A 111,946-nucleotide genomic window follows, 5' to 3' on the forward strand; every position below is an offset into this window, starting at 1 on the left:
CTGCGGGCAGAATGACAGGAATGAGCACGGTACGCACCATCGTTGATTCATTGGCGCCCAAGTCGCGTGCAGCTTCCATCAAGCGTTCATCCAGACTGCTCAATCGTGCAAACACCGTGATGACTACAAACGGTAAGCAAAAAGTAATGTGCGCGAGTAACAGCGAGACGAACCCTAATTGCAACCCTATTAATAAGAATAATGCCAATAATGAAATAGCGAGTACAATTTCAGGCGACATCATTAATACAAATAACAACCCATTTAATAAGCCTTTACCGCGAAAGTTATATCGATGTAGCGCGAGAGCAGTTAGCGTTCCTATCAAAGTTGAGACGGTGGCTGCGACCAATCCTAATACAATAGAATGCCAAAAAGCATCGAGCATCGCTTGGTTATTCAACAGCGACTCATACCACTTTAAGCTAAAGCCGCCCCAGTTATAGCCGACTTTTGACTTATTAAAGGACATGACGACTAAGACGATAATTGGCAAATACAGCATGGTATAAATGAGGCTAAGATAGCCTTTAGCCGCGATGCTGCCAATCTTAATAGACGATCTTTTTTTAGTTGCCGAGCTATTCAGTTGATGATTCAGTGAACTATCAGACATTAGGCCACCTCATTAAAGTCGGTCTTGCCAATGCGGCGACTACTGGCACGGTAGGCGAGTAATAGTACCGCCATTGCTAGTGTTAATAACACGCTGGCAGCTGCGCCAAATGGCCAGTCACGCGCATCCAAGAACTGGTTTTTGATGATATTGCCGACCAATAAATTGCGTGAACCACCCAAAATATCTGCCACATAAAACATACCCATTGCAGGCAGCAACACCAATAATACCCCTGAGATAATGCCAGGCGTCGTCAATGGCAATATGATATGCCAAAAAGTCTGGGTCTTTGATGCGCCCAAATCCTGTGAAGCGAGTAGCATGTCATTGCGCAAATCGGTAAATACTGCGTATAACGGCAACACCATAAATGGGAACAATAAATACGTCAAACCAGCAATCACCGCCACTTGCGTGTATAAAATATCGATAGGAGTATCGATGATACCGACTGCCAGCAGCGATTTATTAATCAAACCATTATTGGCAAACAGTAACTTGAGTGCATACGTCCGCACAAGCGAGTTGGTCCAAAATGGTAGTATTAACAGCATCATGAGTAGCGGCTGCCAACGGGTTTTGGCTTTGGCTATCAGCCAAGCAAAAGGGTAGCCAAGTAACAAGCAGATGATGGTTGTGATGCCTGCCATCCATAACGAATGAATAAATACGCCAAAATATAGCGGATCAATCATGCGTATATAGCTGTCGATGCTGACAGGCAAGCTAATAAAAGCACTGCTATCGCGGCTCAAAAAACTGACAGCGATGACTAAGATATTTGGCAATAGTGCAAATATCAATAACCAACCCCAAATCAGCCAGAGCGTTACGGTACGAAAAGGACTTTTGCTGCCTAAGCTATGACCTGCCATCAGCTAATATCCTTTTGAGCAGCTAAACTGGCAGCTTGATGATTGGCTTCATCATCAAGCGTACCGTCTTCTGGTAATACCCACTCCCAGCCATCGACCCATGATACTTTGACGCCTTCATTTAACTTGTAATCAAAGCTTGGATCATCCTCATCAAAGAATTCAGAAGCCTTAATAATATGACCGTTTGCTAATTCAATAATCGAATCTAAGGTGCTACCTTTATAGTTGCTTTCAATCACTCGCCCGAGTAAGCCACCATGTTCTTTATCATTGGGGTCATAAATTCGTAAATCTTCAGGGCGTAGCAATAAATTAACGATATCGCCCACTTGTACATCGTTAGCAAAATCAGGGCGGCGTAAATTGCGTAAGGTGGTCGGGCCATCTTGCGCTTGTGCTTCACAAACTTCGACTTCGATACGGCCATTGGTCACACGACCGTCGCGATCTGGTTGGTTAGGATAAACGCCTCTGACTTCCGCTTTAAACAAGTTGGTCTCACCGATAAACTTGGCGGTAAATAAATTCGCGGGTGTTTCATAAATCTCAATAGGCGTGCCGATTTGCTGAAAAGTGCCATCTTTCATCACGGCGATACGATCCGACATCGATAGCGCTTCTTCTTGATCGTGGGTGACAAATACAAAAGTGATGCCAAGCTCTCGTTGCAGCCGTTTAAGCTCAGATTGCATTTGTAAACGCAGCTTATGATCGAGCGCAGATAGGGGCTCATCAAGTAGCAACAGTTTAGGACGATTGATGACGGCTCGTGCAATGGCGACACGCTGCTGCTGACCACCAGACAAGTCTTGTGGCCTGCGATTGGCTAAATGCTCCAGCTGTACCATGGCGAGAATCTCGCGCACGCGGGTTTGGATCTCATCTTTGGGTACTTTTTTGAGCTTAAGCCCGTAAGCAACGTTTTGCGCGACACTCATATGTGGAAACAACGCATATTGCTGAAACACTGTGTTCACGGGACGTTTATCCGCTGGCAAGCCTGCCATCTGTACGCCGTCTAGATAAATTGCCCCAGCGTTTGGCTGCTCAAAACCAGCGATTAGGCGCAGTAAGGTTGTTTTACCGCAGCCTGATGGACCAAGCAGCGTCAAAAATTCACCGTGCTTGATATCAAGATTGATGTCTTTTAATACTTCAGTTTGATCATAGGTTTTTTTTAGACCAGTCAGTTGCAGTAGTACTTTGTCATCTTGAGCTGATGCAGAGGCTCTGTGCATATTTGGCGGTGAATTGGTCATAATATTTATTCCTACGTGTCCGACATCGCAGTACAGCTATTTATTTAGGACACTGTCGTCAAGGTGATTTGATATGGATATAAGCGATGGGTGTAAACCCGATTTGGTCGCCGCGTATTATAACAAACCCTTGATATAAATCAGTGCAAGTTCGTTATAAGTTCTGCGAGCAACACGGTTACGCTGTCAATGGCTGTTGATGCTTGATAGTTCGGTGTTGTCTGTTTGATGCTCGGTTTTGGCTAATGCATTTCTGTTTTTCAGTCTTACTGCCAACTTTATAATTCTGTATGATTGGCAATAACTGCCATTCTATGACGATATTTAAACAAAATTTTTTAACATTTTTTGGTTTTTATTCCTATACAATCACGGTATGGCAGACAAACATAATGCGCCTGATAGGTTAGTAGCCATTCGCAAATCTATGTTTGAATACATGTGTGGAAAGCTGTTTATAACGCTAATATTATTAATGATAAAGGATGTCTTATGCCTAACGATACACGCCCGAAAACTGGTCAAGAAGCTCTTGCGCTTTTAAAAGAAGGCAATATGCGCTACATAGATAGTTTGACCACCACTGACCCAACAATGCAAAGACGACCTGAATTGGTTAAAGATCAAGATCCCTTGGCCATTATTTTGGGTTGCTCGGATGCACGAGTACCAGTTGAGATTGTATTTGATCAAGGCTTGGGTGATTTGTTCGTTATTCGAGTCGCTGGTAATGTCGTCGCGCCTTCACAGATCGGCTCGATTGAGTTTGCGGCCGAAAAGTTCGGTACAAAATTGGTGGTCGTGCTTGGGCACTCACATTGCGGTGCTGTCACGGCTTGTGTTGAGACACTGATCAATCCTGAGAAAAACTATTCGCCCAACTTGCAGTCGATTGTCGATCGCATTCGCCCAAGCGTTTATAACTTGCATGAGCTTGCCACTGCCAATGGTCAAGATGTCGACGCAGACGAGTTGGTCGATCGCTCTATCCGCGCCAACGTCCGTATGTCAGTTAGCCAGCTCAAACATGGCTCGCGGGCATTAGAGGACTTAACCAATAGTGGTCAATTGCTGGTCGTGGGTGCAGAGTATGATTTAGAGACAGGAAAAGTACGTTTCTTAGACAGCTAATTAATCGGTTAAATGGGTAGCACCCAGTGTGCGCTCTTACAAAACCCACTCAATGCTTTCGCGATTTTTTATTATGATAAAAGGGTCAAGCGCGTAAAAAATATTCACGCGCTTGCTTTTAAACTCTCTATTTTGTCAATATTAGGATGACTATGTCTACAGCAAATACTGGCTCAGCCACTGATAATAATAACGAATCACTTATCGCTCAACCAACGAGCAGCGTCAATACCGATGGTGTGCAGCCTATCTCAGTACAGACGACAGGTTTCACTTTTAACCACACCATGCTACGTGTCAAAGATCCTGCCAAGTCGTTGGCGTTTTATACCGGTGTCCTTGGTATGACTTTGCTGGCAGTCAAAAAATTCCCTGATATGGGTTTTGATTTGTACTTTTTAGCCAAGTTAACCGAAAGCGAGCGCGACAATTTGCCCGCGGGTGATGATTTGGAAATCTTTGCCTTCCGTCAACGCGGCATCTTAGAATTGACCCATAATTATGGTATCGAAACGAAAGCTGACTTTAGTTATCATGATGGTAATGGTGAGCCACAAGGTTTTGGACATATCTGTTTTAGCGTACCTAGTCTCGATGAAGCGGTTGCTTGGTTTGATAAAAATAATGTCGAATTCAAAAAACGTCCAGAAGATGGCAGCATGAAAAACATTGCCTTTATCAAAGATGTTGATGGCTACTGGATTGAAATTGTACAAGCAGATTTAATGGGCTAGCTTGACAGGCTGGTATGTCAATACGTCAGTTAATCTAGGACATGCCCCAGTCGAACAATCAATTAATCGAGTGAATGGAAGCATAAAGCCAACCAACCAAAGGAGTGACATCTAGATGCCTACCTCTGAGGCAGAAACGACAGTAAATACCAATATAGCGGCTGAACCAGTGACAACAGATGTGCTGACATATCAAAGCATCATTGATTCAGCAAATGAGATAGTGGTTGGCTTTGTTGAACGCATTCCTTATTTTGTCGCATCAATTATTGTTATTCTGGTTTTTTGGTTTCTATCGATTGTCTTCAAAAAAGTGGTATACAAACTTTTAGGCAGTCGCAGTCGGCATCAGAATTTGGTTAAAGTGTTTCAGCGAGTAGGCGGCGCACTCATCATTTTTATCGGTTTTATGATTGCTATGGTGATTGCCGTGCCAGGATTTACGCCTGCTAAGCTGATTGGTGCACTCGGTATTGGTTCCGTCGCTATTGGTTTTGCCTTTAAAGATATTTTTCAAAACTTGCTCTCTGGTATTTTGCTGCTGATCTCAGAGCCGTTTCGCATCGGTGATCAGATTGTCTCAGGCGACTATGAAGGGACGGTTGAGGATATTAAAATACGCGCCACGACTATCAAGACGTATGACGGTCGGCAAGTGGTTATTCCCAACTCTGATTTGTATACCTCAGCATTGACTGTCAATACCGCCTATAAGCAGCGCCGTTTGCAAGTGGCTGTTGGTATTGGCTATGAAGATGATATCGAAGCAGCAAAAGCTGAGATTCTGCAAGCGTTAGATAAAGTCGAAAGCGTATCGAAGCAAGCGCAGCCAAGTGTGATTGCTACGGGTTTTGGTGATTCAACGATTGATTTGATGGTACGTTGGTTTATCGAAGATGGCACTCAAGCCAATAAAGTGACCTCGATTCATCAAGTGATCGTAGAGATTAAGAGCGCACTCGATGCAGCAGGTGTCAACATTCCATTCCCGATACGCACGATAGATTTGAGTGACCCATCAGTGACATCGATTGTGAATAAATTGCATGAGCAAAAGGCGATCGATGTTAATAACGATGTTAATAAAGCTGTAGCAGAGTAATTTGTTTAGCGCGTTATTTTAAAGAACGGCCTTTTACACAATATTTTCGAAATAAAAATCCGCCCTATCAAATGACATGGCGGATTTTTTACGATATCAATTTATGACAATTTAGTCAGTTTTGACTTTAAAATCGGTATGACATGATTTACAGCTAGCACCAACTTCACCAAAGGCTGGTTTGACATCGTCGATGCTAGTGGCTGTTTGTGCAGCAGCGTTCAGCTCAGCAGTGACTTTTTGAAAGTTTTCTGCTTCTGCGCGAAAACCATCGGCATTTGACCAAACGGCATCAGTCGCATTGCCAACGGCTTCTTTATTTTCAAAATGACTCCAAGGCGTAGCAGCGTCTTCTGCTAAAAATGCGGCTTGCTCTTTGAACACGGTGGCATCAAAGGTGTCAGGTGCTTTCATCATATCACCCATGACACCCATCGCATCACCATAGCTTTTCATGCTATCTTGGCGGGCTTTTACATCAGGGTCAGTGGCAGTGCTACACGCCGTTAGACCTAGGGCGGCTGCCATCAATGTGATGCCAAAGATAGATTTTAATGATTGGTTGGTATGAACCTGTGCCATGTGAATTACTCCTGTAAAATTGGTTAGTAGTAGGCGCGCTTATAAACGCTGGCTTTACATACTGTTTTTAAGTATCTGCCCTTAAAGATTTCTTATAAAAAAACTTCTTCTAAATTAAAAGGTTTCTTTTACATACTGCTTTTAAATAAAGCGTATTGTTATAAAAATTACCTCATCATCTTTTGGAAACGCATTCGCTTCTAAAGGATTTTTCCAACAATAGTTTTCATTGTAACGGTTATCTGTGCAGTGAACGTAAATTTAGTTGTTATATCATCGTAATTTTTGAGTCAGTGACTTTCGCTCATATAAATTTGCGCCCATATAAAAAGGTCAGCGTGGATAGCTGACCTTCTTGATACTCTCTAAAGACAAGCTAATAAATATCTTAGCCTTTATTATATTCACACAAACTATAGAGTCAACCAATCGCGTGGTTTTAGATAAAAATCGGTCAATGCAAACTCAGGCGAGCCTTCAGTCGGCTCAAAGCGATAATGCCAGCTGGCAAGCGGCGGCATACTGACTAAGATAGACTCGATACGACCATTGCTTTGTAGTCCAAATAAAGTGCCGCGGTCATAAACAAGGTTGTACTCAACATAGCGACCACGGCGATAAAGTTGAAATTCGCGCTGTGCCTCGGTATAAGGGGTATCTTTACGCTGTTCAAAGATGGGCATGATACCGTCAAGATAACCGTTGCCGACCGCCTTCATAAAATTAAAACAGGTTTCAAAGTCCCAGCCGCGACTTTCTGTATTGACATCATCATAAAACAAGCCACCGATACCGCGCTGCTCATCACGATGACGTAGGTGAAAATACTCATCACACCATTGCTTGAAATCAGGGTAGACGCTGTCACCAAAAGGCGCGCACAGATCATGACAGACTTGATGCCAATGCACGCAATCAGCGAGTACGGGATAAAACGGCGTCAAATCAAAACCACCACCAAACCACCAGATAGGGTCTTCGCCCTCAGCTTCAGCAACGAACAAACGCACATTGGCATGGCTGGTTGGGACATTCGGGTTTTTGGGATGGACAACCAATGAGACACCCATGGCTTGGGCTTTACGACCAGCGATATGGGGATGGCGTGCAGTGGCTGAAGCAGGCAAGTTATGCACGTGAATATGACTGAACATCACACCTGCTTTTTCAATCACCTCACCGTCTGCTAGGACACACGAGCGACCGCCGCCGCCTTCAGGACGTTCCCAGTCATCAGGAATAAAGACTGCCGACGTTTGGCTATCACTGCTGCCATCGCGCTCTTGCGCTTCTAAGGCTTGACAGATACGAGCTTGCAAATCGACCAAAAATTCACGCACACGCATGATGTCGTTATTGGCTGGCACTGTTAAGTCTGTCGCTGATAGCTCTGTCTTATTATCTGTATTTGAAATACTCATAAAATATCTATTTATTTAGTGTATTGATGTCTACTTATTAAGATGTAACGCGGTATTGAAATCTTTATCTAATAAATGGCCCATGCGGTCGCGCTTGGTCGCTAAATATTCAGCATTCATATCATTCACCCCAACCAATAATGGCACGCGTTCCACGACATTAATACCGTGCTCGGTTAGATAAGCCACTTTGTCTGGATTGTTGGTGATGAGTCTGACGGCGTCAACACCGATATGAGCGAGCATCGGGCCGCACATATCATAAATGCGCGCATCAGCGGGTAAGCCCAACATGAGGTTGGCATCTAAAGTATCATGACCTTGGTCTTGCAGGGCGTAAGCGCGAATCTTATTGGTCAGACCAATACCGCGACCTTCTTGGCGCAAGTATAATATCGCCCCGCAGCCAGTCTCTTGTATTGCTTGCATCGCCGTGTTGAGCTGCGGCCCACAGTCACATTTTAATGAGCTAAAAGCATCGCCCGTCAAGCATTCTGAATGAATACGAATCAATGGAATGGTTTTTTCTGCTCGCGTGGCGTCCGTTTGACTCGGTGAGTTGTCCGCCGTATGTTGATCGACGACAGGCAGACCGACAGTCAGCATCACATGCTCTTGACCTTCGTCGTTCTCAAAGATATGAATATCAAACTCGCCGTGACGAGTAGGTAGTTTGGCACTGGTAATAAATTGATATGACATTAATGTCCTGCATAAGCCGATAAGCGTGGCGGTAGAGGGTCTTTTTTAACCATATTAAAACAGCGATGACATCCTAGCTGCATGATGAAAGTAGGATAATGCCAGTATAATTCATTCGTAAAGAGTGCATGCTGATTGTCTTTATTATAAAAACACACAAAGTTCACAAACGACGCACGATGATTAAAGCGACAATTAAAAATAAATGCTATTATGCCATACTATTTTGACGGATACAGTGACAAGTCTTTGCCCTTACATTACTATGTCGTCACTAACATCCAATATTGATGCAGAATAATAAGGCATAATATTATCCCTTGTTATGAAAGCGCCGAAGCAAAGCTCCATCGCTGTCTATTAAGGCAGCGTATGTGCTATTCGGCGCAGCTTCTATATGTTTATATAAAGACATAGAGGCTGCCTGAATAAATTTATGAACAGTTATATGGTCGATTACACCAATAATGGTGTAGATATTATTGACGTCACTTAGGTAGCATTATGCACTAAGAGGCTGTCTTGTCAGCAGATTGGTAGGTATCGTACGGTTTATGCAGCAGTCACCTCATTCCCCACAGTCTCAGTCCGTATCTATGCCAGCTGTCGATTCTGCTGCCCAGCTGTCGAATTTACAGCAGACTTATACTGTGATTCCACGCGTCCGTCCTGATACGCCTTTGCTGGATAGCATTGCAGCGCCAGCTGATCTTAATACTCTGACAACCGCTCAACTTATCACCTTGGCTGATGAGCTGCGGCTATTTCTATTGTATTCAGCAGGTCAAAGCGGTGGGCATTTTGGTGCCAATTTGGGCGTGGTTGAGTTGACCATTGCGCTGCATTACTTACTAGATACGCCGCAAGATCAAATCGTTTGGGACGTGGGTCATCAAGCCTATGCCCATAAGGTCTTGACGGGTCGCCGTGACCAGTTGGCGACGATTCGCTCAAAAGATGGTTTGACTGCTTTTCCTGAGCGTGCAGAATCCGTTTACGATACCTTTGGCGTTGGTCATTCATCGACGTCAATCTCAGCTGGTTTAGGCATGAGCTTAGCACTGCGTTATCAAGGTCGCGCGCAAACCGTCGCTTGTATCATTGGTGATGGTGCAATGACCGGTGGTATGGCGTTTGAAGCGATGAATGATGCGGTGCAACAAGATGCGGATTTATTGGTCATTTTGAATGACAATGATATGTCGATCTCTTGTTCTATCGGTGGTTTTTCACGGCATTTAGCGATGCTGTGGGAGTCAGGGTATCAGGTTGATATCTCTGATGCAGGCGAGCCAGTACTATGCCAGCGCCCTGACATGCAAGGCTTTGATCGCCGTAAGCGTCACAAAGAGATGCGTGATGTGCCGCAGTTAGAAGACAATTTATTTAAAGCGATTGGTTTTACCTACTTTGGTCCTTTTGATGGTCACAATATCCCTGAGCTACTGCGGGTATTGTCACTTGCCAAGCAGATAAAAGGGCCTGTTTTAGTCCATATTTATACCACCAAAGGCAAAGGTTTTGCCCCAGCTGAGTTAGATCCTGTCGGCTATCATGCTATCAGCAAGCTCCCTGTCGAAATCAAGACTGATACTCAGGCTGTCGCCACAGAAAAATCATTGCCCAGCACCAAACCTGCGTTAAAATACTCGCAAGTATTTGGGCAATTCTTATGTGATAAGGCTGCTGAAGACGATAAGCTGCTTGCCGTCACACCTGCTATGGAAGAAGGATCGGGGATGATTGATTTTGCCCGTCAATTTCCAGAGCGGTTTTTTGATGTAGCCATCGCTGAGCAACACGCAGTCACACTGGCTGCTGGTATGGCAACCCAAGGCGTCAAACCGATTGTGGCGATTTATTCGACGTTTTTGCAACGTGGCTATGATCAGCTGATTCATGATGTGGCTTTGCAAAACCTTGATGTGATGTTTGCTATTGACCGAGCAGGTTTAGTCGGTGAAGACGGTGCAACGCATGCAGGCGTATTCGATTTTGCCTTTTTACGCTGCGTGCCCAATATGCTGATCGCCGCGCCAAAAGATGAAAACGAATGCTACCATTTGCTTAATACGTGCTATGAATATCAAGGCTGCACGGCAGTACGCTATCCGCGCGGTGTCGGTACTGGCGCAGTTATCGCATCGCCAGCACAGACTTATAACGTTGGCGAGGCAGTGATAGAGTCGGTATTAGGTAGTGAGGATGCGCCTAAAAAGCTGGCGCTACTCGCATTTGGCACCATGGTTGCGACGGCTCAGCAAGCGGCAGAAAGCCTAATTGACAATGATATAGCATCAGACTGTCAGGTACATGTCATTAATATGCGCTGGGTAAAACCTTTAGACACGGCATTATTAGAAAAGTTATTAGAGCAAGGTATTACACACATTGCGACTTTGGAAGAGCACATGATTATGGGCGGCGCGGGCAGTGCGGTAAATGAGTATTTGCTTAACGAATCGCCAGCCTTTAAAGACAACCGTCCTGCCGTTATTAATATCGGCATTCCAGATCGCTTTGTCGCCCATGGTTCACAAGCAGAGCAAATGGCTGATTGTGGTTTAGATGTTAATGGTGTGGTAAGGCAGCTTGAAAAGTTGCTGTTGTAAGTTTAAGTTATACCTTTGAACGTTTTTAAAGTTTCTAGCTGTCATTTGGACAGAGTATTGGTTAAATAGATAAAAGCTCGATCGATAGAGCGAACGCCTACTTAGTCGTAGGTGCTGACTTTTTTACAACTTACGCAGTTTGTGATGACCACCAGAATTTGGGTTGGTTTGGCGAACGTCATGGTTTTTTTCGTTTTTTATCGAACAATTTTAGTATAATGCGATCATCGCTTTTAAATGGCGCATTTTTTTAATCGTATAAATACAGTGTGATGCAGCGGCTGATTGGCATGTTGTGGGCACAGAGTTCGTCTTATTTTTGACATTCATTCATCAAGCAAATAGGTTATTTATGGAACCCATGGTCGTCATCGCAGCACGTACTGCTGAAAAAGTTGGTAAAGAGATTTTATATGCGCATCAAAACCGCCATAAAATCGAGTTGGATATTGAGTCAAAAGGGCTTGATGGATTGGTTACCCGTATTGATCGCTTTAGCGAAGAGCTGACGATTGAAACCCTAAAAGCCAGCTATCCAAATCACTCGTACTTGGGTGAAGAGTTTGGTATGCAAGAAGGTCGCGGTGAAGATGCAGACTGGTGCTGGATTATTGATCCGCTAGATGGCACCAAAAACTTCGTCCATGGTGTGCCGCAGTTTTGTGTGTCTATCGCCGTACAGCATAAAGGCGTAACCCAACATGGCGTGATCTATGATCCTGTCCGTGATGAGATGTTCTCTGCTAGCCGTGGTAAAGGCGCGCGCTTGAACAATCGCCGTATGCAAGTGAGCGAGCGCAGAACGATTGATGGCGGTCTATTTACCACTGGTCATCCGCTTGAGCGTAAGCGCAATGGCGAAATCATTTCTTATGCCAAGCAGCATTTTGAAAGCTTACAGAAAATCTCTGAAGCAGGCGGTCAAGTTCGTCGTTTAGGCTCAGCTGCGCTTGATTTATGTTATGTCGCTGCTGGTCGTTTTGATGGTTATTTTGAGATGTCAATTAAGCCTTGGGATATCGCGGCAGGTGAGCTTATCGTGACCGAAGCACGTGGCGTGGTGGTTGACCATACAGGCGCACACAACTCAATGACTTCAGGCTCTATTTTCGCCTGTAACATTAAGTTATTGAAGCCATTGATGCAAGTGGTTGTCCCAACGTGGGGTGATGCATTTTAAGCACCACTTAAGTATAATTATTAAGACAACTTAACACTAAAAAGCTGGTTCCATTATGGCGCCAGCTTTTTTGTTTTACCATTATTCTTATAGCCACTTTTATCTTCAACCGTAATGCCTTGGAACTTAAGCGCTTTACTAGTAGTTTCCAACAGTTGCAACTCTTCTTCAATAAGCGTCAGCATTTCTTGTACATGTGGTAGTGCCTTACTACAAGCCGTAATCCCAAATTCAATCTTATCTAGATAACTAGCAAGGGTGATATTCATTGCTTGACCATTGAAGACAATAGAAGCAGGGTACAACGATTGTAAACGTGCACCATTCCAATATAGCGGTTTTTCAGAACCAGGTACATTAGAGATAATCAGGTTAAACGCCTGTTTTTTGGGAAATAGACTGGTCGCTAAGTTGATACCTTCCCAAGCATAGGCAATCACGCTGTAGTTAATCACTTGGGCTTGATTCATACGTCGAAAGCGGCGTTTGCCGTTATTCATACTGCGATGAATCAGTTTGATTCGGCTCAAAGGATCATCTAAATGCGTGCCCAAATTGGCCAGTACAAAGGATAATTGATTGCCTGCCACACTGTCATCCGTACGTAGCGACATCGGTACAAAAGCAATGAGCGGCTTGCTAGGCAGCGCATCCATGGATATGAGGTAACGACGAATGGCACCCGCACATACCGCCAGAACCACATCGTTTTTACTGATATTTAGTCGCTCAGCAATATCATTAAAACGCTGAATATCATAAGACTGCGCGGCTATACGCCGTGATGCTGAAATGCGTTTATTAAGCACACTCATCGGCGCATCAAAAGTACCGACATAGCTGTCATCACCGTAATTTTTCAAATTATCCAGCAGTTCGGTAAATACAGGCTTAATGGTAGATATTTGCTCTTTAATGATGCGTAATGCGGAGCGCTCTTTGGGTAAAATCGCATCGACTTGATTGCGATGGCGTGCCATTAATGACCAAATCGGTAGCGTTACTGGCTCAGTGGGCGATTGCGATAATGATTTTTTGACAAGGCGCATGGCAGCAATGCCATCAACCAATGAATGGTGAATTTTGAAGTATAGGGCAAAACGCTCAGGGTCGCCTTCGTTTTCTGGTTGAATACCCTCAATCACATGACATTCCCACAATGGCATGGCACGATCCAACAGCCGACCATGTTCTCTTGAAACATACATCAACAACTCGCGAACCCGTGCAGGCTTTGGTAAGGCAACATGATGCAAGTGATGCTCAACATCAAAATGCTTGTCCTTTTTCCAAAAAGCCAAATGCTCAAGCACTTGGTTAAAAGGAAAGGTAGGCGACACATCAGAATCTTGCATCTGTTTGACCAATTGGCAAACAAAGCCGCTACCCGCATTCTCTGGCAATTCGAATAGGAATAGACCTCCAACATGCATGGGCTGTTTACGCGACTCAAGAAGTAAAAACAACTGGTCGACTGCTGTGAGAAGCCGCATAATAAATCCTTTTATGACGATAAGTTGAGTAAAAGTTACTTCTTTTATTATTATTTTATAGCTGACTTTTTATTAAATACTATCAATTTAATAATGGTCATTAAATTTAAAAGCTATTGAAAAAAGTATCCTGTTTGCGGTGAGCTGGCAGTCGCCATTTTACGCATTGGCATACGACCCGCCAAGAACGCCGCGCGCCCTGCCCAGATGGCATGCTTCATGGCATGGGCCATCATGACTGGGTTTTGCGCATTGGCAATCGCCGAATTCATCAGGACGCCATCACAGCCAAGCTCCATAGCCAGCGCTGCATCAGAGGCCGTGCCAACGCCTGCATCGACCAATACCGGTACTTTGGCATTTTCGATAATAAGGCTGAGGGTGTGACGATTCAGCAAACCAAGACCTGAACCAATCAAGCTACCAAGTGGCATAATTGCCACACAGCCCATACTTTCTAATTCTTGAGCGACGATAGGGTCGTCTGAGGTATAAACCATCACCTCAAAGCCATCATCAATCAATACTTTGGCAGCTTTTAGCGTTTCCATCACATTCGGATAGAGGGTTTTTTCATCGCCCAATACTTCAAGCTTAACCAGATTATGCCCGCCTAACAGCTCGCGAGCAAGCTTACAGGTACGAATGGCAGTCTCGGCATCGAAACAACCAGCAGTGTTGGGTAAGATGGTGTATTTATCGGGGGAAATCACATCAAGTAGATTGGGCTCATTGCTGTTTTGTCCAATATTAGTACGACGAATAGCAACGGTGACAATCTCTGCTGCCGACGCGCCAATGGCGGCGCCCGTTTCAGTCATATCTTTATACTTGCCCGTACCGACCAACAGACGAGAAGAAAAAGTACGACTCCCGACCGTAAAAGTGTCTTGTAAAAGGGGCGTCGGATGAGTAGCAGTGCTTGTGTTCTCTGACATAACTGAAAATCCTAATGGCGAGTAAAACAAAATGCTATTATAACAAAATCATGCAATCTTACTTGCAGTCTTTTTTGGTTTAGCCAGTTAAGCATAATACGTTTGCCACGCTTTGACACGAGTTTCTTTCTGAGTTTATCTTTATCTATCAGGTCGCTTTTATGATGCAACTGCCGTACAGTTTTGCGAAACGCCATCAAATTTTGGCCATACTTGCCATTGATCCTGAGCTGCCAGCGACTTTGGTGCTGACCAAAGCCACGCCATTATCAGCGATTAATGAGGCAGTGCGATTTTTACAGCAGCAAGGTGTACGCGGTGTGCCCACTTATGAAAGCATCAGCGCCGATGACTTTGAAAAGCGCATGAACGCCGCTTATGCAGGCAATACTGGTGAGTCGCAACATATTGCCGCTGGGCTCGAAGACCATCCTGATCTCGATAGTTTGGCAGACAGTGTCCCTGAAACTGAAGATTTGATGGATCAACAAGATGATGCACCTATCATTCGTCTCATCAATGCGTTGTTGTCCGAAGCGATACGTTTAAACGCCTCAGATATCCATATTGAAACCTTTGAAAAACGCTTGGTCGTTCGCTTTCGCGTTGACGGTGAATTAAAAGAAATTATTACGCCAAAACGCCAATTAGCGCCATTATTGGTATCGCGTATTAAGGTCATGGCCAAGCTCGATATTGCCGAAAAACGCGTGCCACAAGATGGACGTATCAGCTTACGGCTGGCAGGGCGTGAGGTTGATGTGCGGGTATCGACATTGCCATCGAGTTTTGGTGAACGCGTGGTCATGCGTCTATTAGATAAGCAAGCAGGTCGCCTGAATATGACGTATTTAGGGCTGTCTGATAACGATTATAGCGAGCTCAAGCGCTTGATTCATCGCCCACACGGCATTATTTTGGTGACAGGGCCGACAGGTTCAGGGAAAACCACGACGTTATATTCAGCATTGACCGATCTCAATGACCAAACCCGTAATATCTTGACCGCTGAAGATCCGATTGAGTTTCAGCTCGATGGCATTGGGCAAACGCAGGTTAATAATAAAGTCGATATGACTTTTGCCAAAAGTTTACGTGCAATGTTACGCCAAGATCCAGACGTGGTGATGGTTGGTGAGATTCGCGATTTAGAAACGGCAGAGATTGCCGTACAAGCGTCGCTTACTGGACATTTGGTTTTATCAACTTTACACACCAACACCGCCATTGGTGCCGTCACGCGTCTGCAAGATATGGGTGTTGAGCCATTTTTATTATCGTCATCACTGATTGGTGTCGTCGCCCAGCGCTTGGTGCGTACATTATGTACACATTGTCATGGCTGGCAAGTGGCTGATAGCGAACAGGCTAAGTTATTTACTGAAATTGGTATTGTGCCAGTCTCAGAGAATGGCGCTAAAGTTTTGACAAGTAAACCTATCAATTTACCCAAACCAGTTGGCTGTGATAAATGCAATCAATCAGGATTTAAAGGACGGACGGCGATATACGAAGTGGTGCCCGTTGATGATACCTTGCGCCGTATGATTCATAGTAATACCGCCGAGTATGAGCTAGAGGAGTACGCACGTCAGCAGACACCGTCGATTCGTGCGGATGGGTTGCATAAAGTCATTGCAGGTCGTACGACGTTAGAGGAAGTGCTACGAGTGACGAAAGAGAGTGCCTTAGCTGATGACACGATACTTGTGTAAAATGTCTAGAGTGCATTGGTGATGGTTTAATCTACTTCAGCCAAAGGGTCTGAATAGCAGGTAAAAAAATAACTGGCTATGGTAGCCAGTTATTTGATGGTCATTCTTTACTGCTTTGAATACTTCAGTGCTTTTAATAATTTAACGTGTGACATCGCTATTATTTTGCAGCGATGCATTCAACTTCAACGCTGGCACCTGCCGCCAATTCAGCGATGCCAAAGGCTGAACGTACCGGATAAGGTTGGGCCAATTCCGCTTTATAAACTTTATTAAAATCGTCAAAGTCATCCATGTCTGTCAGCATCGCCATACATTTGACGATGTCTGATTTTTGATAGCCGTACTTTAACAGGGTTTCATTAATATTATCCAATGCTTGCTTGGCTTCGGCTTTGACACCACCTTTGACCAATTTGCCATCTTTAAAACCAATTTGTCCAGACATGTATAGCGTATCGCCCACACGTACTGCCTCTGAAAAAGGATAATTGCCGCCATCACCAAGAAACACAGGACTAGATTTAGTGATGCTGGCGGTATTTGCCATTGGCGCCGCATTCGCTGTCATAGCAAGGCTTAGTGAGCACGCGCCCACGAGCAACGCCTGAGTTAAATGGGCGGTCAATTTATGGGTAATCTTGGACATCGCTGTCTCCTTATTATAAGTTTTTTTCACAATTTTTCTAAATTCACTATACAAGTTTAACAAACATAATGTCTCATCACACTAGATGACACATTATGTCTTACTTATGCTTAACCAGTTATTGGTCGTTTTGTTCAGCTTCGACTTCTGTTTTAGATTCAGTGTCAGCTTCTAGCGGCTTTTCGCTACTTTTGCCTTGACGGCGGGCTTCTAATTCAGACTTAGGAATCCAAGCCCATGTCATCTCAACCACGATAGGGTCACGATCACTGTCAGATTCACGGTCATGAATGACGCACGGAATCACCATTTCACCTTTTGGCGTATTTAGGATATCTAAGCGCTGTTCATCTGATAAAGACGCCACTGCTGCAATTTGGCCTTTTTTAATCGGGCGATAAAAATTAACCGAGTACGATTTAATCAATAGTACGCGGTCAGAGGGTAGGTTTAAACCCAAAATAAAACCAGTCGCTGTTTCGGCAAGTAAGGTAATGGCGACCGCATGAATAGAGCCAATATGATTTTGCACCGCTTTGGTGTTGTTTAAGCTCACGACCACTTGGTTGGGTTCGACCGTTTCATAATAGACGCCCGTTGTGCCCACATATGGCACCACTTTACCAAAGGCTTTGGATAAAATGCTCGAACGTGCGCTGGCAGGTAAGTACTTGGTGATAGATAACAGTTTGGTAAATTGATTGCTGATTGGCTTGAGCGAGCTGTTGGGTTTTTCGACGGGCGATCTTGTGCTGTCAGAGGTTTTGGCTGGCAATTTATTGGTTAGCTTGCTAGGGAGTTTTTTTAATAATCCTGACATACAAAATTCCTTAATGTAAATAGATTAAATGACGCTTTGAGTGTTATATATTTCATCATAGCAGCTGATAGGATGCCTATTGTGCAAGCTGCCATGCTCACTATGGTACATTAACCGCCGTCTGCCTACTATTATTAGCATGAACTGCTGCGCTTATAAAATAGGGCTAACGTCATGATACTCTAGATGCTAGGAATGCTATCGCTCAAAGCACTATCGTATCACTCAGATGCTTTCATAAACAGTGCTGCTGGATGCCATAAAGACAGCCACGCTATAATGATGACATTTTAGTGTATCTTATTGATTATTTTTCTTATTTCCTTTTTCTATGCTGGATGAAGCTATGCCTGACACGTCAATTCATGTGCCGACCAATATCATTTATACAGGCGTTACTGGTACGGGGAAAACCTATCGACTGTTACAAATTGCTAAGCGATATACCGACTATCTGCCGAGAGCCGATGAGGCAGATTTGTTGGGGCAGCTATTGCAAGAGCTTAGCTGGCGTGAAATCGTATGCTTGGTACTTTTGGATTTTCAATCTAAACACCAAGACTTGGTAAAAGTGCCTGAAATCGTCAATCATGCGTTCTTTGTCGCGAAAGCGGCGCAGAATGCCCGCGAAAAAAACTTAAGCAATACGGCTTGGTCTGTCCTTCAAATGCATAGCCCTACCAATTCAAAAACTGTGACTTATAAAAACCGTGCCAGCCAAGCCTATTTTGATAAAGATGAGGGCGGTGCGTGGTATTTGCTGCCAGAAAGCTTTGAGTTATTAACAGAGCTATCGCAGCAACTTGCCGAATTTCAGCAAGCGCAGCGTGATAACAGTGTCAACCAAAGCCAAGCTAATCCAAATCAAGGTTTTAGCCAGCAGCGCTTTACCATGGTTAGCTTCCATCAAGCGTATGGCTATGAAGAGTTTGTCGAAGGCATTCGTCCTGTCATGGTAGCGTCTAATCATGCAACGAGTAGCTCATCTCAAATGAATTACGCCATTCAAGATGGTGCATTCTTAAAACTGTGTCAACGGGCAGCAAATGATCCAGAGCAGCATTATGCCATCTTAATTGATGAGATCAATCGCGCCAACGTGTCACGAGTATTTGGCGAGCTACTCAGTCTAATTGAGCCAGACAAACGGGCTGGCATGGCAAACGCGATGACCGTTCATTTGGCCTATTCTGGACGGACTTTTAGCATCCCTGCCAACATCGATATTTATGCCACGATGAACACCCAAGATCACTCGTTAGCACCACTTGATATGGCATTACGTCGGCGCTTTCGTTTTATCGAATGTCCACCGCAACCAGCGTTATTACCCATTATTCATATACCCCAAAACTCAGAAACTGACAGTCCCGCAGCGACGGTAGATTTGGCAAAGTTATTAGCTGGTTTGAATAATCGCATCACGCAAACATTGGGAATGGAAGCGCAATTGGGTCATGCTTTTTTGTGGTCAGTGACGGATCTTGGACAATTGCAAGCGGTGTTGGTTGAACAAATCATTCCGCAGTTAATGCAAGCGACGGGTGGGCAAGAGGGTACTTTGCAATATATCTTTAGAGACGAGCAGCAGCCACTGCGCGCGCAGTTTATTCATGATAGTCACGCATCCATTAATGACAGTGTGAATGACCAAGTAAATGCTAGTAGTCAAAATCCGCTGTTTACTGGTCAAAATGCATTTTTCGGTCAGTCTATGAGCACATCTGGCTATAAGATAAATGCCGACCTCATCGCAAGGGTAGGCGATTTTGCCAAACCTACTGTCTATCAACGTTTATATCCATAAAGGTGCTCAGCGTTGATAGATAATAGTTTTAGTCATAAAGTCATAGCCAATAATATTGACAGTGCTAACGTTAATGCGTTTGATGTAAATACCATCACTGTGTTTGAACACCAGCGTTTGACAGCGCATGACTTCTTACAGGTATCTGATTTCCATTGGTTGATGGCGCAAGAGTTTGCGGTATTTAGCATTAAGCGCAGACAGGGACAATGGCAGTTAAAAGTCGGACATTATATAGGGGTTATTTTACTGCCTAGCGGCATGACGCTTGAGATTTTACCTAAACTTGCGGGAAAAACTTCTAGCGATCAAGTCGCGCAGCAATCATACCTTTCACAGAATACCAGTCATCGCCATGTTAGTCATCACCCCGATATCGGGCAAACTCGCCAATGGTTGCAGGACATGCTATCGGATTTGACCAATAGCAGTTATGCCAAAAATAAGCTACCCAATACAAAAAATCTAGGTCAATTTAGCAGTCAATTGTCGCCGCTATCGATAGACGTACTGCCATTGTCAGATTGGCTTATCACGCAGTTTTTGCAGCGGCTGGCTCATTATCGACCAAGCAAATACTATCAGACGCAGGTTGATAATCAAGCATCGCTACAAGGTCGACTTCTCATCAAAGAACAATTGCGCCACAACAGCATGCAGCCGCATAAGTTTGTCTGTGAGAGCAGTATACTGAGCCAAGACATGCTAGGTAATCGCCTGATTAAGAGCACATTGGTTTTGATGACGCCTTTATGTTTTCAATCAACGCTATCGAAAGCAGATGCGCCTAAATTTTTGCAGGCTTGGCAGCGAGTAGCGGCGTTGAGTTATCAAGAGCTGACACAGTTAGAGTCGATATACGAGCAAGCAAAGCGTCAGTTAGCCGTGCAACCGCTTCGAGCACCGCAATTACAAGCTGCTCAGCAGTTGTTAGATATGGCTTATTGGTTACTAAGGCAGTCCAATGTGGCAACAGGTAATGGTATTGCGCCAAATAAACCATTCAAGCAAAATCTGTCGTCTCCGCGTTTATGCTTGCTGATTGATATGAATCAAGCCTTTGAACAATGGGCAAGTATGCGCATTGCCTCGATGTTTCAGCAAGTGAGTCAACAATATCAGCCGTTATATCAAACGCAAAGTATCTGGCTAACCGATGCAGAAGGGCGCGCATGTCTGTCTATACGGCCTGATTTGCTCATATATAAAACTGATGCTGATGATAATTGTCAAAATCAGAGTGGCACTGCGGTTATTAAAGCTAGAGAAAAAGGTCGCTATAGCCATGTCATCGATATTAAATGGAAACATTTGTCGCAGACAGCCAGCATTAGTGCCAGCGATGCTTATCAACTGATGAGTTACGCTCAGGCCTATCAAGCAGGGCAGGTGTGGCTGGTTTATCCAGTACAAGATAATGAGCGGTTACCAGTTGCGCTCAGCCAACAAGTGCATGATTATAAAAAAACTGATGGCGCTAACCACCATGATAAGAGCCATAATGCTACTGATGAAAAAGTGAGTCCTGCGCCATTGTGGCTCGTACCATTCAATGTTCTTACTGGTACGATAAACGGCGGCTTGCTTCCTAATTGGAATAGAGTATAATGAGCGCTGTCGATGAGTAAGTAGCACTTAGCATCGTGGAGAAAAGGATTTGTCATAGTGGTTTTTATGATAAATGAGCGTTTTTTAAGTAATTTAGCAGTTTTTTTAAATTAATTGAAAATAGGTGTTGACACCATCGGCTTTTCCCCTTAATATGTGCACCTCGATAGCAAGGAACGTTAACAAGTTAGTGGCATTGCCAACAACGAGTTAATCAACAAACTATCGTGATAATAGAAATTTCGGAGTGTGGCGCAGTTTGGTAGCGCATCTGGTTTGGGACCAGAGGGTCGTAGGTTCGAATCCTATCACTCCGACCATCTATTTTTAAGAGCCTTACAGGCTTTTTTTTATGTATAATGGTTTAGTTTTTGATATATTTAAAACTTGCTTTAGTATATAAAAGTCCTCTAAGAGCGCCTGTAGCTCAGCTGGATAGAGCATCTCCCTTCTAAGGAGGTGGCCGCAGGTTCGAATCCTGCCAGGCGCACCATTTAGCCTGCAAATCTTGCCTCATCAGGCAATAGTTATGGCGGTTGTAGCTCAGTTGGTAGAGCCCCGGGTTGTGATCTCGGTTGTCGTGGGTTCGAGTCCCATCAGTCGCCCCATATTTTATTCTGCATTATCCTCTTCTTGTTCTACCTCATTATAAAAACCTTATTCTAAATAATAATACTTGCCATGTTTGGCTTTTTTTTGTGCCTGTATGATTGGTTTTAACTTATCTTACCCCCTGCGATTAAAATTTGTAGACTTATCAGCCCTTTGATTGTCTATTTGTTTACTGGCCTTTTGTCTCATTTATTTTTATTATAGGTTCTCATTTTAGACGCTCGCTATACCTGTACGTGCTCTAAACCTGCTTTGTTATTCTTTAACAGCCTTTGTATAGAATAACAAAGGCAACGCTTTTAGTGATGCATCATGATAAGGTCTTAAAGCCCGTTGATATATTAGGTCATCCATTAAGAAGTGATCCATTGCAGATGATACGAGTGTTAAGAAAGTCAAAAGTCAGTTAAAAAATATATTGAATAGATTAAGTAAGCCTAAGACCGTAGTAGGGATGTGAGTGCTTGTCTGAGATGCGCTGCTATGGATCTTATATTATTGAGGAAGTGATTGATGGACGCATTGAGCGTATTGCTACAAAACGTGCATTTGTTTGAAACCAAGTATTATCGTTTGAATGGGACTGGTAATTGGTCTTATTCCATCACTAGACAAGATACGATTTTGTTTTATTTAGTGATGTCTGGAAGCTTTTGTATCGACGTCGGCAATGGTTTGCGACAGGCGCACGCAGGCGATATGATTATGATTCCCAGTGCTCATAAGCATGTGAGCTATGCCTTAGATCATAATGGTGACGATGCGCTACCGTTGGATGAGTTGTTGACTCATTGTAAGGAAAACACCCTTGATATCGATGGTAATGGTGATCCCAACTCGTCTTTGATATTGATTGAATGCAAATATGATAAAGAAATGATACGTCCTTTGTTGTCTGTGCTGCCTGCGATTTTGCCTGAAATCAACGATGAGTCTGACGGTAGGTTTGAGGTCATTGATGTCGAGATTAAGCTGCTGACCTTAGAAGCCGAGCGTGAGCGCATGGGCAAGACCGCGATCATCAATCATTGGGCAAGTATTATGATGATTGAATGTTTGCGGGTTTATATTGAAAGTTTGCCTGAGGCCACAGAAAATTGGCTAAAAGCCATGAAAGATCCGTTTTTGACCAAGGCGTTAGCAGCGATGCATCAAGCGCCCAATCAAAACTGGACCATTCATAAGCTGGCTGAAGTCGCAGGAATGTCACGCTCAAGCTTTGCGCAGCGCTTTAAAGATACAGTTGGTATGCCGCCGTTGACCTATCTCATTGATTATCGCTTGCGCTTAGCTGCCCGTTATCTACGCTTGCAGCAAAACAGTATTGGCCGTATCAGTGAGTTGGTTGGCTATGCGTCAGACTCGACCTTTAGTCAAGCATTTAAGCGCGTTTATGGGGTATCACCAAAAGCCTATCGCCAACAATATCAACAAGAAAACATCGCATAGCGTATCGTTAATACACCATAAAAGCGTTAAGGTTGCCATTAGCCCCTTAACGCTTTTTTGTTTTCTCATAGCGAAGTATGAGACTTTTATGAAGATATTTCGTCTATGGTTGACAGGTGTCGACACGGAGTATTTTGACGATGGACAGCTGACAATGTGCTTGTGTTCAGGTACTATGGAATAATGAGTCATCTAGGCGCAAACGCTTGTTTTTAGCGTAAGATATGTCACTGTATGGTGGTCAGATCGTTTGTTCTAAATGATATTTATTTTTGCTGCTGATGGTATGTTATGACTGAACCGACCGCAAAGCCACGCGCAGGAGCCAATAGCCAACAAGGCTCAGCTGTGTCCGCTAAAAAACAAAGCGATATGAATCTAAGCAACGTCAAGCATGGTCAAAAAGACAAGGCGGGTGCGACACCTGACAAAGCCATGTTATTGGCACTGTTTACGCTGACAGATATTGAAGAGGTAGGTGTTAAAGAGGTCGTTAAAGGCGCAGCTGATGAGTTGTCTAATACCCATAGCACGGTGCAACAGCCTACTGCTAGCGAGATGAATATTGCCGAGCAGCGTGTGGCACTGTATCGTACCCAGCATGAGCGTACGCGATTATTATATATGGCATCCGCTGCCACGCGACCTACTTATTTGGTACAAACGCTCAAATCACAATTCGCAGAACATCAGCAATACTTGCTGGCACAGCAGCTTGATAAACGCGGCTTGATGGATACCGATGGATTAGAGCGTCTTTGGCAGCAGCTGCATGTGGTCGATGACATCATCGCTGATATTGTCCGTCATATGCCAGCTCAGCAGCCAGCAGGTTGGCAACTGACCACTCAGGATGGGCGAAATCCGCTATGCTTTGCCACCGTTGGCAAATTAAAGAACAGTAAGCCTATTCGTGATCAAGGCAGTCTAAATAGCTATGTACTTGGGCATTTTGGCGTGAGTAGTTTTACCTATGACCGCGGCTATTATATTGGACATGTCGTTGGCTACTTATTCAGCTGTTATTTTTGTGCCCATCTGTCTATTAGCTATGGTGTTACGGCACTTGGTTCGCAGGTTATAGCTGATTACGATTACGCCAGTCTTGAGACACCATACATGGTTAGACTGCTACAAGGGTTGGATGGCTACTGTAAAAAACGTATTTATCAATTGGCAGTTATCTGTGCACGATTGAGTGTCTTTGCCAGTGACAAGCGTATCGAGAGAATGCTCATTGCTGAGGTCAACGACTTCGATAAAAAACTGCAGCAGCAGCACTTAGATGTTTTGTTATTGCAAGGTTTGATGCCAGACAGTAGCGATTCTACGCCGCTTTTTTAAGCCATTTAATCTCGATAGACCGCCTTTATAAGTCCTTGTTTATTACCTTTTATTATTGATCACTTTAGGATATTCGCTGCTATGCCCGCTTATCATTATAAAGCGTTAGATGACCATGGCAGTGTGCAAAAAGGCTTGCTCGAAGGCGATTCTGCGCGGCAAGTTCGCCAGCAGCTGCGTGATAAACAATGGACGCCCGTTGAAGTCAGTGCCGTCCATGATAGACAAAACCAGAATAAAAACCGCTATAAAAAACCGTCTGCTTACGAGTTAGCATTGCTGACCCGTCAATTATCGGTATTATTGGCAGCGGGTATTCCGTTAGAGGAAACGCTTGCCGCCGTCGCCAAACAGTCACCAAAAAATCACATTAAATCTCTCATGCTTGCCGTGCGCTCTCATGTATTAGAAGGTTTGAGCTTGGCGCGAGCATTGCAGCAAGCCGCCAGTTTTCCACCACTATATATCGCGACCATTGCGGCAGGGGAAAAGTCAGGTCACTTGGATTTAATCTTGAACCAGTTGGCAGATTACACCGAAAACCGCTTTGCATTGCAAAAGAAAATCCAAGGCGCAATGGTTTATCCGATTGTGCTGATGGTGATGGCAATTGGCGTTATTATGGGTTTGATGAGTTTTGTGGTGCCCAAAATTGTCAAAGTGTTTGAGCAGTCTGAACAGGCATTGCCGCTGATTACCCAAATTGTTCTTAGCCTATCTAACCTCATTACGCAGTGGTGGTGGCTGATGCTGATAGTATTGTCAGGAACGGCATTTTTGTTTTATCGTTTTGCGCAGACGCAAGCGGGTAAATTAGCGATAGACAGCATCGTGCTAAGACTACCAATATTGGCGCGGTTATCAAAAGGGCTGAATGCAGCACGTTTTGCCAGTACATTGGCGATATTGGTACGCTCAGGGGTGCCGTTGATTGAGGCATTGCATATTGGTGCGGCGGTGACGACCAATTTACACATTCAAAAAACCATCATCACTGCGGCTGATAGGGTGACGGAAGGCTCAAGCTTATCGAGTCAATTAGAAAAGTCCAGTTACTTTCCGCCGATGATGGTGCAAATGATTAAAAGTGGCGAAAACTCAGGTGAGCTTGAGAATATGCTCAGCCGCGCCGCCAATATGCAGGAAGCAGAAGCCACCAACTTTATCAGTACCTTATTATCGCTACTTGAGCCGTTGATGCTAGTGCTGATGGGCGTGGTAGTCATGATTATCGTGATGGCAGTGATGCTGCCGATTGTCAATATGAATGATCTGGCAGGATAGCGAGAGCTTAAATATTCTGAGATTGTTTGCCTCCCGTTTAGATTGATATTGTAGCCATCTTACTAAATCTTATGCTAGCTTTCTTAAGATTTACTTACTGTTGTAGATTGTTGACTGAGTCGCTTTTTTACTATAGTAAAATTAGCCATCAAGCTATAGTAAGCGTTAGTCAAAACTTGTCCTTAGCAAGGTTAATCACTACGCCCTAATATTTCTGCTAACGAAAATTAAGGTTGATGACAATATGCCAGCGGTGCTAGATAAAAATAAAATCATGGTTTATAGTGATAATCGGTTCAGTATTTATTAATACCCTTTTTATTAATATCAAATTCATTAATACAGTGCTCATTAAAGCCAATTGAACGCCACTCTTACTATTTACATTACCCTGATGCCAAAAGCGATGACAAAAGCGATGACTATAATTGACAGAATTCAAGTAAGTACTATGCCCACAAATGCTATGAATGACGATGAGTCTAAAGTAAATAATATAAGCACCAATAAGCCAGCTCCTACGTCAGCCAGACAACCACTGCCTATGCGTAATAACCAATCTGGATTTACCCTCATCGAGATTATGGTTGTGATTGTGATCTTGGCAATTCTTGCAGGCTTAGTTGTCCCGAAAGTGGTGGGACAAAGTGATAAAGCTCGCGTCAAGACCACTGAAACAGCGCTTGCTACAGTATCCAACGCCCTTGATATGTATAAGGTTGATAATTCGCGCTATCCGACTACCGCACAAGGTTTAGAAGCATTAACCACACCGCCAGCAGAGGCCAAAAACTACCCAGATGGTGGTTATATCAAAGGCGGCTATCCAACAGATGGCTGGGAAAACGAGATGCAATATGTCGCCCCAGGCAGTGAAGGTCGTCCTTATGATTTATTCTCGTTGGGTGCAGATGGTCAGCAAGGCGGCGAAGGTCAAGATGCTGATCTTTATGCCCAATTATAAGTATTAGCTTGATGAGCAATTAAAATATGGGTAGCTAACGATCCTTTACTCCATAGTATATTTATTGGTGACGGTCGCTCTAATGCTCTTAAATATCAACCAATAAGACATTATTGGTTGATATTTTTATATCAGTAAATAAATGGCGTGGTATTCCATAGGTAATGTCAAACCATCCATTTTTCCAAAAAGCTATACGTTTGATATAGTCGGTTCAATATAGTTTAGATACAAGGAAGGCAAGCGAAAGTACTAAAAATAGTAGACTAAGCGAGCCTGACACCGTATCTGATTTATATAGGATTGACTATACTAGTCATATCGCCCCGCTCATTTGTTATTAAAATCAGCCAGTAGAGGTTATTACTCATGTTTACCAACAAACTCAACTCACAAGCCGTCATTACAAATAAACGAGTCTCTAAGTTGCCTCACGCACTTGCAATTATGAGTACTTCATTGATGATAGGGTTGTCGATGGCATCTATGAGCGCTCAAGCTGCAGGTTTGGGCGAGTTATTTGCTAATAATGGTGCCGAAAAATCGAAGTTTTTGCCTGTCGATAAAGCGTTTCAAGTTATCAGCAGCACTAAGGCTGCGTCTAAGGGCACGCGCTTATCTATTAATTTTGATATTACGCCAGGTCATTATGTCTATAAAGATCAGCTTACTCTCAGTTTTCCTAAGGGCGTGAGTGCAACCCCTTTTACTTTTAGTCAGTCGCCGGTCTCCATTGACGACCCAACCTTTGGTAAGGTTCCCGTTTTTACCCAAAAAAACATGGTAGCAACCACGACTCTGACTACTAACAATGGTAAAGGCGCAAAAAATGCACCGATTATCATTGGCTGGCAAGGCTGTGCAAAAGCTGGACTGTGCTATCCGCCAGAGAAAATCAAAACCACGGTTGATATCGCCGTGACACGCAAATAGACCACAAGCCGATCGACTCAAATACTGGTAATAAATAGCATATTAGGTAATAAATAGGTAGCTCTTCATGTCCATCAAGACAATAGAAAAAAAACCATCGCTAACGGTACATCGCTCGTCCAAAAAATCTTATCTACTAGCATTTGCGGTCTCTAGTAGCTCGTTGTTTATAGGACTGGCTGCGATGCCCATGATGACGCATGCGGCAGGGCTGGGTGATTTATTTAGCAGTGATAAAAATGCGGCACAGACGAAGTTTTTACCAGTGGACAAAGCTTTCCAAGTCAGTGATAGCAGTAAAGCTACCAATAATGGCACGCGCTTAGCCATTAACTTTGACATTACGCCTGAGCATTATGTTTATAAAGACCAAATCAAACTGACGTTGCCAGCTGGCGTGACCGCTGCGCCTTTTACCTTTAGTCAAAAGCCAGTTTCAATCGATGATCCGACATTCGGAAAAGTACTGGTGTTTGACCAAGCGAATATGGTGGCGACGACGACCTTGAGCAGCAGTAATGGTAAAAGCGTCAACGATGCCGCCGTGGTGATTGGCTGGCAAGGCTGTGCCAAAGCAGGACTATGCTATCCACCTGAAAAAATTAAAACGACAATTGATATCGCTGCTGCAACGCCACAAATTGCAGGAAGTAACGCCAGTACTTCTACTCAAGAGGCTGCTAATAACAACAGTCTGACAGATAATGACAGCACCACCGAGCCAAGTGCGACGGTTGCCGATAGTCTTGCAGCAGAGCAAGCGCTGACTGATGATGGGGTGATTGATTACGCCTTGTTGGATGATGAGGCTTTAGAGGGAGAGCTTGGCGCTACCAATACGATTTCTGGCGCAGATGAACAAGGCGTCGATGGCACTACGACAAGTGAGGTTTCTGCGACAATAAACAATACTGTTGCTGGAGATAATGCCACTGATAGCGATCCTTTTGGTTTGGCTTCTCATCCTTGGTTGGCATTGGTATTATTGTTTTTAGCAGGGCTGGGTTTGGCACTGACACCATGCGTACTACCAATGTTGCCAATCGTTGCCAATATCGTTGCCCGTGAGGAAAACCCAACGGTGAAACGCGGTGTTATTCTCACCACCAGCTATGCTATTGGCGTGGCAACAGCTTATGGTATTTTGGGCGCAGTTATCGCCGTGTTTGGTGAATCATTAGGCATTATCGGCTGGCTACAAAACCCCATTATCCTGATTGGTTTTGCGATTGTTTTTGTCCTACTTGCACTATATATGCTGGGTGTGTTTAGTATCCGCTTACCGAGACTTATTAGTAATAAAATGCAAGGCTTGAGTCAAGCGGGGGATAGTAAGCTGGGTAGTACGGGCGGTAGTTTAATCGCGGGTTTCTTATCTGCGCTCGTCGTATCGCCTTGTGTTTCTGCGCCATTGTTTGGGGCACTGCTTGCCGTATCGACGATTGGTAGTCCATTACTGGGTTTTGCGGCTTTATTTATGCTGGGTTTTGGTTTATCCGCACCGCTTATCTTAATTGGTGCCACCCAAGGTAAAATTATGCCGAAAGCGGGCGCGTGGATGAACTGGGTCAAGCAAGGTTTTGCCTTATTACTCTTTGCCGTTGCTTTATTATTAATTGAGCGCGTCTTTATCTCACCCGTGATGCTAATGGTATGGGCGTTATGGTTTATGGTTGTAGCGATGTGGGCGTGGAGCTGGTTGGGTAAAGGTCGTATGCTGACCCAAGCATTAGGGTTAATCGCTGGTATTTGGGCAACCTGTTTAGTCATCGGCGTGGCGTTGGGTAACGATGATAGTTTGCATCCGTTGGCATCTTTGAGTGCTGCTCCGATGATGCAGACGACTGGTCAGCCAGCCATGGGTAATACAACAGATAAAACCGTCACGACGCTGACTGAGTTAGATGCCATTATCGCCGCCAACCCTAAAGTGCTTGTCGATGTCACTGCTGAATGGTGTATTGAGTGCCGTATTATGGATAAAAACTTATTTCATAATCGTCCAGCGCAGATGCAGGATTGGCAGTTGGTGAGACTGGATATAACAGAAACTACTGATGATTCTAAAGCTATCTTAGCGCGCTATAAATTGTTTGGCCCGCCAGCATTGCTGTATTATCAAGACGGTCAGTTGACCAATCAACAAGTAGGTGAGATTGATCGTCCAGAATTTGAGCAAACATTGACGATGCTTAATAACTGATATCTTAATAACTGATACTTAATAAAACGAATAAGTCTTTTCTAAAGGCTTAACAATACAAAAGAGCCAATGTACTATTCATACAGTACGTTGGCTCTTTTATTTTTACCAATGGTTACCTGACATCCTGACGCTAAGCATTTGGTTTAGCGTTGATTATTGATATTTACATTGGTATAGGGCAGCGATAAGGCTAGTATAGTACACACATTTTCATTACAATAAAGCAACAATGCTGAAGGCACATTACTCGTTGTAATTGCTCACTTCTATGTCTGAATGTCATTGGGTTTATTTTAGCGATGACGCTAATGGTCATACTCATTATCTTATATACTCTGCTGGCGATAATGTCAGTTAGATAAAGGACACTTATGTTTTCCCATATCACCGCACAGCGCCGCCCTAAGCCCCTTATTACCGCGCGCAAAAACACTTTATTTCAGACAAGAAAGCATTATTTGAATATTGCTGTTGGTCTAGCGCTAACCTGCTTGACCGTGCAAGTCCAAGCTGCCGATAAAACTCAGAGCGATAATGAGTTACCAGTACCGGAGGCAGCGTTTGAGTTTGAAGATTATCAGGTGTCACAGGATGCCAATACAGCTGCGCAAGATCGCCAAGTAGTCAATAAAGAATTTATCGCTCAGCAAGCAAAATTGTTTTTTGAATGTACCCAAGTACAGACCAGTGCCGCACGTTTGGCTTGCTTTGACAAAGTAGCTGAAGAAGGTAAAACGCCGAGCTACACCACAACTAAGCAGCCAGTAGATTTGGCAAAAACCTTTCAAAGTACGCTTTCAGGTAATCCGCAAGTTGTCTTTGTAGAAGAAAAGTCTACCATTGCTGGTGCTAATAATGCCGCTACTGACTCAGTTGCGCGCGCGCCTGCTACTAATGAAGGTTTAGACACCGTTGGACTAACGCAAAGAGAAGCACAAGTGTTAGAAAATGTTGGGGTCACTCAAACAGATATCGAAAAATATACACCGCTTAGTTTATCCTATGATCTCGATAAAAATAGTGAGCGTGGGACTTGGACGGTAAGACCATACCGACCGACCTATGTATTGCCAGTATTTTATACCTTTGACCCTAACCTAGATCCAAGCACGCCGTCACAGGAAACTGAGTCTTTTACTTCTAATGACATACGCAATACTGAACTAAAATTTCAGTTGTCTTTGAAGACCAAAGTTGCCGAAGACTTATTCGATACCAGTGCTGATTTGTGGTTTGGTTATACCCAAGAGTCACATTGGCAAGTTTATAACGAAGACAACTCGCGACCATTCCGTGCCACCGACTATCAGCCTGAAATATTTTTGACTCAGCCAGTGACCGCAGATTTACCTTTTGGTGGTCGTCTTCGTATGCTTGGTGCTGGTGCCATTCATCATTCTAATGGACAAGACGATCCGTTATCACGCTCATGGAACCGTGCTTATCTCATGGCAGGAGCGGAGTGGGGTAAGCTATCAATCGTACCGCGCCTGTGGGCTCGAGTGAATAGTGAAAGCAGCAGCAGTGAAGACAATCCAGATATCGAAGACTACATGGGTTACGGTGATATCAAATTCTTATATGATTTGCCTGATCAACAGAGCCTGAGCGGTACATTGCGCTACAATCCAAGCACCAATAAAGGGGCGGCGCAAGTCGATTATATTTATCCATTATCAGAAAACGTTAATGGCTTTGTTCAGGTTTTCCAAGGCTATGGCGAATCCATCATCGATTATAACCACGAAAATACCTCTATTGGCTTTGGTATCGTACTGAATGATTGGAAAGGTTTCTAATATCAGCGCACATTTTGACAATCGTCCATGCGACTTTTAGCGCCTTATCAAACCGGACTATGGCTGGCAGAGTATCTCGATATACGCTGTCAGTTGTGCCGTATTTATCGCAGCACGCCACAATCTCAGCTATCTCAAAATTACCTCTTATCAAATATTAGTAGCTTGCCAGCGGCTGATTCTATACAGCACTCTCTAAACCCCTTGCCAAACAATCCTTCGTTTTTTGCTAATTTGCGCCAGCAATTTAACCACCGTTTTAACAGCGGACTACTTTGCTCACATTGTCATGACAGTATCGCGTGGTTGCCGAAACCCTTCAATGTTGATATTGCTGCTGGTACGGTTTTATCTATCCAAACGGCGACTTATTATGAGTATCCGCTGCGTCAAGCGATCAGAGCTTTTAAGCATCATGAAGACATGACCAAATTGCCGTTATTGTTACATGCTATAAGTCAGCTACCACGTCCTCATGGTTGTCATCATGATAATAGCGTGATTGTCGCCATGCCAACAACCGAGCAACGACTGGTCAAACGTGGCTTCGATCCTGTCAGTATTTTATCCGCGCAATTATCTAAGCATTGGCAGATACCTTTATGGCATGGTGTAAAGCGTATTGACGACACTGTCAGTCAGCAAGGGCTTACACGTGCTGAGCGCCTGAGTAATCTAGACAATGCTTTTGTTTTAATCGAAAAACCTCCTGTGAAACGCTTATTATTGTTTGATGATGTTGCGACCACGGGTGCTAGTTTACAAGCATTGGGACGTACACTGCTTATCCCGTCTGAGACAGTCACCATGTCAGATATTAAAGCCAATCATAAATACCACCTTTCTGCCTATGCTTTAGCGCATGGAAATCAGTCTTAAAATTTGTTCCTCTCTATTGATAATCACTAATATGTTGCTAATATGTTGCCTTAACGCTATATTATTAAAATAATATATGTTTATTTGTTATTAATTCCTAAAATATTGTGATTATCACTCAATAGCATTGCTTATAAAATGATATTTTCTAAATAGCTTGCATAACTGTTATGGCTATTGTTATTTCTATGCAAAACTTTTGTTAAATATTATGGAACAAAAATTGCATCATTTTGATTAAATAACAATAAAAAGACGGGCAAAAATGATATGACAATATGAATTCATTGTTGATGTTTTTGGTCCAGTATTGGTATTAGACAAACAATAGTTATTATAAAATTGCCGTTATAAATAGGGATTTGATGTGAACGCATCTACAAATAATCTACCACTTACGCCACGAACAACCAACTCAGGATTTACCCTGATTGAACTGATGGTAACGATTGCTGTGCTTGCCATTATTGTCGGTATTGCCGCGCCCAGCATCAGTAATCAGCTAGCTAATCAAAGAGTGAAGTCAACGACTGCGACGCTCGTTAATGCACTAAAAGAAGCTAAGGTAGAGAGTATACTCCGTCGTCAGAATGTAACTGTTATATATACGAATACTACCACACCTAAAACAATCAGATTACAAGCTGGCGGCAACGATATATCTAGCTATAGTATCAGTGATAAAAGTGTTGTTACCCAAACGATTACCCCATCTACGGTAAGCAATATTGTTTTTCAACCAAATAAGAAAATGGCTAATAACGCCACAGTAGTATATACCATCTGTGATAGCGGTTCTAATAGTGAGACGCCTAAACAAGTAAGTCTTACTAATATTGCTAATGTTAATACTCTAAATGCTGGGAGTTGTTAATGAGGATTGAAAACACACAAGCAGGCGTGGGATTAATAGAAGTGATGGTAGCGTTACTATTGCTAGCTGTAGCTGTACTAGGATTTAGCGCCATGCAAATGTCAGCGATAAAAGCAACAGACGAAAGTTTAATGCGCACTCGTTCTTTAGCGATTATGCGAGGCGGAGCAGAGACAATGCGTACTAACCCTAGCGGTATTGCTGCTTTCAAAACAGCGATAAACGGATCTTCAGATAGTGTTACTGTTGATAGTAAAGTTATAACTAAAAGTAGTTGTGTTACGAGTGCTAATACTGCACCTACAGCAGCAGCCAGTTGTACTATTAATCAGCTGGCGACACGTGATGGATTATTACTAAAATCATATGCAAGCGCTAATGATATTAATATTGGTATGGCACCAAACGGCTGTCCTGGCACGTCGGGCAATCAAGAACTTCAGTGTTTTGTGGCAAGCTGGGGAGATACTACCGTTGATTTGAGTGATACTGCACCTAAAGCTTGTGCCAAGGCAAATGGTAGTTATAAAAATGGAGCCGAGTGCTTTATTATGGAGGCTTACTGATGTCATATAATTATCAAAGAAAGTATATGAATGATCATCAAGCAGGCTTTACGTTAATAGAGCTCATGATTTCTTTAGTGCTTGGTTTAATCGTATCTGCAGCCGTTATTCAAGTATATCTGATTAATGTAAAAACAAGCAGTATTCAGGCCAGTGGTAGTGAGTTACAGGATGCCAGCGTGTTTGGATTACAACAATTAGAAAAAAGTATTCGCCTAGCCAATCTTGGTAATCCAACCACTGCAATTGATGGTACTACACCTAATGGCGGCATTGTCCTGACAGGTCTTAATCTTGGCATTCCAGTGTTACCGACTCCTTATCCTAATACGGGATATCTAACAAGACGTGCAGGAGATAGTGGCGTTGGCGCGAATGGTTGGTCCGGTATATCAAATACCAATACCAATAGCGATCAGCTGACAATTCAATATACCAATATAACAGGCGCTCCAATGATAGATTGTGAGGGTGCAGTCGCTGCTGTCAATGATATCGTTGTTGAGCGTTATTTTGTACGTCAGGCAACCGGAGATATCAGTACTGGTGCTATCAAAGATTTAGCATTGGCATGTGATGCCGGACGCGTAAATAAAACTGGTGGTATAGCTACTTTTACACCTTCATCTGATTCCAAAAATTTTGGTCAAGCAGGGCAAGAGTTTATCGTCAATGTTGATCAATTTAAGGTGTTACTAGGGGCACAGTACACCACTGGGACTAATGCAGGACAGCTTATCTATCTCCCGAGCAGTGCCTACTTAGCGATAACGACTGGTAAGCCAGCCATTACTTCTGTCAAGATTGGCTTAATTGTTCACGGTAGTACGCCTATTATAGGGAGTGCTGAACAGTCCGAATTTGCCTTGTTAGGTCAGTCGCCTACAGATAATAAATTGAAAACAGATAGCAGTAGTAAAAAGAAAGTCCGTAGCACGTTTGAGACCACTACATTGTTACGTAACGCTCGTGTCGTCAATATAAATACTAGCCTATAGCCTATTGGTAAGGAGACTGAAAGTGATTCGACATCAGGATTTATCAAGTTCGACACAAAAGCGTATCAATATTGGCTTGGCATATCGGAGTACCGAGCAAGGGGCGACGCTAATAGTAGTCTTATTGTTTTTAGTGCTTATTATGTTGGCAGGCGCTATCGCAGTGAGACAAAGTACGACAGATCTCAAGGTAGCGACTAGCGATCAGATCAATACGGTGTTGTTGCAATCAGCAGACAGTGCCAATCAAAAACTAGAGACGATGGTAAATGGTAGTCCAGCATCTGAAGGATATAAAGATGTCACAAGCGCAACAGGCGCTCTTGGTCATTTTGTATTGTTTGAAGATAATAAAGCGAATGAGTTTATCTATTGTTTCAATCCACGCACCCAAAGATATTTAACCAATAGTGCAACCGTTAGAGCGCCTACTGGTGGGTATGTAGATAGCCTGAATAACGGTATATGCGATTATACAAAAGCGACCGACTATACGAGCGAGAGGCAAGCCGTCATGACCCAGATGAGTATTGCACTTACGCCTCCTAGTGCCAATGCGGGGCCATTTGAACACGTCGTCATCGGTAAGGAAATTGAAGATAGAACCAGTAAAAAGTATCAGTTCGATATTCGAGCAACCTCTTCACTACCAGCTTATAGTGAGCCCAAGGTAGACACAGACAAGTGTTTTGAACAAACCAGTATTCGTGCAAACGTCGCAAATGGCAAAAAATCGCTAAATGAATGTTTGCTGGCTGCTAGTACACCCAGCAAAATGCTATACGAGCAAGCGGATGTCGAAAACGTTTCTTCTTCTACCAAATGTTATCCGTTCGGCAGAGGAACCCTAAATCCGCTGTGTGTACTAGCTACAACGCCTTAATCTGCTTATTCATTGCTCTAACATATTATAAGGATAGATGTCATGAAACGACTTGATAACGTACCGACAACAACTAACATGATTGCAGTACCACTAAAGTATTTGGTCGTAGTCGTGGCATCCATGATAGCAATGCCTATTTCGCAAGCAGATGTCGCAGGCAAAAAAATTGGTGATTTAGAGATTTATAAAGCCGCCGAAGGTGGTAAGACTACAATTACCATGATGCTTGATACTTCGGGTAGTATGTCCGCACTCGTATCTAATGTTGGAGCTGATGCGTGTGACCTACCTAATGGAGTATCTTCTAATGGTATTAAACAACAAAGCTCTTCAACCATGCCATATCCCAAAGTATATTGTGAAACTAGAAAGTTTTTTTATCGTAAAACAGGCAGTAAATGGTATAGCTGCGGATTAAGCGATGGTTCTGGTAGTTTTAATTTCGGAATTGCTGAATGTGCAACTGAAATAGCCGCTCCAACAACCAGTGGTTTTATTGCTGGAAATAATAGCGGGAATACATACTATTATAAAGATGATGTACCTTCTTACGACCGTCTAACCCGCCTTAAAGACGCGCTTTTTGCTCTTATGAATAACACTCAATTAGATCCCAAAAAGGTAGCGATTGGTATTGGTCAGTACTCAACGCAAAGCAATAAAAACAATAATACATATATAGGTGCTGATGGCACTAGCGGCAAAATAGTCGTACCAGCAAAACTGGTTGATCAGACCCAGCGTAACGCCATCAAAACAGCAGTAGCAGCATTAAAGGGAGAGAATGGAACACCGACTGCCAATGCCTATGCAGAAGTCGGTGCTTACATGCTAGGCAGAAATACATCTACATCATCTATTACCTATCCAAGAGAAGAGTATAGATATGCTGGTAGAGACTACTATGGGGATTATTATTCACAATGTATCTCATGGACTGCTGAAAGATGTACTGGACTGGGTAATTCCTATCGAATTTCAACGTCCGGTTATACGAGCAGTTCTTGTAAATATTATAATGGTACTTGTCTATCTAAAGATAAAACCCAAAGTGCAGAAGACTGGGGCTTCAGTGGTTTTGAAAAGTCTATTACAAGCTCGAAGTCTGATTCTGGTGCGAATTATATCAGTCCCCTGACATCCGTTTCTAGTTGTGATGGACGTGGTATTTACTTCTTAACCGATGGTGAGCCAAATAGCTCACCCGCTCCTTTACCCTTAATGAGATCAGCTTTAGGTTTTCCTGATTTCCGTGTCCCAGCAGCCACGCTACCAAATGGCACTCAAAGTGGTCATGGCATGCCCGAAGTTGGAGCGTTTGCGAAAGCCTTGCGTGATCCAACCATCAACCCATTAGGTACAGATAGAGAAATATATACAGCGGTGGTTGGCTTTGGCTCTGTTTTTGATGTTGATCGAGTGGCAGATGCACAGAAACAACCAGAACAGCGAATCATTCGCAGGTTACCTTATACTAATCCAAAAACGGGTGTGACCGCAGATCGCGATTTTTATAACTGTGAAAAAATTAACAATATTGATGCAAGAAACGCCTGCAACTGGGGCGAAAAATCCCATCCATCTTTATCAGGCGTAGGCGGCTTTGGCGAAGGCGGTTTCTATTCAGCACAATCTACAGAAGATATTGTCAATAGTATTATCACCTTTGTCAGTGATTTAAACCAAACCCTGCCATCAGTGCCATCAGGTACGATCATCATACCTGATGATCCCTATCGTGCCGATAGTCAACTTGCCGTTGCTTATTATCCTACATTACAACCTAAAGTAGCGGAGAACGCCGTTATTTGGGAAGGTAACCTAAAAAAATACGCCTTAAACGAAGGTACCTTGTATGGTAAAGGTGGCTCTAAGCTGTTTAAGAGTATCGCCGGCGACTTAGATCCTGCGACGCAAGATCTTTGGTCGGATAAAAACTACGCTGGTGCCAATGATAAGGTAGAAAACGGTGGTTTTTATGCGCAATTAAATACCCCAAATGCAGGAATAGCATCCGTCAGGACGCTTTTTGTCGAAGACTGGCAAGATGCATCTACTAAAAAGCCAATATTAAGAAAGTTTGGTGTAAGTAGTGCGGGCAAGGTGATAGTAGATGGTACAGCTCTAACTAACAGCACATTTAAAGATACTGCTACCTACAATGAAGCGACCTTAAGAAAATTATTAAATTTCTTAGGGTTCGATGTACTTCCAGCTACGGCTGTTAAAGACATGACCCTTAGCACATCCAATGCAACCAAATCGATCAAAATCTTAGGAGCAACGATTCATTCTACGCCGGCAGCCGTTTCCTATTCTGCTACTCTCGATAGTGACACCGGTAGAGTTACTGATGCGCGCGATGACTATGTACTCTTTGGCTCATCAGAAGGTGGTTTACATCTAGTAGATGCAGGTAACTATGGCGTTGGTAATGGCGGTAAAGAAAAATTCGTCATTATCCCAAGAGAGATGCTAAAAAACGCCAGTAACTCTGATGCGCTTGTTAAAGGCGCAACCAAAGCCGAGCTAGGATCTCCAAATTTCGGTATCGATGCCCCTTGGTTGGTGACTGCAGATTATCAATACAATTTGGAAAGTAATAAGGTAAATGTTAATACCTCAAATGGTAAGGGCGTATTCGCTTACGGCGGCTTACGTATGGGCGGTGAGGCACTTTATGGGCTAAATCTTAATGATAATAACAATCCGAGTATGATGTTTGCTATTACGCCAGCCACTACAGGGTTTAGTCGTATGGGACAAATTTGGGAAAAACCTACCAAAGCCAAAATAAAAACCAGTACTAGCGATACTGGTACTGATGTATTGGTCTTCGGTGGCGGTTATGATATGTGCTATGAGAAGGAAACCTTTCAGGTGGGGGTGACGGATACCACGTTGTTAGGTACCTGCTCAAACCTATCATCAACCAAAGGCAATGCGGTCTATATTATCAAAGCCGATACAGGTGAGTTGATATGGTCAGCTTCTAACGTGTCGAACTCGACAGGAGCCTCGAAAACGGTTTCTGATATGACCAATAGTATTGTCGCTGGTGTGACAGTGTTAGACCGCAATAACGATGGTTTTATGGATCATATCTACTTTGCAGATTTAGGGGGTCAGATATTCCGTGCCGACTTTACCAATGCGGGCTTTAAAAAGCCAGTCGCATCAGGCACACCATCACCTGAGACTTCTTTTAGCAATACCAGAGTCACGCGTATACTCCAAAGTGTTTATACGGGTAGTAACACAAAATATAACTATCGCTTTTATGAGCGTCCTACGGTCAGTTTCTATCATAATGATAGTAGTAACAGCTTGTTTGCATTAGTGAATGCTATCTCAGGCGATCGCAGCTCACCTTTATCGAAAATCCGTGATAACACCAAGGCGGATCGTCTATACGGTATTATAGACAGTGATGTTACCAAGTCAGATAACGTTTTTTATGCCAGTAACTTTTCCTCTACGGGAGGCGGTGAAACAATTAAAGATTTAACAGATAGCAGTTTAGCAGCGTTGCCTACGGCCATCGGAACCCTGACAAACGCAGGATATAGTACAGAACAAAAAGATGTCGTTATTAATACGCTCAAAGCAGGTACAAAAAAAGGCTGGTACTATCCGCTGACCCGCTTTGATGGCTATGGTAATGTCAGGTATACCAAAGGTGTTGGCAAGTCTGAAGTGATTGATAGCTTTATATATACGACTGTTTATAATCCCGATATGAGCTATGGCACGGTAGATTCTTGCTCTGCTAAAGTGACGGGCGGTTCAGAGCGTCAGCTCTACTGCTTGCCTTATGGCATCTGTACTGATGGGGCATCCAAGAACGGTACTGGCGGATATGTACGTGCAGGTAAAGGTATTCAAGAGCTGACGCTCGGACCACGTAGCTCCAGCCTCTCCAACCAACGTCTCCTTATTGGGACACGTACATTGACGGAACGTGCTAATGATCGCGTAAACTTTGGGTCTGATAATGGCAAGGGACTTTTCAATGCTCTTACGAACCCTAAAGGGCTGAACCAAAGCAATTTAGTAGCAACTGACAGCAGCATTGGTAATGGTACAGCGCCTGATATGATATTTAATGAGCGCTTTACGCTACAGCCGAAAACGTGGTACGAAGTAGACTGATAGGATGGTCGCATGAATATGAAGACGTTGAAACGACAAGTAGGCTTTACGCTTATAGAGCTGATGATAGTCATCATAATCATGGCTATCTTAGCGGCGATTGCGATTCCGTCTTATCGGCAGTTCGTCGTGCGTAATGCTGAATCACAAGCACAGGCACGAATGCAAGAGCTTGATATAGAGCTTAACCGCTGGCGCGCTAGCGCTTTAACTTATAAAGGCTTTAAACCCAAAAAAATAGCAAGTAATGGCGATATCAGCTATGCATATGATGCAACTGACAATAAAACTATCTATGTCCCTAAAGGTAGCGATAGCACGAATTACCGTTATATGATTACGTTAGTAGATGGCAGTACAGGTAACACCTTAGCTCCTACAGGCACTGGTTATTCTACCGCAGGCAGCTCATGGCGCATGTTAGCAGAGCCAAATACTTCATTTAAAAATTCAAATGCTCATATTGTGATGATAAATAGTACGGGTGTGAAATGTAAAAGTAAGGATAGGGCAGTCACCATTGCTTCTACCAATTGCGGCACTGGAAATGAGGACTGGTAATGTCATATTCTAATGAATTATCTAAAAAAATATCAAAAAATGATCAGGGCTTTACGCTGATTGAGATGATGATAGTAGTTGCTATCATAGGTATTTTGGCAGCGATTTCTTATCCTAGTTATCAAAACTACGTTATTAAAACCAAACGCACCGACATGATGAGCGAGATGCAAAACATCGCTTCAGAAATCGAAAGCCGTAAACTGGCGCAGGGTAGTTATAGTGCGATTAGTACAAGTGTCAAAACAGACTTTGCCACCGCATATCCGAGACAGGGAACTGCGCTATATGATGTAACAATAACAGATCCACTCGTCTCTAAATGGATAATTAATGCCACGCCAAAGACAGGGATGCAAATGGTAAGTGATGGCAATCTTAGTCTGAATTACCAAGGGATTAAATGTCGAGGCAATGGCACAGATAAAAAATGTGGTACGGGTGACGAATGGCGATAGTTGCTACTAGACGATAGTCACTATTATGTATAAAAGTGTCAAATAGTAAGGTATTAAAAACAACAGTGACAAAAAATGTCAGTGGTGCTTACCATATACTTTTAAAAAACTATCAACTGACAATTTTCAGTAGGTTGGCAGTAACATTGGTAACGGTATATAAGGATGACAAGAAAATAAATGTCTAAATAATGCCGAAATTAGGAGTTATAGCCTTATTTTAGCTATAAAAACAATAATAGCGATGTTTTGGCATGTTACCTGCAACAGTTATAGTAAGAAAGAAATTTATCATATCCCTAAAGATAAAATGCAACAGTATCAACAACAGCCTTTTATCTTTATATACCCCAAAAGGAGTTCTTATGAACGCTCAAAAAGGTTTTACCCTAATCGAACTAATGATCGTTATCGCCATTATCGGTATCTTGGCTGCGATCGCTTTACCTGCTTATAGTAACTATCAAGCAAAATCTAAGTTAACTGCAGGTTTAGCAGAAATATCAGCAGGTAAGACGGCAGCTGAGGACTTGATAAATAATGGTACTCAAGTAACAGATCAAGCTTCTATTGGCTTACAACCAACTACTTCTAACTGTACTATTACAGCATCCACTACAGCCGGTGCAGGTACAATTGTATGTGACATTATAAATGCGCCATCTCAAATCACGAATGCAAAAATAACATGGACACGCACAGCTACGGGAGCATGGACTTGTGCAACTCTTCTACCAAAGGGAGGTGATGTGACATTAGCACCAAAATCTTGTCCAGGAACTGCCTCTACAACCTAGCAAGCGTAGGCTGGGCTTTTAGCCCAGCTCAAATCATGCAAAGTTACCATGCTGGGCAAAATGCCCAGCCTACAAAAAGTCTCGTTTAATATCAAAAAGCCAAACGCTCTGTTTGGCTTTTTTGTGTTTAAAATTATTCAAAATTTTTTGCATCAAATATTTGCAAGGTTAAAATGCTGGGCAAAATGCCCAGCCTACAAATCCCAAAGCATACAAATCCCAAAGCCTATAAAGTTAAGCGAATATATTAGCTTACACATCATATCGAATGTTGATATTTTTATCATTCTCATCCGTTCCCCAATCAGCGGGATACACACCTTTTTTAATCAATTTATGCAATGTGGAGTATTGCCAGTTTTGAGGATTGGTGACGTAGCCATGCTTAACAGGATTATGATGAATATAATCCATATGTTGCCGATAATCAGCATCATCTCGAATACGATGTTCCCAAAACCGCCGTTGCCAAATCCCGCGTTCTCTCTTTGCCTGCCGTGAGGCGGTGATGAGTTCAGTTTTGTTTATCTGCTTAGAGAATTGGCTTTTAAGACTGGCGATTATGGTCGCGTAATCATCAGAATTTGGCGGCAAAGTAATCATTATATGGACGTGGTCAGGAAGGACGACCATAGCGTCTAATTTGAATTGGTGGTGTTGAATGGTTTTAGCGTAGGCATCACGAAACTTGTCAATATGAGTCAATAAGAGTGACGACTTTCTATCAAGTAGATTAAAGGTCAAAAAGTAACAACCGCCTTGGGTTTTGTCACGAATATAGTTTCTCATAAGGCAATAAGTGTATAGACGAGGTGATGGGCGTAGGTAGGCTGCGGCTTTAGCAAGCGTAGGCTGGGCTTTTAGCCCAGCTCAAATCATGCAAAGTTACCATGCTGGGCTAAAGCATCAGCCTACGAGATACGAATTAGAGTTAGGTTATAAATAAAAAGGCTAGAACAAAAGTCCTAGCCTACATAGTATCCAAAGTATCAGTTGTTGCCTACTTCTCTAAATACTGAATCTTACCTTCCACGCCATCCCATTTCTCAGCTTCTGGCAATTGCTCTTTCATTTCAGTGATATTTGGCCATTTTTGCGCCAGCTCTTCGTTTAGCTGGGTGAACATCTCTTGCCCTTTTGGTACTTCGTCTTCTGAGAAGATCGCATTGGCAGGGCATTCAGGCTCGCATAGCGCGCAGTCGATGCACTCGTCAGGATCGATGACGAGGAAGTTCGGGCCTTCATAAAAGCAGTCCACAGGACAGACTTCCACACAGTCGGTGTATTTGCAAAGAATGCAGTTATCTGTAACGACAAAGGTCATAGTGAGGTCTACCTGTTATTGGATTGGCTGATATGGTTCATCCCTTTTAAAAGAGTTACTGTGCTCACCGTGCTTGAAGTATTATTGATACATCTGCACTTGGTTGCCATGATCTTCTTTTAAATTGAATCAACGATAAGGGCTACATAGAATAGTTGAAAAATAAGGCACATTTTAACGCCTTTACGGCTAATTGACAATTCCCTTTAATGACTAATGATTTTCTTCAAATGATAGAGTAAATCATGCGCTTGCTTTGGCGTTAAGGTATCAGGATCAATCGCGCTAAGTTCATCCTGTAAGCTAAACAGCTGATTTTGTTGTGGAATGTTATTCATTATTTGAGATTGATTGGTGGTTTTTATATCAGCTCTCTCTATTTCATGACCATTCATATGATCGCATTTATCATTTACTGACTTAGCTAATTCATTTTTGTCATCAACGGTTCTTACGCTTTCTGTCTTCATAGGGTCTAATGTTAAGTTATCGGCTAAGTAGCGCTTGGCATCATCCAGTACTTGGGTAGGAATACCTGCCATTTTTGCCACATGCAGACCAAAACTAGAGCTTGCGGCACCGTCTTTGATTTGATGCAGTAGTAACAGTTGACCGTCGATTTCACTGGCAGCGACATGGACATTGCGGATAAGTTTGTCATTGCTGCCACTACTTTCTTTATAGTTTTCTGCCAATTTTGTCAGCTCAAAGTAGTGGGTGGCAAATAACGTCAGGCAGCCAATCTCTAGTAGTCGATTGACGCAAGCATGGGCAATGGCCAAACCGTCAGTGGTCGCTGTGCCGCGTCCGACTTCATCCATCAGCACCAACGATTTATTGGTTGCTTGATTGAGAATATTAGCCGTCTCAATCATTTCCACCATAAAAGTCGACTTGCCGCCCGCCAAATCATCAGCTGAGCCAATACGGGTAAAGATACGGTCGATATCACCAATATGTGCACGCGCTGCTGGCACAAAGCTACCGCAATGCGCCAGTAGAACAATCAGGGCGGTTTGGCGCATATAGGTCGATTTGCCACCCATATTAGGACCAGTAATCATCAGCAGTCTTTCAGGGTTTGCATGACTGCCTAGTGCACAATCATTAGCGACAAAATGGCTGCTATGCTTGGCAGGAGTATTGTTGTGAGCATGAACAGGATTTAGCGCGGCTTCTACAACAACATGACGACCTGCTTTGATATTGATACTGGTTTGGCTGTTATTATTCAAGCCATTTTCTGAGTGACTGTTTTCTAAGCTATTATCTAAGATGCTGCTCTCTTTCGATTCGTTACTCATGACTGGACGCTGCCAGTTATAAGTGATCGCAAGTTGCGCCCAATTACTGAGTACATCTATCTGGGCGATAGCAGCGCTAAGCTGTTGTAATTCAGCTAAATGGCTACCTAATCGTATCAATAGCTCATTATACAGCTGCTTTTCTCGAGTTAATGCTAAGCTTTGCGCGCTTAGATACTCAGTTTCGACTGTCTTTAGCTCGTCAGTGATGAATCGCTCGCTACTTTTCAGCGTTTGCCGCCGGATAAAATGTGCAGGGGCATTTTTTGCCTGCATTTTAGGCAATTCAAAATAAAAGCCGCTCACTTTATTAAAACCTACTTTTAGACTGGGTAATTGGCTCTCTTGACGCGCGCGTTCCACCATTTCATCCAAAGTCACTTGAATATTGTCATGTAAATGAGTCAGGCGATCAAACTCAGCATCAAAACCTGCGGCAAGCATGCCACCATCACGAGTATGCGCGGGCGGTTCTACGATAATGGCTCGTTCAATCAGCTCAGCGACGGACTGTATGGCAGGTAACTGCGCAGGCAATTGCTGCATTAGCATCGGCAACAGTCCTGCCTGCTCATGGCGAATACCTGCATTTGTCAGTAGCGTCGTAAGCTGGGCGCTACTAGCAATACCCTCAGCAAGTTTACGCAGGTCACGCGGCTTGGCACTCATTAGCCCAATACGGCTACTAATACGTTCAATATCGCCGATAGCGTTTAAGGTTTCCCGTATGTTTTGAACGGATACACTATTTTCTAGGTGTTGAGCAGAATATTCAGTATTGACAGAGAGATCACAGTTCTTTAGTAAACTAGCTATCGCATCTAAGCGCAAATTGATACGCGAATGCTGACGCAGTGGGCGTTTCATTTGCTGCACGAGTAAGCGTCGACCCATCGGCGTTTGACAATCATTGAGGACAGATATTAATGAAGTTCCATTGCTGCTAACGGGGGTAAATAGCTCAAGATTTTGCTGACTATTGGCATCAATAATTAAATAGTCGTCACTGTATTCTATGATTAGCTGATTGAGCTGTGGCACATGACGCTGCTGGGTTTGCCGTGCATAATGTATGAGCGCTGCACAGCTAGATTGGGCAAGTGGTGCATCGCTAATACCTAGTCCCTCAAGGCGCTGCACGTCAAACTGTTGGCAAAGAGTTGCGCTGGCATGCTCACGGTGGAAGTCATTTGCCGCCACTTCGATAATCGGACAGTCGAGATGTTGACGTAGCCACAGCATCCAATCTTCGCCGATACGGTCGTTAAGTGCTTCGCTAATGATACATTCACTGGGCGCAAAGCGCGCCAGCACCGTCAGCATTTGCGTTTGCAAATTTTTTACATCATCAGGGCTGTTATTATAGCTGGCACTAAGCGTTTGCGTCGTTAGTGTTCCAGCGGCTAAATCCATTTGGCTAATGGCAGCTTGCACAGGTTGTTTGCTGTTCGATTTAGGTATCTCGATATCAATGGCGACCACAGTCGGGGTGTGATTGGGCGCAATTAAAGCATCATCAGTAATTGTCCCTGCGGTCAGCGTTTTAACCACTTCACGGCGCATAATACTGCCAGCAGCAGATTTGCTTTTATCTTTTTTCTGCTTATCGCCCATCGTCTGAGCATTGGAAGGGTTATTCGTGTTGTCAGTGCCAGTGGCTGATTCGTCAATTTGCTCACACACAACGACGGTTTGCCCAGCAGCTATCAACCTTGCCATGTAGCTATCGGCCGCATGAAAAGGCACACCTGCCATGGCAATGGTATTGCCCGCTTTATCTGTACCACGGCGAGTCAAGGTGATGTCTAATATTTGTGCCGCGCGCTTGGCATCATCAAAAAATAACTCATAAAAATCACCCATGCGGTACAGCAGTAACGCTTGTGGATAGTTGGCTTTCATGGTTAGATATTGCACCATCATCGGCGTATGATCTGCCAAATGATAAACGGTATCGCCTACCATCAACTGATCGGAGGTCAAAGGTGTTGCGGTCTGTTGTTTTGATATTGCGTACTTTGACGGAGTAGGTTTGGCGGCGTTAAGGTTTTGAGCGGATGGCTTAGCGGTCATGCAGAGTCTCTTATAATGCTTCAATGGGTTTTTTAGTCAGCTGGCGTTAAATAGACGACGGTATATACAGATCAGCGTAAAAAAATAGATGAGAAAAACACTCGCTTATGAGTGGTTGATTTGCAAGATTTTGGTTGATTTTTACCAAAATAGCTTTATTAAAGGGTCATCATAGCGCGCAAATTTAGCAGTCAAAAAACTCAGAAGTGTGAAAGTGTAATTACTATTTTAGCACGTCCTGCCGCGCTTTTACGTCGGCAAATATCTACTCGCTGCCCTTGTATCCATCGGCGTCATAACCATATATAATGACGTCACACTTAATTGGGCGATACTTCATTAGGCGACACTTCATTAGGCAGTACCTTATTAATCAGTGCTTTGTTAAGAGGTGCTTTGTTAAGAGGTGCTTTGTTAACAAAAGGTACTTAGTCAGGTGATGACTGTAATGACAAGGCGGCAGCGGGCGAAGCTTTGGCTAATGCGCACTAATTATCGAATATTTCCATAGGTCAAAAAATTATGTTATCAAAGATTATAGGCAGTGTGGTTGGCACTAAAAATGACCGCGAATTAAAGCGCATGCGCAAAGTGGTCAGCAAAATCAACGCACAAGAGGCTGCGGTACAAGCCCTGTCTGATGAGCAATTACAACAAAAAACCGAAGAGTTTAAAGCAAGGCACCAACAAGGTGAAAGCTTAGATGCATTACTACCAGAAGCGTTTGCCGTCTGCCGTGAAGCGTCATTACGCGTCAATGGTATGCGTCATTATGATGTGCAGCTGATCGGTGGTATCACCTTGCACGAAGGCAAAATCGCTGAGATGAAAACGGGCGAAGGTAAAACCCTGATGGGTACTTTGGCGATGTACCTTAATGCCATCAGCGGCAAGGGCGTGCATTTGGTGACGGTCAACGATTATTTGGCGGCGCGTGATGCTGAATTGAACCGTCCATTATTTGGCTTTTTGGGCATGACCGTCGGTGTCATTTATTCACAGCAACCACCGCAAGAAAAAATCGACGCCTATCAAGCGGATATCACTTACGGTACCAATAACGAATATGGCTTTGATTATCTGCGCGATAACATGGTCTTTAGTTTAAAAGAGAAAAAGCAGCGTCCATTAAACTTCTGTATTATCGATGAAATTGACTCTATTTTAATCGATGAAGCTCGTACGCCGCTGATTATCTCAGGTCAAGCCGAAGACTCTTCACGTATGTATGCGCTGATTAATACCATTATCCCGGTGCTGATTCGCTCAAAAGACGAAGAGGCCAATAAGAATAACGAAGAAGAAGATTTCTGGATTGATGAGAAGAACCGTCAAATCGAAATCAGTGAAAAAGGCTATGAAAAAATTGAGCGCTTCTTAATCGAAGTCGGTGAGTTGGGTGAAAACGAAAGTTTATACAGCCCAAGCCGTTTGCCATTATTGGCTCACGTACAAGCTGCCATTCGCGCCCATCATGTGTTTGTTAAAAACGTTCATTACATCGTCGATGATGGTGAAGTGGTTATCGTTGATGAAAACACGGGTCGTACCATGCCGGGTCGCCGTTGGTCAGAAGGTCTGCATCAAGCGGTAGAAGCCAAAGAAAACGTCGAAATTCAAGCAGAAAACCAAACGCTTGCGACCACGACGTTCCAGAACTACTTCCGTTTGTATGAAAAATTATCAGGCATGACAGGTACCGCTGATACCGAGGCAGCAGAATTTAAATCAACTTATGACTTAGATGTCATCGTGATTCCAACGCACGAGCCGATTGCTCGTATCGATATGGATGACCAGATTTTCTTAACCAAGTTAGGAAAATACAAAGGTATCATTCGCGAAATCAAAGAGATTCAAGCCAAAGGTGCCCCAGTCTTGGTTGGTACGGCGACGATTGAAGCCAGTGAAGAGTTGTCTTATTTGCTCGATCAAGAGGGCGTCAAGCATAACGTCCTCAACGCCAAACAACACGAGCGTGAAGCCGAAATCATCGCGCAGGCAGGTAGTCCAAAGGCTGTGACGATCGCGACCAACATGGCTGGTCGTGGTACCGATATTATCCTTGGTGGTAACTGGCAGTCGTTTATTGAAGATATCGATTCGGTCAGTCCTGAAGAAATGGCACGCCTAAAAGCAGAATGGCAAGTCAGGCATGACCAAGTGGTTGCGGCTGGCGGTTTGCATATCATTGGTTCTGAGCGCCATGAATCACGCCGTATCGATAACCAGCTACGGGGTCGTGCCGGTCGTCAAGGTGACCCTGGGATGTCGCGTTTCTTTTTATCGCTCGAAGATGACTTGATGCGTATCTTTGCTGGTGACCGCGTCGTAAATATGATGCGTGCCATGGGCCTTAAAGAAGATGAAGCCATTGAGCATAAAATGGTCTCAAAATCGATTGAAAATGCCCAAGGTAAAGTAGAAAGCCGTGATTTTGATGCGCGTAAAAATCTGTTGAAATATGATGACGTCGCCAATGAGCAGCGTAAAGTGATCTATGGTCAGCGTGATGACTTGCTAGCAGAGATGGACTTGCTTGAAGCCATTGAGATTATGCATGAAGAAGTTTATAACGCCATGATTAACCAGTTTATTCCACCAGGTTCTATCGATGACCAATGGAATATTGATGGCTTAGAAGACGAGCTTGAAAATGAATTTAAGATTGCGATGCCGATCAATGATTGGCTCGATGAAGATCGTCGCTTAGATGAAGAAGGGTTGCGTGCCAAAATCATCCAAACGGCTATCGATCGCTATCATAGCCGCCGTGAGCAGATGGGCGAAAAAGATGCTGCCCAGCTTGAGCGTCACTTTATGCTGCAAAGTTTAGACAAGCACTGGAAAGAGCATTTGACCCAAATGGATCAGCTGCGTAAAGGCATTCATCTGCGTGGTTATGCACAGAAAAACCCTGAGCAAGAATATAAGCGTGAATCATTTGAGCTGTTCCAAATGATGCTTGGCGCAATTAAATCTGAGACCGTTCAAGATTTATCACGTGTCCATATTCCGACCAAAGAAGAGCTAGAAGCGCTGGAAATACAGCAGCGTGAGAATGCTGCTCATATGCAAATGCAGTTCGAGCATAGTGATATTGATAATATGGATAGCGGGGCTGAAAAAGCCGCCGCGCAAAATCGCAATCTTGCTGGTAGTGCGGTCGCAGGTGCTATTGTGGGCAGTGGTAGTAATGCCAATGAGGCAGACCCATACGCTGGTATGAATATCAGTCGTAACGCCCCATGCCCTTGTGGTTCAGGTCTTAAGTACAAGCAATGTCATGGTAAAATATAGCATTCATAAACGAATATTGATAATAAAAAGCTAAGCATTGCTGCTTATATATCTTTAATATTCGTTAGTCTCAAAAGCCCTTATCTACTTTAGATGAGGGCTTTTCTGTATTTGCTCGTATTCTTTGTCTCTACATTATCTTGAATCGACTATATTTTTTGTAGGCAGTAAAATTGACTATTCACAAATGTGTTGGCTATATTTTGTATTGATTACTTACAAATTCAACATAGGCGTGAATTTATGGACACGTTATAGTGTTTAACATATTCATTGGGGAAAGTGTTATGACTATAGAATTATTAAAAAAATTGCGTACTTCTGTGGCGCTGACTGGCCTACTTGCTGGCGTTCTGACGCTTAGTGCTTGTCAGCAACAGTCAGAGACAGAAGCGGGTACAGATGATGGTGCTCATAGCGAAGAAACGGTACCGATGTCCGCTGAACCTGCTGAGCCTAATGAGGTGGTTGTCGATACAGCGGATGCATCGCTCAGTGAAGTACAGGATGATACCGTAGCTTCCGTCAATAGTGGCGTCAGTCAAATAGCTTATCTTTGCTCACCTGAGCTGAAAGTTAATGCAACTTATAAAGAAGATGCCAAGCAAGTAGTCATCGCGACTGATACGGGTACGGTGACATTAAATAAAACCAATGATGCCAGTAATCCAGAAGTGTTTGAAGTAGCAACCGCTATTGATGGCAGTCAGGGCTTTACCCAGTGGCGTGTAGCACATGAAGCACGTGAGACGGGCGTGATGCGTACAGCAGGTACAGATGCGGCGAATGTCAGCACTTATGAATGTAAAAAGACTCAATAATGGCTAGAACGTTGATGGATAATTTAAAATAAAAAAAGCAACGTTCGCGTTGCTTTTCTACTTTTGCTTTCCACAAACTTTGAAACTCGACAGCTTATCTCTTATGAGCCGTATTTTGCTCATGTGCCAAAAACCCTTCTTCAGTAACATCGAGTTCCTCATGTTTGAGTTCGACTTCAATGCTGTCAGTATGCGTATGTGTGGTTTTTTCAATGGCTATTTCTTGGATGACGTAAGTGTCTTTAGTAATGGTAGCCACTTGGCGTGATAGGACAATTTCAATCGGTTCATCACCAATTTCGATCTGTTTGCCATTTACGGTAACGACCGCCTTGCTATCTAACGATGGCTCGATATGGCGCAATATATCCTTTTCATCATAATTGCCTGACAATAAGTCCTGACTTTTCGCATCGTGGTATTCAGTGCGAATAGTAATATATTCTTCTACCAACTCAATAGGCACGTCAATGGTCTTAGTACGAGCGTGCTTGGTCACCGTCACTTTACCAACATCTAAACGCTCTTTGTTGATGACAGGGCGCTCTTCTAATAGCTCCAAGTGTCCAACATTAAGATTGCTCTTATCTATGTTATTACTACTTATATCATTACTTTCTATGTCATTAGCTACTGTGCCATTATTACTATCAATTGGGGCAGTTATAGCGTTTGGTGTCAATTGCTTGTTATGTAAACCCTCTTTTAGAAAGCTATCGTTCTGGATGCTGTCGTCGTGATTGCTAGTCATCATAATGTCCTTATCTTTAGAAAATAATCGTTATACAATATTTTAGAGCCATTTTTGCAGATTTTGCAAGGTTAGCCTTATCAGATATCATTAAGTATTTTTAATTCCTAAGTATTTTTGAGTATAGTAAGCAAAAAAAGACCAGAGGCATGCTCTGGTCTTAATTCACTAAGTAAACATACTTAGCTGCTTATTACGGTCATGTATTGCTCGGCGATCTTATTTTTTAATGACAGCCAAACAGTATGACGGTTTAGCGTATTACATACCACGAGCGCGGCGTACGTCTTCTGCAGTAATACCATCACGGTCAATTATGTTGCCTTCGCGATCCACTACGTTGCCATCGCGATCGATATCCAATTCTTCACGTTGGATAGTCTCAACGATAGTTTCAGTATGACGTTCAGTGGTTTTACCGACGTTTACTTCTTCAGATACATAAGTGTCTTTACCAACGCGGGCACGTTCAGCCTCTAGTTCAACTTCAATGGTTTGATTGCCATCAATGTCACCGATGCGGCGATCTGTTGGACGATCTACGTTAGTACGCTGGATATTAGCATGCTCTTCTTCTAGCTCAACATCGACATTGCGCTCTTCGGTCACTATATGCTTACCAACTTTAACCAAACCTGCCACGATACGATCTTTATTGACGGTCAAGCGCTCTTCTAGTAGCTCTAGTGTGTTTGGTGCGTCATAGGCATGGTCTGCAATCTCCATACGCTCTGCAACTGGAACTGTATCCGCGACAAATGCTTGACGATCCTTTTGATACTGGTCTTTATAGCTATACTGATAATCATGGTCATATACTTCCATGGCATCGACTTGAGACTTGGTCAAGCTGTCAAAGAATACGTCATCACCAACGATACGTGCCAAACCTGCTGGTACTAACACTTCTTTTGAACTGAACCAACCGCCTGCATCAACGATCAAATAACGAATGCGACCAGTGGTATCTTCTACTAATGCACCTTCAATTTTACCGATTTTTTCTTCATTGACGCCATAAGCAGTTTTACCTGTTGGGTCATAATAATCATCACCGATTAAATCTTTATGAGTAGCTTGGATATCTTTTAAACGAATTAATTGGCTCATTGTTGTCTTCCTTTTTTATGAGTTAATCATTATTAATTATTTTAAAAACAATCGTTGTTTTGGAAAAGTTAAATTTCTAGTAAAAATATTTTTATAATAAAATGTGTAGCAAGCCATGTGAGTAGCCTCTACATCGACTTGTAAGAATCTTAACATCATGATTTTCGATGAGATATATGAGCAAGGTAGCAAAGTGTGCGCTTGAAGTAATTGCGTGTAATACGCTGTAAGTGGCATAACATAGCTGGGGTCAAAGATTAACGTGTCTTTACACAGAGCAATATTTCTAGCTTATTTAAGAGTCATAGACACAGAAAAACCGCAAAGCAAATAGCGATGCGGTTCCTGATATGTTGAAAATTTTATAATAAACGATAATGATAGAAGCTAATTTAACATAGCAATCGATTAATTAATCTACTTGAGTATCAAGCAAGTTCAATAGCAACAGCCACGGCTTCACCGCCACCAATACAAAGTGTTGCAACGCCTTTTTTGCCGCCAGTACGCTTGAGAGAGTTGATAAGCGTGATCAAGATACGAGCACCTGAACAGCCTACTGGATGACCGAGTGCACAAGCGCCACCTTCAACGTTTACTTTGGCATGGTCAATTTTTAGCTCGTCCATCGCCGCCATGGTTACCATTGCAAACGCTTCGTTGATTTCCCATAAGTCAACATCAGCGACTGACCAACCAGCACTAGCCAGTACTTTTTCAATTGCACCAATCGGAGCAATGGTAAATTCGCTTGGGTGACGAGAGTTTGATGCGGTTGCAACGATACGCGCTTGATAATCAAGGCCTTCAGCTTTTGCTTGCGATTCTTTCATGACCACAACCGCTGCCGCACCGTCTGAGATTGAGCTGGCGTTTGCTGCCGTGATGGTACCATCTTTGGCGAAGGCTGGACGTAGAGTAGGGATACGCTCAGCATTAGCAAGCGCTGGTTGCTCATCGGTATCGACGGTTTGCTCGCCTTTACGGGTTTTAAAAGTCACTGGCGTGATTTCATCTTTGAAGTGGTCGTCTTTGATAGCAGTGAGCGCACGATTTAGCGATTCTATAGCAAACGCATCCATTTGCTCACGGGTATAGCCTTTTTCATCAGCCATTTCCTGTGCGAACATACCCATCAGTTTGCCAGTTTCAGCATCTTCTAAACCATCTAAGAACATGTGATCTTTGACTTCTTTATGTCCCATACGGTAGCCACCACGTGACCCTGGCATAATGTATGGCGCATTGGTCATTGATTCCATGCCACCAGCGACTGCCACATTGAAACTACCTGCTTTGATGCCGTCATGTGCTTGCATGACTGCTTTTAGCCCTGAACCACAAAGCTTGTTAATAGTGACAGCGCCAGTTGAATCAGATAAACCTGCATTACGCATCGCTTGACGCGCAGGGCCTTGACCCAAGCCTGCGGTCAAGATACAGCCCATAATGACTTCGTCAATACTATCGACCGCCACACCTGAGCGTTCGACAGCGGCTTTAATAGCAGCACCACCAAGTTCCGTTGCGCTCATGTCTTTTAGTGCGCCTTGGAAGCCGCCCATTGGAGTACGTGCGCCGTTTAAAATTACAATTGCATCATTTGACATCGTTATTATTCCTTTTTACGTATTTTAAATGAGTTTGTTTTAATTAAAACCAAACGCGGACTAGATAGCATCTTTTAGGCTCAATAACTGCAGGCTTTATGCTAGCTCATCTAAGCGAATGCGTACTACTTTATCAGTAATGGTCTCTAATTTTTCAATTTTTTCGATGGCTAGATTCATCTGACTTTCGACCACGGGCAACGTCAAAATAATAACCGGAACTTGACCAACTTTGTGCGCAGGTTTTTGTAAAATGGCATCGATATTGATACCAGCATCGCTTAGAATGCGAGTAATATCTGCCAACACACCAGGGCTATCATAAGCATGTACGCGCAGATAATAACCGGTAATCATCTGCTCAGCGCGCAATATGGGCGTGTCTGATAGCTGCTCAGGGATAAATGCTAAATGCGGCACATGGTGACCGTGGTTGTTTTGATTACTGTTGCTTTCATCGTTACTGTCTTTGCTACCTAGAACACGCACCAAATCCATCACATCGGCCATTACCGCAGAAGCGGTTGCGCCAGCACCAGCACCATCACCGCAATATAGCGTCTGTCCAAGCGGATGAGAGTTGACCAGTACGGCGTTTTTTACGCCATTGACGTTGGCGAGTAACGCATCCTGCGGAATGAGCGTTGGGTGCACGCGTAGTTCGATACCAGAAGCCTCATCATTACCTTGACCATCACGGCGTACGGCAAAGCCCAAATGCTTGATACGGTAGCCAAGCTCTTCCGCATAGTTGACGTCTTGTAAGGTGATACCAGTGATGCCTTCACAGTAGACCTTGTCAAATTGCAGCGGAATACCAAAGGCGATAGAGGCGAGTAATGCCAGTTTATGAGCCGCATCAATACCTTCGACATCAAAAGTCGGATCTGCTTCTGCATAACCCAATTCTTGTGCTTCGCTCAGTACGTCTGCAAACGGGCGACCTTTGTCACGCATTTCGGTCATGATAAAGTTGCCAGTACCGTTGATGATACCTGCTAGCCAATCGATTTTATTGGCAGCGAGCGCTTCGCGCATGACTTTAATAATGGGGATACCGCCTGCGACGGCTGCTTCATAAGCGACATGGACGTTATGCTCTTCAGCAAAGGCAAAGATTTCGTTGCCATGTTCTGCCAATAGCGCCTTATTTGCAGTCACCACATGCTTGCCGTTTTTAATGGCGTGCATAATTACGTCTTTGGCAAGGGTCGTACCGCCAATCACCTCGACGACGATATCGACATTGTCGCTTGCAGCAGTTGCCATCAAGTCACTGTTTTGCATAATATTGGGATCAATATCATCACGATGACGGCGCGTACCAACTTCGGTAATGATAATGTCGCGTCCGCTACGGCGTTTTAGCTCATTTAAGTTGTCATTGATTAGATTGATCACGCCCGTTCCGACGGTGCCCAGACCAAGTATCGCTAGTTTGATGGAATTACTCACAGTATCCTCAAGAGGTTAAATATAATGAACCAATGATAACGCTGTCACAGCGTCAAATGCGCATGCGCTACTAGCTGTAGTATTTGCGTGCATTTTGACAGTCGCAGCTTTATCGATTTCTCATTACAGTTGAATAAAAAATACTCAAATAAAAAGTATGCTGCTGATTTTTCATAGCGCTTTATCGTATCATACCGACAAGCAGTTGTGACGTCTACACAATGTCGCCATCGTCATAGATATCACAAATACCTGAAACAATAACAGATTTTAGCTAGCACCGACAGCTTGAGCCAACTCCGCCGCAGGTAGATAACCGCCTACTTGCTGTCCTGCTTCTGTAAAGATAGCGGGAGTCCCACGCACACCAAGTTTTGCACCCAGTGCCATGTGTTCTTGTACAGGGCTGGCACAGCTAGGCGCTTGTACATCAGCGCCCATTTTTCCTTGATTCATGGCAGCCTTACGATCTTGACTACACCAAATGGCTTCCATTTTTGGCACTGATTCCTGACTGCGCGGCCATGCCAAATAACGTACTTCGATACCACGTGCATTGATATCATCCATCTCTTCATGCAATTTACGACAATAACCACAGTCTGCATCGGTAAAGGCATAGACCACTGACTTCGTTTCGCCTATGGCTGGATAAATCACCATGTCTTTCTTATCGACGGCTTTTAGGGCTTCTTGTGCGGTACTAGCAACCAATGCCGCACTGATATCGACAGGCAGAGCCTCGCCAACAGCAATAATCTGACCTTGGATAATGTGTTTGCCAGACTTATCAGTAAAGAAAGAAGGCAGTCCTTCCGCTGTGACCCAATAAATACCATCCATATCTGTTGGTACGGCTGAAATGATATTTTCTTCAATACCGGACGTATTCAAATTCGCCTGCAACGCCTTTACCACGGCAGCATCGCTATCAGCAGATGCCTTACTTGTACTGGTTTTAGCATCGGTATTATTGACGATACTGGTGTTGCTGGTCGCATCTGCTGCATTGTTTGAGCAGCCCGCAGCAACCACAACAAGCAGTGCACTCATCATAAAGCGAGATAAATTATTTCGAGAAAAACGGTTTTGAGCAAAGGTGTTTTTTGCAATCGGGGATGACATATATAGGTGTCCTGTAGGCATCGTGCCTAATCGTGAAGTCGTTTTAAGAAAAATGATACTAAATTTCTATATAAAGCAATACGTATCGATATTGTCTTAAAGGTTTAAAATTAAAAGGTTTTTTTACAATTTAATAATTATAAAAGGTAAGTAATCATGTCGCCTATATTAACATATTTATGGCAAATAACAGCCACAGGCTATGAGGTGATATAGGGAGGTGAGGGTAGCAATAATAGTAGTAGGCATAAACGTCAATTCAAAAAAACAAGATACATTTGTACTATTTAATATCGACGCTTGCCCTTGTAGTCTACGGCTAATAACAGCGTTTTTATAAAAATTCCTATAAAACTATTGGTATCAGTTATTTTTAACCCTTTATTTCAATAAATTTTTGCTAAGGAGCACACATGGCAGGTGCCAGTTTATTAACCCTACTTGATGATATCAGTGTGATATTGGATGATGTTTCCGTCATGACCAAAGTCGCTGCTAAAAAAACTGCTGGTGTATTGGGCGATGATTTGGCGCTCAACGCAGAACAGGTCACGGGTGTCAAAGCCAATCGTGAGCTTCCAGTGGTCTGGGCGGTCGCCAAAGGCTCATTTATTAATAAACTTATTCTAGTACCAGCGGCACTCTTGATTAGTGCTGTTTATCCACCGCTGGTCACTTTTTTACTAATGTGTGGTGGTTTGTTTTTGGTTTACGAAGGCGCTGAAAAAGTCATTCATCGATTTTGGCCGCATGCTTTGCCGCATGATGAGGAGCAAGAAGCGCGTCGGCAAGCCAACGCTGATGAGACTATAGATTTAGTCGCTTTTGAAAAAGAAAAGATCAAAGGTGCAGTACGTACGGATTTTATTCTGTCAGCTGAGATTATCGTGATTGCCTTGGGATCAACGGCAAGCGCCACTTTATTAGAACGAAGCTTGGTGCTGTCTATTTTAGCCATCGGTATTACAATTGGTATTTATGGCTTGGTCGCTGGTATCGTGAAGATAGACGATGCAGGTCTGCATTTAATGGAACAAGAAGGGGCGTTCAAGCAAAAATTGGGCAAGTTAATGTTTGCAGCGGCACCCAAACTGATGAAGTTTCTATCTATCGCTGGCACGTTGGCAATGTTTTTAGTAGGCGGTGGTATCTTAGTACACGGTATCGGCTTCTTACATCATGGAGTAGAGGATATCGCTGATTTAACGGGTATCTTTGAAAGCTTAACGACAACGGTATTAAACGGCGTCATTGGTTTTATCATTGGGGCTGTGGTTGTGGCTATCTTAACAGTTATTAGTAAAATTCGTGGAAAGGACGACACAGCGTCATCTGCACACTAAGTCAGTTACCTGTGCTTTAGCTTTATATTTTTTGTCATTTTATTTCGTAAAAAAGCCCCAAAGTTGCTGACAACTTTGGGGCTTTTGCGTTGGGCGTTATACGATTAGCTTTCGCTATCTGAGTCATCAGCTTCTAGCTTTTCAGCTTGCGTGGGCTTTTTATGCTCCGTTTTAGGCTTACGGCTACGTGCCTTTGGTACTTTTGGTGTGGTCAAATTAAACATACCAGTTTGCGGCAGCAGTTGTTCAGCCACATTCTCAATCATGTTTTTATAACTGGCAATCGTGGTTTTTGACTTAGCAGCCTGACTGTCGTCTTTGCCCGCTTCTTTGGTATTGATAAGTTGCTCTACCTTAGGCTCATCTGCTGGCTTAGTTTTTTCAACGTCAGCCTCTTGAGTATTAGCCTCTTGAGTATTAGCCTCTTGAGTATTAGCCTCTTGAATGTCAGCAGCTTCGCTATCGTCATGTGCCCCGTCAATCTTTTCAGCTGCTACGTGCTCAGCTATAACAGTGCCTTCATTCGACGGTTCATTAGTTGCTTCTACTAGGGCTTGATCTGCTTCTAGTAATTGTTCGCTGTGAGCACTGATATTATCAGCCTGAGCTTGGTTGGCTAGAGCATTTGCCTCAACATCATGAGCATCCACATTGTCATCATCATGTTCAATAACCGCTTGCTCAGTATCAGCCGCTTGTTCGGTCGGTAGACTCAACACTGCGGGCTCCTGATAACTAGGATGTTGACCACGTGGATCGTTGCCAGCACGCTTACCAATGGCGCGTGGTTCGACGTCTGTTTTACCTTGCGTTGCCGCAAACTGACTGACCGCTTGTGTCATCGTTTCAAAGCGCGTCAGGTAATCTGCCGCCAATGGCTGATAGCCATAGTTGCTAAAGTCGAAATTGCTGTCCTCAACGTTAGTATCAGCAGTCGGTGTGACGCTCGTTCCAATGTTGGCTGATTTGTTAGCTGATTTTGCTTGCTGCGTATGTGCATCGATAGCAGCAATAAAGCAACTGATGACACCGTCATTTTTCAAACGACTTTCTGCATCTACTAATGCTTTACGAACAAAATCACCAACAGTGCCACGAATAGTCGATGGGCTTACTACTGCAGGCTCAGCTACTGGTGGTTGTTGAGTTGCTTGCACTTGCTGACTACGAACCACACGTGGATCATTACTAGCCTGACCAAACTTCTCAGCAGTCACGTAGCGTTTGGCAAATAATGCTTCGTGCGTTAACGCCAGTGCTGAGTTGTTCTTATCATTTGTGCTGTGACCACTTGCGCTATGACTGTCATTGGCATTGCTAACATCGGCGTCACTGTCGGTAGCGTCAACAGTGTCACTATTGGCTTTTTCTGTCGATTCTGATTCGGGCTGCTTTGGCGTTATTACTACGCTGTCCACGTCAGTATCCACAGATTTTGAATGGTCAGCTTGGTCTTTGGTAGCGCTGTTAGATGTTGGTTGCTCATCTACAGCAGGTTTTTTGTCAGTAGTGTTACTGTCTGTTTTCGGGGCATTATTTTGTCCCTTATCCTCAGTGGTGCTAACGTTAACATCATCAACATCAACATTAACATCATGAGTTGCTACAGTGCCTTCGTCGTTACCCTTCACAGCGGCTGTTTCAGGAGCAATTTTTTTGTCATTGCTCTGCTGATTATCACTTTGCTGTGTATTAGCTTCTTTTTTACTGCTTTCTTTATTAACATCATTTACTGATTTTTGCTTTTCAGTAGATTGAGACTTTGTCTGTGTAGACTTACTGTCATCTAGAGACAAGTGTACGACTTCTGGTGATTTCAGCTCAACGGCTGCTTCATTGACCTGTAGCACGACTTCATTAGGATCTTGATTTCGACGCGTGTTAGAGTGATTTTTTCGGCTGTTCGCACCTGTCGTCGCTTGCTGATTGGGTTGCTTAATATTTTCAGCTGTTAGTGTCTCACCGCGCTCTAACTTGCCACGTGAGCCGCGTTGACTATGCGATTTACGCTTCGCACGAGTTTGCTCATCTGCCGTATTACTGTCTTTATCAGCATCATCATTGCGCTCGTTTGCATGGTGGCTACTGTCTTGACGACTGCTGTTTTGCTGATTATTGTCTTGACGATTGTTGCGGTTGCGCTCATTCGTGCGTCTGGTATCCTGTTGACGTTTGTTTTGATTGTCAGCCTGCTTGTCATCAGCATTACTTGCAGCACTATTTACGGCGTTGTTCTCGGTATCACCGCTTACTTCATTGCTCGACTCTTCTGCCTGATCTTTTCTTTGACGAGGTTTAGAAGATCTAGATTTACGTGGCTTACGTCTTCTTCTATCTTCATTACTGCTATCATCATCGGTGTCGCTGTCTGAGCTACGACGCGCTTGTTGACGATTGGCATTGTTGTCGGACGGTTGTTCGTTATTTTTCTGACTGTTCTGCTGATTTGCTGGTACGTTGTTCGATGCACCCGTTGATATATTACTCAGGGCACTGCTATCAACTTGTCCAAATGAGCCTAAGCTTTGTGCGCCATTATTTACTAGTGCTTCAATGGCTTCTGCTGCATCACGACTACTGACGCTAGGCGTCGTTGAGGCTTGTGGTGCTTGCGCAAATAGGTTTGATAACCACGCCACTGCTTGTGGCTGAGCTGCCGTCTCAACATGTGCAGGAGCTGTAGTTGCTGCTATTGGAGCAACAGGGGCAGGGGCTGCCACACTCTGGTTGTTGTTTGCTTGTGGCGCGCGTGCCGATGAAACGTTGTTCGTATTTTTATTGTTACGATGGTCGTTGCTGTGTTTACTATGCTCAGCTGTACTGGTCGGTTTGTTTGATTGGCTAGCAGTATCATTGCTCGCTATTTGACGTGGCTGGCGCGTTGGCTGTTGCTCTGGACGCTCTTTTTCAGCCGTTTGCCAGTCAACTTCATAACCCAAATCGCTATGTTCTTGGGCTGTATCCGTAATACGCTCATAACTTGAAGGCGCAAAGCCATCACGGTTAAAGTGTAGTTTAAAGTTAGGCGACTCTAAATGCGCGTGTGGCAAAATAGTGATACGCGTGCCACTGTCTTGCTCAAGATAAACTAAGGCATCACGTTTTTCGTTTAATAAGAAGGCGGCGATATCTGTTGGAACTTCTGCTTGTACTTCGCCTTGACGCTCTTTTAGCGCGATTTGTTCAATCTGACGCATAATTGATAGTGACAATGAGCGCAAATCGCGAATCATGCCGTTACCATGGCAGCGTGGGCAGATATAGCCGGTTGATTCTTCTAGTGAAGGACGTAGACGCTGACGGCTCATCTCCATCAAACCAAACTTAGAAATATCACCAAATTGCACACGTGCACGATCATATTTAGTGGCATCAATCAGACGTTTTTCGACTTCTTTTTGATGCTTATTGTCATTCATGTCAATAAAATCAATGACAATCAAACCACCCATATCACGCAAACGTAGCTGACGGGCAATTTCATCGGCTGCTTCAAGGTTGGTATGATACGCAGTTTCGGCAACGTCTGAACCTTTGGTCGACTTGGCTGAGTTGATATCGATAGAGACTAGTGCTTCCGTTTGATCAATAACGATTGAGCCGCCTGATGGTAGACGCACTTCACGTTGATAGGCAGTTTCGATTTGCTTTTCGATATTAAAGCGCGAAAACATCGGCTCATAGTCGGTATATTTACGTAGCTTTTCTGCTTGCTTTGGCATCACTGCATCGATAAATCCTGCCGCTTCAATGTAAGCGTTTTCATTATCAATCCAAATCTCAGCGATATCATCACGTAGATAATCACGGACAGCACGGGTTACGACGCCTGCTTCTTGATGTACCAAGCGCGGTGAAGGGTATTTTTGATTTTGTTCTTGAATGGCTTGCCAGATATTCAGCAAGTGGTTTAAATCGTGCTGTAAGTCTTCTTGAGTTTTACCAATACCCGCAGTACGAATGATGACACTCATACCTTTTGGCAAATCAAGATTGCTTAGCATACGCTTCATGTCTTCACGAAGTTTGCCCGAGATTTGACGTGAGATACCGCCGCCACGAGGGTTATTTGGCATCAATACCAGATAGCGACCTGCTAAAGAGACATACGTCGATAGGGCAGCGCCTTTGTTACCGCGCTCCTCTTTTTCGACTTGGACGATTAATTCATCGCCTTCTTTGATCAGCTTTTTGATGTTTTCGTCACGTGGATTACCGCTTAAGTATTCAGCAGAGATTTCACGAATGGGTAAAAAACCTTGGCGCTGTGAGCCATATTCGACAAATACCGCTTCAAGCGATGGCTCGACACGGGTCACATGACCTTTATATATATTGGATTTTTTTTGTTCACGAGTACGGTTTTCAAGATCGAAATCGTAAAGATGGTTGCCTTTACATAAGGCGACACGAATTTCTTCGTTTTGAGTAGCGTTGATCAAAATGCGTTTCATATTTGTATCCTATGAGTACGCATAACAACGACGAGACGGGCTTTAGAGCGCAATGGCAAGTATGGCTAACATTTAAATTAGCATGGGCAGATGTTAATCAACGATAGAACGTAAATCATGGGTTAATAAAGCACTTGGGCTTTGTCAATGGCTTGTTTTTTACCTAAAGTGTGTTAGCAAAACTAACGTAAATATAAAATTTATAGGGTGTAAGGCTATCTATTTATATCCTATTATTGATAGGTTTGGTACAAATATTAATGCGTCAGCATGCGATTCAGTTTTACTATCAGCAAGCTTTATTGGTAGTCATGCCAGCTTACTTTGTAAGAGCAGGCGACGGGCAGTGACGAGATTCAATATACTGATATTCAAAAGGCGTTGTGCTGCTGCAATCCATCCATCAAAGTCTAGCAATAATATCGCTGTTATAAATACCATTATATGAAATGGTGATATTCAGCAATTATTTGTTTAGGTAAAGCAATTGGTCACTCTTTATTTATCGTTCTTTCTGGTATAACGTCAATAATATCTTGGGTGTTTTACGGTTAGGTGTCGCGGCTCCGGTGATCAGCGGGGCGTACTTGGCAAACAGAATAAATGACCAAACTATCGGTGTGGTGCTGTATTCATATCTTTTTTATCGTTATCTGTTTGACCACCAATACGTAGGCAGCTATCGATATACTTCTCGATCCTAATGCTAAACAACCCATACTTGCTCAACTACACTTGCCTAAAGGACCGCCAGATAACCAGTCATTAAATCATGAATAATTATCAAATAAAGTCGTTGTCATGCAGGTTGTGAGTCAATGTAGTGTCATTATCGGTCAATAAACAGGCATTTAGCCAAACTTATCAACGCTGAATTTATGAACACAAAGGTATTTAGTGTCACTATTTATTCTATGGTACTGAGTAAAGTCAGTACGATACTTTCATTTTACAATTTATGGGGACATATCTATAAATATCTACAAGTGATATTTCTAAACAGATACTGCGCCCTAAAATCCGATTAAACATACAATGTTGGCAGGGTATACCGCTAATACCTTTTCACTAAAAGTTCGTAAAAATGGTAATGCACTATTTAGAACAACAACAATGATTATTGCTGCAGTCTCTGCTTAATTGTCGCTCAACATGCTAAACTATAGCAAATCTTTCTGTAAATACCTAACTAAAAATGACGAAGCCAAAAATGACTGACGACGCACCTACCCATGAAGCCCCTGCTATTTTTAATAGTAAAACACGCCCGCAAAGCGCTGATGATGAAATCAGCAACTTTGGTAAGGTAAATTATCTTGAAGTAACCCGCCATCAACACGATCAGCGCTTGGACAATTTCTTACTGAACCGTTTAAAAGGTTTGCCAAAACCGCATATCTATAAAATGATTCGCTCAGATGAGATTCGGGTCAATAATAAACGCTGCAAAGCGCACGATAGAGTACAGCGTGAAGACGTGGTACGTATCGCGCCAGTGGTACTTGCTACCCGCGAAAAACCAATTATCAGTGCCGAGTTTGCTAAAAGCTTGTTAGCGCGCGTAGTGTATGAAGACGAAGGAATGCTAGTACTGAATAAGCCTTCTGGCATCGCCGTTCACGGTGGCAGTGGCTTAGACTTTGGTGTTATCGAAGCCATGCGTGAAGTGACAGGTAAAAAATACCTAGAGCTGATACATCGCATTGATAAAGACACCTCAGGTCTATTGATGATTTCTAAAAAACGCTCAGCGCTAAAAGCGTTGCAACAGCATCTCGTTGATAAAACCATCCAGAAGCATTACTTATGTATCGCCAAAGGTCAGCCAGCATTAAATGAGCAACGCATTGATGCGTCATTGCTACGCTATACAGTTGCTAGTGGTGAACGCCGCGTCAAAGTAGATGCGCAAGATCCGCAATCTAAAGAAAGCCAGACGGATATCGTCGTTCATGGTCGTTTTATGATTGCTGATCAGCCAGTTAGTTTAATTGAAGCCAAACCGCTGACGGGTCGTACCCATCAAATCCGTGTGCATTTGGCTCATATTGGTCACGCTATCTTGGGTGATGATAAATATAATGTGCATGATAAATCAGGCGTCCATCGCCTGTGTCTGCATGCGTGGCGTTTAGACATTCCAGGCTATGAAACTATTACTGCACCGCTACCAGATGACATGGCAGACTGGTTGCCAGAGCAAACCAAATTGCCTGAATAAGTCGCCAAATAAAATTTTTAAGCATTAATTTTAAACGTCACGAACGCTTATTTTTCTTAATAAGTCGCCGTGACGTTTTCGTATCTACCATTTATTATTGATATTCGTTAAGGTCTATTTATGAGCAATCAATCTGTCACCAGTATCTCTAGCGCTTTCAAAGGAACTCAGTTATCAGCCAGTCATCGTTTAGTGGATAAGACGCTGATTATTTTTGATTGGGATGGGACGCTGATGGATTCCATTGGATTAATCGTTGAGTCAATGCATGTGGCAGGAGAGGCGCATGGTTTTCAGACGACCGATAAAGCTGTACAAGACATCATTGGGCTGAGCTTAATGAATGGCATTGAGATTTTGTATCCGCAAGCCAATGACACACAAAAGCTTGCGATTCAGCAAAGCTACGCAGACCACTATATTGCCAACAGCCACAGTACACCGCTTTTTGCGCCGATAGAAGGAATGTTGCAGACCCTACAAGCCCAAGGTAAAAGCCTCGCGGTTGCAACTGGTAAAAAGCGGAAGGGCTTAGACCGCGTATTAGATGCTTCAGAGAGCCACCATTATTTTGTGATGACCCGCTGTGCCGATGAGGCAGGCTCAAAACCTGACCCGCAGATGTTGACCGATATTTTGGATTATACGCAGCAGCAAATCGCCGATGCTGTTTTCATCGGTGACAGTATCTACGATATCCAAATGGCAACGGAACTGGGCATGACCAGTATTGCGGTGAATTATGGTACAGCTAGCAGTAGCGAACTTGCCGCACAGCAACCCACGTATCAGGTTGACACGCCACAAGCGTTGGCTGAGCTACTATGCAATTAAATAAAAGCACTTCAATAAAAGCACTTAAATAAAAGCACTTAAATAAATAAAAGTGCTTAAATAAAAATCTTTTTAGATGCTAAAAATGATAATAAAAAAAGGGTTTATCGCTAATAACGATAAACCCTTTTTACTTGGAGACGATAATGTTTGTTTGCTTTATTTTTGAGCGCTATCCTTTTGAGCACTGTCCTTTTCAATCGCGCCTTTTTCGATGTTGTCTTTTTCAATCGCTTCTTCCAACTCAGCGCCTTCTAGTAACGCAAAAGAGGATTCAATGATTTTGTCTGCCTCGAGCTGATACTCATACCAGTTGCCCATGACACCAGCCAGCTCATCAAGACCTTCTTTTCTTAGTGCTGAAAATAGCTGAATGCTACAGTTCAATCCCAGTTCTTTTAGTCTTTTACGAGTATTAAGTAACGCATTTTTAGATGCACCATATTTCAATTTATCAGCTTTGGTTAGCAAGATATGTACTGGCAATTCGCCATCATTTGCCCAACGTAGCATTTGCTCATCAAAGAATTTCAATGGATGACGAATATCCGTCATGAGCACCAAACCTGCAAGGCTTGAGCGCGCCACCAAGTATTCTTCTAGCTCAACCTGCCATTCTTTTTTCATCTCAAGCGGTACGGCTGCGTAGCCATAACCTGGCAAATCCACCAAACGTCTATCAGCATCACCAATACTAAAAAAGTTAATCATCTGCGTACGACCAGGCGTTTTAGATGAGCGAGCCAGTTGGCGTTGGTTGGTTAAGGCATTAATAGCAGAGGATTTACCTGCGTTTGAGCGTCCTGCAAAGGCAACTTCTAAGCCCATATCGGGTGGGCAGAGACGAAAAGTAGGCGCTGACATCATAAACTCAGTTTGCTGAATTTTTTGACGAGATTTAGTGTTGAACAATGCATGTTCGGCGGCGACATCAGTAAACGGGGTACTCATAAATGGCTCATTAATCTTTAAGAAATTGGATACGGTTATAAAATTTTAATCAACTGGTTGTCGAGAAGACAGTGCATTAGACAAAAAATCGTTACGAAGTTATTCATCATAACTTTCAATGTTTATTGGTCATAAACACAGTCATTTCAAGTTATCGACTATTCTATACTATTACTTATCTTACTTATTGAAATAACTATGATTAGCATTACATAAATGACAGAATACCATTAAAATAAGCGCTCATTAGAGCAAGTTGCCGCTTTTATTCATGCGTTACCAAAGCCAAACTATATTTATCTATATTTATACGACATACATTGTTACAATGTTTAATAAGATATACTGAACGAACGACGTTTAATAGCAAGATTGATTAAACGAGAGAAGCATCAAAAGGAGGTGTTCTATGGTTTCAATCAATGCACTTTTTAGCCAGACCTACCGAGTGTTAGTAGGTAGCGGAGCGGTATTACTGCTCAGTAGTGCTATCATGACTAGCGCTAATGCTGCTGATATTGCAGCCACCTATGATAACTCATGTGCTGCCTGTCACGATAGTGGGGCGCTGAACGCCATCAAAAAAGGTGATAGTGCCAAATGGCAACAGCTTATCAAACAAAAAAGCATGCCGACACTTATCAATTCCGTCAAAAGTGGTATGACGCAGATGCCTGCTGGTGGTCTTTGTAACAGTTGTAGCGACGATGATTATCGTAAGTTGATTGAGTACATGAGTAAGTGAGATGCTGACCGATAAAGCAACACAATACGACACACTATAAAACAACTTAAAAAAGCGCTGGGTTTTTTAGCCTGTAAGCGCTTTTTGTTTTTTGTTGGCATACTTGTCTATGTGTTAGAAAAACTGATGGATGTGACGATTAAGTAGGCAAATGCTACAAAGTCTTGCTATAATAATCGAAAATAAACCCTGATGTTAGTAAGTACTTTCAGACTGCTTGTGGCCAAGACCTTAAAACATATACCTACCTAACCAATAGTAGGGTGGTTTATATGAGGTATCTTATCAGTGCAATCACTCTAAATAATGCTTACGCCGAGCTAGTAGGATTTGTATCAATGAAAAAGTTAATCGCTGCTGCCAGCTTATGCGTTGCAAGTTTCAGCGTACAAGCTGCTATTATTGTTCCTGAGTACGACGTCAATGCCGGTAAGCAAATTGCAGAAACGGTTTGTGCTGCTTGTCATGGTGTTGATGGTGTCAGTGTTGTCCCTGCGCAGCCTAACTTGGGTGGCCAAAACGTAAAGTATCTTTACAAACAGTTGGTCAACTTTAAAGCAGGTTATCGCAAGAACGGTATTATGCAATCACAAGTTGCAAACTTATCGCAGCAAGATTTAGCCAACGTGGCTGGTTATTATGCTAGCCAAGCGCCTTGGGGCGTTGGATTTGGTAATCCTGCGACCAACCAAGAAGCCACTAAGCTATTCTTAGGTGGTGATAAGTCACGCGGTGTCATCGGTTGTGCAGGCTGTCATGGTCCAGATGCTGCTGGTAATACTTGGGCGGCATTTCCACGCTTAGGTGGTCAGCATGCACAGTACATCGCAACTCAGCTAAAACTTTTCCGTGCGGCTGGCCGTGTTGATGATGTTGATAGTGATGAGCAAAAACGTGTCAATGATGCTGCGAAAGAAGGCGATATGGGCATGATGCAGACAGTCGCATCGAAACTATCGGATCGTGATATTCGTATCTTGTCAGACTATATCAGTGCTGTTCACTAATTGATTGGTATCAGCTACGAGTGCCTAATACACCTTGCCTCACTGAAATTAATAAGCACTTGACCATATATCCGCCATTGTTTCATTATTAAACCCCGATTTCGGGGTTTTTTTATAACTGTTCATCCCTTATATTATAGAGACCTTATAGTCATTCCATTATAAAAGAGTCGCCGCATTAACCTCGCTTGAAGTATTGAATATACATTTGCTTTTGGTTACCTTGTGCTTCTTTTAAATTGAATCGACTATATAAAATAAAACTGCTTACAGAGGCCTATCATTGCTCTGTATCATGATAAATTATCGTTATTCACTTTATACCAAACCCACAGAGTATGATTGGCGGTGTCAAACTTGTTTCGTCTACAATGCGTAGTACGGACACTCGTTTTCCTAGCTATTCTCATTTTTGTGAAAGGTATTAGATCGTTTGGATTTAGATTATGATGATCCGTTATGCTTCTTATTTTATCGCGGCACTGCTACCGCTACTGCTGTTTCGTTGGTTTGCACCAGCATCCATTGGTGAGATTGACTTTTGGTTACTCTGGCTATTGGCGATGGTATTGGTATCCTTGCCCGTCGTTTATGCGGAAATTGCTTTAGCCTATCGTAGTGTCGATGCGCCATTAGCAGGGATGCAAAAGCTTACTCGCGAAGCAGATGCCAGCCCAATATGGCGTAGTTTTGGGTGGCTCGCCGCGCTGGTCTCTATTCTGATTGCGGCATTAGTGATCTCAGGCGCGAGCACAGGTATTTTGGCGGCATTGACGGAGCTTAATAGCGCTCCTGCTATACCAGATTTTGCGATCGCTGCTGGCCTGATGGTCATTGCTGTGTTACTCAGTTTATTGGGCGTTGCACCGTTACCGATTGGCCTGGGATTAATGGTGATAGGCTTACTGCTAGGAGTGGCAAACGGTTTACCAAATGTTGCTTTTGCGATGACTGATATCAGCTTAAATGAATGGGCGCGTGCAGTTGCGTTAGCGTTGGTTAGTGTGGGTGCAGGCACAGGCTTATACTGGTTTGGTCAAAACTTGGTAACGAACCAAGTGGCAACAGCGGTAGACACGGACAATATCAATGCACAAAAACCTGCTCGCAGCCGTGTGCCGAGTGAGTATCGGGCAACCAAATTGGTACTCCCGATTTGGATATTGCAATTGATCGTTGGGGTTGTGGCGTTATCTATTAGTGGCATGGCATTGCCACCGATTGGACAGCTATCGTATTGGATAGGGGTGTTATTTGTCGCCAGCTATTTGCTACATTATAGTACCCAGCAATTAGCGCACAAGTTTGGACTACTGGTCAGTTTGCTATTAACCTTTGTTTTGGCGCTTTTGTTAGTCGTTATCATACCAACTGTTTGGCTGGTCGGACTTTTAGTGATTATTAGCAGCATAGCGGTATTATTGCTGTCTATCTTTGCGGGTTGGCAGATGAAAATTAGTCATCTGCGTAAGTCATTAAATTTTGGCAATGAAGCGTTTTATAACTTATGGCGAATAGCGATTCGTTTGATTGTGCCACTAGCACTGTTATTGGCATTGATAGGTTGGGTGATGCAGTGGTTGAGTTAACCGCTAATGGCATTCAATCTGATAATAATTGTGCGCCGTCATCTGAGCAGACCATGATAATGACTGTTTATTTGGCATATGCTGAAGATGCAAAATGTCAGCATTATTTAACCTTACAGGTTAATAATGAAACAAGTTTGTATGAGGCATTGAGGCAGGCAGGGTGGTTGGTGAAATTTCCAGCGTTAGCACGTTGGTGTGAGCAAGTGGCAGATATTGCAACGCCAACGGCAAAGCGTTGGCATGTGGGTATCTATGCACAAAAACAGCCGCTCAGCTATCGCTTGCAGCCTTTTGATCGTATCGAAGTATATCGCAGCTTAAGCGCTGATCCCATGTCTCAGCGCAAAAATAAATCTCGAGTTTAAGCGATGTTGCGCCATCTATCATTAAAGCCAGTTGCCGTTCTTGATTATGAGGCAGGCAGGCTTTCGATACCTTCAATACGATTGACCAAACCATTATTATCAAAGTAGATAATTAAGTGCTGACTGGCATTTTTGACATCAGCAATACCTTTGCGGCTACCTTCTGTCCCTGCTTTGTAATCGTAAATATAATCCCAACGCTTAGGTTCTAAGGTGTCTCTAATAGCTGGGCTACCAAGGATATAAAGGACTTGGTTTTGATTCATACCCACTTGCAGTTTTTGCGCTTGCGCTTGAGTGATGGCAGTGCCTTGTGGCAAATCAATCTTATAAACACTCAATAATGAGCAGCCAGACATAGCGACAGTAGCGCTAAGCATACTGGTTATGACAATCTTGCGTAATACGCTTGTAGGGCTTAACGGACGAAAAGTTAATGTCTTTATCATGGTAAGATGACTCATAAGAAATGAATTAGGCGCAGCCAGAGGTTGTTAATGCTAGTCTGGCCGACAATCTTGGACAAATGATACGTCATTTACTTGCAATTTCCTACCACTTACGACATTATTTACCAAATGCTACCTGAGGCATTTTATTATTTATATTTTAAATTCATAGACTTGCGTTAGGATTATTATAGAAAATAACAGGCTTGGACATGAGGTCAAATCAGCCAGTCTGCTGTTATTAAAATGTTTCATATACTATAAAAAATAATCATTAACGATTATTTATCTCATATTTTTGGTTCTTTATTTGCTAAGACTGTCACAGTCAGAAGGGATATTATGGCTTCTTTTACCAATCAAGATTTACGTAAAGCGGGATTAAAAGTCACGTTACCTCGCATCAAGATTTTAGAGCTACTGGAGAGTGCAGAGTTGCATCATATGAGTGCTGAGGAGGTTTATAAGGCACTGATAGAGCAAGGTGAGGATGTCGGTTTAGCGACTGTCTACCGAGTACTGACGCAGTTTGAGCAAGCTGGTATCGTCGAGCGTCATAACTTCGAAAATAATTTATCGGTGTTTGAAATTACCCAAGAAGGCCATCATGACCATTTGGTTTGTGACGTTTGTGGCAAGATTATAGAATTTCATAACGAAGTCATCGAAGAAGAGCAGCTTAAAGTCGCAGAAAAGCACGGATTTAAGTTATCAGGTCATTCATTGGTGCTATACGGTATTTGTAATGACCAAGAGTGTCGGGATAGCATCAAGTAATTTTTTAATAGGTGAGCATGATCTACCTTTGATATCGTTTTTATTGCGTTATCGCCACGTATAAAATAGGAAAAGCCCTCATAATAATATGAGGGCTTTGTTATAAGTTTTTATGGCAAAAACGAATAACAACGCTCAAAAGCCACGCTTAACTGATATCTAATGATAAGTTATCCGCACCTTCATCCAGATTGGCAGTGCCATTCTTACTACTGAGTTTGATTTTTAGGCGTAAATCATTAGGAGAGTCAGCATGAAGAATGGCTTCTTTATAGGTGATTTCTCCTTGCTCATATAAGTCAAAAAGAGCCTGATCAAAGGTTTGCATGCCGCTATCCCGCGATCGTGTCATGACATCTTTGATTTCATGAACCTCGCCTTTACGGATATAGTCACTAATCAGCTGTGAGTTCAATAAAATCTCAATAGCTGCACGGCGTCCTTTGCCATCAGGCGTGGGAATCAGCTGCTGCGCGATAATGGCTTGCAAGTTAAGCGACAAATCCATGAATAACTGATTGTGGCGACTGGTTTCAAAAAAGTGAATGATACGGTCAATCGCTTGGTTGGCGTTGTTGGCGTGTAAGGTTGCAAACACCAAGTGCCCTGTCTCAGCGTACTGAATCGCGTAACTCATGACTTCACGGTTACGAATCTCACCAATCAAAATAACATCAGGTGCTTGGCGTAACGTGTTTTTTAGGCCTGCTTCAAATGAATGGGTATCGATACCAACTTCACGCTGGGTAATAATACAACCACGATGTTTATGAACAAACTCGATAGGATCTTCAATGGTAATGATGTGACCATGCGAGTTTTGATTACGGTGTCCGATCATAGAAGCAAGGGTCGTTGATTTACCTGTACCTGTCGCACCCACTAGCAGAATGATACCGCGTTTTTTCATTGCCAGCTCTTTTAACGCGGGCGGCAAACGTAGCTCTTCGACAGTCGGAATTTTATTCTCAATTTTCCGTAAAATCATCCCTGCCATATCACGCTGTATAAAGGCACTGACCCGAAAACGTGCTTGCTGTGCTTCATCAGCAATGGCAAATTGGCACTCGTTGGTCTCTTCAAACTCTTTTTGCTGGTTGGGTGTCATGACGCCTTTGACCAATCGCATGGTTTGCTCAGCGGTTAAAGGCGTTTTACCGACAGGCAGAATTTTGCCATTCACTTTCATGGACGGCGCTACATCAGCGGTAATAAAAAGGTCCGAACCATTTTTATTGATCATTAACTGCAATAGTTTATCAATGTCCATATCGTACCTGCATTCGATGTAAATCGATTAAAAAAGTATTTAAAATCATGTTTTAAAAATCGCCAGTAGCAATAAAAGTAAGGCATATCATGGCTCATGAATGCTTGTATTATTGACTCACACATCAATCAAGATAAGCCGGTGACGCACGATGAATAATATTACAAGAATGCCTCAGGCTGTTTGGCATAAGGACGGGCTACGTCTTTACTAATGGTGCCTTTTGCTACTAGATTTTTGAGCGTTTGATCCAGCGTAATCATACCTTCACCTGCACCTGTTTGGATAGCAGAGTACATTTGAGCGATTTTATTCTCACGTATCAAGTTGCGGATAGCGGGTGTGCCGAGCATGATTTCATGTGCTGCTACACGTCCGCCTGCTTGACGACGCAAAAGCGTTTGTGAGATAACGGCTTGTAGTGACTCTGATAGCATCGCCCGAATCATGTCTTTTTCTGCGGCGGGGAATACATCAATGACACGGTCAATGGTCTTAGCGGCTGAACTGGTGTGTAGAGTGCCGAATACTAAGTGACCAGTCTCTGCGGCGGTTAATGCCAAGCGAATGGTCTCAAGGTCACGTAGCTCACCGACCAAAATTACATCGGGATCCTCACGTAGCGCAGAGCGCAATGCAGGCTCGAAACCCAAGGTGTCACGATGCACCTCACGTTGGTTAATCAGACTTTTCTTGGAATCGTGGACAAATTCGATCGGATCTTCAATGGTTAAAATATGCTCTTTACGGCTCTCATTAATATAGTCAATCATGGCAGCCAGCGTTGTGGACTTACCAGAACCTGTCGGACCCGTGACCAATACTACGCCACGCTTAAAGTCTGATACACGTTTAAACACATCACCCATACCGAGGTCTTCCATCGTTAGGACTTTAGATGGAATGGTACGAAAGACAGCGCCCGCCCCACGGTTTTGATTAAAGGCATTTACTCGAAAACGTGCTAGATTGGGAATCTCAAAAGAGAAATCCGTCTCATAAAATTCTTCAAAGTCGGCGCGCTGCTTATCGTTCATAATGTCATAAATAAGCTGATGCACAACCTGATGAGTCATCTCTGGCATATTAATACGGGTCATTTCACCATCAACACGTATCATTGCTGGCATACCGGCTGAAATATGTAGATCTGATGCTTTATGCTTAACCGTAAAGCGCAGCAAGTCTTCGATGCTTAAATTGTTTTTTTCAGCCATAATCGGATATTCCTATCAATCAATAAGGGTAGGACAAAGGAGCAAAAAAGGGGGGTGATTACCAATCGATCAATGATCTGATTAAAGTCGGTCACGTTAATAAAGGAGTAGCGATGGTCTTTACCATTACTATTATATTCAGTAGCATATGTTAAACCATGTAACAATATAATAACAAGACTACCGACAATTAACCATCTACTACACCAATAAAATGTAAAATTAGTCATTATGAGTGTCGATTTATAGATTGATGCTTGTTGAGTTTTTTATATTAAAAGACATTTATAAAAAGTTTAACCATAGCTAATAAAAGTTCATTATATAAGTCATTAAAAATATAAGTCATTAAAAGTGACTGATTAAAAAATGGATTAAATTATTCTCGTGAGTAATATATGAAAGAAATAGAAAATAACATTGATAGCCAAAATCTTATTGCGAGCTGGCAGCAAGTGAGTAAGCAAATGACTCAAGCGTGTGAGCATGCGGCACGACAAGCAGATAGTGTGACGTTGCTGGCAGTTTCCAAGACCAAACCAGCTGATATGATTGCTACTTTGGCTCAGCAAGGACAGCAGCACTTTGGTGAAAATTATCTGCAAGAAGCCATCGAAAAAATCGATACGCTAAAACGACAGCCAGAAACTAAAGGCATTGTTTGGCATTATATTGGTAGTATCCAGCGCAATAAGACTCGCGATATTGCTGAGCATTTCGATTGGGTACAAACGGTTGAGCGTGACATTATTGCTAAACGCCTAAACGACCAGCGCCCAGCTGAGCTGCCACCGCTTAATGTGCTAATCCAAGTCAATATCGATAACGAAGAAAGCAAATCAGGCTGCCTGCCAGCACAGCTACCTGATTTGATAACTGCTATCAAGGGGTATGACAGGTTACAGCTGCGTGGTTTGATGATTATTCCTGCTAAGGGAGGTACGGATGCTTTTACCCGTACCAAGCAGTTATTTGATGAGATTAAAGAGACTCATGCAGAGCTAGATACTTGGGATACACTGAGCATGGGCATGAGCGGTGATATGACAGAGGCGATAGCCAGTGGTTCAACGATGGTGCGCGTTGGTAGCGCCATATTTGGCGCACGAGCTTAAATTTTTATTTATCAGACAGTCTCATCCATTCTGGTCACTAGCATCTGAGTGATTTTGAGATTGTCCGTTGCGATAATCTCAAATCGATAATTGGCATATTCGATAGTATCGGTTTTCTTTGGAATCTTGCGTAGCATGTACATCATAAAGCCACTAATGGTTTCATAGTTCTGACTGCGTGGCAGATCAACGATATCTAAAGCGCGTACGACGTCTTCGATAGGAGTCATGCCATCGATTAGCCACGAGTTGTCAGTACGTTGAACAATGGGCTGCTCCTCCAAGGTGACAAGCTCCCCCATGACGATACTCATCACATCCTTAAGCGTGATGACACCCACTACCAATCCATACTCATTCACGATGACGGCAAAGTCAGCGCCTGTAGATTTAAACATCTCTAATACTTCAAACAAGGACAAGGTATCAGGAACGAAGAGTGCAGGTTTTAGTAGGGCTTTGTCAGTTAAGCTGACCTCCTGCTGGTTAAGAACCAATGCCAAAAAGCTGCGCGACTCTACATAACCAATAATGTGCTCTAGATCATCTTCCTGACAGACCAAAAACTTGTTATGTGGTTGTTCAATCATCACTTCAACGACTTTTTCAGTGCTCGTTTTGGTATCAAAATAAACAATATTCTCACGTGGATTCATCACCGACGTTACGGTGCGCTCTTGCATGTCAAAGATATTTTCTATCAGATGATGTTCTTGTTTTTTGAGTACACCAGCTTCAGCACCAGCATCCATGACAGCATAAATATCTTCTGGCGTCATATCGTCTTGTCGTATGGTTGAAATACCCAGTAATTCAAATATGACATTTGCTGCACCATCAAATATCCAAATCACGGGTTTGAATATAAAAATCAATAGCATCATTGGTCGTACGAGACGTACAGCGATAGCTTCAGTGTTTGACATCGCCAATCGTCTGGGCATCAAATCAGCGAGCAGAGAAAATAAACTAGTGATCAGCACAAATGATATGACGGATGACACTGCTTCATTCTTCACCAAAAGCTCTAGATAAGGGCTAATAGCTGACTCACCTACCGCACCAGCTGAGATAGCGACGGCGTTTAAAACCACTTGTACGACAGTAATAAAACTGCCAGGGTGCTCTTGCATTTTAAGGACGTCAAATGCGCGGACATCCCCTTCTTTTGCCATGATTTGTAGCTTAATTTTGCGACCAGCAGCGATGGCAATTTCGGCAGCAGATACAAAGGCACTTAGGGCAAGTAATAAAAGAAGAAAGATACTAGCGGTTAGCAAACTCATGACATACTCGGTAAAAAAATATAGGGATTAAAATAATTGAAGTTAAAGAATGAATGGGTTAGAAGTACAAAAAAGAAAGCGTTGTCTATAACAGCTTGGCATTAAAAGTCGGTTTATAGAAACTAAAAAAGCTGGGTAAGCACCCAGCTAATTATAATAAACTTGATTTTTTATAAAAGTATTAAATTAGCCATGCTGCTCGCGTTCTACATAATAAAAGTAGGGCAAGCAACAATGGTTAATCTAATTTAGCCTTTTACTGACCATTTATTCACTAATGGATAACGGCGTTCACGTCCAAAGGCTTTATGGCTAATTTTGGTACCGATTGGCGCTTGTAAACGCTTATATTCGCTATTGTCTACCATCTGGATGACTTTTGCGACCAGTTCAGCGTCAAACCCTTTATTAATGATGTCTTGATAGCCCATGTCTTCATCGATGTATGACATTAAGATGCCATCTAATACATCATAGTCAGGCAAGCTGTCTTGGTCTTTTTGGTCTGGGCGTAACTCAGCAGATGGCGGGCGAGTGATGACACGCTCAGGGATGACTGGGGTGTCTTCCAAGCGGTTGCGATAACTGGCCAATTTATAAACCTGCGACTTATAAACGTCTTTTAACACATCAAAGCCGCCTGCCATATCACCATATAATGTTGAATAGCCGACTGCTAACTCAGACTTATTACCAGTGGTGATGACCAAGTGCCCAAACTTATTGGACAGCGCCATCAGTACCACACCGCGCGCACGCGCTTGGATATTTTCTTCAGTGGTGTCTGCTGGCGATTTGTTAAATAGTGGGGCTAAGGTATGACGGATACCTTCAACCGCATCAAAAATAGGACAAACCGTATAAGAAACATTTAAGCGGCGAGCCTGTGCTTGAGCATCTTCTAGACTAATCTGAGAAGTATATTCATAAGGCATCATCACCGCATATACCTTGTCAGCACCCAAAGCATCAACAGCGATACATAGCGTTAAGGCAGAATCAATACCACCTGATAGACCAAGGATAATACCAGTGAATCCTGAATGGTTGACATAATCACGCAGGCCAACGACCAGTGCTTGATACATCTCTGACTCACGGCTCAGTGTTAATGGCGCTTTAGTTTGACTATTAAACTTGGCAGTTTTGACGTCTAAAGTGGCAAGAAGTAACTGATTCATAAAACGTGGTGCTTCGTGGGCAACGCTACCATCAGCTTGCACCGCCATAGAACCACCGTCAAATACCAAGTCGTCTTGACCGCCAACGGCGTTGACATACACGATAGGCAAATTATTCTCACGGCTACGCTTAGACAGCATCGTTTTACGATTGTCTTGTTTTTCGATCTCAAAAGGTGAGGCGTTCAAGCTAATAATCAGATCAGCACCTTGCTTTTTAAGCTCGGCAATAGGGCCTTTTTCCCACAAATCCTCACAGATGAGCAGACCGATTGTGATGCCTTTATAGTCAAATAAAACTTGGTTACGACCTTTATCAAAATAACGACGCTCATCAAATACGCCATAATTTGGCAAGATTTGCTTATGATAAAAACCTTTTTGATGACCATTATGCAAGATAGCAGCAGAGTTGAAAGTACCATGATGGTCGACATGTGGATAACCGACAATCATCACGATGTCATCGATATCACTTAAAGTAGACAAGGCGCTTTTGATGCGACCAGATAAGCTTGGGCGTAGTAATAAATCTTGCGGTGGGTAACCTAATAAAGCAAGTTCTGGGAAAATAATGACATCCGCACCTTGCTCGCGAGCTTGCAATGCGAGTGCACGCATTTTTTCAGCATTGGCAGTGATATCACCAACCAAAAAATGCGACTGAGCCAATGCAAAAGTAACGGTTTCTTGGGTTTTATTGGTCTTACTGGCCTCAGTTGAGGGAGTTATATTGGGATTATCATTGTCTTTTGACATTGTTATTGTTCCTATCGATATATGGTTTAAAATTTGTTGGGTCATTGTTGATTTAAAATAAAATCAAAGTAAATCCGAAATTCACTCAAAATAGCACTCTGTCATATCGAATTCTAATAGTGAACGGATATGATGAGCTTGCTTACGCACAGTGTCCAACGTTGTAACGCCCCTCTACAGGTTTGATCTTATGATAGTCTATAGAAGGCCGATAAAAGAGGGCTGTAGCGCATCGTCTGAAAAATGTTATATATGTAGAATGATCCAAATAAATAAGAACAAACGAATTTAATGCTATTAAAAAGCTTAAAATAATTGCTTTAGTATAGCATCAATTATCGTTGCAAATAGAACGCGCCAGTGAATTACCTTTCAATAGGTCAGTTTACAGTATGAATGTAAAATATCCTTTTAGTGCATTGTTTTTACATGTTAAATCTATGTGTCAACTTCTATCTATTAATGTCATCATCTAGTAAGCTTATACAGAGAAAGTTGTAAGTAAAGATTACAACATATCGTTATATCATTATCGTATTTTGCGGCATAATAAGCCGTGATAATCGCTTAATATTTATCTTGCGTTAGTCAAAACTATCGTCCGTAAGTATGTTACGGTATGCTACGATTTGATGCTCTCAAAGCAGGTTTACTGGCACTGATTGTTTACACCCCTCGCTAATGAATACCGCTAATGGACAGGGTCTTTTTATGGGAACCGTCTGTGAGTTGATATTCATCACACATTTATAAACTTGCCAGCAAGGTCGCGATAGATCTTTGCTGTCTGCTCTTGGTTTATACGCTATGATTGAAAATTGGACAAAAGAATTTATTATTCAGCGCTTATTGGCTATTACTCTGTTGGTGGTGCTGTTCGTACTGTGTTTTCAAGTGGTACAATTTTTTATTGTACCCGCATTATGGGCGGCGATTTTAGCGTATGTTACCTTTCCTATTTATAACTTTTTTTACGAAAAAGTAAAGCTGAGTCCTAATTTTAGCGCTGCTATTATGACGGTGAGTATCTCCTTAATGATAGGTGTGCCACTGGTTATCGGTGTTTTTATTCTACAGCAAGAAGCCTTGAGCCTAATCAGTAACTTGATTTATCGTATAAAAGTGGGCTATTTAGATGTGCCTGATTCTATTAAAGATATGCCTATCATCGGTCAGCAAGTGAAAGATGTGCTGTGGAGAATCAATAAAAACCCAGAAGGGACGTTAGAGGCGTTTCGTATTTGGGTACAGTCACATTTATATTATGGCAAAGTAGCATTTGATGTGGTGTTTAGCGGCCTTGCCAAGTTAGGTATGGCGCTGATGACGTTGTTTTTCTTTTATCGTGATGGTACCAGTTTGGTGCGTCAAATTCGCCAAGCACTGCGTAATATCATTGGCAATCGCATCGATGGCTATATTGATTCTGTGGGTACGACCACGCGTGCGGTGGTTTATGGCATTGGTTTGACGGCATTGGCACAAGCACTGCTCGCAGGTGTGGGTTACTACTTCGCTGGTGCACCAAGTCCTATCTTACTCACTATCGTAACCTTTATTATCGCCCTGATTCCGTTTGGCACGCCATTTGTGTGGGGCGGTGTATCCATTTGGTTGTTAAGCCAAGGTCATACTGTAGAAGGGATTGGCTTGGCACTATGGGGCACTTTGGTTATCAGCTGGGTTGACAATCTCATCCGTCCTATTGTGATTAGTGGCGCGACCAAAATCCCTTTTATTATTATTTTTATTGGTGTATTAGGTGGTCTAACGGCTTTTGGCTTTGTTGGTTTGTTTATCGGTCCTGTGGTGCTAGCCATCGGATTGGCGGTATGGCGAGAATGGATATCGCAGCATAAAAATGAGATATTTGCCCCGCAGGATTTGGTATTGTCTGACAACCAAACGTTGCCACCAGTCAATGAATCAGAGTAGAGGCACGTAGAGGCACATAGTCATGTTAAATAAGGATACTGCAAACGCTATGCAAAATAGAGCGAACTCTATTGACAGCATTACTATCGTGGCCGATAGCAATATCGCAAGCTTGGATGCGTTTTTTAATGCTTCGATGCTTGGACAGGCGTCTGAGCAGACGGTCAATATAATCACCGTCGCTGGACGTGATATCAATGCGCAGTTGCTCGCAGACGTTCAGCCTGATGTGCTGTTGATACGCTCGGTGACACCAGTAGGCGAGGCATTGCTAGCCAATAATAACAGCGTAAAATTTGTCGGTTCGGCGACTATCGGTACCGATCATGTCGATCAAGATTATTTGGCGGCGCGAAATATCACTTTCGCCAATGCGGCTGGATGTAGTAAACATTCTGTCGCGCAGTATGTATTGACGGCGATTTTGACGTTGCGTCCGCAATATTGGCAGCAATCCACGAAGCCATTAACATTGGGCATCATCGGACTTGGTAATATTGGTAGTACGCTCGCTCAGTATGCCAATGAATTAGGCTGGCAAGTACTAGGTTATGATCCACTACTGCCTGCATCGAATACGAATAATGCCAGCCTTGAGCAAGTGCTTAGCCAAAGCGATGTAGTGAGCTTACATGTGCCTTTAACCGATAAAGATACTACAAACCCTAGTGGCAGTGAGTATCCAACAAAGCATCTGATTGACGCAACTACGCTGGCAGTGATGCCTGCGCATACTTTGCTGATTAACAGCGCGCGCGGACCAGTCATTAATGCGCGTGATTTAGAAGCAGATATTGAGCGCACAGATCGCCAAGTAGTGCTCGATGTGTTTGAATTTGAACCAGAGATTTCTGAGCACTTATTGTCCAAACTGGCTATCGCCACCCCTCATATCGCAGGCTATACGGTCGAAGGTAAACTGCGTGGTACGCAAATCATCTATGATGCGCTCTGTGAAAAATTGGCAGTCTTGCCTGTATTGTCGATGCATAGTTTGCTACCGCTCAATACTTATCTCTGGTCTGAGCTAAAAGCACATCCAGACAGATTACAGAAGTTTTACGATATCATGCACGATGATGCTGCACTAAGAAGCAAACTGGCTGACGGTCAAGTAAAGGGTACTGACTTTGATCAGTTGCGCCGAGATTATCACTTACGCCGTGAATGGCAGTGGTAAAAGTTAGGCAGCCCTCAACCCTAAAGTAGCATCTGAGAACTTATTCTTATCCTTTAATTGCAGTAAATAATAATGACCCAAGCAAGTAATTCTTCTTCAAAACCCAGCTATGCGCCGACCATGACATTGGCAATGGCTCAGCAGCGTGCGCACTTGATGAGCACCGTTCGTCAGTTTTTCGCCACGCATCAAGTGCTTGAAGTGCAAACACCGCTACTATCGCAGGCTGGCAATACTGATACTTTCTTACAATCAGTTGCCGCGCAAGTGACGTATCAAGATAAACCTTGTACTTATTATTTGCATACTTCACCTGAGTTTGCCATGAAGCGTTTACTTGCCAGCTGGCAAGTGCCTATATATCAAATTTGCTCCGTATTTCGAGATAACGAAATAGGCGTACGCCATAATATCGAATTTACCATGCTTGAGTGGTATCAGCCGAATTATAGTCTGGATGATATGGCGGCTGAGCTAAGTGAGTTATTAGCGGCGCTTTATGGGCATTCAGTGGTGATGAGTCATTACCGCTATGTTGATGCGTTTATGGATTTCGTCGGCATACATCCGCTGACAGCTAGCCTTGATGCCCTGCAAGCAGTAGCAGAAGATAAGGGTTTGACAGGTTTTGATTTCAATAGTGATTTGGATAATACAGAAGATGGCGAAACAGAGGTTCGTCAAAGCTGGCTGGATTTGCTGTTCAGTCATGCGGTCGAGCCAAACTTGGGTCACGACTTACCGACCTTGATTATAGAATATCCACCTGCCACGGCGGCACTGGCAAAAACAGCGGTTGATAAAGAGGGCAATACAGTCGCTAAACGTTTCGAGCTGTATATCAATGGTATTGAGATTGCCAACGCTTATGATGAGCTAGCAGATGGACAAGCGTTAAGAGAACGGTTTGAGCAAGACAATCAACTGCGTAAGCGTCATAACCTGCCACAAATGCCAATCGATGAGCATTTATTAGCAGCGTCTGATGCTTTAATACCCTGTAGCGGTATTGCCGTTGGTATCGATAGATTACTCATGGTAATCACAGGCGCGAATAGCTTAGAAGATGTGATTTCTTTTCCAAGCGGTTTGGCCTAGTCGATTATTGAGAGACTTAATACAGTTGCCACTTATTTGACAAGCCTATTAGAAAAAAGCGAGTAACCCATTAGGCTTACTCGCTTTTTTCGTTTTAATCGCTGTAAAGTTGATTCTTATAATTTTGCAATCGCTTCATCAATCGCAGTCTCACCGTTATGCATACTAAACACTTTCTTGACGGTATTATTGGCATTTAGGACGGCTGCCAGAGTAGTCGCCACATCGGCAATTGAATTTTCTCCAGCATTATCATCGTTAATAGTGACTTTACCAGTTGCTTCGCGCTCTTTTAGCGCCCCTGCTTGAACGATAGTGTAGTCAAGGCTACTATTATTAATCAACCACTGATCCGCATAATGCTTGCAGATATAATATTCTTTTAGGTCAGCAATAACAGCATTGTCCCATTTACTGGTGTCTAACGAAAAGACGGTGCTAAGCATAATATAGCGCTTAATGCCTTTGTCCTCTGCGGCTTGCATGGTTTTGACCGCCCCATGTAAATCCACTTCTAAGACGTCTTTACCGCCAGACCCTGCAACGAAATAGACAGCGTCAATGTCTTGATCAATTTGCTTTTGTATAGCCTCTTTTTCGGCAGTGATATCTAAATCGAGTTGGCTATAATTGTCATCGGTAAACAATTTTTCTTTTTGGCGTGTCGTGCCAATAACTTGATGGTCATCCGCTAATAGCTGCTTAACCAAATCCGTACCCACTCGACCACTTGCCCCAATTACTAAAATTTTCATTGTCATTCCTATTCTTATGTACGTTATCGTTGTTGTAAAAACTGGATATAGCGTATCAAGAAAAAACGGCACACTTCGTTATGAAGCGTGCCGATTGCATAGTGTTTGGTTATGGCGTGTATACAGTTTGCAAAGTGAATAAGATCAAAAAACCAAAGACAAAGCGTGTGAAAACTAGCGTACCAACTTGTTTAATCCATCAGCAAAAGCTTTTTTGTCACGATCGCCATAAGGTTTTTGACCACTCATTTCTTGTAGCTCGAGCACGCCAGTACCGCGCATGGTATCCATAAAATCACGCATATTGAGCTTTTGCTTGATATTATTTTTGTCGTAGACCATGCCGCGTGTCGTCAATACCATACCACCTTTGTCCAAAATGTCATTAGCCAAAGGAATGTCGCTAGTAATAGCTAGATCGCCTGGCTGTATTTGCTCAACGATATAATCATCGGCTTTATCAAACCCTGATGGCACCACGGTCATGACAAGCAGTGGTGACTTACGCAGTTTGATCGGCTGATTGGCGACGAATATTGCCATGGTTTGTGTGCGTTCAGCGGTTTTGATAATCAAATCTTTGGCAATCAATGGCACCGAATCGGCATCTACCCAAATCTGCATTATTTCTTAACCTTTTCTGTTTTTTCCTTAGCGTCGATAGCCTGAGTTGTTTGGCTGTCATCAATATGGATTTCTGTACTCTCTAAAATATTGTCATTGTTATTGTCAGTAGTGGTTAGACTATCTGCCGCTTTTGGCTGGCTATCAATCGCAGATGGTTTTTTCTCAAGTCCCATTTTATTGGGTAGCGTAGCGACGAGCTTGGCCAAAGCAGGCTCTAAGTCGGCAACATCATTGGGCATCAAGGTAATATGCGCAATTTTGCGGTCATCGCGTTCTGCTTTGTGGTAGCTATGATAGTGTACGCCATCGATATTTAGTACGTCGCTGATATCTGGATATTGTCCCAAGACATTGAGCATAATCGCTGGATGCACGTTGTCGGTATCACCTAATGGCAGATTGACGATGGCGCGAATGTGGTTTTCAAATTGGCTAGTGACAGCGCCTTCAATGCTCCAATGTCCTGAATTGTGCACACGCGGCGCAATTTCATTAGCGAGTAGCGTGTCATGACCACGCGCATCTTTGGTCACAAAGAGCTCAAGTGCCATAACACCAACATAGTCTAAATGGTTCATTATCTTGGTGATGGCATCGGTTGCTTGTTTGAATAAATGACTGGTGCCAACGGCAGGCGCTTGGGTCTTGGCTAAAATACCATTATGATGATGGTTTTCGACCAAATCGTAGCAACGAACCTGACCATTTTGTGCGCGTGCGGCGATAATAGAAAGCTCGCGGCTAAAGTTAATAAAACCTTCTGCAATCAAAGGGGCGGGCGTTGGCGTTAGCGAGCCCTTACCCGTAACTGCATCTTTAAGATCTTGCCATGCCGCCTTGATATCACTGTCTTGTCTAATCACAAACTGACCTTTGCCATCATAACCACCACGGCTGGTTTTTAGGACAATAGGCAGTCCTAATTCATGACAGGCTTGCTGCAAATCCGCTTCAGAGTTGACAGCCATAAAGGGTACAGTGGCAATATCAAGCGAATTGAACATTTGCTTTTCTTTCAAGCGGTCTTGAGCGATATCAAGCGCAATCAATGGCGGAAACATGCCTTGTTTGCTACCTGATTTTGATAGATCAGTCAGCTGTTCAACTGTCGCCGTCGGTGTGTTTTCAAACTCTAAAGTGAAAACGTCTGCTGCGGCGATGAAGTCTTCCAATTTATCGCTATGAAAGACGTGGCCGTATAGGCTAGCAGGGCAGTCAGCGCTGTCTTCTAAAAACACACATTGGTAGCCAAGTGGCATCGCTGCTTCGGCAAGCATCATACCAAGCTGACCACCGCCTAAAATACCGATGGTACGAATGGTTTGGGTAACAGGGTAAGCGTTCGCTGTAGTCATGGCAGGCTCTTTGAGTTAAAAATGAATAATATTTTGGGTGTAATAAAAGGCAAAAAGTCATCTATTAAAATAGGAAAAGGTGCATTACATGCACCTTGTATTAAGTAAAACCCATCTAAAAATAAATATCAAGTAAATAGCCGCTATATCTCAATAAAGGGATTTAAGAACCGCTATCAAAGACAGGTAATTAGCTATGGAGAATGCCAGGCGTTGGGCTAGCAAGGATGGTATCAGTTTGCATTTGGCGCAGATTGTCCAGTTTAGCCGCAATGGTCTCATCATTCAATGCTAACACTTGAATCGCAAGCAGAGCAGCATTGTAAGCACCTGCTGAGCCAATCGCCAATGTGCCAACGGCAACGCCTTTAGGCATTTGTACGATGGACAACAAGCTATCCCAACCGCTAAGCATGGAAGACTTTACAGGAACACCAAACACAGGTAACGGCGTTTGACTGGCACACATGCCAGGCAGATGAGCAGCACCACCAGCGCCAGCGATGATAACTTGTAGACCGTTATCTTTTGCACTTTTTGCATAGTCAAACAATCTATCAGGGGTGCGGTGTGCTGACACTACTTCACAATCAAAGGCGATATCAAAGTCTGCGAGCAATTGCGCTGCCGCACTCATGGTTGCCCAATCAGATTGTGATCCCATAATAATGCCAACTTTCGGCTGACCAGCAGGGGAGGCGATAGGGCTGTTTTGATCCATCGTGTTAACAGTAGCTGTTGTGGTGCTCATGCTTTGATATCCTCAAAAAGACCATCATACAAAAGTTTTGTTGCTCTCGTAAAGCCAAGTTTGATTTTTAATAAGAAAGCGGGGGCAATAGTACCAATTTTATGGATTGGGGTTTGCCGTTTTATCATGGTGATATTGGACAAAGTTACTGGCTCTTAGTGGCAGTGGTTGCTCAGTATCGAGCTGATAACAAGTCAGATATCCGCTGTCTACCGCCGCTGAATAATCAGTACAGGCAACTTGTGAACTCAGTGGCTCAGGCGTGCCAGTTAGCCAATAATGACCGACAAATACCGCTTTATCCGTTTTCAGGGCGAAATCAATACTTTCAGCCAACACCTCTTTTGGAATCTGCGCCAATGCTGATGCAGGCGCACGCGCCACCTCATAAAGAAGGCGTTTATTCAGCCCGTCAAGCCACCAGCATACTCGAACGCGCTTGCGCTCAGTGCCTTCTTTATCGACCATGACTATGCCGTCGGGTAATGCTGTTTCTACACCTTTTAACACCCGCTCTAGCGCGTCAAATGGCGCCGTGTTTTCTTTGGCAGTGGCGACTAGCCCGTGCGGCGTTAAACAGTTATCGTCAGTCAATAGCGGCTGCAATACCGCCATACTATCGACATCCCAGCAGGCATGAACAAAACAAGCGTCGTCTGTTTCAATCCATAAAGGCAGCTCATATAACCGATTAAGCCAATATTGATGACGCTCTGAGCCAAAAGCTATTTCGGCTAAAAATGCCGCATGTTGGCGTATATGTATGTCATTGTGCGAGCGCAGATATTGGCTGGAGTTATCAGGGTCAAGTGTGGCAAAGGCGAGGGCATTATATTCATGATTACCCATTATCGCATCTGCCACGTTAGCATCTAACATGGCAAAAACAATCTCTAAGGTAGCCAATTGCTGTGGTCCTCGGTCAATCAAGTCGCCGATAAATAACGCCCGATGCCCTGCTGGCGGTACAAAGTACGTGCCATTATGAACGTAACCTAGCTGCTCTAATAAGCCAATTAACTTGTCTGCGTAGCCATGAATATCACCGATAACATCTATCATCATAATAATTATCAAATTCTTAAATAGTTTGTTGAGTATAAGTTTGTGCAAAACATAACGCGACGTTAATCATCGCTTAATTACTTAAACTGTCATCATAACCCAAGTGCTCATTTCAATTTTTATCATTGAGCTTCATTAATAAACTTCATTACTAAATTTAAAGCCCAGGTGATAATAGCGCATTGATAAAATGCGGTAGGACTTGCGGTTCTAAAATAATCGTGGCAATAACCCCAAACGCGCCGCCCCACATATGCGCCATATGATTGATATTAGAGCCGCCCCGTTTGTCTGCATAGATACTATAAGCGATATAAGCGACGGCGAATAATATCGCAGGTATAGGAATAATCGCGAATAGGTAGATTTTTTCCCACGGTGCCAGCAAAATAAAAGCAAACAATACGGCTGATACACCGCCTGACGCGCCAAGGCTTAAATAGCTCGCATTATTTTTATTCTTGAGGTAGCTTGGAATCATCGCAATGATAATGGCCAAGACGTAAAAGACCACAAAACCATAACCAAATAAGAACGGCTGATACAGTCCTTCAATAGCACGACCAAAAAAGTATAAAGTAAACATATTAAAGAGCAGGTGCATGCTATCGGCATGAATAAAGCCATGCGTGACAAAACGGTCCCACTGCCCATTATTTACCGCTGGCGGATAAAAAATAAGCCGATTAAATACTGTTTTGTTTTGCCATGCCACTAAGCTGACAATAACCGTGATAATAATAATAAGGGTCGTATGATTGAACAAAGGAAAATCCTTAGGCTGCGCCTGATATGTGACAAGGTGATGAATAACAATGTTCAAAGCCTACGCATTATGGCTGAGTGCAAACTAAATAGGACTGACAAGCAATTATTAAGCATGAGCTATTTATAATAAAGTAATACTAACAGTAGTTATGACAATGCAAAAACTTATTATGTGACAAAATAGTGCATTTATATGCTTTTATAGTGAATAATATAGCAGGCTGTCAGGCAAATTGAGTAATGCTTCGTATCTTGACGGTAATGGTGGGTTAAATGAGAGCGGTATCCAAGCATACAGATGCTAACGACAAGTAAAATAAACGTTTCATGCGTTGGTAAATTTAAAATAAAGGCCGAAAGAGGCAGTAATTTATGAGTATTATCGACCAATTAGAAAAGACCGTAACGCCAGCTGTCATAGGTGAGCGCAATAGTCATGATAGTGTGGCTTACATCAGCTTATTGGAGCAGTTTTATGCCATCTTGGCATCACGTCTCGCCTTGCCGCAAGTGTATTCACAATTTATCCGCGCCGAGCAAATGATGGTTGATAGGGCCACAGAAAGTTCACTGTTCGAACAATTGTGGCAAGACAAAAGCATACAACAGCTTATGATCCGAGAGCTGTCTGCTACCCATCATATTGATGAGTCTGCTACGTTACAGCTGCTCATCAATGCTGCGCCACTGGCTTATCGTGAGCTGACAGTATTGGCAAACGGACAGTTTTTGCCAGCGTTTTTGCAGGGAGAGCAGGCGGCACTGCGTCAGTATTTACCGATGTGGTCAGCACCTATTATTACTGCTCCTCAAAACGTCAATAGCGCATCAGAAGCACACCCACACATCGCCGCAGATATTGATAGCGTACCAGTGCGTGACACCTCCTTGGATGGACGGAAAAATTCTCATATAGATACCAGTACGATCGCCGCAGCGACAGCCGCTTATAGACAAAATGCTGATACAGCAGATAAAAAAGATATTGGAAATACTGATGTAGAAAGTATGAGGATAGGTGATACCGATGGTCATTTTATCGCTCATACTGGCGCCATTCATGCCAATCCCTCCACGCATCATTTGGCAGAAAATAGCAGTATGAAGCAAGAAAAAGTGCGTACTCGCAATCAACGTAATGATTTACTGGTACGGGTGGGTTTATTAATAGTAGCCATTGCCGCGATAGGGCTTGCTGCTTGGGCAATATTAATTAGACCGAACAACGCGCCGCCTGTAGAAGCCGCTGCGACAGTGCCTGTTGTGGTAGCACCAACGCCTGCACCAGTAGCGCAGGTAATGACTCCCATTGAGCTCATCGTTGGCGTAGATAACAGCGGTAGTCTGTATGCCTGTAGCGCTACCATTGGCGATGCAGCGCTACAAAGCACCTTGCAACAAGCGCTCAATACCAGCTTTGGTGAGCAAGCGAGTATTTGCGAATTAACAGTACAGGCTGGAGTTGCCAGTAGTATTGCCAATTTACCTGAGGAAGTACTGCCCAATGTCTTGACGATGATTAGGTCTACGCCATTTGCACGCCTACATTTGCAGAATGATCGCCTTATGTTAGAAGCGCCAGACAGTATGCTCTTGCAACGACTGGTTACGGATATGCGTACTTTGATACCTGCCATGGTCATCGATAGTACTGCACCATTACCATTGCCTGAAAATAACGATGCCAATGCAATGAATAATACGAATAATCAGTTTGAGAATGAGGGAGCTGCCAACAATCAGTATGCTAATGACTATAACAACGGTGGGTCTGGAGAGTTCCAAGCAGCAGATGATGATACAGGCGATCGTATCGTACCTAATCCTGTACCCAACAATTATAGTAACAATACCAACAATACTCCCAGTAACATTCCTAACAATATCCCTAACAATACACCGATGAATAACAGACCGTCAGGTTCTATTTCAGAATCGGAGGTAGATGATATGGCAAGCACACTCATCATCGCTGAACCTGCACAAGTAAGGAATAAATGATTGGATAATAGAGGTGTTTAAAGATTGTTTAATCATTTATCCATTGAAATAAGTTATCAAGTAAGGATGGCGGTATAAGTTGCTTATACCGCCATTTTTTCTGTTGATACCCAGTTGGAAGTATCTAAAAAACCATAAAGTATCTGAAAAAAGGATATATTTTCTCGATTTATACATAAGTTTTACTGATTCTTTTATGGCTTCTCACTGGGTTAATGATTGGTTATTTGCCATGTTTTTGGTTACGTGTGACACTTGAAATATTACCTAACGTATCATTTGTACAACAACCTGTTGATTGTTAACACTGACTTAATACTTTTATAATGATGAAAATTGAACAGGGTCAAGATGGTTTTAGCTGTCATGGTTCTTATTTCAAATCATTGTTTTATCTGGCGTTTTTTGAATATTTTAATTATATAAATCGATACTAATATAGGCACTAATAGGAGAATTTTATTATGGATATTATCAGTCATTTGACGCGTACCGTTAGCCCAGCCGTGCTGGAAGATGATCATAGTCCCGCTAAAAAGGGGCTGCTTGAACAGTTCTACGCTATTTTTGCGGCTCGCTTAGCGGATAACGATACTTATAATCGTTTTGCAAATGAAAATATCACTCGTGACGACCAAGGGTTTTATGACCGTGTATGGAGCGATGATTCGCAACGTGATCAAATCGCTCGTGAGCTGGCAGGCAAGCATAATGTTGATGCGACGTCTTCGCGCGGACTGATAGCGATGGCAGCGCCACTGGCTTTTCACGAAATCAAAAGCTTGGCAGGTACCACACCAGTGCCGCAGTTCTTAAATGATAATCTCGACAGTTACCAGCGTTATATTCCTGCCTGGGCAAGCGCCGTTCTGCCAGTCGGTATGTTGGCAGCGACGCCTGCTGCTGGCGCGCGTATCTCTGATACGGTGAGCACCGCTCCATTGCAACGCGAAGAAGAGCAGCAAGGCAGCTTTATGAAAGCATTGCTCCCCATTATTGGTTTGATTATTTTAGGCGCATTGGCTTGGGCTTTACTTCGTGGTTGCCAAGAGAATCCTGAGCCTGTCGCTACACCGGTGGCTACTGCCCAACAAGCAGCGCAGGGAGAGGGTCAGTTGGCAGTGGCAGGTGATATCGAGCCTGCATCATTGCGCATTGCGACTGGTGAAAATAGTGAACTGTATGCTTGCCGTATGAATGTGGGCGACGAGACCTTGCAGACCAATGTAATGAATGCGTTAACCAGTGCATTTGGTGAAGAAGCCAATAAATGCCGTGCTGATGTCGATGATAATTTTGCAGTAGATATGCCAGCGGCGGCTCAGCTAGCTACTATCTTACCTATCGTCAAAAATGTACCAAATGCGAGCATGATCATCAAAGGCGATGTGATCACTGTCAATGCGCCTGATGCAGCGGCATTAGATAAGCTAGTGGCTGACTTACAAGCGGCTGTTCCTGCGATGACCATACAAGCCGAAGGGCCATTAGATTTGCAGGGTGAGATTGATAATAGTTTGGCAGCTGCGGATGTTGCTATGACCAATCTTGGTAAAAACCCAGATCCACGTGATGTGGCTCGTGCATTGAGTATTCAGGTTATCAACTTTGAAGTGGATGAAGCGGTCATTCCTGATGTCAATAAAGAGCTGCTTGACCGCGCTGCTAAGATTATCAACGAAGTACCGAATATGAAGCTGACGATTATCGGTCATACTGACAGTCAGGCATCGGATTCTTACAATGTAGAATTGTCTCGTAATCGCGCTGAGGCAGTGAAAGAGTATTTAGTATCTCAAGGTGTTGATGCCAGTAAACTGATGACGAAAGGCATGGGTGAATCAGAACCTATCGCTGATAACTCAACGGAGCAAGGTCGCTTCCGTAATCGCCGTATTGAATTTATAGTCAATGACGAGATGGCCAGTGCAAACGATGGTATGATTATTAGTAATAACGCGCTTGACCCAGACTTAAACCCTTTGGATAGCAATAACGATGATTTATTGCCTGATGGTGATGATGCCACTCAAGGTACGGCAGTAGATCCTGCCAATTAATGTACAACAGCTTGATTGAGAGGTTATTCATTCAAAAAAAACCGCATCTTATAAAAGGTGCGGTTTTTCATTTTGTTAAGGCTATTTTTTATAAGTGGCTAATGATAAGTATCTAATGATAAGCGATTATTTATAAGCGGTCGGATCTTTTAATTCAGTAGCGTTGCGAATCGCTTGTGCCTCAGATTGAGGATTAAAAAAGGTTTGAGTCACGTTTTGCTTTGCCTGTTGCCAATAGTTGAATTGTTGGCAAGTTGATTCCAGATCACCTTGCCATGTTGGTATCTGTCCGCACATCGTTTTAATACGGTTTTGATTGGGATAAGGCAGCTCTTGTGCGGTCTCTGCGGCTTCATGGGCGGCGACGCGATCGTTACAAACCAGCGCAATATCACAACCCGCTTCAATCGCGGCTTTCACACGTGCGCTGACATCGCCTGCGGCTTGAGCACCTGCCATACATAGATCATCAGAGAATAAGACCCCATCAAACTTTAGCTGATCCCGTATGATGTCCTTGAGCCAAATTTTAGAAAAACCTGCTGCCTTGTCATCGACTTGCGAAAAAATAACATGGGCAGGCATTAAGGCATCAAGCCACGGTAGGGTTTGGGCAAAAGGCTGCATATCGCTATGCATAATCTCATCTAGGCTACGCGTATCGATGGCCTCAGCCACATGGGAGTCAGGGGCAATCGCACCATGACCGGGGAAGTGCTTACCCGTGGTTGCCATGCCAGCGGCTTTCATACCGCGCATAAACTGAGTCGCCAGCGCAATGATCGCTTGCGGCTCTTGATGAAAACTACGATCCCCGATGACTTGGCTGATGCCATCTCTGTCAAGTACTGGGGCAAAACTGAGATCAATGCCCACTGCCAACACTTCTGTTGCCATTAGATAGCCACAATCGTAAGCACAGCTTAGCGCATGGCTAGGCTCTTGATTAAATAATTCCCCAAGCTTGCCCATGGCGGGTAGTGGGGTAAAGCCATTGCGCAGGCGTGCGACTCGTCCACCTTCTTGGTCGACGCCGATTAATATATCTGGGTTGTGATAACGTATGTCGTCACACAACGCCCGTACTTGTGCCGCATCTGCAACGTTTCGGGCAAATAGAATCACCCCGCCCACCTGTGCCTGTTTGATTAAGCTGACATCTTCTGCTGTCAGTGCGGTACTATCGATATCAATCATTAAGACGCCGTACATTGCGTAATCCTTATGGTGTTATATATTGTTATATGATCGGTTCAGATTCAAATAAATAAATGATGATAGCTGGCAGTGTGCCACTATTATCAAAACTGCTTTATTATGACAGTTATTATCAGATGAGCATAATGTGGCAGATGAATAGACTCAAATCAATTCGCGAGTGGGCATTGAATCGTCAATAAATGACCCAAATAATGATGAACAATAAATGTCATAGAAAGTTTGGTATGTGCAGGCGTAGCGTGTAAGATTGCTTATACAGTTTGAGACAGTTGGATATCTATGTGCATGATAATATTGAGTGATTTTTAACAATATATTAGCAAACAGCAAACAGCAATGGCATTTAGTGACCATAATTATTCAGAAAATAGCATTTTAGAAAGTATCGTTTTAGATTTTAGAAACTATCATTGAATACATATTCGATTGATAATGGTAGATAAAGATTTCGTGACTTAAAGATAAAGCATTTATAGGCGGCGACTGATTCAGTCACTTTTGATTTTTATAAAACAAATAATATTATTAACGTAAAATAACTAGGTATATATGATGAAAAAACAACCAGCACAGTGGTTACTCAGTGCAGCGTCAGTGGGCATCGCCGGTATTATTCTCACCCAGAGCTACGGCACGGCAATGGCCGACACCAATACTGGAGGCTTTGTACAAACCCCTGAACAAAAAGTCACCACTCGCCAAGTAGCCGCATTGCTGGATCGTAGCCACTATTTGAATCAGCCGCTAGATAGCAAAACGGGCAGCGAAATTTTGTCTATGTATATCGATAGCCTTGACCCAAACCATACGTTGTTTTTGCAGTCTGATGTGGATGAGTTTAAGAAAAAATACGCCGATGAATTCGGTGCTCGCCTCAAGCGTGGCGACTTATCTGCAGGAGTAGAGGTCTTTGAACGCTATCGCAAACGCTCAAATGAGTATTTTGCGATGGCGAGCAAGATGCTAAAAACCGATATCGATTTGACGAGTGATGATACGATCGTGCTTGACCGTGAAAAACTCAATCATTTTAAAACCAAAAAAGAGCAGCGTGATTATTGGACGCGTCAGCTTAAGTTTCAGCTGATGAGTATTACCTTGGGCCAAGAAGATGAAAAAGCCAAAGAAAAAGTATTCCTGAGCAATCCAGATATTACTCGTGGACAAGATTTGGTGCGCAACGACCAACGTACACCAAGCGAGATTTTACAGAACCGTTTATCGCGACAGCAAGAGCAGTTTAAGCGTCTCACAAACGATGAAATCATGGAAACCATCTTAAATACGGCGATGCTGACTTACGATCCGCACAGTAATTATTATGCACCGATTCAGGCCAACGAATTACAAATCCAATCTAGCTTGCAATTAGAAGGCATTGGCGTCTCTATTCGCCCTGATCGTAAAAACCCAGATTATACTCGCATCGTGACCTTGGTTGATGGTGGTCCAGCAGCCAAATCTGGTCAGATTAAACCCAACGATTTGATTATCGGTATTGCCAAAGATGGCGAAAACATGACAGATGTGGTTGGCTGGTCAACGCGTGAGATTGTGAGCTTGATTCGCGGCAAACGTGGTACGTCAGTGACTATCAAAGTGCGTCAGCCAAATACCCCTGATGCCAGTGCACGTAACGTGACGGTGGTTCGTGACATTATTCAACAAGAAGAGTCAGGGGTTACCCAGCGCGTGGTAGAAGTACAGCGCCCTAATATTGATAAAACGCCAAAACGCATCGGCGTCCTTGAGATACCGAGCTTTTATCTGAATTATCAGGCACGCCGTAACGGTGAGGATTATCGCAGCGTCAGCATCGATACCGAAAAAGCATTGAAAGCGTTGAATAAAGAAAATATTGATGGCCTCGTGGTTGACTTGCGCAATAATCCAGGTGGTTCATTGGATGAAGTAGCAAAAATGCTTGGCTTCTTTATCAAGAGCGGACCGATGGTGCAAATCCGTGACAATCGCGGCAACATTCAGGTCTACCGTGACGATGATGGCGGTGAGCAACTTTATGATGGCAAAGTGGTCGTTATTACCAACCTAGCGTCTGCCTCAGCCAGTGAGATATTTGCCGCGGCTATCCAAGATTACGGTCGTGGGCTAGTGGTTGGCAGTACGACAACGGGTAAAGGTTCAGCGCAGATTCAACTCGATAATTTGGCATTGGGTTCAGCCACTTTAACGCAGCGCAAATTCTATCGCATCACTGGTGGTAGTACGCAGAATAAAGGTGTGGTACCTGATGTAGAGTTGGTCAATATCTACGATGATGCCACTTTTGGTGAACGTGCGCAGAAAAAAGCGTTACCTTGGGATACCATCAAAACGGCGCCTTACAAGCCTGAAGGTAAGTTCACTGATACGACGCTGGCGACACTTAACCAGCAGTCTAAAATTCGTCAAGAGCAAAACCCACAGTTTGTTTATCTCTCAGCGCTAAACAACATTCGCGATATGGAAGACGAGAAAAAACCAATTCCACTTGATATTAATAGCCGCCGAGCTAAGATGCAGTTGATTGAAAAGCGTTCACTAGAGGCTGAAAATAAACGTCTTATTGCAACGGGTGAGCGCCCTTATGCCAATTGGAACACCTATCAAGCGGCAATGGATGCAAAATTTGAAGAGCGCAGCCGCATGAAAGCCAAGGAGCGCCCAGAGTTACCTGAAGACGAAGCCTTCATCAATGAAGCGGCCTATATTATGCTAAGCGCTGAACCCAAAGCATTGTTAAGCCCTGAAGAGAAGCTATAAACCGTCAATATTGTCAGCCAAAAAGGCTGTGATTAAAATCCATGTAAGCATATGCTTACATGGATTGACGTTTATACCTCTTACTAACCATGAGGCAATCTGCGATTATAACTGTACGGCACGATTGAACGAAACGGTTCATTGATACTAGGGATTGGTATCTCAAAGGTCGCATCAGGGATAGGTGGTTTGCTGATTAAGGATGATAAGGCTGGATGCCTGTCAGTTATAGGATACTCCGGGATTAGGTATCATATAACGATAACATGGATGGTTAGTGATAAAAGCCGCATAACGCTTGTCGTTATGCGGCTTTGTTACGTCTGGACATTAGTAGTTTTTATGGTAGATTTTTTAGAGAGACATTGCTCAAGTTTAATATCACTGTAGACGTAAATAGCGCTCAGCTTATAGATAAGTATATTTATATTAATATTAATATTAATATTGAACTTATCATAGAATAAGCATAAAAAAGGCCAGTAACCTTATCAGCCACTGACCTTTTTTGACCAAATGGCAATCTTAATAAAGACTACCATTTAACATCTCACTATACTCTAGAAGAGATTAGTGCTCAACGCCACCAGCGCCATGGACATGACCATGGTTTAGTTCATCTTCAGTCGCTGCACGCACTTCTTGGATTTCAACATCAAACGTCAAACGCTTACCAGCCAATGGATGGTTTGCATCAACGGTCACTTCTTTGTCATTTACTTCAGTAACGGTAACTAGCATTACTTGGCCGCCAGCTTCTGACTGAAACTGCATACCCGGCTGGATATCTTCAACGCCTTGGAAGTTATCACGTGGTACATGTTGCACCGCTTGCTCTTGATATTCGCCGTAGCCATCAGCAGGTTCAACAACAGCATTGACTTGTTCGCCAGCAGATTTACCTTCTAGCTGTTGTTCAAGGCCTGGAATGATGTTGCTGTGGCCATGCAAATACGCAAGTGGTTGACCTTCTGGTGATTGGTCAAGAATGTTGCCTTCGTCGTCTTTTAGTGTGTAATTGAATTTGACGGCAGTGTCTTTTGCAATAATAGTCATAAGTTATCCTAAATATATCTATGTAAAAAATTAAATACGGTTGCAATAAACCTAAAAAATCCAATCAGCAAGCCAAATAGCCACGTCATTAGTCAATTATCATCAGTTTATTAAAGTAACTTTAGCAGTTAGCATCTTTAATTGAGATGGCTCATATAACTTTCAAGGTAAAAACAATAAAAAATGCTATTTTATACTGATAAATGGCATTTTTTATGAAAATAAACACAGTTTTTTGTGGTTTGAAGACCGTAAATGGATATTCGGGGTTTGCCAGTTGCGTTTTTGGACAATGGCTTTTACCATAATGATATAAATAAGGATAAAAAGACAATGACTTCATTTGCCAATAATTCACGCAATCAGCTATCGGATGCCAATACAATCAGCGATCACCATAAAGCTAAAGCTGATATCAATTATCGACTCAATTTCGAGCGGTTTTCTGAGCACTTGGTTGATGTGTCGCTCAATTTTACGGCAGTAAATGATGCGCCTCAACTTTGGCTGCCAGCGTGGATACCAGGCAGTTATCTGATGCGTGAGTTTGCGCGCAACATTACCGCGGTGCATTATCAGGTGTTAGACAGTCAGGTGCTAGATAGTAAAGCATTAGACAGCCAAATCATGGATGATGATAATCATCCTAAGGTTTATCGCGCGCACAAAATAGATAAAAACACGTGGCAATTACCAAAAGCTAAGGCAGGGCAAGCCATCAGTGTCCACTATGAAGTGTACTGCTATGATTTATCGGTACGTACTGCCTATGTCGATCAGCACCGTTTGTATGGGAATTTCACCTCAATGGCATTGGCTGTAGAGGGGCAGGAGCATCGAGCGGTACAAGCTAGCTTAGTAGTGCCAGCAGCATTTTTAGCAGGTAAAGATGAGAGTCGGCTACTATTGGCATGTGGGTTAGAGTCTACGCATCTACGTCTTGATGGGCAGCATAGCTATGGACTACAAGCAGATAGTTATCACGACCTTATTGATTACCCGTTTGAGATTGCAGAACAGGATAAGTTTGACTTTATTATTCAAGACAGTACGCATCAGACGCTACATCATCGTTTTTATCTCTCAGGTAAGCATAGCGCCAATATGGGTAGGCTACAGCAGGATGTCACTCAGATCTGTCAGTGCTATTTAGATTGGTTGGGTGATGCGCCATTTAATGATTATACGTTTATGACCTTTGCCAGTGGTCAGGATTATGGTGGACTTGAGCATATCAATTCGACCAGTCTCATTACGCCGCGCCGAGACTTACCAACTCTTGATGAGCCAAAAATACCAAGCACCGATTATCAGCGATTTTTGGGCTTATGCAGCCATGAGTATTTTCATTCGTGGTGGGTCAAAACGGTACGCCCAGATGTTATGTTGGATGTCGATTTGCGCCGCGAGGCATTTACACCACTGCTATGGGTATTTGAGGGATTTACTTCGTATATCGATGACTTTATGTTGCAAGCATCGGGCGTGATTGATAAGCCAAGCTATCTCAAGCTACTGGCTGAGCAAATTAATCGTTACTATCAAACCGCGGGTCGCGCGTATCAAAGCGTTGCAGAGTCGAGCTTTGATGCGTGGATTAAGCTATACCGTAACGATGAAAATACAGGCAACGCTGGTATCAGTTATTACAACAAAGGCGCACTGGTGGCGTTATGCTTGGATTTGACACTGCTCCAAAAGAGCAATGGTCGCTATCGTCTGTTTGATGTGGTCAAGGCTTTTTATACTCAAGCAAAGCAAAACGACAATAAACGCATTGGCATTAATAGTGCTGATATGAGTACAGTCATTGGGCAGTTCATGCCCATAGAGGATTGGGAAGACTTTGAATATCGTTATGTCAATGGTGTCGAAGAGTTGCCAATCGAAGCGCTGCTGGCGGCAAACGGTATTAACATGCATAGCAATACCAAAGAGACGGCTGACAAGCATGTGCCTTGGGGTATGCGCTGTACTGAAACACCTGCTGGACTCAAAGTCAATCGCGTGACACGTGCTAGTGTCGCTGCTAGAGCGGGTATTTCAGCGAACGATGTCATTGTGGCGCTTGACGGTATCAAGGCTGACAGTAAACAATTGGCGTTGCTGAGTAATGTGGAGCGCGACATTAAGTGTCACCTGTTTCGCCGTGATGAGTTGATGCGTGTCAATGTGTTGCCTAAAGCGGCTGATGAAGCCATTGACAAAGCATCTCCGCATAAAGTGAGCTTGCACTTGGCAAAAGCAAATCAATCGTCAGAAGTCAGTGATAATTCTTCTCCAGTCGATACAGGCTGGCAAGCATGGCTCAATGCGATAGATCGTTATCAGAGTTAAATACATTACTAAATGTATTAATGTGAATGTATTTGTTCTCACTATTCTGTTCAATAATTTATTAAATGAAAGCCCCTGCCAAATAATATTATTTGGCAGGGGCTTTGTGTAATGACTGGCAGTCTTTTTTGAGGCGTGCTAAAAATTAACAGCTAAGTCAGCGTTTAGTAATTCAGCACCTAAGAAGCAGATTGCTCAGATTGCTGATGATTATCCGCTTCACTTGTGCCCTGTGTCTCTTTAGTATTTTTATCGGTACTAGCACTAGCACTAGCATCTGCAATCCATTGTTGCATATACTCAATCTCAGTCTGCTGACCATCGATGATATCTTGTGCCAATTGACGCATCTCTTCGTCAGTGCCATATTTCAGCTGAATGTTTGCCATCTCTACTGCGCCAATGTGATGCGGCAGCATACCACGTGCAAATGCCATGTCAGGCACAGGATCGGCGATACCCAATACCATCTCGCCATTTAAGACATCCATGCTTCTGGCATACGCTTGCTGCATCGCTTCAGTATTGGGTTTAGGTTTGGCTGTATCAGGGTGGCTAGCAAGCCATTTATTCAAAATATCGATTTCAACTTGCTGAGCGGCGATAATCTCTTGTGCCAATTGACGCATCTCTTCGTCAGTACCATATTTCAGCTGAATTTTTGCCATTTCTACGGCACCGCGGTGGTGTCCAAGCATCGCTTTAGCAAAGGCTGTATCAGGATCGTTATAACCCATACCGATCATCATCTCATCATGCATTCTAGTCATCGACCTTGTATAATCTCTGAGTATGTCGGTCATTTGGCTCTCATCCGTGCTGTTTTCCCCAGCTACTAGGTCGTTATCAGCGTCAACGTCATTTGGAGCATCGACGATATCAGTCACAGGTGGGGTCGCTGCATTAGAATCTGTGTCATCGTTGTCTTTTGTCGGCTGACAGGCGCTCAGTATAAGCGCCGTAGAGACGCTAGTGGCCAACAAGATCCAACGACGAGAAACAAACATAACATATCCCTATAATAAAAAATCAAATGATAAGTGGATGAGACTTATGATACCTAAACAATGGTGTACTGAAGCTTAGCAGATAAACCTTGCTCGTTCGAGACGCGATGTTTAGCAAGTCGTAATTGGTTTTAATTGCTACCAAAGCCAATGACTAAGGCGTATTCTTATTTAAAAAAGCTGATAGAAATAAGGGTATGCCCTAATAAGCAGATGCCAGTCACGAGTAATCAGCAATGAGATACCAGTAGATTGATAGTAATAATTAATCAAGAATGCCTAATTGCTGACAGCGTTCGCTAGTGAGATGAATACGCACAAACTCACCAACGGCTAAATCACCCAATTCAAACCCTGCTACTGACCAGCGTATCAAACGCAGACAAGGCAGTCCAACCTGCGCTGTCATACGTCTGACTTGGCGATTCTTACCTTCATAAATCGTCAGCATGAGCCATGAAGTCGGTACATTCTTACGCTCACGAATAGGCGGCTCACGTTGCCATAAATCAATGGGTAAGTTTGTCTCTTCTACCATGAGAGCCGTCGCCGGTAGTGTCTTGCCATCTTTTAAATGTACGCCAGAGGCAAGCTCATTCAACTGCGCTGGCGTTGCTGTGCCTTCAACTTGCACCAAGTAAGTTTTGCCTTGCTTATGACGGTTTTTTGCAAAATTAGCAGCAGAAGGTGGCTGGGTAATGGCTTTATTGACTCGACCATCACTCGTTAAAATCAGCAAGCCCTCTGAGGTGGCATCAAGCCTACCAGCAATCCGCAAAGACTTATCGGTAAAATACTGTGATAGGGTGGTGTGATCATTGTTGCTGTCATCACGAAACTGACTTTGCACCCCATAAGGTTTGTTGAATAAAATCAGACTAGAGGTTGACATGGTTTGAGATTTCCTGAATTTTAATCATTATTTTGTGCGTATTTTGAGGTTAGAGCGTGTCCTCAATTTACGATTTTTAAAACGAGGACACACCCTAATAAAACGTTATTTTTTTAAATCAACGCTATAAGCTGCAAATTTGTTGATTTTATATAAAGTATCTTTGTTATTTTGCGCGTTATTATAACAGTCTGTGTGGATGCTATTTTACTAAAGGGATTTTTACAGTATCGTTAAGTCAATAAATGATTATTCAGTGCATCGCTATTTCACTTATTCATTTTTTAAACCATTTATCAGCATATCGCAACTTACCTATTGCTCAGAGTTTTTAGTTTGGCTAACCCGCGTTTAAAGCGGTATAAATAATCATAATAGAGTGGCTAGCATAACAGAATGCTAAGGATGCTTGCGATATCTAACATACAACCAAGGAGTTTTATCCATGTCTTATGAGAAGGTTATCGTCCCAAGAGACGGCGAAAAAATTACCGTAAATGCTGATCTGTCGCTAAATGTACCCAATCATCCTATCATCCCGTTCGTTGAAGGGGATGGTATCGGGATCGATATCACGCCGGTCATGATAAAAGTGGTCAATGCGGCCGTGGAGAAAGCTTATCATGGCAAACAGTCCATCATTTGGATGGAGGCTTATCTTGGCGAAAAAGCCGCTAAAATATACGATGGTGACTATCTGCCAAGCGAGACGCTAGAGATTTTAAAAGACTATGTTATCAGTATCAAAGGTCCATTGACCACGCCAGTTGGCGGTGGTTTTCGCTCATTGAACGTAGCGGTACGTCAAGAGCTTGACCTCTATGTGTGTCAGCGCCCAGTTCGTTGGTTTGAAGGTGTACCAAGTCCTGTTCAACATCCTGAGCTGACAGATATGGTCATTTTCCGTGAAAACTCAGAAGATATCTATGCAGGTATCGAATGGAAAGCGGGCAGTGAGGATGCTAAGAAAATCATCAAATTCTTAAAAGAAGAGATGGGCGTTACGAAGATCCGCTTCGATGATGATTGCGGTATCGGCATCAAGCCAGTATCCAAAGAAGGCTCGCAGCGTCTGGTGCGTAAAGCCATTCAACATGCTATCGATAATGATTTGCCCAGTGTGACTTTAGTGCACAAAGGCAATATTATGAAGTATACCGAAGGCGCATTTAAGGAATGGGGCTATGAGCTGGCCGCAGAACGCTTTGATGCAGAATTATTAGATGGTGGTCCTTGGATGACAATGAAAAATCCAAAAACAGGCAATGATATTATTATCAAGGATGTTATTGCTGATGCCTTTTTGCAGCAAATCTTGATGCGTCCGGCGGATTATTCAGTCGTTGCGACGCTAAATTTAAACGGTGATTATATCTCAGATGCCCTAGCAGCCGAGGTGGGCGGTATTGGTATCGCACCGGGCGCTAACAAAGGCGGCGCAATTGCGGTTTATGAGGCAACTCATGGCACAGCACCTAAATACGCGGGTCAGAATAAAGTAAATCCTGGCTCATTGATTTTATCAGCTGAGATGATGTTACGAGACATGGGCTGGACAGAAGCCGCTGATCTCATTATCAGTGGTATCCAAGGTGCTATCGCTAACAAAACAGTCACTTATGACTTTGAGCGCCTCATGCCAGATGCTATCTTACTCAGTACTTCTGAGTTTGGTAAAGCGGTTATCAAGCACATGGATGTTTAAAAAGTATATAGAGCTGAGTCAGCTGTTATCAGAATTTTATAGTATTGATAAAAGTATCAATATTCACAAAAGTATTGATAAACATATCAATGTTAAAAAGCCACCTACAGTTATGTAGGTGGCTTTTTTATTGGCAGTTTTTTGCTGTTTATAAGTGATATTTTAAAAGTAACGTTTTAAACGTACTGTCTTATGTTCAAGCATAAAAAACACCGCTTAAGTCTGAGACCTAAGCGGCGTTTTTATTTTACCTAACTGGGTTCAAAAGTCTTTATAAGTAAAGAAAATTAAGCCCAATTGTTTGCTGTATTAGCACATGACTCAATTACAATGAGGCGATTGCTGTATTGAATAGCTTGCTTGGACGCATCGCTTGTTCAGCCAATGCTTCGTCTGCCAAGTAGTAACCTTTCAAGTCGACAGGCTTGCCTTGAGCTTCATTTAGCTCCTTGACGATAGCAGCTTCGTTGCTCTCAAGTTTTTCTGCCAGCGGTGCAAATTTTGCTTTAAGATCAGCATCTTTATCTTGTGCCGCAAGCTCCTGTGCCCAGTACATCGCCAGATAGAAATGACTACCACGGTTATCGATTTCACCTGTTTTACGTGATGGACCTTTGTTATTTAACAACAGTTTCTCTGTCGCCGTATCTAGCGTATCCGCCAAGATTTGCGCTTTAGCATTGTTATCGTGACTGGCCAAATGCTCTAAAGAGACGGTCAAAGCTAAGAACTCACCTAATGAATCCCAACGTAAATGGTTCTCTTCTAGTAGCTGTTGAACATGTTTAGGTGCAGAACCACCAGCGCCCGTTTCAAACAAACCGCCGCCTTTCATGAGTGGTACGACTGACAGCATTTTCGCACTGGTTCCTAATTCTAAAATTGGGAACAAGTCAGTCAAGTAATCACGTAAAATATTACCGGTCGCAGAGATAGTATCCAGACCACGGGCAACGCGCTCTAGCGTATAACGCATCGCACGAACCTGTGACATGATTTCAATATGCAGGCCTGTCGTATCATGATCTTTTAAGTAAGTTTGAACTTTTTTGATCAGCTCGTTTTCGTGCGGACGGTAAGGGTCTAGCCAAAAGATAACTGGTGTATCTGATTCACGGGCACGGCGTACCGCAAGTTTCACCCAATCTTGGATAGGCTCATCTTTAACCTGACACATGCGCCAAATATCGCCGTTTTCAACCTGCTGCTCAAGCAATACCTCATCAGTATCTTCATCGACAATACGAGCCAATCCTGAACCACTCGCCTCAAAAGTCTTGTCATGCGAGCCATACTCTTCAGCTTTTTGCGCCATCAAACCAACGTTAGGAACCGTACCCATCGTCGTTGGATCAAAATTGCCATGCCATTTACAGAAGTTAATCATTTCTTGATAGATACGAGCAAAGGTAGACTCAGGCATGACCGCTTTACAGTCATACATTTTGCCATCAGCGCCCCACATTTTACCGCCTGAGCGAATCATCGCTGGCATAGAGGCATCGACAATTACATCACTTGGTGAATGAAAGTTGGTGATACCTTTTGATGAATCAACCATCGCGAGGCGTGGACGATGCACTTGGCAAGCATGTAAATCGCGTTCGATTTCTTCACGCTTACTGGCTGGTAGCTCAGCGATTTTTTCGTACAAACTTGCCATGCCGTTATTGACATTGATACCTAGCTCGTCAAAGAAAGCGCCATGCTTATTAAAGGCATCTTTATAATAAGTTTTGACTGCATGACCAAACACGATAGGATGCGATACTTTCATCATCGTGGCTTTTACGTGCAATGAAAACAAGATACCAGCTTCGCGGCAGTCTTCCATTTCACGCTCATAAAACTCAAGTAATGATTTTTTGCTCATAAACATCAAGTCGATGACTTCTTTATCCAGCAAGGCAATGCCTGTTTTGAAGACATGAATAGTGCCATCTTCAGCGACACGTTCCATACGTACAGTACGTGCTTTATCTAAAGTGATAGATTGCTCACCAGCATAGAAATCGCCACTGTGCATGTGCGATACGTGGGTCTGTGACCATTGCTTCCATTCACCCATAGAGTGTGGATGCTTGCGTGCATAGTTTTTAACCGCTTTTGGTGCACGGCGATCTGAGTTGCCTTCACGCAATACTGGGTTGACAGAACTGCCCAAGCTTTTGCCGTAACGCTTACGGATCTCTTCTTCTTCTTCTGTCTTAGGATCATCTGGAAAATCAGGGATAGCGTAGCCTTTGCTTTGCAACTCTTTGATACAAGCTTTTAGCTGTCCAACAGAAGCACTGATATTAGGCAGTTTAATGATATTGGTGTCTGGATCTTGAGTCAGACGACCCAGCTCAGCCAGATTATCAGGAACGCGCTGCTCTTCCGTTAAGTACTCTGGAAACTCAGCCAACACACGGGCAGCAACAGAGATATCGCTGGTTTCAACTTCGATACCTGCTGTTTTAGTAAAGGCTTTTACAATTGGCAAAAATGATAAGGTTGCTAGCGCTGGTGCTTCGTCAGTTTTTGTATAAATAATTTTTGACATTAGTTGGGCATTCCTTTTAGTTGTAATTAATAATAAGGCTCAAATATAAGTTAATAATTCCATGCAGCTCTGATGTAATAATGGATCATGCAACGATACTAAATAATGTGTCGCGAGTTTTTTGTACACAGTTTCTTGGAGACCATCGAGTCTGCTTAGAATTTTTCTTCGTTAAGCGGCAGTTTGACTGTCTTGTCTGAACGACCTGCTCATATGAATGACTTAAAAATAGAGTGCGGACGCTACATCATAGTTAACTGATTATAAATCTGATACGATGTCAATATCGCATAATGAACTAAGTGTAGTGTTTTCGGTTGTTTCTAATATGTCTTAATTACATTAAGCTGTTAAGAGCCTTATTCTACCAGTCATCGATAAAAATTTCATCCTTTCTATACAAACACTGCCTGCTAATATTCGTCATAAAACGATGAATAATACAATCATTATTCAAAAAACTGCCAGTCATATCATAGATATGAGTCACGACTAAGTGATTCTTACTCTTCTGTCAGAAATGAGCTGACAAACCAAATCATCTATGTTTTTAGAGGTGACTGTATTGGGATAGCTTTTATTATTGAGAACGCATTGTTATCTATTTTATTCGTAATATCTGACAATTATGAGAGCATAATTGTGACAGAGTTTGAGTAGAATTTTGCTAGGCTAGTCATATACGAAACAAGGTATAAAAAACTACGCCCATATAAAAATAAATAGTGAGTATTATGAGTTTACAATATGCATTACTCAATGACACCAGCTGGCAGAGTCAAGCAGACTGGCAAACCCCCGATACCCCTTTTATGTCGTTTGCCTTTTGGCAAGCGTTAGCCGACACTGGCGCGATTGGTGAGCAGGCAGGCTGGTTGCCGATATTTGTGTTGGTACATCGTGTCGCAGATAGTCAAAGCGACAGCTCGATAGACCACGCTGACCATAGTGAAAACCATAGTGAAAACCATTCTGCGATTAACGAAGCTGCGCAAACAGTCACGCATCCTGTGGCGGTGTTGCCAGTATTCCTAAAAGGTCATCATCGTGGCGAGTTTGTGTTTGACCATTCATGGGCAGAAGCCTACGCGCGTTATGGGGTGGATTATTATCCAAGGCTGGTCACCAGCGTGCCCTATACACCGATTACGGGTCAGCGGCTTTGGTTGGCAAAAGGTGAGACGTTAACCACCGATATCATAAAGACAGCTATCGCAGGCGTCGATGATATTGCTCAGCAAGTAGGCGCCTCAAGCTGGCATGGATTATTTATTACGCCTGAGCTGGCAAAGATTGCGACGGCATTTATGCCTACTGATATTGATATAGCGCATTTGCTCGCCGCTCAAGATAATGGTTTAGAATCAACCGCAATTGACATGCCTATACTGGAACGTCAAGGCTGTCAGTTCTTATGGCAAAATAAAGAATTGCTTAATGGTAGCCAGCCGTTCGCAGATTTTGATGCATTCTTAGCGACGCTAAAAGCCAAAAAACGCAAAACTATCCGTGCTGAGCGTCGTAAGGTTGCTGAGCAAGGCATCATCTGCCAACGTAAATGCGGTGCCGCTATTACTGATGAGGACTGGAAAGCCTTTTATCATTGTTATGTGATGACCTATGCAGTACGTGGACAACAGCCTTATTTGACGATAGGTTTTTTTATGGCACTGGCAGCGACTATGTCTGAGCACTTAATGCTCGCACAAGCGTTAGATGCCTCTGGAGAAATTATCGCCAGTAGCTTGTTTTTATACGATGATCGCCATAGCGAAAATGCCACTCTTTATGGTCGCTATTGGGGAGCACTGGGTGAGTACGACAGCTTACACTTTGAGCTGTGTTATTATCAAGGTATTGAGTTTGCCATCGAGCAAGGGCTTAAGTATTTTGATCCGGGTACGCAAGGGGAGCATAAGCTGGTTCGTGGTTTTATTCCAACGACGACACACTCTATCCACCGTATTTATGACCCACGTTTTGTGCCAGCTATCGCCAATTTTTGCGCCCAAGACCGTGAGCACATGGCGCAGTATCGTCAGCAAGCATTTGAGGCATTGCCCTTTAATGCGGATAATATGCCAGCCTTTGATAACAATCAATAGGCTTTGCTTAATACGCCTAACGCTCGCTTTCTTTTTTATTATGTCACTATTAGCCGTTAACTATGTCCAGTACTCCTTTTATTTGTCTTACCCATTTTTCTCCTCCTAGTGAGCTACTCTCGTGGCTCAATGTCGCAGGCTCTCTCACGGCAGTGTTGGAAGTGAAAGCAGGGCAGCCCTTGCGCGTGGAGCGTAGCTTTGAGGGCTACCGATTGCTGTCATTGGCACAAAAAAAACAATTGAATGTCACAGGTGCCATGCTGAATCGTCCCATGCTAGCATGGGTGCGTGAAGCGCAATTATATGGTAATGACGAGCATCCGTGGGTGGCCGCGCAAAGTATCTTTCCGTTACCCAGTCTCAAAGGTCACGCCCGCCGTCTACAGCAGCTCAAAGGCACGCCCATCGGTTATGTGTTATTTAAACGCAGTCGGACTTTGCCCAATCAGCGTTTTATCCAGCAGACTGCTGAAGGTTGGCAACGGCAAACACGTTATGATTGGTATGGTCGCCAGCTGCTGATCAGCGAAACTTTCTTGCCAGAATTTGTCGCTACTGACAGTTAAATATCTGTTAAGTAGGCAGTCAATAGATAAAAATCGCTAATAATATGTTGACCAACAACAGGCTAGGAGCAGGATGATAGCGGTAAACCATTTATTTTATTGGCTATTTATCTGCGTTATATCACCATTTAATTCACTCAGCTTACAGTGAGGTTTTTTTGCGCTCACCGTACAAATTTTCATGTTACACTTAATGTTTAGCGATGATTTTGATGCCAGCGCGTATCGAGTTTATTGCCGAATTGGACAAGTTAATGACAGGCCTATTGCCTCTGCTTACTCCTACTTATCTTTGCTAATAGACTCAATTCACAATAATGGTCATACCATAAAACTGAGCGTAAAAGTACCGCTGGTACTTTGAGCGACGTTGACACAGTAATTGTTTTATTGTGGGCAGCCTATAAGCTTCTTTTCAACGACATTTTTCAATGACAGTCACTACCTAGGACATCACTATGTTTAAAGATATTTCTATCAAAGATTTTGATCCAGTACTTGCTGAAGCGATGGCTGCAGAAAGCGTTCGTCAAGAAAACCATATCGAATTGATTGCGTCTGAAAACTACTGCTCGCAAGCAGTGATGGAAGCGCAAGGCACAGATCTAACCAACAAATACGCTGAAGGTTATCCTGGCAAGCGTTACTATGGTGGTTGTGAGCATGTAGACGTTGTAGAGCAATTGGCGATTGATCGTGCAAAAGAGTTGTTCGGTGCTGAGTACGTCAACGTCCAGCCACATTCTGGTAGTCAAGCAAACTCTGCCGTATTTTTAGCGTTACTTGAAGCAAATGACACCGTACTAGGCATGAGCTTAGACGCAGGTGGTCACTTGACTCATGGCGCACACATTAACTTTTCAGGTCTGAACTACAATGCCGTACAGTACGGCTTGGTCGAAGGCACTGGTCTTATCGATTATGACCAAGTTGAAAGTTTGGCAAAAGAGCATAAGCCTAAAATGATTATTGCTGGTTTTTCAGCGTATTCACAGGTAGTCGATTGGGCACGTTTCCGTGAAATCGCTGATGAAGTTGGCGCTTATTTGCTAGTAGATATGGCGCACGTTGCTGGTCTAGTTGCTGGTGGTGTTTATCCAAACCCAGTACCGTTCGCTGATGTGGTTACAACGACAACACACAAAACCCTACGTGGCCCACGTTCAGGCATGATTTTGGCGCGTGATGAAGTACTTGCTAAAAAGCTGAATTCTGCCGTATTCCCAGGTAATCAAGGTGGCCCGTTGATGCATGTCATCGCGGCAAAAGCGGTTTGCTTTAAAGAAGCGTTAGAAGCTAACTTTTCTACTTATCAACAGCAAGTGGTTAAAAACGCTAAAGCGATGGCAAAAGTGGTTCAAGACCGTGGCTATGAAATCATATCTGGCGGTACGGAAAACCATCTCATGCTGATCAGCCTCGTTAAGCAAGAAATGACGGGTAAAGAAGCGGACAAATGGCTTGGCGATGCGCATATTACTGTGAATAAAAACGCCGTACCAAATGATCCAAAATCGCCGTTCGTGACGTCTGGCATCCGTATCGGCACGCCAGCAATCACTACTCGTGGCTTCAACGAAGCGCAAGCGGGTGATTTGGCAGGTTGGATTTGTGATGTACTAGATAGCCGCGGTGATGAAGCGGTCGCTACTGAAGTACGCGGTAAAGTAGAAGCTATCTGCAAAGAGTTACCAGTTTACGAAAAAAATCAGTAAGCCGTTTCTCTCTGTTTTAGCCAGCGCTTATTAAGTGTTGTATAAAGTAAAAAACCGCTTAGCTTTTGCTAGGCGGTTTTTATTTTTTTAATAAAAGGATAATTTGATGATGCTACGAATTCATGCTCTTTACCATGTTGATTTTGAAGAGCTCAGCCATATCAGGCAGTGGGTAGATAATCGAGGCCATAGTATTACGGTCACACGTTTTCATAAAAATGAGCCATTACCCGCGCAAGACAGTTTTGATTGGTTAGTCGTTATGGGTGGACCAATGAGCATTCATGATGAAAGTGACTTTCAGTGGCTAGCTGATGAAAAATCTTTCATTCAGCAAAGTATTAATGACGGAAAAACCGTGATTGGTGTTTGTTTGGGTGCACAACTGATTGCAGATAGCTTGGGGGCGAAAGTTGCGCCATCAGGCATAAAAGAGGTTGGCTGGCTGCCCATTCAATTGACCGAACAGGGGCTTGCACATCCGCTGCTAGCAGATTTGCCAAAGAATGAATTCACTGTATTTCATTGGCATGGCGATGGTTTTGAGTGTCCCAAAGGCGCGATGCCAATTGCAACGTCACATACTTGGGCCAATCAAGGTTTTGTTTATCAAACATCAAAGCATAAAGAATTAGGTACGTGGGTGCTTGGTTGGCAATGTCATTTTGAAGTGACTAACAAGAGTATGGTAGATATGGTGTCGCATGGACAGACGTATATACAAGAAGCGATGATTGATCATCCTGACTCTGTGCAAGCGGCTGATGAGATCCTAGCACTAGGGGACACGTATATTGCAGATAACAATGCATGGCTCTCGACCATACTAGATAAACTAGCTAGCTAGATAATTCAGTGAAACGCGATTAATAATCTGTAGCAGGTGAAAATTCAGTATAAAGAAAAGCGCTAAAATGACAGATGAGCAAACCAGTCAAGACTGTGGGTTTTACTTAACTTACATAATACTCGCTATTGATTACTTAACCTGCGACCTATCTTTTATTCAATCTCATTGAACTGAAGAAAGAACCATTTAGCTTCTGCTAGGTGGTTCTTATTTTTAATAACAGATAAGGAGAATACGATGCCTATTTCTACATCTATGTCATTTTTTTTGTAGTGTTCGTGAGGAAAATTTAGCAAGTATGTTCAATGGTAGTATTACACTTGATGAGCTAAGAGAAAATCGTGACAACCAATACTTGGATGTGAAACAAGCATCTTTTGAACACTATACGGAAGAATTGATTGAGCTGTTGGGAGAGGGGCATTACGCCTTGTGCGATCTGTTATTTTTGACAGACAACAGCACGCCTCTGCATGATCAGCATGACGGGCTATTATATGATATGGCAGTCGTACCTAAGATTATCAAAGCGTTTGCCGCGACAGATTTAAAAAAATTGGTACACGACATCGGTTACTACGAAGCAGAGAGCCAAGAAGGTTTGAATACATTTCTTGAGAATTTAAATCATGTTCATAAGTTATTTGAGTTTGCAGAAGAGAACAAGCTCAATGTGATTGGGTTTACGCTTTAGTATATAAAAATTTGCGTTAAGTATTTGTTACTTGAAGTACTTTAAAACTTGAGCGTCTTAGTTTGATGTGAAAAACCGCTCAGCTGAATGGCTAGGCGGTTTTTTTGTGTCGTAGAAAATAGTAGCTAATCCTTCTTCAGCGCATGACTGTCTTCTAATATGCCCATAAATCTCTCATATAACCAAGGCTCAGCATCATCGATGGCTTGGTTATATATTTTAGAGCCGATCAAGTCCACCATAAAATCGAATAAGAACTTGGCAGGCAAATTACCGATATCCAAATCAAACTCTTCGCTCATATAATCTCTCAAATTATCTAACAGCGCTTCTTCCTCTTCCTTCGATAACTTGATAAGTTTGTCTTTACTCATATTATTCTCTCAATACTAGGTAATGATCTAGCTTAGTTCAATCATACCTTTATAGGAAGGTTGAATAATC

At 43.1% G+C, this 111,946-nt stretch carries 85 protein-coding genes and 3 tRNA genes (1 of these 88 running past the window's edge); 51 read left to right on the top strand and 37 right to left on the bottom strand.

Annotation, left to right across the window (positions count from 1 at the left end; genetic code table 11):
* The 3 genes in view from potC to potA are tightly spaced (each overlapping or abutting the next) and all read right to left on the bottom strand, a layout consistent with a single transcriptional unit that may run on beyond the window.
* Positions 1 to 616: the 5' portion of a spermidine/putrescine ABC transporter permease PotC gene (gene potC, locus ACT3S4_RS06355; RefSeq protein WP_427549349.1), read on the bottom strand. The gene continues 215 nt to the left of window position 1, outside the view; 616 of the gene's 831 nt are visible here — the first part of the coding sequence; it begins with the start codon at positions 614 to 616; its stop codon lies off the left edge, out of view.
* Positions 616 to 1,494: a spermidine/putrescine ABC transporter permease PotB gene (potB, locus tag ACT3S4_RS06360; protein WP_238034526.1), complete on the bottom strand. Its 879-nt coding sequence runs from the start codon at positions 1,492 to 1,494 to the stop codon at positions 616 to 618. The genes potC and potB overlap by 1 nt, the downstream gene beginning before the upstream one ends.
* The gene (gene potA / locus ACT3S4_RS06365; RefSeq protein WP_444760731.1) at positions 1,494 to 2,756 is read right to left on the bottom strand and encodes a spermidine/putrescine ABC transporter ATP-binding protein PotA; all 1,263 of its coding nucleotides are present in this window, start codon (positions 2,754 to 2,756) and stop codon (positions 1,494 to 1,496) included. The genes potB and potA overlap by 1 nt, the downstream gene beginning before the upstream one ends.
* A gap of 492 nt (positions 2,757 to 3,248) precedes the next feature.
* Here potA and ACT3S4_RS06370 point away from each other — a divergent pair, with 492 nt between their 5' ends.
* The 3 genes from ACT3S4_RS06370 to ACT3S4_RS06380 all read left to right on the top strand — a co-directional run bounded on the left by ACT3S4_RS06370 (position 3,249) and on the right by ACT3S4_RS06380 (position 5,723).
* Positions 3,249 to 3,887 carry a carbonic anhydrase gene (locus ACT3S4_RS06370; protein ID WP_045443399.1) on the top strand — a complete coding sequence of 213 codons (639 nt, stop codon included), beginning with the start codon at positions 3,249 to 3,251 and terminating at the stop codon, positions 3,885 to 3,887.
* 152 nt (positions 3,888 to 4,039) lie between these two features.
* Positions 4,040 to 4,621 (top strand): lactoylglutathione lyase, encoded by a 582-nt coding sequence (gene gloA / locus ACT3S4_RS06375; protein ID WP_444760732.1) that lies wholly within the window; start codon positions 4,040 to 4,042, stop codon positions 4,619 to 4,621.
* 115 nt (positions 4,622 to 4,736) lie between these two features.
* Positions 4,737 to 5,723 (top strand): mechanosensitive ion channel family protein, encoded by a 987-nt coding sequence (locus tag ACT3S4_RS06380; RefSeq protein ID WP_444760733.1) that lies wholly within the window; start codon positions 4,737 to 4,739, stop codon positions 5,721 to 5,723.
* Positions 5,724 to 5,834: 111 nt separating this feature from the next.
* Here ACT3S4_RS06380 and ACT3S4_RS06385 read toward each other — a convergent pair whose 3' ends face one another.
* The 3 genes from ACT3S4_RS06385 to ribA all read right to left on the bottom strand — a co-directional run bounded on the left by ACT3S4_RS06385 (position 5,835) and on the right by ribA (position 8,428).
* Positions 5,835 to 6,305: a c-type cytochrome gene (locus ACT3S4_RS06385; RefSeq protein WP_201501901.1), complete on the bottom strand. Its 471-nt coding sequence runs from the start codon at positions 6,303 to 6,305 to the stop codon at positions 5,835 to 5,837.
* 413 nt (positions 6,306 to 6,718) lie between these two features.
* Positions 6,719 to 7,726 carry an oxygen-dependent coproporphyrinogen oxidase gene (gene hemF / locus ACT3S4_RS06390; RefSeq protein WP_238034529.1) on the bottom strand — a complete coding sequence of 336 codons (1,008 nt, stop codon included), beginning with the start codon at positions 7,724 to 7,726 and terminating at the stop codon, positions 6,719 to 6,721.
* A gap of 30 nt (positions 7,727 to 7,756) precedes the next feature.
* Positions 7,757 to 8,428, bottom strand: coding sequence for a GTP cyclohydrolase II (ribA, locus tag ACT3S4_RS06395; protein ID WP_045452548.1), 672 nt, complete (start codon positions 8,426 to 8,428; stop codon positions 7,757 to 7,759).
* A gap of 554 nt (positions 8,429 to 8,982) precedes the next feature.
* Here ribA and dxs point away from each other — a divergent pair.
* Both dxs and ACT3S4_RS06405 read left to right on the top strand, forming a co-directional pair.
* Positions 8,983 to 11,040, top strand: coding sequence for a 1-deoxy-D-xylulose-5-phosphate synthase (gene dxs, locus ACT3S4_RS06400; RefSeq protein WP_444760734.1), 2,058 nt, complete (start codon positions 8,983 to 8,985; stop codon positions 11,038 to 11,040).
* Positions 11,041 to 11,392: 352 nt separating this feature from the next.
* Positions 11,393 to 12,220 (top strand): inositol monophosphatase family protein, encoded by an 828-nt coding sequence (locus ACT3S4_RS06405; RefSeq protein ID WP_444760735.1) that lies wholly within the window; start codon positions 11,393 to 11,395, stop codon positions 12,218 to 12,220.
* A gap of 53 nt (positions 12,221 to 12,273) precedes the next feature.
* Here the strand turns inward: ACT3S4_RS06405 and ACT3S4_RS06410 are convergent, their stop codons facing one another.
* Together ACT3S4_RS06410 and ACT3S4_RS06415 are read right to left on the bottom strand one after the other, a co-directional pair.
* Positions 12,274 to 13,713, bottom strand: coding sequence for a WS/DGAT/MGAT family O-acyltransferase (locus ACT3S4_RS06410; RefSeq protein ID WP_087814572.1), 1,440 nt, complete (start codon positions 13,711 to 13,713; stop codon positions 12,274 to 12,276).
* Positions 13,714 to 13,826: 113 nt separating this feature from the next.
* On the bottom strand, positions 13,827 to 14,651 hold the full coding sequence (locus tag ACT3S4_RS06415; protein ID WP_087814573.1) for a thiazole synthase: 825 nt from the start codon (positions 14,649 to 14,651) through the stop codon (positions 13,827 to 13,829).
* A 161-nt stretch (positions 14,652 to 14,812) separates the two neighbouring features.
* Between ACT3S4_RS06415 and gspE the strand changes: the two genes are divergently transcribed.
* On the top strand, positions 14,813 to 16,366 hold the full coding sequence (gspE, locus tag ACT3S4_RS06420) for a type II secretion system ATPase GspE (protein WP_109591213.1): 1,554 nt from the start codon (positions 14,813 to 14,815) through the stop codon (positions 16,364 to 16,366).
* A 160-nt stretch (positions 16,367 to 16,526) separates the two neighbouring features.
* Here gspE and ACT3S4_RS06425 read toward each other — a convergent pair whose 3' ends face one another.
* Together ACT3S4_RS06425 and ACT3S4_RS06430 are read right to left on the bottom strand one after the other, a co-directional pair.
* The gene (locus tag ACT3S4_RS06425; protein ID WP_109591215.1) at positions 16,527 to 17,015 is read right to left on the bottom strand and encodes a RidA family protein; all 489 of its coding nucleotides are present in this window, start codon (positions 17,013 to 17,015) and stop codon (positions 16,527 to 16,529) included.
* A gap of 118 nt (positions 17,016 to 17,133) precedes the next feature.
* Positions 17,134 to 17,835 carry a DUF4442 domain-containing protein gene (locus ACT3S4_RS06430; protein WP_109591217.1) on the bottom strand — a complete coding sequence of 234 codons (702 nt, stop codon included), beginning with the start codon at positions 17,833 to 17,835 and terminating at the stop codon, positions 17,134 to 17,136.
* Between the two features lie 346 nt (positions 17,836 to 18,181).
* On the opposite strand from ACT3S4_RS06430, the gene ACT3S4_RS06435 reads away from it, so the two are divergent.
* From ACT3S4_RS06435 to ACT3S4_RS06535, 21 genes are all read left to right on the top strand, one after another.
* A complete protein-coding gene (locus tag ACT3S4_RS06435) occupies positions 18,182 to 19,642 on the top strand; it encodes an McrB family protein (RefSeq protein WP_109591239.1) in 1,461 nt (486 codons plus the stop codon).
* 12 nt (positions 19,643 to 19,654) lie between these two features.
* On the top strand, positions 19,655 to 21,250 hold the full coding sequence (locus ACT3S4_RS06440) for an McrC family protein (RefSeq protein WP_444760736.1): 1,596 nt from the start codon (positions 19,655 to 19,657) through the stop codon (positions 21,248 to 21,250).
* A gap of 243 nt (positions 21,251 to 21,493) precedes the next feature.
* Positions 21,494 to 21,570 (top strand) — tRNA-Pro (locus tag ACT3S4_RS06445).
* A gap of 96 nt (positions 21,571 to 21,666) precedes the next feature.
* Positions 21,667 to 21,743 (top strand) — tRNA-Arg (locus ACT3S4_RS06450).
* A 39-nt stretch (positions 21,744 to 21,782) separates the two neighbouring features.
* Positions 21,783 to 21,858: transfer RNA gene (locus ACT3S4_RS06455), tRNA-His, on the top strand.
* A 517-nt stretch (positions 21,859 to 22,375) separates the two neighbouring features.
* Positions 22,376 to 23,311: an AraC family transcriptional regulator gene (locus ACT3S4_RS06460; RefSeq protein WP_045452534.1), complete on the top strand. Its 936-nt coding sequence runs from the start codon at positions 22,376 to 22,378 to the stop codon at positions 23,309 to 23,311.
* 291 nt (positions 23,312 to 23,602) lie between these two features.
* Positions 23,603 to 24,655, top strand: a complete 1,053-nt coding sequence (locus ACT3S4_RS06465) for a hypothetical protein (protein WP_444760737.1) — start codon at positions 23,603 to 23,605, stop codon at positions 24,653 to 24,655.
* Positions 24,656 to 24,736: 81 nt separating this feature from the next.
* Positions 24,737 to 25,939 (top strand): type II secretion system inner membrane protein GspF, encoded by a 1,203-nt coding sequence (gene gspF / locus ACT3S4_RS06470; protein ID WP_444760738.1) that lies wholly within the window; start codon positions 24,737 to 24,739, stop codon positions 25,937 to 25,939.
* 451 nt (positions 25,940 to 26,390) lie between these two features.
* Positions 26,391 to 26,903, top strand: coding sequence for a type II secretion system major pseudopilin GspG (gene gspG, locus ACT3S4_RS06475; protein ID WP_444760739.1), 513 nt, complete (start codon positions 26,391 to 26,393; stop codon positions 26,901 to 26,903).
* A gap of 369 nt (positions 26,904 to 27,272) precedes the next feature.
* Entirely contained in the window at positions 27,273 to 27,836 is a 564-nt protein-coding gene (locus ACT3S4_RS06480; RefSeq protein ID WP_444760740.1) for a protein-disulfide reductase DsbD domain-containing protein, read from the top strand.
* Between the two features lie 67 nt (positions 27,837 to 27,903).
* The gene (locus tag ACT3S4_RS06485; protein WP_444760741.1) at positions 27,904 to 30,039 is read left to right on the top strand and encodes a cytochrome c biogenesis protein CcdA; all 2,136 of its coding nucleotides are present in this window, start codon (positions 27,904 to 27,906) and stop codon (positions 30,037 to 30,039) included.
* A gap of 374 nt (positions 30,040 to 30,413) precedes the next feature.
* Complete coding sequence (locus tag ACT3S4_RS06490; protein WP_444760742.1) at positions 30,414 to 31,841, top strand: phospholipase A; 1,428 nt, start codon at positions 30,414 to 30,416, stop codon at positions 31,839 to 31,841.
* 27 nt (positions 31,842 to 31,868) lie between these two features.
* Complete coding sequence (locus tag ACT3S4_RS06495; RefSeq protein ID WP_444760743.1) at positions 31,869 to 32,720, top strand: ComF family protein; 852 nt, start codon at positions 31,869 to 31,871, stop codon at positions 32,718 to 32,720.
* Positions 32,721 to 33,087: 367 nt separating this feature from the next.
* Positions 33,088 to 33,594: a pilus assembly FimT family protein gene (locus tag ACT3S4_RS06500; protein WP_444760744.1), complete on the top strand. Its 507-nt coding sequence runs from the start codon at positions 33,088 to 33,090 to the stop codon at positions 33,592 to 33,594.
* Positions 33,594 to 34,160, top strand: coding sequence for a type IV pilus modification protein PilV (pilV, locus tag ACT3S4_RS06505; protein WP_443545189.1), 567 nt, complete (start codon positions 33,594 to 33,596; stop codon positions 34,158 to 34,160). The genes ACT3S4_RS06500 and pilV overlap by 1 nt, the downstream gene beginning before the upstream one ends.
* Positions 34,161 to 34,186: 26 nt before the next feature.
* Positions 34,187 to 35,158 (top strand): PilW family protein, encoded by a 972-nt coding sequence (locus ACT3S4_RS06510; RefSeq protein WP_444760745.1) that lies wholly within the window; start codon positions 34,187 to 34,189, stop codon positions 35,156 to 35,158.
* A gap of 22 nt (positions 35,159 to 35,180) precedes the next feature.
* The gene (locus ACT3S4_RS06515; RefSeq protein WP_444760746.1) at positions 35,181 to 36,041 is read left to right on the top strand and encodes a PilX N-terminal domain-containing pilus assembly protein; all 861 of its coding nucleotides are present in this window, start codon (positions 35,181 to 35,183) and stop codon (positions 36,039 to 36,041) included.
* Between the two features lie 42 nt (positions 36,042 to 36,083).
* A complete protein-coding gene (locus ACT3S4_RS06520) occupies positions 36,084 to 40,196 on the top strand; it encodes a pilus assembly protein PilY (protein WP_444760747.1) in 4,113 nt (1,370 codons plus the stop codon).
* A gap of 12 nt (positions 40,197 to 40,208) precedes the next feature.
* Positions 40,209 to 40,757: a prepilin-type N-terminal cleavage/methylation domain-containing protein gene (locus ACT3S4_RS06525; protein ID WP_444760748.1), complete on the top strand. Its 549-nt coding sequence runs from the start codon at positions 40,209 to 40,211 to the stop codon at positions 40,755 to 40,757.
* Positions 40,757 to 41,215: a type IV pilin protein gene (locus tag ACT3S4_RS06530; protein WP_444760749.1), complete on the top strand. Its 459-nt coding sequence runs from the start codon at positions 40,757 to 40,759 to the stop codon at positions 41,213 to 41,215. Before ACT3S4_RS06525 ends, ACT3S4_RS06530 begins: the two co-directional genes overlap by 1 nt.
* Positions 41,216 to 41,580: 365 nt before the next feature.
* Positions 41,581 to 42,012, top strand: coding sequence for a pilin (locus ACT3S4_RS06535; RefSeq protein ID WP_444760750.1), 432 nt, complete (start codon positions 41,581 to 41,583; stop codon positions 42,010 to 42,012).
* 252 nt (positions 42,013 to 42,264) lie between these two features.
* Here the strand turns inward: ACT3S4_RS06535 and ACT3S4_RS06540 are convergent, their stop codons facing one another.
* From ACT3S4_RS06540 to mutS, 3 genes are all read right to left on the bottom strand, one after another.
* Positions 42,265 to 42,801 (bottom strand): REP-associated tyrosine transposase, encoded by a 537-nt coding sequence (locus tag ACT3S4_RS06540; RefSeq protein ID WP_444760751.1) that lies wholly within the window; start codon positions 42,799 to 42,801, stop codon positions 42,265 to 42,267.
* 211 nt (positions 42,802 to 43,012) lie between these two features.
* On the bottom strand, positions 43,013 to 43,336 hold the full coding sequence (fdxA, locus tag ACT3S4_RS06545; protein WP_230709944.1) for a ferredoxin FdxA: 324 nt from the start codon (positions 43,334 to 43,336) through the stop codon (positions 43,013 to 43,015).
* A gap of 206 nt (positions 43,337 to 43,542) precedes the next feature.
* On the bottom strand, positions 43,543 to 46,713 hold the full coding sequence (gene mutS, locus ACT3S4_RS06550) for a DNA mismatch repair protein MutS (RefSeq protein ID WP_444760752.1): 3,171 nt from the start codon (positions 46,711 to 46,713) through the stop codon (positions 43,543 to 43,545).
* 522 nt (positions 46,714 to 47,235) lie between these two features.
* Here mutS and secA point away from each other — a divergent pair.
* Complete coding sequence (gene secA, locus ACT3S4_RS06555; RefSeq protein ID WP_444760753.1) at positions 47,236 to 50,013, top strand: preprotein translocase subunit SecA; 2,778 nt, start codon at positions 47,236 to 47,238, stop codon at positions 50,011 to 50,013.
* Positions 50,014 to 50,300: 287 nt separating this feature from the next.
* Positions 50,301 to 50,834: a hypothetical protein gene (locus ACT3S4_RS06560; protein ID WP_444760754.1), complete on the top strand. Its 534-nt coding sequence runs from the start codon at positions 50,301 to 50,303 to the stop codon at positions 50,832 to 50,834.
* A 94-nt stretch (positions 50,835 to 50,928) separates the two neighbouring features.
* On the opposite strand, the gene ACT3S4_RS06565 is transcribed toward ACT3S4_RS06560, so the two are convergent.
* The 5 genes from ACT3S4_RS06565 to ACT3S4_RS06585 all read right to left on the bottom strand — a co-directional run bounded on the left by ACT3S4_RS06565 (position 50,929) and on the right by ACT3S4_RS06585 (position 56,885).
* Positions 50,929 to 51,585 (bottom strand): YsnF/AvaK domain-containing protein, encoded by a 657-nt coding sequence (locus ACT3S4_RS06565; protein WP_444760755.1) that lies wholly within the window; start codon positions 51,583 to 51,585, stop codon positions 50,929 to 50,931.
* A 261-nt stretch (positions 51,586 to 51,846) separates the two neighbouring features.
* Positions 51,847 to 52,695, bottom strand: a complete 849-nt coding sequence (locus tag ACT3S4_RS06570; RefSeq protein ID WP_045443477.1) for a DUF2382 domain-containing protein — start codon at positions 52,693 to 52,695, stop codon at positions 51,847 to 51,849.
* Positions 52,696 to 53,123: 428 nt separating this feature from the next.
* Entirely contained in the window at positions 53,124 to 54,305 is a 1,182-nt protein-coding gene (locus ACT3S4_RS06575; RefSeq protein ID WP_201552654.1) for a thiolase family protein, read from the bottom strand.
* A gap of 96 nt (positions 54,306 to 54,401) precedes the next feature.
* Positions 54,402 to 55,760, bottom strand: coding sequence for a homoserine dehydrogenase (locus tag ACT3S4_RS06580; RefSeq protein ID WP_087814861.1), 1,359 nt, complete (start codon positions 55,758 to 55,760; stop codon positions 54,402 to 54,404).
* A gap of 270 nt (positions 55,761 to 56,030) precedes the next feature.
* Positions 56,031 to 56,885 carry a DsbC family protein gene (locus tag ACT3S4_RS06585; protein WP_372814647.1) on the bottom strand — a complete coding sequence of 285 codons (855 nt, stop codon included), beginning with the start codon at positions 56,883 to 56,885 and terminating at the stop codon, positions 56,031 to 56,033.
* 413 nt (positions 56,886 to 57,298) lie between these two features.
* Here ACT3S4_RS06585 and ACT3S4_RS06590 point away from each other — a divergent pair, with 413 nt between their 5' ends.
* Entirely contained in the window at positions 57,299 to 58,228 is a 930-nt protein-coding gene (locus tag ACT3S4_RS06590; protein WP_444760756.1) for a DUF808 domain-containing protein, read from the top strand.
* A gap of 104 nt (positions 58,229 to 58,332) precedes the next feature.
* Here the strand turns inward: ACT3S4_RS06590 and ACT3S4_RS06595 are convergent, their stop codons facing one another.
* Positions 58,333 to 62,682, bottom strand: a complete 4,350-nt coding sequence (locus ACT3S4_RS06595; RefSeq protein WP_444760757.1) for an Rne/Rng family ribonuclease — start codon at positions 62,680 to 62,682, stop codon at positions 58,333 to 58,335.
* Between the two features lie 1,210 nt (positions 62,683 to 63,892).
* On the opposite strand from ACT3S4_RS06595, the gene ACT3S4_RS06600 reads away from it, so the two are divergent.
* Positions 63,893 to 64,903: an RluA family pseudouridine synthase gene (locus ACT3S4_RS06600; RefSeq protein WP_055123488.1), complete on the top strand. Its 1,011-nt coding sequence runs from the start codon at positions 63,893 to 63,895 to the stop codon at positions 64,901 to 64,903.
* A gap of 120 nt (positions 64,904 to 65,023) precedes the next feature.
* Positions 65,024 to 65,737 (top strand): HAD-IA family hydrolase, encoded by a 714-nt coding sequence (locus ACT3S4_RS06605; RefSeq protein WP_444760758.1) that lies wholly within the window; start codon positions 65,024 to 65,026, stop codon positions 65,735 to 65,737.
* 159 nt (positions 65,738 to 65,896) lie between these two features.
* Here the strand turns inward: ACT3S4_RS06605 and yihA are convergent, their stop codons facing one another.
* Positions 65,897 to 66,688: a ribosome biogenesis GTP-binding protein YihA/YsxC gene (yihA, locus tag ACT3S4_RS06610; protein WP_444760759.1), complete on the bottom strand. Its 792-nt coding sequence runs from the start codon at positions 66,686 to 66,688 to the stop codon at positions 65,897 to 65,899.
* A gap of 409 nt (positions 66,689 to 67,097) precedes the next feature.
* On the opposite strand from yihA, the gene ACT3S4_RS06615 reads away from it, so the two are divergent.
* The 4 genes from ACT3S4_RS06615 to ACT3S4_RS06630 all read left to right on the top strand — a co-directional run bounded on the left by ACT3S4_RS06615 (position 67,098) and on the right by ACT3S4_RS06630 (position 70,397).
* Positions 67,098 to 67,433 carry a c-type cytochrome gene (locus ACT3S4_RS06615; RefSeq protein ID WP_109592356.1) on the top strand — a complete coding sequence of 112 codons (336 nt, stop codon included), beginning with the start codon at positions 67,098 to 67,100 and terminating at the stop codon, positions 67,431 to 67,433.
* A 338-nt stretch (positions 67,434 to 67,771) separates the two neighbouring features.
* On the top strand, positions 67,772 to 68,440 hold the full coding sequence (locus ACT3S4_RS06620) for a c-type cytochrome (protein WP_045443487.1): 669 nt from the start codon (positions 67,772 to 67,774) through the stop codon (positions 68,438 to 68,440).
* A gap of 446 nt (positions 68,441 to 68,886) precedes the next feature.
* On the top strand, positions 68,887 to 70,029 hold the full coding sequence (locus tag ACT3S4_RS06625; RefSeq protein ID WP_444760760.1) for a hypothetical protein: 1,143 nt from the start codon (positions 68,887 to 68,889) through the stop codon (positions 70,027 to 70,029).
* Complete coding sequence (locus ACT3S4_RS06630) at positions 70,017 to 70,397, top strand: RnfH family protein (RefSeq protein WP_444760761.1); 381 nt, start codon at positions 70,017 to 70,019, stop codon at positions 70,395 to 70,397. The genes ACT3S4_RS06625 and ACT3S4_RS06630 overlap by 13 nt, the downstream gene beginning before the upstream one ends.
* Positions 70,398 to 70,441: 44 nt before the next feature.
* On the opposite strand, the gene ACT3S4_RS06635 is transcribed toward ACT3S4_RS06630, so the two are convergent.
* Positions 70,442 to 70,861: an outer membrane protein assembly factor BamE gene (locus tag ACT3S4_RS06635; protein WP_045443819.1), complete on the bottom strand. Its 420-nt coding sequence runs from the start codon at positions 70,859 to 70,861 to the stop codon at positions 70,442 to 70,444.
* A gap of 327 nt (positions 70,862 to 71,188) precedes the next feature.
* Between ACT3S4_RS06635 and fur the strand changes: the two genes are divergently transcribed.
* Complete coding sequence (gene fur / locus ACT3S4_RS06640) at positions 71,189 to 71,623, top strand: ferric iron uptake transcriptional regulator (RefSeq protein WP_045443492.1); 435 nt, start codon at positions 71,189 to 71,191, stop codon at positions 71,621 to 71,623.
* 148 nt (positions 71,624 to 71,771) lie between these two features.
* Here fur and ACT3S4_RS06645 read toward each other — a convergent pair whose 3' ends face one another.
* On the bottom strand, positions 71,772 to 72,893 hold the full coding sequence (locus tag ACT3S4_RS06645) for a PilT/PilU family type 4a pilus ATPase (RefSeq protein ID WP_055123483.1): 1,122 nt from the start codon (positions 72,891 to 72,893) through the stop codon (positions 71,772 to 71,774).
* A 161-nt stretch (positions 72,894 to 73,054) separates the two neighbouring features.
* Positions 73,055 to 74,110 (bottom strand): type IV pilus twitching motility protein PilT, encoded by a 1,056-nt coding sequence (locus tag ACT3S4_RS06650; RefSeq protein WP_045443495.1) that lies wholly within the window; start codon positions 74,108 to 74,110, stop codon positions 73,055 to 73,057.
* 398 nt (positions 74,111 to 74,508) lie between these two features.
* On the opposite strand from ACT3S4_RS06650, the gene ACT3S4_RS06655 reads away from it, so the two are divergent.
* The gene (locus ACT3S4_RS06655) at positions 74,509 to 75,225 is read left to right on the top strand and encodes a YggS family pyridoxal phosphate-dependent enzyme (RefSeq protein ID WP_444760762.1); all 717 of its coding nucleotides are present in this window, start codon (positions 74,509 to 74,511) and stop codon (positions 75,223 to 75,225) included.
* 11 nt (positions 75,226 to 75,236) lie between these two features.
* Here the strand turns inward: ACT3S4_RS06655 and ACT3S4_RS06660 are convergent, their stop codons facing one another.
* Both ACT3S4_RS06660 and ACT3S4_RS06665 read right to left on the bottom strand, forming a co-directional pair.
* Complete coding sequence (locus ACT3S4_RS06660; RefSeq protein ID WP_055123481.1) at positions 75,237 to 76,511, bottom strand: hemolysin family protein; 1,275 nt, start codon at positions 76,509 to 76,511, stop codon at positions 75,237 to 75,239.
* A 248-nt stretch (positions 76,512 to 76,759) separates the two neighbouring features.
* Positions 76,760 to 78,451, bottom strand: a complete 1,692-nt coding sequence (locus ACT3S4_RS06665; RefSeq protein ID WP_087814851.1) for an NAD+ synthase — start codon at positions 78,449 to 78,451, stop codon at positions 76,760 to 76,762.
* Between the two features lie 807 nt (positions 78,452 to 79,258).
* On the opposite strand from ACT3S4_RS06665, the gene ACT3S4_RS06670 reads away from it, so the two are divergent.
* From ACT3S4_RS06670 to epmA, 3 genes are all read left to right on the top strand, one after another.
* The gene (locus tag ACT3S4_RS06670; protein WP_045455346.1) at positions 79,259 to 80,386 is read left to right on the top strand and encodes an AI-2E family transporter; all 1,128 of its coding nucleotides are present in this window, start codon (positions 79,259 to 79,261) and stop codon (positions 80,384 to 80,386) included.
* A 70-nt stretch (positions 80,387 to 80,456) separates the two neighbouring features.
* A complete protein-coding gene (locus ACT3S4_RS06675; RefSeq protein WP_444760775.1) occupies positions 80,457 to 81,566 on the top strand; it encodes a 4-phosphoerythronate dehydrogenase in 1,110 nt (369 codons plus the stop codon).
* Between the two features lie 72 nt (positions 81,567 to 81,638).
* Positions 81,639 to 82,664, top strand: coding sequence for an EF-P lysine aminoacylase EpmA (epmA, locus tag ACT3S4_RS06680; RefSeq protein ID WP_444760763.1), 1,026 nt, complete (start codon positions 81,639 to 81,641; stop codon positions 82,662 to 82,664).
* A gap of 116 nt (positions 82,665 to 82,780) precedes the next feature.
* Here epmA and ACT3S4_RS06685 read toward each other — a convergent pair whose 3' ends face one another.
* The 6 genes from ACT3S4_RS06685 to ACT3S4_RS06710 form a co-directional block, all read right to left on the bottom strand.
* Complete coding sequence (locus ACT3S4_RS06685; RefSeq protein WP_444760764.1) at positions 82,781 to 83,419, bottom strand: NAD(P)H-binding protein; 639 nt, start codon at positions 83,417 to 83,419, stop codon at positions 82,781 to 82,783.
* A 174-nt stretch (positions 83,420 to 83,593) separates the two neighbouring features.
* Positions 83,594 to 84,043 (bottom strand): YaiI/YqxD family protein, encoded by a 450-nt coding sequence (locus tag ACT3S4_RS06690; protein ID WP_109592368.1) that lies wholly within the window; start codon positions 84,041 to 84,043, stop codon positions 83,594 to 83,596.
* Complete coding sequence (locus tag ACT3S4_RS06695; protein ID WP_444760765.1) at positions 84,043 to 85,401, bottom strand: 5-(carboxyamino)imidazole ribonucleotide synthase; 1,359 nt, start codon at positions 85,399 to 85,401, stop codon at positions 84,043 to 84,045. The genes ACT3S4_RS06690 and ACT3S4_RS06695 overlap by 1 nt, the downstream gene beginning before the upstream one ends.
* Positions 85,402 to 85,591: 190 nt before the next feature.
* A complete protein-coding gene (purE, locus tag ACT3S4_RS06700) occupies positions 85,592 to 86,152 on the bottom strand; it encodes a 5-(carboxyamino)imidazole ribonucleotide mutase (protein ID WP_201501936.1) in 561 nt (186 codons plus the stop codon).
* A 99-nt stretch (positions 86,153 to 86,251) separates the two neighbouring features.
* Positions 86,252 to 87,217 carry a metallophosphoesterase gene (locus tag ACT3S4_RS06705; protein WP_444760766.1) on the bottom strand — a complete coding sequence of 322 codons (966 nt, stop codon included), beginning with the start codon at positions 87,215 to 87,217 and terminating at the stop codon, positions 86,252 to 86,254.
* A 157-nt stretch (positions 87,218 to 87,374) separates the two neighbouring features.
* Positions 87,375 to 87,983: a rhomboid family intramembrane serine protease gene (locus ACT3S4_RS06710; protein ID WP_198329603.1), complete on the bottom strand. Its 609-nt coding sequence runs from the start codon at positions 87,981 to 87,983 to the stop codon at positions 87,375 to 87,377.
* 374 nt (positions 87,984 to 88,357) lie between these two features.
* On the opposite strand from ACT3S4_RS06710, the gene ACT3S4_RS06715 reads away from it, so the two are divergent.
* Both ACT3S4_RS06715 and ACT3S4_RS06720 read left to right on the top strand, forming a co-directional pair.
* Positions 88,358 to 89,986 (top strand): hypothetical protein, encoded by a 1,629-nt coding sequence (locus tag ACT3S4_RS06715; protein WP_444760767.1) that lies wholly within the window; start codon positions 88,358 to 88,360, stop codon positions 89,984 to 89,986.
* A 464-nt stretch (positions 89,987 to 90,450) separates the two neighbouring features.
* Positions 90,451 to 92,046 (top strand): OmpA family protein, encoded by a 1,596-nt coding sequence (locus ACT3S4_RS06720; RefSeq protein ID WP_055123473.1) that lies wholly within the window; start codon positions 90,451 to 90,453, stop codon positions 92,044 to 92,046.
* Positions 92,047 to 92,172: 126 nt separating this feature from the next.
* Here ACT3S4_RS06720 and nagZ read toward each other — a convergent pair whose 3' ends face one another.
* The gene (gene nagZ / locus ACT3S4_RS06725; RefSeq protein ID WP_444760768.1) at positions 92,173 to 93,258 is read right to left on the bottom strand and encodes a beta-N-acetylhexosaminidase; all 1,086 of its coding nucleotides are present in this window, start codon (positions 93,256 to 93,258) and stop codon (positions 92,173 to 92,175) included.
* A 561-nt stretch (positions 93,259 to 93,819) separates the two neighbouring features.
* On the opposite strand from nagZ, the gene ACT3S4_RS06730 reads away from it, so the two are divergent.
* Positions 93,820 to 96,030, top strand: coding sequence for a carboxy terminal-processing peptidase (locus tag ACT3S4_RS06730; protein ID WP_444760769.1), 2,211 nt, complete (start codon positions 93,820 to 93,822; stop codon positions 96,028 to 96,030).
* 570 nt (positions 96,031 to 96,600) lie between these two features.
* Here the strand turns inward: ACT3S4_RS06730 and ACT3S4_RS06735 are convergent.
* A complete protein-coding gene (locus ACT3S4_RS06735; RefSeq protein WP_045443514.1) occupies positions 96,601 to 97,086 on the bottom strand; it encodes an FKBP-type peptidyl-prolyl cis-trans isomerase in 486 nt (161 codons plus the stop codon).
* Positions 97,087 to 97,419: 333 nt separating this feature from the next.
* Between ACT3S4_RS06735 and ACT3S4_RS06740 the strand changes: the two genes are divergently transcribed.
* Positions 97,420 to 99,423 carry a M61 family metallopeptidase gene (locus ACT3S4_RS06740; protein ID WP_444760770.1) on the top strand — a complete coding sequence of 668 codons (2,004 nt, stop codon included), beginning with the start codon at positions 97,420 to 97,422 and terminating at the stop codon, positions 99,421 to 99,423.
* Between the two features lie 179 nt (positions 99,424 to 99,602).
* Here ACT3S4_RS06740 and copM read toward each other — a convergent pair whose 3' ends face one another.
* Complete coding sequence (copM, locus tag ACT3S4_RS06745; protein ID WP_444760771.1) at positions 99,603 to 100,430, bottom strand: CopM family metallochaperone; 828 nt, start codon at positions 100,428 to 100,430, stop codon at positions 99,603 to 99,605.
* Positions 100,431 to 100,695: 265 nt separating this feature from the next.
* Positions 100,696 to 101,322, bottom strand: coding sequence for a pseudouridine synthase (locus tag ACT3S4_RS06750; RefSeq protein ID WP_444760772.1), 627 nt, complete (start codon positions 101,320 to 101,322; stop codon positions 100,696 to 100,698).
* A 445-nt stretch (positions 101,323 to 101,767) separates the two neighbouring features.
* On the opposite strand from ACT3S4_RS06750, the gene icd reads away from it, so the two are divergent.
* Positions 101,768 to 103,027 (top strand): NADP-dependent isocitrate dehydrogenase, encoded by a 1,260-nt coding sequence (gene icd / locus ACT3S4_RS06755; RefSeq protein ID WP_055123470.1) that lies wholly within the window; start codon positions 101,768 to 101,770, stop codon positions 103,025 to 103,027.
* A 325-nt stretch (positions 103,028 to 103,352) separates the two neighbouring features.
* On the opposite strand, the gene ACT3S4_RS06760 is transcribed toward icd, so the two are convergent.
* Entirely contained in the window at positions 103,353 to 105,572 is a 2,220-nt protein-coding gene (locus tag ACT3S4_RS06760; protein WP_444760773.1) for an NADP-dependent isocitrate dehydrogenase, read from the bottom strand.
* A gap of 734 nt (positions 105,573 to 106,306) precedes the next feature.
* Between ACT3S4_RS06760 and ACT3S4_RS06765 the strand changes: the two genes are divergently transcribed.
* From ACT3S4_RS06765 to ACT3S4_RS06785, 5 genes are all read left to right on the top strand, one after another.
* Complete coding sequence (locus ACT3S4_RS06765) at positions 106,307 to 107,677, top strand: GNAT family N-acetyltransferase (RefSeq protein WP_444760774.1); 1,371 nt, start codon at positions 106,307 to 106,309, stop codon at positions 107,675 to 107,677.
* 62 nt (positions 107,678 to 107,739) lie between these two features.
* A complete protein-coding gene (locus tag ACT3S4_RS06770) occupies positions 107,740 to 108,243 on the top strand; it encodes a chorismate--pyruvate lyase family protein (RefSeq protein ID WP_087813949.1) in 504 nt (167 codons plus the stop codon).
* 458 nt (positions 108,244 to 108,701) lie between these two features.
* Positions 108,702 to 109,958: a serine hydroxymethyltransferase gene (gene glyA / locus ACT3S4_RS06775; protein WP_109592392.1), complete on the top strand. Its 1,257-nt coding sequence runs from the start codon at positions 108,702 to 108,704 to the stop codon at positions 109,956 to 109,958.
* 106 nt (positions 109,959 to 110,064) lie between these two features.
* Positions 110,065 to 110,805, top strand: coding sequence for a type 1 glutamine amidotransferase (locus tag ACT3S4_RS06780; protein ID WP_109592394.1), 741 nt, complete (start codon positions 110,065 to 110,067; stop codon positions 110,803 to 110,805).
* 301 nt (positions 110,806 to 111,106) lie between these two features.
* Positions 111,107 to 111,502 (top strand): hypothetical protein, encoded by a 396-nt coding sequence (locus ACT3S4_RS06785; RefSeq protein ID WP_109592396.1) that lies wholly within the window; start codon positions 111,107 to 111,109, stop codon positions 111,500 to 111,502.
* A 125-nt stretch (positions 111,503 to 111,627) separates the two neighbouring features.
* Here ACT3S4_RS06785 and ACT3S4_RS06790 read toward each other — a convergent pair whose 3' ends face one another.
* The gene (locus ACT3S4_RS06790) at positions 111,628 to 111,876 is read right to left on the bottom strand and encodes a DUF2164 domain-containing protein (protein WP_055123463.1); all 249 of its coding nucleotides are present in this window, start codon (positions 111,874 to 111,876) and stop codon (positions 111,628 to 111,630) included.
* Between the last annotated feature and the right edge of the window lie 70 nt (positions 111,877 to 111,946).

Origin of the sequence: Psychrobacter sp. AOP30-A2-5 (assembly GCF_052378115.1) — a bacterium.
In the GTDB taxonomy this organism is placed as follows: Bacteria; Pseudomonadota; Gammaproteobacteria; order Pseudomonadales; family Moraxellaceae; genus Psychrobacter.

Bases quoted from the DNA above. Each gene is read 5' to 3' on its own strand.
- pilV (WP_443545189.1), top strand. From the start codon at position 33,594: ATGAGGATTGAAAACACACAAGCAGGCGTGGGATTAATAGAAGTGATG.
- ACT3S4_RS06740 (WP_444760770.1), top strand. From the start codon at position 97,420: ATGACTTCATTTGCCAATAATTCACGCAATCAGCTATCGGATGCCAAT.
- gspE (WP_109591213.1), top strand. From the start codon at position 14,813: ATGATGCAACTGCCGTACAGTTTTGCGAAACGCCATCAAATTTTGGCC.
- ACT3S4_RS06465 (WP_444760737.1), top strand. From the start codon at position 23,603: ATGACTGAACCGACCGCAAAGCCACGCGCAGGAGCCAATAGCCAACAA.
- ACT3S4_RS06730 (WP_444760769.1), top strand. From the start codon at position 93,820: ATGAAAAAACAACCAGCACAGTGGTTACTCAGTGCAGCGTCAGTGGGC.
- mutS (WP_444760752.1), bottom strand. From the start codon at position 46,713: ATGACCGCTAAGCCATCCGCTCAAAACCTTAACGCCGCCAAACCTACT.
- ACT3S4_RS06695 (WP_444760765.1), bottom strand. From the start codon at position 85,401: ATGACTACAGCGAACGCTTACCCTGTTACCCAAACCATTCGTACCATC.
- ACT3S4_RS06645 (WP_055123483.1), bottom strand. From the start codon at position 72,893: ATGGACATTGATAAACTATTGCAGTTAATGATCAATAAAAATGGTTCG.
- hemF (WP_238034529.1), bottom strand. From the start codon at position 7,726: ATGAGTATTTCAAATACAGATAATAAGACAGAGCTATCAGCGACAGAC.
- ACT3S4_RS06510 (WP_444760745.1), top strand. From the start codon at position 34,187: ATGAATGATCATCAAGCAGGCTTTACGTTAATAGAGCTCATGATTTCT.
- ACT3S4_RS06430 (WP_109591217.1), bottom strand. From the start codon at position 17,835: ATGTCAGGATTATTAAAAAAACTCCCTAGCAAGCTAACCAATAAATTG.
- fdxA (WP_230709944.1), bottom strand. From the start codon at position 43,336: ATGACCTTTGTCGTTACAGATAACTGCATTCTTTGCAAATACACCGAC.
- ACT3S4_RS06760 (WP_444760773.1), bottom strand. From the start codon at position 105,572: ATGTCAAAAATTATTTATACAAAAACTGACGAAGCACCAGCGCTAGCA.
- ACT3S4_RS06665 (WP_087814851.1), bottom strand. From the start codon at position 78,451: ATGTCAAAAGACAATGATAATCCCAATATAACTCCCTCAACTGAGGCC.
- purE (WP_201501936.1), bottom strand. From the start codon at position 86,152: ATGAGCACCACAACAGCTACTGTTAACACGATGGATCAAAACAGCCCT.
- potB (WP_238034526.1), bottom strand. From the start codon at position 1,494: ATGGCAGGTCATAGCTTAGGCAGCAAAAGTCCTTTTCGTACCGTAACG.
- yihA (WP_444760759.1), bottom strand. From the start codon at position 66,688: ATGAGTACCCCGTTTACTGATGTCGCCGCCGAACATGCATTGTTCAAC.
- ACT3S4_RS06485 (WP_444760741.1), top strand. From the start codon at position 27,904: ATGTCCATCAAGACAATAGAAAAAAAACCATCGCTAACGGTACATCGC.
- ACT3S4_RS06655 (WP_444760762.1), top strand. From the start codon at position 74,509: ATGAAAGAAATAGAAAATAACATTGATAGCCAAAATCTTATTGCGAGC.
- ACT3S4_RS06460 (WP_045452534.1), top strand. From the start codon at position 22,376: ATGGACGCATTGAGCGTATTGCTACAAAACGTGCATTTGTTTGAAACC.
- ACT3S4_RS06750 (WP_444760772.1), bottom strand. From the start codon at position 101,322: ATGTCAACCTCTAGTCTGATTTTATTCAACAAACCTTATGGGGTGCAA.
- potA (WP_444760731.1), bottom strand. From the start codon at position 2,756: ATGACCAATTCACCGCCAAATATGCACAGAGCCTCTGCATCAGCTCAA.
- ACT3S4_RS06595 (WP_444760757.1), bottom strand. From the start codon at position 62,682: ATGAAACGCATTTTGATCAACGCTACTCAAAACGAAGAAATTCGTGTC.
- ACT3S4_RS06410 (WP_087814572.1), bottom strand. From the start codon at position 13,713: ATGCGGCTTCTCACAGCAGTCGACCAGTTGTTTTTACTTCTTGAGTCG.
- fur (WP_045443492.1), top strand. From the start codon at position 71,189: ATGGCTTCTTTTACCAATCAAGATTTACGTAAAGCGGGATTAAAAGTC.
- ACT3S4_RS06415 (WP_087814573.1), bottom strand. From the start codon at position 14,651: ATGTCAGAGAACACAAGCACTGCTACTCATCCGACGCCCCTTTTACAA.
- ACT3S4_RS06765 (WP_444760774.1), top strand. From the start codon at position 106,307: ATGAGTTTACAATATGCATTACTCAATGACACCAGCTGGCAGAGTCAA.
- ACT3S4_RS06735 (WP_045443514.1), bottom strand. From the start codon at position 97,086: ATGACTATTATTGCAAAAGACACTGCCGTCAAATTCAATTACACACTA.
- copM (WP_444760771.1), bottom strand. From the start codon at position 100,430: ATGTTTGTTTCTCGTCGTTGGATCTTGTTGGCCACTAGCGTCTCTACG.
- ACT3S4_RS06490 (WP_444760742.1), top strand. From the start codon at position 30,414: ATGTTTTCCCATATCACCGCACAGCGCCGCCCTAAGCCCCTTATTACC.
- ACT3S4_RS06620 (WP_045443487.1), top strand. From the start codon at position 67,772: ATGAAAAAGTTAATCGCTGCTGCCAGCTTATGCGTTGCAAGTTTCAGC.
- ACT3S4_RS06380 (WP_444760733.1), top strand. From the start codon at position 4,737: ATGCCTACCTCTGAGGCAGAAACGACAGTAAATACCAATATAGCGGCT.
- ACT3S4_RS06560 (WP_444760754.1), top strand. From the start codon at position 50,301: ATGACTATAGAATTATTAAAAAAATTGCGTACTTCTGTGGCGCTGACT.
- ACT3S4_RS06650 (WP_045443495.1), bottom strand. From the start codon at position 74,110: ATGGCTGAAAAAAACAATTTAAGCATCGAAGACTTGCTGCGCTTTACG.
- ACT3S4_RS06685 (WP_444760764.1), bottom strand. From the start codon at position 83,419: ATGAAAATTTTAGTAATTGGGGCAAGTGGTCGAGTGGGTACGGATTTG.
- ACT3S4_RS06715 (WP_444760767.1), top strand. From the start codon at position 88,358: ATGAGTATTATCGACCAATTAGAAAAGACCGTAACGCCAGCTGTCATA.
- ACT3S4_RS06480 (WP_444760740.1), top strand. From the start codon at position 27,273: ATGTTTACCAACAAACTCAACTCACAAGCCGTCATTACAAATAAACGA.
- icd (WP_055123470.1), top strand. From the start codon at position 101,768: ATGTCTTATGAGAAGGTTATCGTCCCAAGAGACGGCGAAAAAATTACC.
- ACT3S4_RS06770 (WP_087813949.1), top strand. From the start codon at position 107,740: ATGTCCAGTACTCCTTTTATTTGTCTTACCCATTTTTCTCCTCCTAGT.
- ACT3S4_RS06785 (WP_109592396.1), top strand. From the start codon at position 111,107: ATGTTCAATGGTAGTATTACACTTGATGAGCTAAGAGAAAATCGTGAC.
- secA (WP_444760753.1), top strand. From the start codon at position 47,236: ATGTTATCAAAGATTATAGGCAGTGTGGTTGGCACTAAAAATGACCGC.
- ACT3S4_RS06720 (WP_055123473.1), top strand. From the start codon at position 90,451: ATGGATATTATCAGTCATTTGACGCGTACCGTTAGCCCAGCCGTGCTG.
- gspF (WP_444760738.1), top strand. From the start codon at position 24,737: ATGCCCGCTTATCATTATAAAGCGTTAGATGACCATGGCAGTGTGCAA.
- ACT3S4_RS06780 (WP_109592394.1), top strand. From the start codon at position 110,065: ATGATGCTACGAATTCATGCTCTTTACCATGTTGATTTTGAAGAGCTC.
- ACT3S4_RS06570 (WP_045443477.1), bottom strand. From the start codon at position 52,695: ATGAGCCAATTAATTCGTTTAAAAGATATCCAAGCTACTCATAAAGAT.
- ACT3S4_RS06425 (WP_109591215.1), bottom strand. From the start codon at position 17,015: ATGTCCAAGATTACCCATAAATTGACCGCCCATTTAACTCAGGCGTTG.
- ACT3S4_RS06535 (WP_444760750.1), top strand. From the start codon at position 41,581: ATGAACGCTCAAAAAGGTTTTACCCTAATCGAACTAATGATCGTTATC.
- gspG (WP_444760739.1), top strand. From the start codon at position 26,391: ATGCCCACAAATGCTATGAATGACGATGAGTCTAAAGTAAATAATATA.
- ACT3S4_RS06405 (WP_444760735.1), top strand. From the start codon at position 11,393: ATGGAACCCATGGTCGTCATCGCAGCACGTACTGCTGAAAAAGTTGGT.
- ACT3S4_RS06435 (WP_109591239.1), top strand. From the start codon at position 18,182: ATGCCTGACACGTCAATTCATGTGCCGACCAATATCATTTATACAGGC.
- ACT3S4_RS06790 (WP_055123463.1), bottom strand. From the start codon at position 111,876: ATGAGTAAAGACAAACTTATCAAGTTATCGAAGGAAGAGGAAGAAGCG.
- ACT3S4_RS06525 (WP_444760748.1), top strand. From the start codon at position 40,209: ATGAATATGAAGACGTTGAAACGACAAGTAGGCTTTACGCTTATAGAG.
- ACT3S4_RS06520 (WP_444760747.1), top strand. From the start codon at position 36,084: ATGAAACGACTTGATAACGTACCGACAACAACTAACATGATTGCAGTA.
- ribA (WP_045452548.1), bottom strand. From the start codon at position 8,428: ATGTCATATCAATTTATTACCAGTGCCAAACTACCTACTCGTCACGGC.
- epmA (WP_444760763.1), top strand. From the start codon at position 81,639: ATGACCCAAGCAAGTAATTCTTCTTCAAAACCCAGCTATGCGCCGACC.
- gloA (WP_444760732.1), top strand. From the start codon at position 4,040: ATGTCTACAGCAAATACTGGCTCAGCCACTGATAATAATAACGAATCA.
- glyA (WP_109592392.1), top strand. From the start codon at position 108,702: ATGTTTAAAGATATTTCTATCAAAGATTTTGATCCAGTACTTGCTGAA.
- ACT3S4_RS06495 (WP_444760743.1), top strand. From the start codon at position 31,869: ATGCGACTTTTAGCGCCTTATCAAACCGGACTATGGCTGGCAGAGTAT.
- ACT3S4_RS06600 (WP_055123488.1), top strand. From the start codon at position 63,893: ATGACTGACGACGCACCTACCCATGAAGCCCCTGCTATTTTTAATAGT.
- ACT3S4_RS06565 (WP_444760755.1), bottom strand. From the start codon at position 51,585: ATGACTAGCAATCACGACGACAGCATCCAGAACGATAGCTTTCTAAAA.
- ACT3S4_RS06690 (WP_109592368.1), bottom strand. From the start codon at position 84,043: ATGCAGATTTGGGTAGATGCCGATTCGGTGCCATTGATTGCCAAAGAT.
- ACT3S4_RS06705 (WP_444760766.1), bottom strand. From the start codon at position 87,217: ATGATGATAGATGTTATCGGTGATATTCATGGCTACGCAGACAAGTTA.
- ACT3S4_RS06575 (WP_201552654.1), bottom strand. From the start codon at position 54,305: ATGTCAAATGATGCAATTGTAATTTTAAACGGCGCACGTACTCCAATG.
- ACT3S4_RS06530 (WP_444760749.1), top strand. From the start codon at position 40,757: ATGTCATATTCTAATGAATTATCTAAAAAAATATCAAAAAATGATCAG.
- ACT3S4_RS06585 (WP_372814647.1), bottom strand. From the start codon at position 56,885: ATGTCATCCCCGATTGCAAAAAACACCTTTGCTCAAAACCGTTTTTCT.
- ACT3S4_RS06590 (WP_444760756.1), top strand. From the start codon at position 57,299: ATGGCAGGTGCCAGTTTATTAACCCTACTTGATGATATCAGTGTGATA.
- ACT3S4_RS06540 (WP_444760751.1), bottom strand. From the start codon at position 42,801: ATGAGAAACTATATTCGTGACAAAACCCAAGGCGGTTGTTACTTTTTG.
- ACT3S4_RS06370 (WP_045443399.1), top strand. From the start codon at position 3,249: ATGCCTAACGATACACGCCCGAAAACTGGTCAAGAAGCTCTTGCGCTT.
- dxs (WP_444760734.1), top strand. From the start codon at position 8,983: ATGCAGCAGTCACCTCATTCCCCACAGTCTCAGTCCGTATCTATGCCA.
- ACT3S4_RS06615 (WP_109592356.1), top strand. From the start codon at position 67,098: ATGGTTTCAATCAATGCACTTTTTAGCCAGACCTACCGAGTGTTAGTA.
- ACT3S4_RS06385 (WP_201501901.1), bottom strand. From the start codon at position 6,305: ATGGCACAGGTTCATACCAACCAATCATTAAAATCTATCTTTGGCATC.
- ACT3S4_RS06635 (WP_045443819.1), bottom strand. From the start codon at position 70,861: ATGAGTCATCTTACCATGATAAAGACATTAACTTTTCGTCCGTTAAGC.
- ACT3S4_RS06670 (WP_045455346.1), top strand. From the start codon at position 79,259: ATGATTGAAAATTGGACAAAAGAATTTATTATTCAGCGCTTATTGGCT.
- ACT3S4_RS06605 (WP_444760758.1), top strand. From the start codon at position 65,024: ATGAGCAATCAATCTGTCACCAGTATCTCTAGCGCTTTCAAAGGAACT.
- nagZ (WP_444760768.1), bottom strand. From the start codon at position 93,258: ATGTACGGCGTCTTAATGATTGATATCGATAGTACCGCACTGACAGCA.
- ACT3S4_RS06625 (WP_444760760.1), top strand. From the start codon at position 68,887: ATGATGATCCGTTATGCTTCTTATTTTATCGCGGCACTGCTACCGCTA.
- ACT3S4_RS06660 (WP_055123481.1), bottom strand. From the start codon at position 76,511: ATGAGTTTGCTAACCGCTAGTATCTTTCTTCTTTTATTACTTGCCCTA.